Here is a 111910-nt window from a genome sequence, read left to right on the forward strand (position 1 = left end):
GACGTGCCGCCAGTAGCGGCGCACGATGGGCAGGTCGTCGGCGTACGCGATCAGCGGGACGTCCTGGAGGACGGCGGGCCCCTCGGCGGCCAGGCGCTCCCGGACGCGGCCGGCCCACACGGGTGCGGCGACCAGGACGAACTCCTCGTCCGTCAGCGGCACCGCGGACAGGGTGCGGCCGCGCGGCCGGGTGGTGGAGACGACCAGGTCGTGCCGTCCGGCCCGCAGTTCCTCCAACAGCGGTTCGGTCAGGCCCGTGGTGACGCGCAGCCGCACCCCGTCGGCGACGAGGCGGGCCAGGGCGGGCAGGGCCCGGGTGGCCAGCAGTTCGGCGGGGCCGGCCAGGTGGACCGGTTCCGCCGCCGCGGCCGGTCGCGCCCCGTGCCCGGTGGCCTCGGCGAGCGCGTCGAGCGGTGCGGCGACACGGGCCGCGAGTTCGTGGGCGACCGCGGTGGGGGCGACCCCGCGGTGCAGGCGCTCGAACAGCTCCCTGCGGGTCTGCCGCTCCAGCGAGCGGATCTGGGTGGTGACGGTCGGCTGGGACAGGCCGAGCAGATGGCCGGCGGCGGTGAAGGAGCCGGACCGGTAGACGGCCAGGAAGGTCCGCAGGAGGTTGAGGTCGGGCTGTCCGGGCGCACCGGCGGAGCCGGGGGTGTCGAGAGGTGTCACGAAGGACGAGACTAGCGCCGACTGCCATGTGAAATCCTATGGCTGCCATCGGTGGATCCATTGGAAAGGTGAGGGTCACGGGACGTACGGTCGTCACCGTCCGAGTCCTCGCCGCGCTGTCCGACCGCGGCCGTTCCCACGGAGATGCACCCATGTCGAAGATCCTCTTCGTCGTCACCGGCGCCGACACCCTGACCCTGGCCGATGGCACCGCCCACCCCACCGGCTTCTGGGCCGAGGAGTTCGTCGCCCCCTACGAGGCGTTCCGGGCCGCCGGCCACGAGGTCGTCGTGGCGACGCCGGGCGGTGTCGTGCCCCCGGTCGACCGCGCCTCGCTCGCCCCGGAGTCGAACGGCGGCCAGGAGAACGCCGACCGGATCACCGCGGCGCTCGACGCCTCCGCCGAGCTGCGCCACCCCGTGCGGCTGGAGGACGTCCGGCTGGAGGAGTACGCGGCCGTCTTCTACCCCGGCGGCCACGGCCCCATGGAGGACCTGGCCGTGAACAGCGACTCGGGCCGGCTGCTCGCCCGCGCCCTGGAGTCGGGCCTGCCGCTCGGTGTGGTCTGCCACGGACCGGCCGCGCTGCTGGCCGCCGTCGGGCCGGACGGGAAGAACGTGTTCGCCGGTCGCGAGGTCGCCGCGTTCACCAATGCCGAGGAGATCCAGGGCGGTCTGGCCGACCGTGTGCTCTGGCTGCTCCAGGACCGCCTCACGCAGGCCGGTCTGGTCGTCCGCGCCGGCGAGCCCTGGGCGCCGCAGGTGGTCACCGACGGCAACCTGGTCACCGGCCAGAACCCGGCGTCCTCCGCGCCGCTGGCGCAGGAGCTGCTGAAGCGGCTGGGCTGACCGCCCCGGCCCGGGCGCTCAGCGCCCCGCCGGCAGCTCCGCCCACACCTGCTTGCCGCCGCTCACCGGCAGCGTCCCCCAGCCGGCCGACACGGCCTCGACCAGGAGGATCCCGCGGCCGCCGGTGGCCTCCCAGCCGATGCTCCTGGGCCGGGCCGGCGTGCGGGGGGACGCGTCGGCGACGGCGATCCGCAGGCGGTCGTTGACGAGGGTGAGGTCCATGCGGACCTGGCCGTCGGTGTGCACCAGGGCGTTGGTGACGAGTTCGGAGACGACGAGCAGGGCGGCGTCGTGGTCCCCCGCGACACCCCAGGAGCGCAGGGTGCGCCGGGCGAAGCGGCGGGCGTGCCCGACCGCCTGCGGCACCCGCCACACCGTCCAGCTCTCCCTCAGCGGGCGTACGTCCATGCCGTCGTAGCGCAGCAGGAGCAGGGCGACGTCGTCGCTGCGGGGGGCGTCGCCGAGGAGGGCGTCGGCGACCAGTCCCAGGTCGGTGGGTGCGGCGCCGGCCAGCCGCGCGGCCAGGTGGGCCATGCCCTCGTCGATGTCGGTCTCGGGCGTCTCGACCAGACCGTCCGTGGCCAGGGCGATCAAGGTGCCGGGCTGGAGGCGCAGCGGGCTCATCGGGTACTCGGCCTGGGTGATCACGCCCAGCGGCGGACCGCCCTCGGCCTCCGCGATCTCGGTGCGGCCGTCCGGCTGCCGCAGCACGGGCGGCAGGTGCCCGGCGCGCACGCACCAGGCCGCGCCCTCCTCCAGGTCCAGGTCGACGTAGCAGCAGGTGGCGAAGAGATCGCTCTCCATGTCCATCAGCAGCCGGTTGGCGTGCGCGACCACCACGTCCGGCGGGTGCCCCTCGACGGCGTAGGCGCGCAGGGCGGTGCGCATCTGGCCCATGAGGGTCGCGGCGCCGGCGCTGTGCCCCTGGACGTCGCCGATGACGAGGGCGACGTGGTGGTCGGGGAGCGGGATGACGTCGTACCAGTCGCCGCCCAGCTCCAGCCCGGCCGTGCTGGGCAGGTAGCGGGCGACGGCCACCGCGCCCGGCAGCCGGGGCAGCCGGCGCGGCAGCAGCTGGCGCTGGAGCATGCCGACCAGCTCGTGCTCGGCGTCGAAGGCCCGGGCGCGGGCCAGCGCCTGCCCGGCGAGTCCGGCGCAGGCGGTGAGCAGGGAGCGCTCGTCGGAACCGAAGTCGTGCGGGGTGTCCCAGCCGATCAGGCAGGCCCCGGCCATGCGGTTCCCGGCGGGCAGCGGCAGGACGGCGAGGCCGCCGGGGCCGACCTCGGCGAGGGAGGGCTCCAGGGGGCTGCCCGCGGGCCAGATGCCGGCCCGGCCCTCGCGCAGCGCGGCGGCGAGGGTCGGCATGGAGCGCACGGGCGCGTCGGGCCACTCGCCGCGCCACTCCGTACGCCACACCTCGGGCCAGACCTCGGGTTCGGGCGGGTCGAGGACGGTGACGACCAGGCGGTCGCCCTCCAGCTCGGCGAGCGCGATCCGGTCGGCCCGCAGCGGTCGGCGCAGGGCGGCCACGACGGCCTTGCCGACGTCGCGGACGGTGACGGCCGTGGCCAGGGCGGCGGCCAGACGCTGGACGCGGGCGACGTCGGTCACGTCGGAGCGCAGGGTGGACACGTCCGCGACGGTGCCGACGAGGCGGGCCGGGCGGCCGTCCCCGCCGGGCACCAGGCGCCCGCGCAGGCGCAGCCACTTCGGCGGTCCGGTGGGCTGCAGCACCCGGAACTCCAGTTCGCGGTCGCCGATGGACATGTGGTCGGCCTCCACGACCGACATCAGCGACGGCAGGTCCTCCGGCACGGCGAGGCCGAGCAGGGTCTCCACCCGGCCGTCGAACTCGGCGGGGTCCAGGCCGAACAGGGCGAGCAGGTCGTCGCCGACGCGGACGCGGCCGCTGTCCATGGCGAGGCTGAACGCGCCCGGCGGCAGTTCGCCGCCCTCGGTGGGCGCCGCCGGGGCGGTGAGGGCGACCGCGTCACCGACGCGTTCCAGGCAGGCCCGGTCCTCGGCGCAGAACCCGCCGGGGCGTTCGGTCACCGCGAGCAGGCAGCCGCCCTCGGTCGCACCGGGCGCCGGCAGCGGCAGGGCGAGGAGGTGGAAGTCCCCGAAGGGCACGCGGCGGGCCTGGGCGTGCCCGGCCAGGTCCACCGGGTCCAGCACGACCGGCCGTCCCGTGCGGTGGGCCTCGGCGACCGGGGACCGTCCGGCGCGCGGGTAGCCGTCGCGCAGTCCGTAGAGCGTCCGCGGCACACCGGCCGACTCCACCAGGCACAGCGTGTCGCCGTCGGTGCCCGGCGCGTACACGGCGGCGAGGACGGCGCCCGCGTACACGAGGGCCTGTTCGAGGACGCGGCGCACCCGTTCGGGTGAGTCCTGATCGGCTGCGATCGCCTTGAGAGCACCTTCGACACGCGAGGTCCGCGTTCCGCGTTCTGGGGCGCCCTGACTGACCACGTTGGCCATTACAGCGCTTATGAGACACCTGCGCAGCCCCTGTGGGCGTTCCGGGAACGGGCGCCGCGGGGACCTGCCGGGGCGGGCGACGGGAATGCCGCCCGCCCGGTGCCGGGCCGGGGCCGGAGGGCGCCCGCCGCGGTGCCGGGGCGGGGTGCGAGGGGTTCGGGCGGCGGCGGGCCGGGCCGGTGCGTGCGGCTCGTCGTGCGGGACAGGCCGCCAGGGGGCAGATTTGTTCTGGGCCAGGCCGCACGGCCCAGCGCGAGGAGGTGGTCGGCGTGTCCGACGGGCATGCGTCCGCGCAGGCCCCCGCCACCGCCAGGATGCCGGTGGGGCGGCCGCTGCTGTCGCTGGCGCTGGCCTCGATGATGGACGAGGTGCACGCCCACTCCGGTGCCGTGTACCTGCTCGCGCGGGACCAGCCCGTGCTGGAGATGGCGGTGATGGCCGGGCTGCCCCGGGCGTTCGCGGCGCCCTGGGAGCGGGTGGGGCTCAGCGCGCCCATACCGGTGGCCGACGCGGCCCGGGAGCGGCGCCTGGTCTGGGTGGGCGGCGAGGAGGAAATGGCCCGCCGCTACCCGCGCATCGCCATGGTCCTGCCCTACCCGTTCGCGCTGGCCGCCGTGCCGGTCGCCACCGAGTCCACCGTCTACGGCGCGGTGTTCGTGACCTGGCCCGGCGCGCACCCGCCGGAGCTGTCCGACCACGAGCGCGACCATCTCTCGGCGGCCTGCGGCCGGCTGGCCGTACGGCTGGAGCGGGCGGCCGAGCACAGCGTCCCGCCGCATCCCGAGACGGACCTGGTCGCCGCTCCCCTGGTCGGTGGCGTGGCGGGCTCCCTCGGCACGGTCGAGGCGGCCCGGATGGTCGGCCGGCTGCCCTACGGGCTGGTCTCCATGGACCTGCACGGCAGGATCGGCTTCGTCAACGCGGCGGCGGCCGAGCTGCTGAACGTCCCCGTCAGCCGGCTGCTCGGCACGCAGCTGTGGGCGTCGGTGCCCTGGCTCAACGACCCGGTGTACGAGGACCGTTACCGGGCCGCGCTGATGAGCCAGCACATCACCTCGTTCGTGGCGCTGCGCCCGCCCGGCGAATGGCTGTCCTTCCGCCTCTACCCGAGCACCACCGGCCTGAGCGTGCGGATCACCCGTTCCCGGGCCGTGTCGGAGATGAACCGCGTGGATCCGCCGCCCGACGGGGCGCCGTCCCGGCTGGTGACCATCTCGCAGGTCCTGAACCTGGCCGGCGCGCTGACCGAGGCGGTCGGGGTGCAGGACGTGGTGCAGCTGGCCGCCGACGAGATCGCCCCGGCCGTCGGCAGCCAGGCCCTGGTGCTGCTGGGCTCGCGGGCGAACCGCATGCGGGTGCTCGGGCACCGCGGCTACCGGGACGCGCACGTGGTCGAACGGTTCGACGGCCTGCCCCTGACCGAGCCGACGCCCGGCACCCAGGTGCTGCGGACCGGGGTGCCCGCCTTCTTCGAGTCCCGGGAGCAGCTGGAGCGCCTCTACCCGGCGCGGCACGCCACACCGGACGGGTTCGCGGCGTGGGCCTACCTGCCGCTGATCGCGCAGGGGCGGCCCGTGGGGACCTGCGTGCTCGCCTACGCCGAGCCGCACCCCTTCCCGACCGAGGAGCGGGCGATCATGACCAGCCTGGCCGGGCTGATCGCCCAGGCGCTGGAACGCGCGCTGCTCTACGACGCCAAGCACCGGCTCGCGCACGGGCTGCAGGAGGCGCTGCTGCCGCACTCGCTGCCCTCGCTGCCCGGCGTCGAGGCCACCGGCCGCTATCTGCCGGCCACCCAGGGCATGGAGATCGGCGGCGACTTCTACGACCTGGTGCGCAGCCAGGGCCTGGCGGCGGCGGTGATCGGGGACGTGCAGGGCCACAACGTCACCGCGGCGGGGCTGATGGGGCAGGTGCGTACCGCGGTGCGGGCGTACACGACCGTCGGCCAGGCGCCCGAGGAGGTCATGCGCAGCACCAACCGGCTGCTGCTGGACCTGGGGTCCGACCTGTTCGCCAGCTGCCTGTACCTGCGGCTCGACCCGGCGCGCGGGCGCGCGGTGATGTCCCGGGCCGGGCATCCCCCGCCGCTGCTGAGGCGCCCGGACGGCCGGGTGCGCGTGCTCGACCTGGCGGGCGGGCCGCTCCTGGGCATCGACGCCTCGGCGGTCTACCCGACGACGGAGGTCGCCCTGCCGCCCGGCTCGCTGCTCGTCCTCTACACGGACGGGCTGGTGGAGTCACCCGGCACGGACTTCGAGGAGGCCCTGGCGGACCTGGGCCGGCGGCTGGCCGAGGCGGGTGACCTGCCGCTGGACGAACTGGCCGACCGCCTCGTGCGCGAGGTCCGGCACGAGGTGGACGGCGACGAACGCCCCGACGACATCGCCGTGTTGCTGATCAGGGCGGTGGAGTAGGGCCGGCAGGGGCCCGGCCCGGGACGCCGGCGGGCCGGTCCGGTGCCGCCTCGGGAAGGGAGGCGGCACCGGACCGGCCGCAGGGGTGCGGCCGCTGCCGTCGGCTCTACCGGGACTCGGTCAGCTCGGAGTGGTCGCCGGCCTCCTGGCCCGCGCCCACTCCCCGACCGGCGCCGTTCCCGGCACCCCGCTGACCGCCCGCACCCGCGTCCTGACCGGCACCGGCCTCCTGGCCCGCGCCCACTCCCTGACCGGCGCCGTTCCCGGGACCATCCTGCTCGCCCGCTCCGGCCTCCTGACCCGCGCCGGCCTCCTCGCCGGCGCCGGCCTGGCCGCCCGCGCCGGCGCCGTCGCCCGCGCCGAGGGTCGCGCCGACCGCCTCCAGGGCGGTGGTCACCGGCTGGAAGAACGTCTCGCCGCCGACGGTGCAGTCGCCGCTGCCGCCCGAGGTCAGGCCGATGGCCAGGCCGTCCTGGGTGAACAGCGAGCCGCCGCTGTCGCCGGGCTCGGCGCAGACGTCGGTCTGGATGAGCCCGGTGACGGTGCCCTCGGGGTAGTTCACCGTGGCGTCGAGACCGAGCACCTGGCCGTTGTTGAGCCCGGTGGTGCTGCCCATCCGGAACACCTGCTGGCCGACGGTCGCCTCGGCGGCCCCGCTGATCTGGACGGTCTGGTTCCCGGTGTTGACCTCGCTGGGCGCCTGGGTCGCCGGGTCGTCGTACTTCACGAGTGCGAAGTCGCCGTTGCCGGGGAAGGTCGACTGGTCCACTGTGGCGATCGGCTGGCCGCCCTGCGTGTCGGACCACTCGTTGCCGCCGAGGGTGCAGTGACCGGCCGTCAGGAAGGCCGGGGAGCCGTCGCCCGCTGTGACGTTGAAGCCGAGGGAGCAGCGCGAGCCGCCCGCGAAGATGGCGTCGCCGCCGGAGACGAACGGCTTGAAGGTGCCGGAGGACTTCTTCAGGGTCGCCATGCCGGAGCCGAGACCGCGCACGGTGGACTCCAACTTGTCCCACTTGGCGCCGGTCACGGTGCTGTCGGCGGTCACCAGGAGCTTGTTGGTGCGCGGGTCGATCGACCAGGAGGTGCCCGCGATCGTCGCCTCGGACTTGAGCGTCGACGCCCCGTCCTTCAGCTCGGACCAGCTGTTGTCGACCTCGCGGACCTTCGCGCCGGCGGCCTTGGCCTGCACGATCACGTTGTTGTTGTCGCCCGGTACGACGTTGACGACGAGCTGCTGGTTGTCGCCGTCGTAGTAGGAGCCGCCGAACGCCTCGCCGAGGAGCCCGGAGAGCTGAGCGGCCAGGTCCGAGGCGTCGCCCGCCTTCAGCGTCTTGGGCGCGGCCGCCGCGTCACCGGACGAACCGTCCTGCGAGGCGTTGGCGTGGGGGAGCAGGAGCGCTGCCGCGCCGAGCGCCACCACACTGCCCGCCGCTATCGCGGCCTTGCGCTTCGGGATTCGCTTGTGACTCAAACTTCTGTCCTCCTGGGGACGGAGTGGTGCCGCCGTCCGGCAGCGTCTTGGGGGGCGCCTGGATGGCTGTTGGTACGCACCGGTCGCGCGCGGCGTTCAATTCCGATTGCAAGTGGTCCCGGGAGCCGGGCAATTGAGCCTGGCCCGCGTGGTCCCGCGTGGTGACGGTCCCTCAGCGGTCCGTCTCGCCGTCGCGCCCAGGATCACGACGGCGGGTGCCCGGGCGGCGACACTCCGTCGTGAAGACGAAGTTGAATCCCGGCTTCCGCGAATCTGCACAGCGCGTGCTCAACCCGGTCACCGCTGCGGGCGTTGTCCACAGGCGTGATGAGGTGGTTACGCCTTTGGGGCGGGAGTGCCTGTTTCGCCGCCGCGGGGCGCGAGGGACGGGATGCGCCGATGCCGTGGGGCATGTGAAGAAGTCGCCGCCGAGCCGTGCGCGGATCTGCACGGGCGAGCGCCTCCGGCACACAAGTTGCCTGGTGAGGCGGCTGATTGAGTGGAAGCCCGCGTCCGGTGCGTGCTTTGATCCATCGCACCGCGGGGGCCGCGGAGGGCGTACGGCAACGGGCGCCCGGCACTCGTGGTCGCGGCCGTCGTCTGTCCCCAGAGGGGGCCGCTCCCCCCTTGATGAGTTGTCCATACGAAGGGAAGTTCCATCATGAACTCCACCCCCCAGGTCCAGACCGTCGAGATCGCCGACGCCGAGCTCGACGCCGTTTCCGGCGGTCTGTCCGTGAACGCCGTGAGCACCGTCACCGACACGGTGAACGGCATCGCTCCGGTCGCCGGCCTGGTCGACACGGCCGTCGGCACCGTCGAGGGTGTCACCGGCCTGAACACGGCCCCGGTCACCAACCTGGTCGCCGGTCTCTGATCGAGCCCCTGGTGCCGTCGACTCCCGGAGCCGCAGCCGGCGGTTCCGGGATCTTCGGGTGCCGTGACCGTCCCGGTCACGGCTGTCAGTACCTCATCCACGGCCGTCAGTACCTCTTCCACGGCCGTCAGTACTTCTTCTACGGGTGCGGGAAGTTCCCTTGCAGTTCCGCCAACAGGCCCTCGCCAAGCTCCAGTCGCCGGAGGAACTCGACCTGCCGGTGCGCTTCGCCCGCCCCCAGGGCTGGCTCGTGCTGTCCGTGACGCTGGTCGCGATGGCCGCCGCCTCCGTGTGGGCGGTGACCGGTTCGGTGGCCTCCACCGTCTCCGCGCCCGCCGTGCTCACGCACGGGCAGGGCAGTTACGTCCTGCAGAGCCCGGTCACGGGCCAGGTCACGCAGGTGCTCGCCGAGCAGGGCCGGCGGCTGCCCGCCCGCTCCCCCGTGCTCGAGGTCCGTACCGCGCGCGGGGAGACCGTGGTGCGCACCCTCGACGCCGGCCGGGTCTCCGCGCTCACCGCGACCGCCGGCCAGATCATCCGGACCGGCGCGGACGTCGCCGCCGTGGAGAAGATCGCCCGCCCCTCGGACCGGCTCCGCGCCACCGTGTACGTCTCGGCCCAGAACGCCGCGTCCATCCCCGACGGCGCCGCCGTCGACCTGACCGTGCAGTCCGTGCCGACCGAGGAGTACGGCGTGCTGCGCGGCCGCGTGACGTCGGTGGACCGCTCGGCGCAGTCCCCGCAGCAGATCGCCGCGTTCCTCGGTGACCGCCGGCTCGGCGAGCAGTTCACCGAGCAGGGCAGGCCGGTGGCCGTGACGGTGGCCCTGGACCGGTCGTCCGCCACGAGGAGCGGCTACCGCTGGTCCTCCGCGGACGGGCCGCCCTTCCGGCTCGACTCCATGACGCAGGCCTCCGCCTCGATCCGGCTGGCCGACCGGCGTCCCGTCGACTGGCTGCTGCCGTGAGCGCGACCGCACGGCGCGGCAGGGGCGGCGGGCGCCGCGCCGCACCGCCCCCGCGCACGGTGCCCAAGGCCGCGGGGAGGACCGTGCGCACCCCCACCGTGCTCCAGATGGAGGCGGTCGAGTGCGGCGCCGCCTCGCTGGCGATGGTGCTCGGCCACTACGGCAGGCACGTGCCGCTGGAGGAACTGCGCATCGCCTGCGGCGTCTCCCGCGACGGCTCGCGCGCCAGCAACCTGCTCAAGGCGGCCCGCTCCTACGGCCTGACGGCCAAGGGCATGCAGATGGACCTGGCCGCGCTCGCCGAGGTGACCTCACCCGCCATCCTGTTCTGGGAGTTCAACCACTACGTCGTCTACGACGGCATGGGCCGGCGCTTCGGCCGCCGCGGCGTCTACATCAACGACCCCGGCAAGGGCCGCCGCTTCGTCCCCATGGAGGACTTCGACGGCAGCTTCACCGGCGTGGTGCTGGTGATGGAGCCGGGCGGGGACTTCAGCCGGGGCGGCCGCAGGCCCGGCGTGCTGGGCGCGATGCCGGCCCGGCTGCGCGGCACCGCGGGCACCCTGCCGGCCGCCGTGCTGGCGAGCCTGCTGCTGGTGGCCGTCGGCGCCGCCGTGCCCGCGCTCAGCCGCACCTACATCGACGAGTTCCTGATCGGCGGCAGGACCTCCCTGCTGGACGTGCTGTTCACGTCGATGGCGGCGTGCGTGCTGCTGACCGTGGTGCTCACCTGGCTGCAGCAGGGCAACCTGCTGCAGGGCCGGATCATCTCCTCCACGCTGTCCAGCGCCCGCTTCCTGCGCCATCTGCTGCGGCTGCCCGTGACGTTCTTCTCCCAGCGCAGCCCGGCCGACCTGGTGCAGCGGCTGCAGTCCAACGACGCCGTCGCCGAGACCCTGTCCCGCGACCTCGCGGCGGCGGGCGTCGACGCGGTCGTCGTCGTGCTGTACGCGGTCCTGCTGTACACCTACGACCCGCAGCTGACGTTCGTCGGCGTCGGCGTGGCCCTGCTGAACGTCGTCGCCCTGCGGGTCGTCGTACGGCTGCGCGCCACCCGTACCGCGAAGCTGCGCGCCGACACGGCGCGGCTCACCAACACCGCCTACACCGGACTGCAGCTCATCGAGACGATGAAGGCGACCGGCGGCGAGGACGGCTACTTCCGCAAGTGGGCCGGGCAGCACGCCACCACGCTGGAGGAGCAGCAGCGGCTCGGCGTGCCGAGCGCGTGGCTGGGTGTGGTCGCCCCGACGCTGGCCACGCTCAACAGCGCGCTGATCCTGTGGATCGGCGGCATGCGGGCGGTCGAGGGCCACATCTCGGTCGGCCTGCTGGTCGCCTTCCAGGCGCTGGTGACCCGCTTCACCGCGCCGCTGACCCGGCTGAACGGCGTGGCGGGCCGCATCCAGGACTTCGCCGCCGACGTGGCCCGGCTGAAGGACGTGGAGAACTTCCGGGCCGACCCGCTCTACGGCCGGCCCGGCGCGGGAGAGTCGACGCGGCGGCTGCAGGGCCACGTGGAGCTGCAGAACATCACCTTCGGCTACAGCCCGCTCGACCAGCCCCTGCTCAGCGGCTTCGACCTGAGCGTCGGCCCGGGGCGGCAGGTGGCGCTGGTCGGCGGGTCCGGCAGCGGCAAGTCGACCGTCTCCCGGCTCATCTCCGGCCTGTACGCGCCGTGGGAGGGCGTGATCCGGATCGACGGGCAGCGCATCGAGGACATCCCGCGCGGAGCGCTGGCCGCCTCCGTCTCGTTCGTCGACCAGGACGTGTTCCTGTTCGAGGGGACGGTCCGCGACAACGTGGCGCTGTGGGACCCGTCCGTCCCCGACGAGGCGGTGGAGGAGGCGCTGCGCGACGCGGCCCTGTACGACGTGGTCGCGCGCCGGCCGGGCGGCATCCGCAGCAGGGTCGAGCAGGACGGGCGGAACTTCTCCGGTGGGCAGCGCCAGCGCCTGGAGATCGCGCGGGCGCTGGTGCGCCGGCCGAGCATCCTGGTGCTGGACGAGGTGACGAGCGCGCTGGACGCGGAGACCGAGCTGGTCGTCATGGACAACCTGCGCCGGCGCGGCTGCGCCTGCGTGGTGATCGCGCACCGGCTCAGCACCGTGCGCGACAGCGACGAGATCGTCGTCCTGGAGCACGGCACGGTCGTGGAGCGGGGACGGCACGAGGACCTGGTGGCGCGCGGCGGCGCCTACGCGGCACTGGTCAGGGAGCGGTGAGATGACGGCCGTTCACGAAGGGCACCACGGCGACCTGGTGCTGGGCGCGTTCGGGCAGCTGGGCACGCGCGTCGACTGCGCCGGGTCCACCCGCCTGGACCTGGAGGGCCCGCAGGTGCTGTGGCTGGTGGCGTCCGGCGCGCTGGACCTGTTCGCGGTCGACGCCGGGGAGCAGGGCCACTGGCACCACCTGGGCCGGCTGGAGGCCGGCTCGCTGGTGCTCGGACCGGTGGCGGGCCCGCGGCACACGCTGGTGGCCCGGCCGCTGCGCGACTGCGTGGTTCACCGCGTCGGCCTGCGCGAGCTGTACCAGCCGGCGAACACGGCGACCTGGTCGTACGACGCGTACGGCAACCCGCAGTACGTGCCGCCGACGACGAGCCCCCTGGAGTACGCGCTCGCCCTGGGCGTCGGCCGCAGTCTGTCCGTCCTGTTCCAGGCGCCGATGGCCGGCGAGCGGGCGGCGGGCGGCGGTCCTTCGTCGCGGGCGTCCGCGGGCGCGGCGGCGGACGACGACGTGTTCTGGATGCAGGTCCCGCCGGGCAGCGTGCAGTACGGCTCGCTGTACGGGGCCGAGGCCGCGGCGGACCTGCTGATGGACCCGGCGCTGTGGCAGTCCGTGGTGGACCAGCAGTACCGGTTGCTGACCACGCTGGACCGGTGGATCGAGCAGCTGGAACGCACCCACGAGACCCGCACGGCCGAGGGCATCAAGGCCGGTGAGGCGGTGCGCGCCGAGGCCGACCGGACGCTGCTCGCCTCCATCGGCGGGCGCTCCGCCCGGACCGCGACCACCGCGGACGCCGACGCGACGTACGCGGCGTGCAGGCTCGTCGGGCGAGCGGCCGGCATCCCCCTGGCCGAGCCCACGCAGAAGGGCACCGGCGGGGACCGCCTCGACCCCGTCGAGCAGGTCGCGCTCGCGTCCCGCGTGCGCACCCGGGCCGTACGGCTGGACGGCCGCTGGTGGCGGGACGACGTGGGGCCGCTGGTCGGCCGGCGGGCCCTGTCCGGTGCGCCGGTGGCGCTGCTGTGGCGGCGCGGCGGCTATGTCGCGGTGCACCCGTCGACGGGCCGTGAGACGCCGGTCGAGAAGGCCAACGCTCAGGAGTTCGAGCCGCGCGCGGTGATGTTCTACCGCCCGCTGCCGGAGCGGGGGCTCGGCCCGCTCGGGCTGCTGCGGTTCTGTGTGCGGGGCATGCGCGGCGACCTGACGGCCCTGCTGCTCGGCGGCCTGGTCACGGTGGCGATCGGGGCGCTGGTGCCGCTCGCCACGGGCAAGGTGCTCGGGGAGTTCGTGCCGAAGGCGCAGACCGGGCTGATCGTGCAGGTGTGCCTGGCGGTGATGCTGAGCAGTGTGGTCGCCGCCGCCTTCATGCTGCTGCAGAACCTGACCATTCTGCGGCTGGAGGGCCGCATCGAGGCGACACTCCAGCCGGCCGTGTGGGACAGGCTGCTGAGACTGCCGACGAGGTTCTTCACCGAGCGCTCCACCGGCGAACTGGCCAGCGCCGCCATGGGCATCAGCTCCATCCGCCGGCTGCTGGCGGGCGTCGGGCCGACCGTCGCCCAGTCGGTGACGGTGGGGGCGGTGAATCTCGCGCTGCTGCTGTGGTTCAGCGTGTCGATGGCGATGGCCGCGATCGGCATGCTCGTCGTCGTCGCGGCCGTGTTCCTGGGGCTCGGGCTGTGGCAGGTGCGCTGGCAGCGGCGGCTGGTGGTGCTGTCCAACGAGCTGAACAACCAGGCGTTCCAGACCCTGCGGGGCCTGCCCAAGCTGCGGGTGGCCGCCGCGGAGAACTACGCGTACGCCGCCTGGGCCGCCCGGTTCGCCCGCAGCCGCGAGCTCCAGCAGAAGGTCGGCCGGATCAAGAACGTGACCGCGGTGCTGGGCGCGGTGTACCTGCCGCTGTGCACCCTGCTGATGTTCATGCTGCTGGCCGGTCCGGCCCGCGGTTCGATGTCGGCGGCGGCCTTCCTGACGTTCAGCACCTCGGTGACGATGCTGCTGACCTCCGTCACCCAGCTGACGGGCGCGTTCGTCTCGGCGGTGGCCGCGCTGCCGCTGTTCGAGGAGATCAGGCCGGTGCTGGACGCCACGCCCGAGGTACGCGCGGCGAGCACCCGGCCGGGACCACTGACCGGCGCGATCGAGGCCCGGCGGGTGTCCTTCCGGTACACGGACGACGGTCCGCTGGTGCTGGACGACGTGTCGTTCGAGGTGCGGCCGGGCGAGTTCGTCGCGATCGTCGGCCCGAGCGGCTGCGGCAAGTCGACCCTGCTGCGCCTGCTGATCGGGTTCGACCGTCCCGTGTCCGGCAGTGTGCTCTACGACGGTCAGGACCTGGCCGCTCTGGACCAGTCGGCGGTGCGCCGCCAGTGCGGTGTGGTGCTCCAGCACGCGCAGCCGTTCACCGGCTCGATCCTGGACGTCATCTGCGGCACCGAGCCGTACACGCCGGAGGAGGCGATGGCGGCGGCCGAGCTGGCGGGCCTGGCCGAGGACATCAAGCGCATGCCGATGGGGCTGCACACCATCGTCTCCGGGAGCGGGGCGGTCTCCGGCGGCCAGCGCCAGCGGCTGATGATCGCCCAGGCGCTGATCCGCCGGCCGCGCATCCTCTTCTTCGACGAGGCGACCAGCGCCCTCGACAACGAGACGCAGCGCACGGTCATCGAGAGCACCAAGGCCCTCGACGCCACGCGCGTGGTCATCGCGCACCGGCTGTCGACCGTGCTGGACGCCGACCGCGTGGTGGTCATGGAGGACGGCAAGGTCGTCCAGCAGGGGCCGCCCGCGCAGTTGCTCGCCGAGACCGGCGGCCGGCTGTACGAGCTGGTGCGGCGCCAGATGGCGTGAGGCTCGGTCCTGCCCGGGCACGGGGGCGCCGGAGGGCAGCCCGGCGGCGGCGTACGCCGCACAGAGCCCCTCCCAGGGGGCCTCGGTCCCGGCGTGGGGTCCATATGCCCCGGTGGTTGTATTCCGGTCAAGGCATACACGAGGGTTCGGCAGGGTGACCCTGTTGGCACGCCCGGTAAGTGGGTACCCACCGGCCATGCGTATCAGTGTGGTGGACGTGGGATCGAACACGGTCAGACTCGTGGTCGCGGACGCGGTGGGCGGCGTGCCGCTGCCCGTGCACACCGCCAAGTGGCGACTGAGGCTGTCCGAGCAGGTTCCGCCGGGGGGAGCCATTCCGGAGCAGGCGGTGGAGGCACTGGTCGACGCGGTCGCCGAGGCCGGCCGGACCGCGGCCCGGTGGGGTGCCGGCGGGCCGCCGGCGTTCGCGACCGCCGTGGTGCGCAACGCCCCGAACCGCCAGGAGGTGCTGCACGCCGTCCGCTCCCGGACCGGCGTGGACCTGTGCACCTTGCCGGGCGAGGTCGAGGCCGAGCTGACGTTCCTCGGGGCCCGGCGGTGGATGGGCTGGCGCTCCGGACCGCTGGCGCTGCTGGACATCGGCGGCGGCACCCTGGAGGTCGCCTTCGGTCGGGGCAGGCTCCCCGACTTCGTGGCGTCGCTGCCGCTGGGCGCCCGGCGGCTCACCCACGAGTACTTCCAGGACGAGGACCCGCCCTCACCGGAGCGGATGCGCCATCTGCGCCGCAAGGTCCGCCACCAGCTGCGGGACGTCGCGGCCCGGATCCGCTGGGAGGGACCGCGCACCGCGGTCGCCACCTCCCGCACCTTCCAGCAGCTGGGACGGCTGTGCGGTGCCGCGCCCGGCCGCCACGGCCCGTTCGTGGAGCGGGAGATGAGCCGCGCGCAGCTGCGCGGGGCCATCGACCGGCTGGCCGCGCTGCCCGCCGCCGAGCGGGCCCGCCTGCCCGGCATCTCCGCCCCGCGGGCCGCCCAGAGCCTGGCCGGCGCGGTCGTCGGGCACACGGCGATGAAGCTGGCCGGCATCAAGTCCGTGACGGTGTGCCCGTGGGCGATCCGCGAGGGCGTGCTGCTGCGGCACATCGAGGACGGCCCGTCCTGGTGGGCGGAGGTGGCCCTGCACGACGGGGCACCGGATCTCGCGGAGCCGGTGCCGCTGCGCATCGCCACCGCGGCGACGTGAACGACGCACACAGAAAGGAGAACCCGTGTCCCACGACAAGGACCGCGACAGCTCCGGCGAGCAGCCCGGGACGGCGTTCGACGAGGTCATGAGCGAGATCGAGGACGCCGGGACGCGCACCCGTGACACGGAGGAGGAGCGGCGCCACCGGGGCGAGGCCGGCGAGGCCGTCACCCCGAACGCCCGCGCCCAGGAGGAGTCCGAGGGCGACTGAGCGGCAGCACGGGCCGGGCCCGGGGCCGGTGGGGCGCGCACAGTGCCCGCACCGCCCCGGGCCCGCGCGTGTCCGGGGACCGTGGGCGGTGCCGCCGCTGCCGGTGGCCCTCCGGGCCGCGGGCCGGGTCCGGGCGGCGGGTGACCTGCGGCGCGGTGCGGGTACCCGGTGGCCATGGAGCACGAAGGACCACGACTGCCCACCCCGCGCGGACCGCTCAGCCGGGGTGTCGAGGCACATCTGCGGGGCGCCGGCCGGCTGCCCCGCCTGGAGGAGGTCGCCCGCGCCGAGGTGTACGGCGACGACCTCCAGCTCGCCCTCTACCTGTGCTACGAGCTGCACTACCGCGGTTTCGCGGCCGTGCCGCCGGAGCGCGAGTGGGATCCGGACCTGCTGCGCGTCCGCGCGGCGATGGAGCACCGGTTCCTGTCCGCGCTGCGCACCGACGCCCACGTGCACGACAGCGTCGACGAGGCCCTGGCGCCTCTCCTGGTCGAACCCGTCGACGGCAAGGGCGTCAGCCACTTCCTGCGCGACGAGGGCGAACTGTGGCACCTGCGCGAGTACGCGGCCCAGCGCTCCCTGTACCACCTGAAGGAGGCCGACCCGCACGCCTGGGTGCTGCCGCGGCTGTGGGGCCGGGCGAAGGCGGCGATGGCCTCGGTCGAGTTCGACGAGTGGGGCGGCGGCCGCGCGGACCGCGTCCACGCCCGCCTGTTCGCGGACCTGATGACCGACCTGGGCCTGGACACCGCCTACGGCCGCTACCTGGAGGCCGCGTCCGCCGAGGCCCTGGTCACGGTGAACATGATGTCCCTGTTCGGTCTGCACCGCGCCCTGCGGGGCGCCCTGGTGGGCCACTTCGCGGCGGTCGAGATCACTTCGTCCCCCGGCTCGCGGCGGCTCGCCGAGGCCATGCGACGCGCGGGCGCCGGCTCCGCGGCCGAGCACTTCTACGACGAGCACGTGGAGGCCGACGCGGTCCACGAGCAGATCGTGCGGCACGACGTGATCGGCGGGCTGCTGGAGCAGGAGCCGTACCTGGCCGCGGACATCGCCTTCGGCATCGACGCCACCGAGTTCGTCGAGGAGCGCTTCGGCGCCCGGCTGCTGGCGGACTGGCGCGACTCACGCTCGTCACTGCGGGAACCCCTGGCGCGGGAAGTGACTCATATCTCCTGAGCGAGGGGGTACCCGGCGGCCGTGATTGCACTGGTACCCCCGGGCGTGTACGCCCCGCAGGAGGACACCGAGCTGCTGGCCGGTGCCCTGTCCGACGAGCCGCTCCCCCCGGGAGCGGAAGTCCTCGACGTGGGCACCGGAACCGGCGCCCTGGCCCTGGAGGCCGCACGCCGGGGCGGCCGTGTGACCGCCGTCGACGTGTCCTGGAGCGCCGTGTGGGCGGCCCGTCTGAACGCCAGGCTGGCCGGCCTCACGGTCCGCATCCGCCACGGGAACCTCTTCGAGCCCGTGCGCGGACAGACCTTCGACCTCATCCTGGCCAACCCGCCCTATGTGCCCGCACCGGACGGCCGTCGCGCACCGCGCGGCGCGGCCCGGGCCTGGGACGCGGGTGGTGACGGACGCCTGGTCGTCGACCGGATCTGCCGGGAGGCGCCCGCGCTGCTGCGGCCGGGCGGGGTGCTGCTGCTCGTGCAGTCGGCGCTCGCCGACCCCGAGCTGACGGTCGCGCAGTTGCGCGCGGCCGGGCTGAAGGCCGCGGTGACCCGCCGGCAGCGGATCGACTTCGGCCCCGTCCTGCGCGGCCGGGAGCGCTGGCTGCGCGAGCGGGGCCTGCTGTCCGAGGCGGAGAACGACGAAGAGCTGGTGGTGGTCCGTGCCGAACTCCCCGTCTGACCGGTCCGGGGCCCCGCGCCGCGTGTCGATCCAGCGCAAGGGGCCGCTGCTGATGGAGGGCCCGGTGGAGGTGGAACTGGAGGACGGGACCGTCGTGTCCTCGGACCGGTTCCGCGTCGCCCTGTGCACCTGCCGCCGCAGCCGCCGCTATCCGTGGTGCGACACGAGCCATCGGGACCGGGCCTGACGCACCGGCCCCGGAGAGAGTCCGGAGGCCGGCGGGCGGCCCCACTCCGCCCGCCGGCCTCCTTGCACGAGATCGCGGCTCCCGTGACAGCGGCCCGGCTCCCCAGCCACGGTCCGCTGTGCCTCACGGGGACGACGCGATCCCGGTCCATGGGGCTCTCCTAGAAGGAGAAGACGCCCGTTCCGAAGGCGTTCTTCATGCAGTCGTTGGAGAACGTGCGCTCGTACGAGACGCGCTTGCCCTGCCAGACACCGTCGACGGTGACGACGACGGGGTCGTACTGCTTGGTGCACATGACGCCCTCCTTCGCCGCCAGGGCGTCGAAGTTGCCGCTCACGCCCTGCAGCTCCGCGCAGGCGGGGCCGGCGGCCGGGTGGGTGCCCGAGGGCCTCGGGGCACAGGTCAGGGTGACCGCGCGTTCCGGAGTGGTGGCGATCGCGCTCTCTCCGTGGCCCACCGTGAGCACGAGGGCCGAGGGGGCGTAGAGCGCGGTGGGGGCCTGACCCGGGTCGGCGAGCGCGGCCCCGGAGAGGGGTCCGCAGACGGCGGTGGCCGTCAGTCCGACAGTCATGGCCCAGCGCGCGGGGGTCCGCATTGTGTGCATCCTTCCGCTCGATGACGACGTGTGCCGACCCGTGCTCGGATGGTGCCCGGAGCGGCGAGCGCGAGTCTGCCGAGTCCGCAGCCGAAACACACATCGACCCCACGGGTTTCAGTAACCTTGCGTGTTGAATCAGTGGCGAGAAGTTACGGAATCTGCACGTGCGAAGCCCGTAACTGGGCGGTCAGGGGCGACCTGAAGCGGCCAGATGGCTGATTTACCTGCGCTCGTTAATAGGCCGGAAACATTCCGATTCCGCTCTCCTGCGGCCACTTTGCAACCGCTTGCGTTCATGCTCCCGACGCGTAACCGCCATCCGACGGCATCCGCGATCACTCCCGATCCACCGGCCGCATACCGCTCGGTATCCTCGGCCCGGCACGGTCGCGACGAGGAGACGACGAGAGGCGGGGCGTGGCGTGGGCAAGCACTGGGCCGACTTCCAGTACGAGATCTACCTCGACGGCATGTCGGGCGCCGTACCGCGGCTGCCCACCGACCTGACGCGGCTGGAGGAGCTGACCGAGCAGCGGCTCGGCCCCGGCCCGGTCGGTTACGTGGCGGGCTGCGCGGGCGACGGCAGCACGGCCCGGGCGAACCGGGCCGCCCTGGAGCGCCGCCGCATCGTGCCGCGCATGCTCCGGGACGTGCACGAGCGGGACCTGTCGGTGCAGGTGCTCGGCCGCGCCCTGCCCGCCCCGCTGGCGCTGGCCCCGGTAGGCGTGCTGTCGATCATGCACCCGGAGGCGGAGACCGCCGCGGCCCTGGCCGCCGCGGCGCAGGGCGTGCCGTACATCCTGTCCTCGGCGTCCAGCACACCCATGGAGCAGGTCGCCGAGGCCATGGGCGACGCCGAGCGGTGGTTCCAGCTGTACTGGCCCAAGGACCCGGAGGTGGCCCGCAGCTTCCTCGGCCGCGCGAAGGCGTCCGGGTACAGCGTGCTGGTCGTCACCCTGGACACGCCCCTGCTGTCGTGGCGGCCCCGCGACCTGGACCAGGCGTACCTGCCGTTCCTGCACGGCGTCGGCACGGCCAACTACTTCTCCGACCCGGCCTTCCGCGCGGGCCTGGCCAAGCCGGTGCACGAGGACCCGAACGCGGCCGTGATGCACTTCGTCGGGATGTTCTCCGACCCGGCCAAGACCTGGCCGGACCTGGCGTTCCTGCGGGAGAACTGGGACGGCCCGATCGTGCTGAAGGGCGTGCTCCACCCGGACGACGCCCGGCGGGCCGCCGACGCGGGCATGGACGGCGTGGTCGTCTCCAACCACGGCGGACGGCAGGTGGCGGGCTCCGTCGCGGCCGCCGACGCCCTGGAGCGGGTCGCCGGGGCCGTCGGCGACCGGCTCACGGTGCTGTTCGACAGCGGCATCCGCACGGGCGACGACGTCTTCAAGGCCCTCGCCCTCGGCGCCCGGGCCGTCCTGCTGGGCCGCCCGTACGTGTACGGCCTGGGCCTGGACGGCAGGCCGGGCGTCGAGCACGTCATCCGCTGCCTGCTCGCCGAACTCGACCTCACGCTCGCCCTGTCGGGCCACGCCACCCCGCACACGGTGGGCCGCGCCGACCTGGCCGCGGACCCGGCCTGACGCCGGGCCGCGCGGCGCCGGGGGCCCCCCCGCCCCCCCCCGGGCCCCCCGCCCCCCCCCCCGGGGGGGGGGCCCCCCCCCGGACCCCCCCCCCCCCGCCCCGGGCGCCCCCCCCCCCCCCCCCGGGGGGGGGCCCCGCCCCCCGGGGCGCCCCCCCCCCCCGCCCGCCGGGGGGGGGGGGGGGGGGCGCCGCGCCCCCCGGCCCGGTCCCCGGAGCGCGCCGTCAGGGCGTGCGGCCGCCGCCCGGTACGGCCACCTGCCGGGACGAGGGGTCGTCCTGATCCTCGGCGGCCAGCGACCCGGCCGTCGTCGGCAGCGGCTCGGTCTGCCAGCGCTGGGCGTCGGTGCGGTCACGCACCTTCACCACCAGATCGGCGTCCGGCTTGTCGCCGGCCGGGGCCAGGGCGAGCTGCTCGTCCCAGCGGGGCAGCAACTCCCCGTGCACGGTGAGGTCGTAGCGCACGTCGTCGCCCCGCTCGGCGTCCTCGTCGGCGCAGGTGCCGAGGACGACCACACCGGCGTCCTTGTGCGAGTCCAGGCACAGCCCCGGATCGGCGACGCTGCGCAGCAGGCCGTCGTCCTCGACCGTCCACTGCTGGGTCCACACCGACGAGCAGGCCGCGAGCCTGGTTCCCGAGCCCTCCTTCGGCAGTCCGCGGACGTCGAGGCAGAGACCGGCCCCGGTGTTGCGCAGCCGTGTCACGTCCAGCGACGCGGGCAGGCCGGCCGTGCCGGGGGGCGCGGCGGAGGTGGCACCGTTGTCGGCGCTGCTGGAGCCCGCCGGGTCGGCCTGGCCGCCGTCGTAGGAGTTGAGGCCGGCGATGAGCACGGTGGCCAGCACCCCGGCCGACACCGCGCCCAGACCCGAGCGCAGGGTCCGCGAGGAGGGCAGCGCCAGCGGCACCCGGCGCACCGGAGAGGGGATCCGCGACAGGAGCCCGTGCCGGCCGCCGCCCCGCCGTCCGCCGCCGCGCCGGCCCGCACGGGTGCCCCGCGCGCCGTGCGCCGCCCGTCCGGGACGCGAGTCGAGATACCGGCGGGCGCCCCAGCCGAGGACGGCTTCCGCGATCAGCGGGCCCAACGGCCCGTCGAAATGGCTGAGTTGCTCGGCCGCGTTGCGGCAGTGGCGGCACTGGGCGAGGTGGTCCTGGACATCGGGCAGCAGGGCGCCGCCCCGCCGGATCGGCACGTCCAGGAGCCGGTTGTAGAACCGGCAGTCCTGGGTGGGGGCCAGGTCGCGGTGGGCGCGCACGCAGCCCTCGCGGAAGGTGTCGCGCGCCTGGTCGCGGGCGGCGGACGCGATGTCGGCGTCCATGCCCAGCAGTCCCGCCGGTACGTGCAGCGGGTCGGCCTCGACCTCCGAGTGCCACAGCAGGCAGCGGGCGGCGGCGGGAAGCGCGTGGAACGCCCGCTCCGCGAGGAGGCGGTTCTCCGGTGTCACGGACGTCGCGGCGCGAAGTCCGCGTCCCCCCGCGGGTTTCTGCAGGGCGGGCAGTGCGGCGGATATTCGGTCGTCGCCCGACCACTCGCGGATCGTGTCGCGCACGGTGACCAGAAGGGCCGGGCGCAGCGCGACGGCGGACTCGCCGAACGCGAGGCGGTTGAGGGTCCGGTGGAAGGCGGTCCCCGTGACCATGGAGGCGACCTCCGCCGAGGAGGCGAGGCAGATGACGGCGTACTCGTGCACCGGCCGCCAGTGCCGCGCCATCAGCAGGGCGACGGAGCGGGCGGCGACCTCGCCCTCCGGGGTGCCTCTCAGCGGGGCGGCGAGGTGCTCGTCGGAGTCCCCCGGATCCCCGCCGGACGGGGGATACGCGGGACGAGGGGGGTGGGGGGTGGGCACTGAGATGGTTCCTTCCCACGCGTGCGACTCACAGAAGTCCTGTCGCCGAAAAGGAGGCCCGGTAGGTGCGTCCCTTTTTGGCGCGGCGCGGGAGGTGCGAATTCACCGGCGGCGATTCGGACCCGGTCGACTGTGCGCGTGCGACACCTGGCCATTCCCCCCGCACGCGTGGTGCACTCTTGCACAACCTCCACAGGAGCAACAAGGCGCGCGGGCCACATATGCGCCATTGACGGGAAGTCAGAAAGACGGGAACACCCGTACGTCGTTCGCCTCTGCTTTCGATGTTTTCCCGTACCGCGCGGGAATGGGGGCGAGGGGGCCGCGGACCGGCCCGCCTCAGATCTGCCAGGAGCGCAGCCGGTCGGCGGCGCCGTAGACGTCGGCCGTGCCGGACATCAGGTCGCGGGCGAGGTCGACGAGGGCGCCGTAGGGCGGGTCGATGCCGACCCCGCTGACGAACATGTACGCCACGGCCGTCGCGCAGGCGAAGCGGGCGTTGGCCGAGGGCAGCGGTCGCAGCAGGGCGATGGTGTGCAGCAGGGCGGCGGCCCGCCAGGCGGGGTCGGAGTCCACGCCGAGGCGCGGCGGATCGACGCGGTGCCGGGCGACGGCGGCGACCAGCGCGGAGAAGTCGTTGACGGTGGGCTGGTCGGGCAGGACCTCTTCGTGGCGCTGCAGCAGCCAGGGCACGTCGATGTGGATGACGGATGCCATCGGTCAGGCGGCCCGTCCTTCGCCCCTGCCGGGCGGTTCGTCCTCGGGGAACGCGGCGGCGAACTCGTCGGCGTGGGTGGCGAAGAACCGGCGGAAGGCCTCCGCGCCCTCCTGCAGGGCCCGGTGACGCGCTATGTCGGCGGCGGCCGCCTCCCGCACGAGGGCTTTCATGGACGTACCGCGCTCCTTGGCGATCTGCCGCAGGTCCTCAAGTTCGCGGTCGCTGAACTCGACGTTGAGAGCTGGCATGCCTTCACGGTACCGCTCGGGTACTGACGCGTAAATAGCCCCAGGTCAGAGCAGTCGGTCTAAGGTACCTCGGGCTGATCGGGCGCCGCGGGGGCCGGGCCGGTCACGAGCGCGCGCGGCAGAACTCGCGGACCGTCCGGTTGAACGCCTCGGGCGCCTCGATGTTGCTCAGGTGCCCGGCGCCCGGGAGCACCACGAGCGTGGCCTGCGGGACGGCGTCGAGGAACCGGCGGGCCACCGGCTCCACGGGGGAACGGGCGTCCAGTTCGCCCCACAGCAGCAGGGTCGGGACGCGGATCCGCGGGAGCAGGCCGCTCAGGTCGGCGTCCGCCATGGCGGCGAGTTCGGCCCGCATGCTGCGCGGGCGCGTCTGCGCCGACATCACGGACAACAGACGCACCACCCCGGCGGGCGGCGTCCCGGCGAACAGCCCCGGCAGGCTCGGGGCGAACGCCTCGTCCGGCACGGCGAGCGCCCGCTCGGCGCCCCGAACCCGCGAGCGCACCTCCGCCGCGCTCAGCGACCCCTTCCAGCCGGCGTAGGTGTCGGCGAGCACCAGTGTGCGGACCAGGGCCGGGTGGAGCCGGTAGAGCTCCAGGACCACCGTGCCGCCCCAGGCGAGGCCGAGCACGTGCGCCGGGCCGAGGTCCACGTCCTCGATGACGGCCGCCAGGCAGCGGGCGTAGCCGGCCAGCGAGAAGGAGGCCGGTACGTCGGAGGAGCGCCCGGCGCCCGGCTCGTCCCAGGCGACGACGGTGAACTCGTCGGCCAGGTCCTGGAGCTGCGGCCGGAACAGACGGGCGTCGCTCGTGGCGCCGTGCGCCAGCACGAGGGGCGGGCCCTGGCCCACCCGGTCGTACGCGACCTCGATGCCGTCGACCCGCACCGCTGGCATGCCCCCAGGCTACGCGCGCGTGCCGGGGCCGGCCTGCCGGCGGCCCACGCTCCGCAAGGCCCGTGGCGCTCCCCGGCGGTCCGGACGGACCGGGCAGCCCCGGGGTTACCGGTTCATGCCGGGCGCCCACGCACTAGTCTGGGACTCTGGTGGCGCTTCCGTTCACTGAGAGTGTCCGTATGGAGTGGCGACGATGAGCCCGGACGATGCGTTCGACGAGGGTGCGGCCGCCCGTGCCGTGATCGCCGTGGACGGCACGCTCACCGAGTGGAACGAGGGCGCCCGCCGCCTGCTGGGTCACACCGCCGACGAGGTGGTGGGGCGCCCGGCCGCCGGGCTCCTGGCCGACGGCGCCGCACGGCCCCGTGTCGAGGGCGAGCAGCGCTGGAGCGGCACTCTCACCCTCCGTCACCGCGACGGGCACCCGGTGCCGGTCTGGGTGCTCGCCCACCGCCGGCCGCCTGACGGCCCGGAGACGACCGACTGGCTCGCCGTGTCCCCGCGGCACGGACCGCCCCACGGGCTGCCCGAGGAGGACCCGCTGGTGCGCGCGGCGCTGCGCCAGTCGCCCTGCGCCACGATGATCTACGACGAGCGGCTGCGGCTGCGCGGGGTCAACGACGCCATGGCGGACCTCGTCGGCCTGCCCGCGGAGCGGCTGCTCGGCCTGAGGCCCACCGACATCGGCAGCCGGCCGCAGAACAGGGAGCTGGAGGAGCGTCTGCGCCAGGTGCTGGGCACCGGCCGGCGGCAGGACATGCAGACGTACATGAAGGCCGGGGGCGAGACGCGCGGGCCGCACGCGTGGCTGGCCCGGATGGCCCCGCTGACCGACGCCTCGGGCCGGGTGCGGGGCGTGTGCGTGACCGCCCACGACTTCTCCGACCAGTACCGCTCGCGCGAGCGGCTCCAGCTGGTCAACGAGGCGAGCGTGCGCATCGGCACCACCCTCGACGTCACCCGCACCGCGCAGGAGATGGCGGACGTGTGCGTCCCGGCCCTCGCCGACTTCGTCAGCGTCGACCTGCTGGACCCCCGGGAGCACGGCGAGGAGTCCGCCGGGCCGCCGGCACCGCCCGTGGCCCTGCGCCGGGTCGCCCACCGGTCGGTCAACCCGGGCGACCCCGAGGCGGTCGCCAAGCCGGGGCAGACGGACCTCTACCCGGAGACCTCCCCGCAGGCCGCCTCCCTGTCCGCGGGCCACACGGTCGTCGCCTCGGGCTCCGCGGACGATCTGGAGCGGTGGCTCGCCTGGGACCCGGCGCGCTTCAGCCGGATCCGCGAGTACGGCGTCCACTCCACGATGTCGGTCCCGCTCACGGCCCGCGGCACCACCCTCGGCGTCGCCGTGTTCACCCGCTTCCGGCGCCCCGAGCCCTTCACCGAGGACGACGTCCTGCTGGCCGAGGAGGTCACGGCCAGGGCCGCCGTCTGCATCGACAACGCGCGCCGCTACTCCCGCGAGCGGGAGACGACCCTCACCCTGCAGCGCAGCCTGCTGCCCCGGACGCTGCCGCGGACGGCGGCCGTCGAGGCGGCCTCGCGCTATCTGCCGGCCACCCGCTCGGGTGTGGGGGGCGACTGGTTCGACGTGATCCCGCTGTCCGGGATGAGGGTCGCGATGGTCGTCGGGGACGTCGTCGGCCACGGCATCCAGGCCTCGGCCACGATGGGCCGGTTGCGCACCGCCGTGCGCACGCTCGCCGACATCGACCTGGCCCCGGACGAACTGCTCACCCACCTCGACGACCTGGTGGTAAGGCTGTCGCTGGAGTCCGGCGGGGACGCGGGCACCGGCGAGGTCGGCGCCACCTGCCTGTACGCGGTGTACGACCCGGTGTCCCGGCGCTGCTCGCTGGCCCGCGCCGGGCACCCGCTGCCGCTGGTGGCCCCGCCCGACGGTCCGGCGCGCCGGCTCGACGTGCCCTCGGGACCGCCGCTCGGCGTCGGAGGGCTGCCGTTCGAGAGCGTCGACGTGGAGCTGCGCGAGGGCAGCGTCCTGGCCTTCCACACGGACGGCCTGCTGGCCGGCCGGGAGCGGGACCTCGACGCGGGCACCCGGATGGTCCTGGAAGCCCTGTCGATCCCCTCGGACTCCCTCGACGAGACGTGCGACCGGGTGCTGCACTCCTTGCTCCCGCCGGGCGGTTCCGCCGACGATGTGGCCCTGCTGCTGGCGCGCACCCGCGGCCTGCCGTCCTCCCAGGTCGCCACGTGGGACATCCCGGCCGACCCGGCCCTGGTGGCCCCCATCCGCAAGCAGGTCGTGGACCAGCTCGAACGCTGGGGGCTGGTCGAGGCGACGTTCACGGCCGAGCTGGTGGTGAGCGAGCTGGTGACCAACGCCATCCGCTACGGCGCCCCGCCGATAAGGCTCCGGCTCATCCACGACGCGGCCACGCTGATCTGTGAGGTGTCCGACACCAACCACACCGCGCCGCACCTGCGCCGGGCCAAGACCTGGGACGAGGGCGGCCGGGGACTGCTGCTGGTCGCCCAGCTGACCCAGCGCTGGGGCAGCAGGCACAACGCGGAGGGCAAGACGATCTGGGCGGAGCTGGCGCTGGTCGAGGAGCTCTGACGCGGCTCCGCCGTCCGCCGCCCCACCCGCGGGCGCCGGACCGGCGGCGGGCAGGGCTCTCGCGGAGTTCTTACCGAGGGCTGGTTTCATGGGCGGGCACGTCGTGACCCCGTCCCGGAGGACCCCGCCCTGAACACCCCGCTCGCCGCAGTCCTGTCCGTGACGCTGCTGGTCGCCGTCCTCCTGTTCGCCGTCGCCCGGCCCCGCGGGCTGCCCGAGGCGGTGCTGGCGGTGCCCGCCGCCGCCCTGGCCGTCGGCGCGGGCATCGTCTCCCCCGGCCACGCCTGGGAGGAGATCCAGCGGCTGGGGCCGGTGGTGGGCTTCCTCGCGGCCGTCCTGGTGCTGGCCCACTTCTGCGACGTCGAGGGACTGTTCACGGCGTGCGGGGCGTGGACGGCCCGCCGCGCCGCGGGCCGGCCCGTGCGGCTGCTGACCGCCGTGTTCGTCCTGGCCTCCCTGATCACGGCGGTGCTCAGCCTGGACGCCACGGTCGTCCTGCTCACTCCGGTGGTGCTCGCCACCGCCACCCGCATGGGCGTCGAGGCCCGTCCGCACCTGTACGCCTGCGCCCATCTGTCGAACACCGCCTCGCTGCTGCTGCCGGTCTCCAACCTGACCAACCTGCTGGCGTTCGCGGCGAGCGGCCTGACCTTCACCCGTTTCGCGGCCCTCATGGCGCTGCCGTGGCTGGTCGCGATCATCGCCGAGTACCTGGTGTTCCGCCGCTTCTTCGACCGCGAGCTCGCGACCCCCCTCCCCTCCCCCGGCCCGGCCGGGCCCGCCGAGCCGCTGCCGCTGTTCGCGCTGGTCACGGTCGGCTGCACCCTCGCCGGGTTCGTCGTCGCCTCGGCCGTCGGGATCTCCCCGGCGTGGGCCGCCCTGGCGGGTGCCCTGGTCCTGGCCGGGCGCGCGCTGGTGCGGCGGAAGGCGACACCGCTGACGGTGGTGCGCTCGGCGGCCCCGGCGTTCCTCGCGTTCGTGCTGGCCCTCGGCGTCGTCGTCCGGGCGGTCGTCGACCACGGGCTGGCCGACGCGCTGCGGCGGGTGCTGCCCGGCGGGACGGGCCTGCTCGCGCTGCTGGCCGTGGCCGTCCTGGCCGCGGTGCTGGCCAACCTCATCAACAACCTGCCGGCCGTGCTGGTGCTGCTGCCGCTGACCGCCGGGGCCGGGCCCGGAGTGGTGCTCGCCGTGCTGATCGGGGTCAACATCGGCCCGAACCTGACGTACGCCGGGTCCCTCGCGACCCTGCTGTGGCGGCGGATCGCGCAGCAGCAGGGTCACCGGATCGGCCTCGGCGAGTTCACGCGGCTCGGCCTGCTCGCGGTGCCGGCCGCGCTGGTTCCGGCCGTGGCGGCGCTGTGGCTGTCGCTGAACGTCGTCGGCCCCTGAGCGCCCTCGGCGCACCGGTCAGCGGCGGCCGTCCCCGACGTGTCCGTGGCCGCCGCGGGGACCGCCGTAGCCGTAGCCCGGGTAGCCGTAGCCGGGCTGCCCGTACCCGCCGTCCTCGTCGCAGTGGTAGGCGTAGCGCGGGCAGGGGACGGCGGTGGGTTCCAGGCTGCTCGGTGAAGGGCCGGGGGTGGTCGCCGCGGGGGTCGGTGTCGGCTCCGGGCGCGCCGGCGGGGTGGAGGCGGGCGCGGGCGGCCGGGCCGGGGCGGGCGCGTTCCAGGTGACCGCCTGCATGCGCAGATCGGCCTTGGAGGTGTCGATCACCCAGCGCTGCACCGGGTCGTCGGCCCGGGTCTTGAGGACCAGGGCGCCCGAGCCGTCCGTCGCGGACGGGGTCAGGGCCAGGTTCTCGTCCGACCGGGGCACGAGGGCGCCCTGCCGGGTGAAGTCGTAGCGGACGTCCTGGGCGTCCGCTGCGGACGGGCCCGCGCAGGGGGCGAGCCGCACGGAGTAGCCGAGGCCCGAGTCGAGGCACAGGTTGGGGTCGGCGCCGCTGCGCAGGAGTCCGTCGGTCTCGTAGACCCATTGCAGGGCCGGGTCCGAGCCGCAGTCGGTGAGCAGGGCCTCGGCGCCCTCGACCGCCTTGCCCCCGTCGAGGCCGACGCACAGGTCCGAGTCGGCGTTGCGCAGCCGGCCGCGCAGCGTGTCCTTCCCGGCCTGGCTCGCGCCGACGAAGGACGGCTCGGTGGTCGGCTCCTGGGTGTCGGGGGCCTCGGTCTGCCGTTGCGCTCCGGCCGGGGGGCCGTCGCCGGAGCCGCCGAGGTTCCACAGGACCAGCGGGAGCACGACGAGACCCCCGGCGGTCAGGACGCCGGCGGTGACGTTCCGGCGGCGTGCGGTACGGCGGGCGGCCTTCTGGGCGGCGCGGCGGGCGGCGGTGCGGGGGCCCACGCCCTGCGGGCGCGGCGCGGGTGCGTCGCGGGGTGCGTCCCCGGCCGGCGGGGCCACGGGTGGGACGGGGGGAGCGTCCTGGCCGAGCGGGGCGTGCCCGGCCGCCGTCGCGGCCTCGCCCGGGGGTCCGGGCCGGGGCGGGGCGGGCGCCGGTGCCGGGCCGCCGGGGTCGGTGAAGGACTCCCCGATCGCACCGGCGAGCGTCACGGGGTCGGGAGCACCGGCAGGGCCGGCAGGGTCGGGGAAGACCGCTCGGGCCCGCGCCACCGGGTCGGGGTCGGCCGCCGGAACCGGCGCCACCGGATCGGAGGCGGGGACGGGAGGGGGCGGCACGGCCCCGTGACCGAACGCGGCGCTGCCCTTGGCGGTGAAGTCCCGGCGGTGACCCGGGGGGCCGTGCGGGGTGCCGGCGGCCAGGGCCGTGAAGCCGGCGGGGGACGGCGGGTCCGGGGTCGGTTCGGCGGGCCGGGAGGGGTCCGGGTCGGTGCCCGTCCTGCTCCGCGCGTACTCCGCTCCGCCCCAGCCGAGGACGGCTTCGGACAGGGCCGTGCCGAGTCCGTCGTTGAACCGGTCCAGCTGGTCGGCCGCGGCGCTGCAGTGCAGGCAGCCGTCGATGTGCGCGCGTAGATCCGGGTCGATGTTCAGGCCGCCCCGACGGTACGTCACGTCGAGCAGACGCAGATAGCGGCGGCACTCCTCGTCGGGAGCGAGCTCACGGTGCAGCTGGAGGCACTCCTCGCGCAGCCGGTCGCGGGCACGGCCGAGTTCGACGCGGGCGCTCTCCTCGTCGAGGCCGAGCAGCCCGGCCGGGGAAGCGAGCGGTTCCCGTTCGACCTCGACGTGCCACAGCAGGCAGCGCGCGGACTGGGGCAGCCGCTGGAACGCCCCGGTGAGCAGGCGGCGGTGCGGCACCGGCAGCAGCCGCGCGGCCGGGTGCGGGGTGTCGGCGCCGCCGGTCAGGAGATCGGGGTGGAGCATCTCGCGGCGGTGGTCACCGGACCACTCGGCCGCGATGCGCCGTACGGTGACGAGGAGATGCGGCCGCCAGGCCGAGGTCGGGCCGTTCTGCCGCAGGCTCTCGCCGAACAGCCGGGTGAACGCGGCGGTGGTGAGCATCCCCGCGGGGCGCGGGCCGTCGGTGCACAGGCGGGCGTAGGCGAAGGCCGCCTCCCAGTGCCGGTCCAGGAGTTCGCCGACGGGGTGCAGTGCGGGCGTGGCGCCGGTCCATGTGCGGAGTTCGGCGCTGAGCTGCTCGTCCGTCGGGCGGTACCTGCGGACCGGGTCCGGGGAATTCGACGGGCCTGCGTCCTTCACACTGCATTCCTCTCAGGGACATGCCGAATAGTCCGTACCAAGGGGTTTGCCGACCGGGAGGCCGCGCGCGCACGAAAGATCGGCGTGTTCTGGACACGCCGACAGGGCACACCTTTGCACAGGTCAACGAGACGGAACAAGCGATCGCACGGTTTCGCTCATTGGGCACGCAACCAGCGCCTTTTGACAGAATGTCAATCACGGCGCGCGGCCGGATCGTGGTATCGGCCATCTTGTTTTCGCCACCGTGTATTCGCCGGATCACGCCCCCGAAAAAGGCACGCGGCGGGCCCCGGCCGGGCGGCCGGGGCCCGCCGCGCAGGATCAGTGCCCGGCGATGGGGTGGGGGGTGTACGGGCTCGCGAGTTCCTCCAGGTCCTTCTCGCCGAGTGCGAGGTCGACCGCCGCCACCGCGTCCCGCAGGTGCTCCGGCTTCGACGCCCCGACGATCGGGGCCGCCACCGTGTCCTGGGCGAGGAGCCAGGCGAGGGCGACCCGGGCACGCGGGACGCCCCGGTCGCCGGCGATCCGGGTGACCGCTTCGACGATGGCGCGGTCGCCCTCCTGGTAGAGGGTGCTGCCGAAGGTGTCGGTGGCGCTGCGGGCGGTGGTGGTGCCCCAGTCGCGGGTGAGCCGGCCCCGGGCCAGCGGGCTCCACGGCAGCACGCCCACGCCCTGGTCGGCGCAGAGCGGGAGCATCTCGCGCTCCTCCTCGCGGTAGAGCAGGTTGTAGTGGTTCTGCATGGAGACGAACCGGGTCCAGCCGTTCAGCCGCGCGGTGTACTGCATCTTGGAGAACTGCCAGGCGTACATCGAACTCGCCCCGATGTAGCGGACCTTGCCGGCCTTGACGGCGTCGTGCAGGGCCTCCATGGTCTCCTCGACCGGGGTGTGCGGGTCGAAGCGGTGGATCTGGTAGAGGTCGACGTGGTCGGTGCCGAGCCGGGCGAGGCTGTGGTCGAGTTCGGTGAGGATCGCCTTGCGGGACAGTCCCCCGCCGTTCGGCCCCGGCCGCATCCGGCCGTGCACCTTGGTGGCGAGGACGATCTCGTCCCGCCGGGCGAAGTCGCGCAGGGCCCGGCCGACGATCTCCTCGCTCGTGCCGTCGGAGTAGACGTTGGCCGTGTCGAAGAAGGTGATGCCCTGCTCGACCGCCTGCCGGATCAGCGGGCGCGCGGCCTCCTCGTCCAGGGTCCACTCGTGCGTGCCGCGGTCGGGCACCCCGTAGGTCATGCATCCCAGACAGATCCGCGAGACGTCCAGGCCGGTCGAACCGAGCTTCACGTACTGCATCGTTGCTTGCTCCTGCCTCTCGGGAGGGGTTCACGGCGAGCGTACGGGTGCGCGGGCCCCGGGTCCGGCCCTCCGGGCGAGGGCGGTCCCCGCGCCCGGGCGGTCAGTCGTCCGCCAGCAGGTCCAGTGCCCGCTGCCAGCCGAACTCCGCCCGGCCGCCGTCCTCCCGGGGCTCCCCGGTGTACGGCTCGCCGAACCGCACCCCCATGCCGCGCAGCCGCTGCAGGCTCTCCCCGTAGGCCGGGTGGGCGGCCAGCGCGCCGGCCACGCACGGCAGCACCGCGATCGGCACGCCGAGCCCGGCCGCCTCGCACAGCGTGCCCACGGCGAGGGTGTCGGCCAGTCCGGCCGCCCACTTGTTGACGGTGTTGAAGGTGGCGGGCGCCACCACGACGGCGTCGGGTGCGGGGAAGGGGCGCGGCTCGGCCGGGGTGCGCCAGGCCGCGCGGACGGGCCGGCCGGTGAGGGTCTCGACGGCGGCGATGTCGAAGAAGCCGTTCGCCGCGACCGGTGTGGCGATGACCCCGACCTCCCAGCCCCGCGCCTGCGCCGCGGTGATCAGCTCGCCGACACCGCCGGCGACACCGGCGGCGCAGACGATGACGTAGAGGAAGGGTGCGCGGGCTGGTTCCGGTGCGGTCATCCCGCACACCCTAGGGGGTGGTCCGGTGGCCGGACCGGTCAGCCGGCCGGCCGGGAGACGGTGATGGCGCCGACCGGGCAGGCGCGGGCCGCCTCCCGCACCAGGGGGCTGCCGCCGCCGTCCTCCCGGCCGGGCAGCAGGGTGCTGTAGCCCTCGTCGTCCTGGGTGAACACGCCGGGCGCGGTCAGGGCGCACTGGCCCGCGCCGATGCAGCGGTCCAGGTCGATGGCGATGTCGGTCTCGGTGTGCATGGGCGCGGGCCCCTCACCAGGTCACGGGGAGTTCCAGCATCCCCTGGATGGTGTCGCCGGGCTTGAAGGGGATCTCCTCGGGCGGTGCGGCCAGGCGCAGGGCGGGCAGCCGTTCGAGGAGACCGCGCAGGGCGATCTCCAGCTCCGCGCGGGCGAGGTTCTGGCCGAGGCACTGGTGGATGCCGAAGCCGAAGGCGACGTGGTGCCGGGTGGAGCGGTTCCAGTCGAGGGTGTCGGGGTCCGGGTAGACGGACTCGTCGCGGTTGATGACCGAGGTCGCGAAGACCACGCCCTCGCCGCGGCGGATCGTCGTCCCGGCCACCTCGATGTCGTCGACGGCCACGCGCAGCATGCCGTCCGCGATCGACAGCAGCCGCATCAGCTCCTCGACCGCGTCCGGCACCAGCGCCGGGTCGGCGCGCAGCTCGGCGAGCCGCTCGGGGTGCCGGAGCAGGGTGAAGGTGCCCAGCGAGATCATGTTGGCGGTCGTCTCGTGGCCCGCGACGAGCAGGATGAGGGCCATGGCGATCAGACCGTCGCGGTCGAGGGCGCCGTCGTGCAGCTGCCGCCGGACCAGGTCGTCCAGGAGGCCGTCGCCCGGCTCGCGCCGCTTGCGCTCGATCAGTTCGCCGAAGTAGGCCTCCAGCCGGTCGCGGGCGTCCAGCACGTCGGCGGTCTCGGGGCCGCGCAGCAGCCGGCGGGACTGGGTCTCGAAGAAGTCGTGGTCGTCGTACGGGACGCCGAGCAGGGCGCAGATCACCCTGGACGGCACGGGCAGCGCGAAGGCGCCGACCAGGTCGGCGGGCGGGCCCTGGGCAATCATCGCGTCGAGCCGCTCGTCGACGATCCGCTGGATGCGCGGCCGCAGCTCCACGGCCTTCTTGAAGGTGAAGTCCCCGACGACCATGCGCCGCTGCCTGCGGTGCTCGGGGTCGTCGACGCCGAGCAGTGCGGCGCGGCGGTCGCGGATGCCCGCGAAGCGCTCGGTGGTGGCGGGGAAGCCGGGGCGGTCGCGGTCGGACGACAGGCGCGGGTCGGCCAGCAGCGCGCGGGCGGTCGCGTGCCCGCTGACGAGCCAGGCCTCGCGGCCGTCGTAGAGGGTGATCCGGGTCAGGGGCCGTTCGGCGCGCAGCGCGTCGTAGGCGGCGGGCGGGTGGTAGGGGCAGGTCCGGTTCTGGGGGAAGGCGACGGGTGCGGTGGTGTCCGTCATGAAGACCTCGCAGACGTGGAGTGCGTCGTGCCGATTGTCATTAGATGCCTCAGGCACCTATGAGGCGACGGGAAGTTCGGCCAGATCGCCGACGGCGGCAACATGGCCGGGGATGACCGTCCCCCCGTTCGAACCCGCCGTGCGGGCCCGGTGTGTGCGCGGTGCGGTGAGGGCCCGCCCGGATCCCCCGCCGGGGCGCGGGCCGTCCCCGGGGCGAAAACCGGTTGTCGCCGGGGCGGGGCGGACCCCAGGATCCAGCCATGTCTTCACACACTCCTCCGCTGCACCTGTCCGACGCCACCTGCGCCGCGCGCCGACAGCAGCAGTCCGGCCACCGCGGAGGGCCGACCGCGCCGCGGTCATGACCGGCGCGCTCGTCGCGGGGCTGCTCGCCGGATACGGCATCGCCGTCCCCGTGGGCGCCGTCGGGGCCTACCTCGTCTCCCTCACCGCACGGACGACCCTGCGCACCGGGGTGTGCGCCGCCCTCGGCGTCGCCACCGCCGACGGGCTCTACGCCCTGGCCGCCACGCTCGGGGGCACGGCCCTGGCCTCCGCGCTGCGGCCGGTGCTCGGTCCGCTGCGCTGGGTCTGCGTCCTGGTGCTGCTGGCGCTGGCCGCGTGGGGCGCGGCCGGCGCGCTGCGCGAGTACCGCGGTCACCGGCTCGCGACCCGGTCCGCTCCCCCTCCCCCGGGCCCGGCCCGGGCCTACTTCGGGCTGCTCGGCATCACCCTGCTCAACCCCACCACCGTGATCTACTTCGCCGCCCTGGTGCTGGGCACCCGGACCACCGGGCCGGCCGGCCCGCTGGAGCAGGGCGTGTTCGTGCTGGCCGCGTTCGCCGCCTCGGCGAGCTGGCAGGTCATGCTGGCGGGCGGCGGGGCGCTGCTGGGACGGGCGCTGACGGGACGTCGGGGACGGCTGGTGACGGCACTGGCGGCCGGCGGGGTGATGACGGCCCTGGCCCTGCGGATGGCGCTCGCGCCGGGGTGAGGGCGCGGCACGGGACACGCCCCGCCCGGTTGCGGATGAAGCGCGTGCGCAATGGTGTTGTGTTCAGGCAACAGCCGTGAACGCGACGATGGGACGGAACGCGATGCCTCTCCAGGGAGAGTACGAACCGAGTCCGGAGGACTGGGTGCGCAAGCAGGTGGAACTGTACGAGAGCTCCGGCGGCACCGAGGGCACGACCCTGCGGGGGATGCCGGTCGTGGTCCTGACCTCACGGGGTGCCCGGAGCGGCAAGCTGCGCAAGACGCCCGTGATGCGCGTGGAGCACGAGGGGCGTTACGCCGCCGTCGCCTCCCTCGGCGGCGCCCCCAAGCACCCGGTGTGGTACTTCAACATCAAGGCCCACCCGCTCGTGGAGGTGCAGGACGGTCCGCGCAAGCAGGACATGACGGCCCGTGAGATCACGGGGGCCGAGAAGGCCGAGTGGTGGGAGCGCGCCGTCGCGGCGTTCCCCGACTACGCCGACTACCAGCGGAAGACGGACCGGGAGATCCCGGTGTTCCTCCTGGAACCGGCCGACCCGGCCCACGAGGGCTGAGCCCCGGCCGGGACCGGGCGGGAAGCCGGGCCCGGATCCCCGGATGAGATGCCTCCGAGGACCCGGTCGGTGCGGCCGGCCGCGCCGCGCGAAGGGCCGGTCCGAGGAAGTGCCTCCCCCCGGGGGCGTGAACCCCCGGGGACGGGGCATGCGTCCGTCAGGCCCCGCCGCGCTCCCCCGTCGCGGCGGGGCTTTCCGCTGCCTCGCGCGCCGGCCGGTCGGTGACGTCCAGGAAGATCTGGTGGGCCTCGGGCACCGTGTTCGCGATCGAGCGCTTGATGCGCACGGCGACCTCCTCGACCCGCTCGCTGTCCAGGCCCGGCACCAGGTCGACGCGGGCCGCCACCAGGGCCGTGTCCAGGCCGGTCTTCATGGTGAACAGCGCCTCGACGCTGTCGATCTCCGGCTGGGCCCGCAGCAGCGCCTGGATCCGCCCGCTGGCCTCCGGGTCGGCCGCCTCGCCGATCAGCTGGTCACGGGCCTCCCGGCCCAGCCGGTAGGCGACGTAGACCAGCAGCCCGCCGATCGCCAGGGAGGCCGACGCCTCCCAGATCACCTGGCCGGTGGCCATGTGCAGGGCCATGCCGACGATGGCCAGCGTCACGCCCAGCACCGCGGTGCCGTCCTCGGCGACGACGGTGCGCAGCGCCGGGTCGCGCATCCCGGCGGCCGCCCCGCCCTGCCGGCGCACCTGGTACAGCGCCCGCAGCAGCGAACCGCCCTCCGCGAGCAGCGCGACGCCCAGCACGACCAGGCCCGCCACGTAGCCGCCCAGGTCCTCCTCCCCTTCGTTCAGCAGGGCCTCGACGCCCTGGAAGAACGAGAAGCAGCCCCCCATCACGAAGATCCCGACGGCCGCGAGCAGCGACCAGAAGAACCGCTCCTTGCCGTAGCCGAAGGGATGGCGGCGGTCGGCGGGTCGGCGGCTGCGGCGCAGGGCCGCCAGCAGGAAGACCTCGTTGAGACTGTCGGCGACGGAGTGCGCCGCCTCCGACAGCAGTGCGGGTGACCCCGCGGCGAGGCCGCCGACGGCCTTGGCGGCCGCGATCACCAGGTTGGCCGCCAGCGCCACCAGCACGGTGACGCGTGTCCTGCGATCAGCTCCTTCTTCAGTCACCTCCGCCGATTGCCCCGGTCGGCGGTGCTCATACCGTGCCGTCCGCGGAAAACGGGGAACGCGTTCACCAGGATCCCCATACGGCTGAGGAGGTCACCCCCATGAGCCGCGACGACGGCGACGACGGCAACAGTGCCTACGGGAGGAAGGCGTTCAAGCGGTCCAAGGCGCACTTCGCCGACCGGATCACGGCCGACGGCCGGGACGGCTGGCCCGTGGAGGCCGGGCGCTACCGCCTGGTCGTCAGCCGGGCCTGCCCGTGGGCGAGCCGGTCGCTGGTCTCACGCCGCCTGCTCGGCCTGGAGGACGCGTTGTCCCTGGCCGTGGCCGACCCGATCCAGGACGACCGCAGCTGGCGGTTCACCCTGGACGAGGACGGCCGTGACCCGGTCCTCGGCATCCGCTACCTGAGTGAGGCCTACGACGCCCGCGAGACCGGCTGCCCGGGTGGTGTCAGCGTGCCCGCGATCGTGGACGTGCCCAGCGGCGAGCTGGTCACCAACGACTACCAGCAGCTCACACTCGACTTCGCGACCGAATGGACGGCCCTGCACCGGGAAGGCGCACCGGAGCTGTACCCGGACCGACTGCGCGACGAGATCGACGAGGTGATGACGGACGTCTACGAGGACGTCAACAACGGTGTCTACCGGGCCGGCTTCGCCCACACCCAGGAGGACTACGAGGCCGCCTGCGCGAGCGTGTTCCGGCGTCTGGAGCGGCTGGCCGAGCGGCTGGAGCGGCAGCGGTACCTCGTCGGTGACACGATCACCGAGGCGGACATCCGGCTGTTCACCACGCTGGTCCGGTTCGACGCGGTGTACCACGGCCACTTCAAGTGCAACCGCTGGAAGCTGACGGAGAACCAGGTGCTCTGGGGGTACGCGCGCGACCTGTACCAGACGCCCGGCTTCGGCGACACGGTCGACTTCGACCACATCAAGCGGCACTACTACCAGGTCCACACGGGCATCAACCCGACCCGCGTGGTGCCGCTCGGGCCGGACCTGTCCGGGTGGCTGACCCCGCATCACCGCGAGGAGCTGGGCGGCCGTCCGTTCGGCGACGGCACGCCGCCCGGCCCCGTCCGCCCCGAGGAGCGCGTCCCGGCGGCGCACACCCCTGGGACCGACTGACCGACCGACCGACTGCCCGACTGTGTCTCATCCCCTTCATCGAACGACCAAGGAGACTGCCTGATGGCCAAGAAGAAGAAGATGTCCCTCGCCTACCAGCCGCTGGGTTTCGTGCTCGGCTGGTCGGGCGGCTGGCTGGGCGGCCTCGCCTTCCGCAAGACGTGGATGGCCATCCGCCACGAGGAGGACGCCCCCGACGCGCTGGACAAGGACCGCGGCTGGGGCGAGGTCCTGCTGGCCGCCGCGATCCAGGGTGCCATCTTCGCCGTGGTGCGCAGCGCGGTGGACCGTGCGGGCGCGAAGGCGATCGAGCGCTCGACCGGCACCTGGCCGGCCGGGGAGAAGGGCGGCCGGGACTGAGGACACCTCGGCCCCGCCCGGACCGACAGCACCTCGGCCCCGCCCGGTACGCGACCGGGCGGGGCCGAGGTGTGCGCGGGGTGGTGCGGACCTGGCGGCCCCTGCCCGGACGGGCGGGCGCCGACCGGCCGGGATCAGCCCTGCTTGGGGGCGGTCGGCGGAGTGCGGCGCAGCGTGAAGGAGTGGCCTGCCGGGTCGGAGTAGCCCCGCTCCTCCAGGGGCCCCGAGGCGTCCTTGGCGTCCAGGGGGCGTCCGCCGAGACTGACGACGCGGCGCTCCACCGCGTCGAGGTCGTCGACGACGAACTCCAGGTGCGCCTGGAGGGAGTTCTCGGGACGCGGCCAGCTCGGCGGCGTGGCGTTGACGTCCCGGCGCAGTGCGATCCGGAACCCGTCGGAGGTCTTGATCTCCACCCGGTTCGCCGTCGCGTCCGACTCCTCCCCTTCCAGCAGTTCCTTGTAGAACACGGCGAGCTTCTCGGGCTCGGCGCAGTCGAGCACGAGGACCCCCGCTTTCACCAGTGCCATGTCTCCTCCGCAGGATCCTGGCCGCGGAACGGTCGTGTCCCCGGCCCCTTACTGTGCGGATATCCCGGCCGGGCCGAATCACTCGGCGTTCAACCAGCTTCTGCCGCACCCGAGTTGCGGTGGCGGGCGGCACGGTCCCCGGTGCTGCGCGAGGGCGCGCCGGTCCGGGCGGCCGTGCGCGCCACAGGGACGGCAGTGCGGGTGACTCAGCGCGCGGCGGTCTGGAACGTCCGCCGGTACGCCTGCGGGGACACGCCGATGGCCGCGTGCAGGTGCTGGCGCAGCGAGGCCCCGGTCGCGAAGCCCACCCGCCCGGCGATCTGGTCCACCGTGAGGTCGCTGGACTCCAGCAGGTGACGGGCCCGGGACACGCGCTGCTGGATCAGCCAGCGGCCGGGGCTGAGGCCCACCTCGTCGTGGAAGCGGCGGGCGAAGGTGCGCAGGCTCATCCGGGCGTGGCCGGCGAGGTCGGCCAGGGTGAGCGGGTCGCCCAGCCGCTCCAGCGCCCAGGCGCGGGTGGCCGCGGTGCTCGCGGCACCCTGCTCGGGGACGGGCTGCTCGATGTACTGGGCCTGGCCGCCGTCCCGGAACGGCGGGACGACGCAGCGCCGGGCGACGCTGTTGGCCAGTTCGCTGCCGTGGTCCTTGCGGACCAGGTGCAGGCAGATGTCCACGCCGGACGCGGCTCCGGCCGAGGTGAGGAACGGGTGGTCGTCGACGAACAGCACGTCCGGGTCGAGCTCCACGTGGGGGAACATGCGCCGGAAGTGGTCGGCGACCTGCCAGTGGGTGGTCGCCCGCCGCCCGTCGAGGAGGCCGGCGGCGGCCAGGACGAAGGCACCCGTGCAGATGGAGACGATACGCGTGCCGGGGCGGATGAGGGCGAGCGCGGCCAGGACCTTCGCCGGGACCTCCGCGCCCATCCGGTCGGGGGCCACGGGCGCGATCACCACCGTGTCGGCGGTGGCCAGGGCTTCGGGGCCGTGTTCCACGGTCACGCCGAAGTCCGCATTGGTGCGCACCGGGCCGCCGTCGACCGAGCAGGTCACGACCTCGTAGCGGCCGTCGGCCGCGCCCAGGATCCGGCTGGGGATGCCCAGCTCGAAGGGATAGACCCCGTCCAGGGCCAGGACCACCACTCGCTCACGTCGCATGGCACGATTCTATCGAAGGTTGGCAATCTTGCCATTGGCGGAGCGTGCGCCGACCGGCACGCTTGATCACCATGAGCACACAGAACACGATGCGAGCCATCAGCCAGGACGTCCTCGGCGGTCCGGACGTCCTGAAGGAAGTGGAGATCGAGCGCCCGGCGCCCAAGCCGAACCAGGTACTGGTCCGGGTACGGGCCGCCGGGGTCAACCCGACCGACTGGAAGCACCGCGCCACCGGCGGCTTCCTGGGCGAGCCGCCCTTCGTCCTCGGCTGGGACGTCTCCGGCGTGGTGGAGGCCGTCGGCATCGGCGTGGCGGCGTTCGTGCCCGGGGACGAGGTCTTCGGCATGCTCCCCTACCCGTTCGGGCACGGTGCGCACGCCGAGTACGTCATCGCCCCGGTGCGCGCCCTCACCCGCAAGCCGGCCGGCATCGACCACGTGCAGGCCGGGGCGCTCCCGCTGGTCTCCCTGACCGCCTGGCAGGCGCTGACGGAGCACGCCGCCCTCCAGCCGGGGCAGCGCGTGCTGATCCACGCCGCGGCGGGCGGCGTCGGGCACGTGGCGGTGCAGATCGCCAAGGCGCGCGGCGCCTACGTCATCGGCACGGCGAGCGCCGGCAAGCACGACTTCCTGCGCGAGATCGGCGTGGACGAGGCGGTGGACTACCGCGAGACGGACTTCACCGAGGTCGTGAAGGACGCCGACGTGGTGCTGTACACGATCGGCGGCGACAACGCCCTGCGTTCCCTGCGCGTGCTGCGCCCGGGCGGTGTCCTGGTCTCGATCCTCCCGGGCGGCTCGGACGAGCTGTACGAGGAGGCCGGGCGGCTCGGGGTGCGGGCCCTGCGCATGCTGGTCGACGCCGACCGCGGCGGCATGGAGGCGATCGCCGACCTGGTGGAGTCGGGGAAGCTGCGTGCCACGATCGCCGGCACGTTCCCGCTGTCCGCGGCGGCGGAGGCGCACGAGCGCGGGGACACCGGCCGGACGACCGGGAAGCTGGTGCTGGTGAACGACTGACCGGAGCGGCGGGACGCGCACACCGGCCGGGCGGAACAGCCCGGCCGGAGGCGTGCCGGCCGGAGGCCGTCCGGGCCCGGACGCCGCCCCGGGCACGGGCCGGAGGTGCCCGCCTCGTCCCCCGACGGCACACCGGGAGCGTGCAGGGCGGCCGGCTTCGGCGTCGTCCCGCGCACTCAGGGAACTCCGGGCGAATGGATCGCCGCCGCGTCCACCCGGGCGGGACGGCCCGCCGGGCGGCCGTGGCGTGAGCCCCGCCACCGGCGCACCCCGCCGCACGCACACCCCGCCGCACGCGCCCACGCAGACCGCCCCACACGAGCACGCACCCCACCCCACGCGCCCGCGCTCGCGCCCGCGTGGATTTCGGCGTGAACTTCCGCCAACTCGGCCTGAATTCAATGACATATGTCAATCGAACATGCTCAGATTCACTCGTTCGGGGGTAACTTGCAGGGCGGGGAGCGGACGTGATGCCGTAGCCCCTTCCCACGCACGGAGCAGGCTGGAGGCGATCTCGTCGTGCGGCAGGAACCTGCACCGCTCACCCGTCACTTGCGCGTCCGCCGGGAACGGGGGCACACGGTGCTGGAGTTCCGCGGGGAGATCGACCTCGCCGCGGCCGCGGAGATCGCCCCGCACCTGGAACGGGAGACCGGCCGTGCCGCCGCCCGGGTCGTCCTCGACCTGAGCCGGATCGAGTTCTTCGACTGCTCCGGCCTGCGGCTGCTGTACCGGGCCCGCAGCCGGGTCCTGGAGCGGGACGGGTACGTGCTCCTGGTCTGCTCGCACCCGCTCACCCTGCGGATCCTGCGGATCACCGGCCTGTCCCGGCTGCTGCCGCCGCAGCCGACGCTGGACGCGGCCCTGGAACTGCCGGAGGCCACGTCCGGCCCGGTGTGACCCCGCGGCCTCCCCCTGATCCCCCCGCCCCCAACTCGCCGGTCTGACAAGGATGGTCGCGGGCATCAGGACGGTAGGAAGGAGGGCCGTCGCATGACGACTCCCGTCAAGCGCCCCGACAGGCGCATGCCCGGCTGGGCGAAAGTGGTGGCCGCGTTCGTGCTGGTGCTCGTCGTGTTCTTCGCCGGACTGCGGCTGAGCGTGCTGCCGGGACTGAAGGACCTGTTCGGCAGCGAGACCCACGACCGGTCCGGTCCCGCGCTGCTGAAGTCGATCCAGGACATCAGCCGCTACGACGCCGCCTCCGGCAACTTCCAGGTCGTCGTGGACCTGGAGAAGGACGCGAAGCTGCTGCCCGACGCGATCCGCGGCACCCGCACCCTGTACGTCGGGGCCGGCACCGTCGACGCCTACGTCGACCTGGGCAAGATCGGCAAGGACGACGTACGGGTCGACGAGGACCGCACGTCCGCCACGCTCCGGCTGCCGCACGCGCAGCTGGGCAAGCCGGCGCTCGACCCCGACCGGTCCTACGCCGTGTCCAAGCAGCGCGGCCTCTTCGACCGGCTCGGTGATCTCTTCTCGGACAATCCCAACGGCGAGCAGGCCGTGCAGAAGCTCGCGGTACGGCACATCGGCGACGCGGCGAAGGAGAGCGAACTGACCGCGCGCGCCGAGTCGAACACCACCGGCATGCTCGAGGGCCTGCTGCGCTCGCTGGGCTTCAAGGACGTGCGCGTCACCTACGGCGACTGACCGCCCGGCCCGCGACCCGACCGGGGCCCGTCCGGCACGACCGCGTGCCGGACGGGCCCTCGGCCGTGCCCGCACGGGGCCCGCCCGCCGGGCGCCCGGTGCCGGCTCGTCCGCCCCGGGCGGGAGTGCCCGGCAGAAGGCGGGGCAACCGAGGGTGAGGACGGCCGCCGATTGGGCATCCCCCGCATTTCCCGGGGTAACCGCCGTGCCGTACAGGGAAGTTGAAGACTGGAGGACGACCTCATGGCCGGTACCGCGTCACGCCCCCGGACCGCCGGGCCCGGGACCGAACGACGCCCGCTCCCCCTGCCCGTCCGGCTGCTGGCGATGCTGTGCGCCTTCGCGTTCATGGTGGCCTTCGCCGTGGTGCTGGCCCGGCTGACCCTCCAGCCCTCGCCCGCCTCGGAGGCGCTCACCCACACCAACCTCCAGCCCGGCGACTCCCTGAAGGCCTACCTGAACCAGCCCGAACTGCGCGACGCCTTCCGGCAGGTCGGCGGCAACATCCTGCTCGGCGTGCCCTTCGGCGTCCTCGTCCCCGTCGTCGCGCCGCGCACCCGGGGCATCCTGCGCGTCCTGCTGCTGACCGCCATAGTCATGCTGCTGGTGGAGTTCGCGCAGGGCGCCCTGGTCACCGGGCGCGCCTTCGACATCGACGACGTCATCCTCAACACCACGGGCGCGCTGATCGGTTACCTGCTCCTCGGACGGCGGCTCAGCCGCGCGGTGCACGCGCGCAAGCCGCGCGGGGCCGCGGCGCGCAAGAAGGAAGCGGCCGAGAAGGTCTAGGGCGGCCGCCGAGGACAGGCCCCCGCTCGTGATCACTGCACCTAGTGCACGGTCCAGGTGAACTTGTCGCCGCCGACCCAGCGGACCACGTCGGGGTCGTCGAGGTCGTGGACCGTGATGCCGAACGCGGCAGCGGCCATCAGGACGTCGGTGACGGCCTTCGCCTCACCGACGACCTGGCCGTCGATCTCCACGATCCGGAACGGCGGCGTGCCCGGCTGTACCCCGAGCACCATGATCCGGGGGTTCGCCATGTGCGGGCTCGAGATTTCGGTCATGCATCGAGCGTAGAGCGGAACCGGCTCCCGCGCGGGTCCGGGTCAGCGGTCGAGCAGCTCCAGGACCGCCCGCTCCACCGCTCCCTGGGTGGCGGGGCGCCCGAAGTCGCCGTGCTCGCCCAGCCGGGTGAGCGCGGGCGCGATGGTCTCCCCCTGTTCGTACAGCTCGAAGACGCGCGGGTCGATGTAGGAGGCCCGGCAGACGGCCGGGGTGTTGCCCAGGTAGTGGCTGACCTCGCGTACCACCCGCGCCGTCTGGCGGCGCCGGGCCGCGGCCGTCTGCCGCACGGCCTCGGTGGTGACGGCCAGCGCGACGGCGGCGAGCACGGTGGCGTGCCAGGTCCGGAAGTCCTTGGCGGTGATGTCGACCCCGGACAGCCGGCGCAGCGCCTCGTTGAGATCGCTGCTGTGCAGCTCGTGCCAGGCGCGTCCCTCCCAGTACGCCAGCAGCCGCTCCCCGTCGCGCCGGCGGCGCAGCAGCGACCGCACGACGGCGTGGGCGTCCTCGTCGACGAGGGCCCGGACGAGGTCGATGCCGCCCTTGGCGGGGTAGCTGAAGGCGATCTCGCCGCGGCCGCACCGGACGTGCTCGCGCAGCATCGTCGTCAGGCCGTAGGTGCCGTTCCGGCGGGTGTGGCGGTCGCTGCCGATGCGGAAGAAGCCGAGATCCAGCAGGCGCACGGCGCAGGCCGTGACGCGGGGCCGGCTCAGCCCGCGGCCGGCGAGGTCCTCGGCCACCCGGGCGCGCAGGTCGGGCAGGGTCCGGGCGACCTGCCGGACGTGCTCGTGCTTGGCCTGGTCCTGCTGGGCGCGGAACTCCTCGTGGTAGAGGTACTGGCGGCGCCCGGCGTCGTCGGTGCCGACGACCTGGAGATGGCCGTTGGCCCGTCGGCAGATCCACACCTCGCGCCAGGCGGGCGGGATGACCAGGGCCTTGATCCGGGCGAGCTGCTCGGCGTCGGTGAGCGGCCGGCCCTTGGCGTCCAGGTAGCGGAAGCCGCGCCCGTGGCGTACGCGGCGGAACCCGGGCTCCTCGCAGGAGGTGGTGCGCAGTCTCACGGCGGCCCGCTCAGGGACGTCGCCAGTCGTGGCCGGGCAGGTGCGAGCCGGCCTGCGGACCCATCCGGAGCATGCCGCCGTCCACGCTCCAGGAGGCGCCGGTGACGTACGAGGCGTCGGGGCCGGCGAGGAAGGCGATGACGGCGGCGACCTCGCGGGCGTCACCGGGCCGGCCGAGCGGGATGCCCGGGCGGCTCTCGGTGTGCGGGTCGGTGTCCTCCTGCCCGGTCATGGGCGTGGAGATCTCGCCGGGTGCGACGGCGTTGACGGTGATGCGGTGCTCGGCGAGTTCGAGCGCCATCACCTGCGTGAGCAGCCCGAGGCCGCCCTTGGCGGCGCAGTAGGGCGCGGCGCCCACGCGCGGCTGGTGCTCGTGCACGGACGTGACGTTCACGATCCGGCCGCCGTCGCCCTGCCCGATCATGCGGCGGGCGGCCTTCTGCCCGCACAGGAACGGCCCCACGAGGTCGACGTCCAGCACCTCGCGCACGTCGGACAGCTCCAGGTCGAGGAACGGGGTCATGGTGCCGGTGCCCGCGTTGTTGACCAGCACGTCGATCCGGCCGAGCCGCTCGCACAGGTCGTCGACGGCGTCGGCCGCCTCCGGCAGCCGGGTGAGGTCCACCCGGGCGACCTCGGCGCGCCGCCCGTGCGAGCGGACCTCCTCGGCCGTCTCCTGCGCGCCCTTGTCGTCGCTGTGGAAGGTGATGCCGATGTCCATGCCCGCCTGCGCCAGCCGTACGGCGGTCGCGCGGCCGATGCCGGAGTCGGCGCCGGTGATCACGGCGACCTTGGCGGGTGGCGCGGTGGGGTCGGACATGGCGGGCCTCCTGTCGACGCGGTCGTGACGAGGGCGTTGCAGTACCCGGGGGTGATCGGCGCAAACCGCGGGGGTCCGTCGTGCGGGCCGCCGGACGCTGGGGAACCCTTGAGGAGGAGGTGGCGATGGACCCCGTCGAGGCACTGGAGCGGATCGCCTTCCTGCTGGAGCGGTCCCTGGCACCGACCTACCGCGTGCGCGCCTTCCGCACGGCCGCCCGGGTGCTGAAGGACCTGGGCGAGGACGAGGTGGCGCGGCGCGCGGCGGACGGTTCGCTGGAACGGCTGAAGGGCGTGGGCCCCAAGACGGCGCAGGTGGTCCGGGAGGCGCTGGCCGGACAGGTGCCGGGCTACCTGGAGAAGCTGGAGGGCGAGGCGCACGAGCCGCCCGCCGTGCGGGGCGGGCAGCGGCTGCGGGCCCTGCTGCGCGGGGACTGCCACCTGCACTCCGACTGGTCCGACGGCGGCAGCACCGTCGAGGAGATGGGCCGGGCGGCGGCGGCGCTGGGCCACGAGTGGGCGGTGCTCACCGACCACTCGCCGCGCCTGACGGTCGCGCGCGGTCTGTCGCCGGAGCGGCTGCGCGAGCAGCTCGACGTGGTGGCGGGACTGAACGAGCAGTGGGCGCCGTTCCGGCTGCTGACGGGCATCGAGTGCGACATCCTCGAGGACGGCTCCCTCGACCAGGATCCTGAGCTGCTGGAACGGCTCGACGTCGTGGTGGTCTCGGTCCACTCCAAGCTGCGCATGGACGCCCGCGCGATGACCCGGCGGATGGTGGCCGCCGTGCGCAATCCGCACGCCGACGTCCTGGGGCACTGCACGGGCCGTCTGGTGACCGGGCGGGGGCGGCCGGAGTCGGAGTTCGACGCCGACGAGGTGTTCGCGGCCCTGGCGGAGACCGGCACGGCCCTGGAGATCAACAGCAGGCCGGAGCGGCTGGACCCGCCGCGGCGGCTGCTGCGCCGGGCCGTGGACGCGGGGGTGCTGTTCTCCGTCGACACCGACGCGCACGCGCCCGGGCAGCTGGACTGGCAGATCAACGGATGCGCCCGGGCGGAGGAGTGCGGGGTGCCTCCCGAGCGGGTGGTGACGACCTGGTCCCTGGAGGACCTGCTGGCCTGGACGCGTGAACGGCGAGTGCCGGCGGCCTGACGTGGTACCCGCGGGGCCGGAGAGGAAGGAACCGCATCCATGGAACGCGCTGCCGTGTTCGACGTCGACGGCACCCTGGTCGACACCAATCATCTGCACGTCGTCGCCTGGTGGGAGGCTTTCCGGCAGGCGGGGCACCACGTGCCGATGCACGCCGTCCACCGGGCCGTGGGCCTGCCGTCCACCGACCTCGTCGCCCACCTGCTGGGCGACGACCGGGACGAGGACCAGGACGCGGACATCAGCGCCGGCCACAAGGCGCTGTACGGGCAGTACTTCGACCGGCTGCCCGCGCTGCCCCGGGCCGGGGAGCTGCTGCGGCGGCTGCACGGGAACGGCTGGACGGTGGTGCTGGCCACGTCGGCGGGCGGCGCGGAGCTGAGCGCGCTGCGCCGGGCGATCGACGCGGACGACGCCATCGCCGCCACGGCGAGCGCCGACGACGTCCGGGAGGGCAAACCCGACCCCGAGCCCGTCGAGCACGCGCTGGAGCTGGCTGGGGTGCCGGCCGAGCGGGCCGTGTTCGTCGGCGACACCGTCTGGGACATGCAGGCGGGCAGCCGGGCCGGGGTCCGCTGCGTGGGGGTGCTGTGCGGCGGCATCCCCCGCGCGGACCTGGAGAAGGCCGGCGCGGACGCCGTCTACGCCGATCCCGCGCACCTGCTGTCCGCCCTCGACGGCAGCCCGCTGGCGTGAGCCGGGGTGACAGGCCCGGCCGGACGGATACCCGCAGCCGATGACGCGTGTGAGGAGTGCGCTCAGGCGGACGGCGGGGGCCGTCCGCCCGAGCACGGACAGCGGTACGGCGGACGGCACGGAAGGAGCGGCGGGCCCGCGGGCCGGGGCGGCGGCCCCGGCCGGAAACCCGCGCGAGCCGGAGCACCGGGCGGTTGCCCTGCGGCCGGTGGACGCCGTACGGCGGGACGCCCGCAGCGCCCGGGACGCGGTCCGCGCGGCCTGGCGGGGGCCCGGGCGGGAACGGGACCTGGTCATCCAGTCGCTCAAGGCCGCCTTGGCGGCGGTGATCGCCTGGCTGGTCGGCGGGGTCTGGATGGACGATCCGCTGGCGCTGATGGCGCCGTGGGTGGCCCTGGTGCTGGTGCAGGCCACGATCTACAGCTCCCTGATGCAGGGTGCGCGGCAGTTCGGCGCGATCTGCGTGGGCACCGTGCTGGCCTCGGCCGCGCAGGCGGTCACCGGCGACACGACCGCCGCGATCGCCCTGTCCGTGCCCGTGCTGATGCTGCTGGCGAACTGGCAGCGCTTCGGGGACCAGGGCATCTACGCGGCGACGACGGCCCTGTTCACCATCGCCGCGGGCACGGTGAGCCTGGCCGGGGTCGGCCACCGGGTCGGTCAGGCCGCCGTCGGCGCCGTCATCGGCGTGGCCGTGAACGCGCTGATCCTGCCGCCGATCCATCTGCGCGACGTACGCGAGAACCTGGTGGCGCTCGCCCGTGAGGTGGGGGACGTCCTGCACACGGTCGCCGGTGATCTGCGCGAGGGCGAGTGGGACGGGCAGACCGCCGCCGGCTGGGTCGGCGCCGCGGCGAGGCTGGACCACCGGCTGGGGGCCCTGCACTCGGCGCGCCGCTGGAGCCAGGAGAGCCTGCGGCTGACGTCGGGGCCACTGCGCGCGCTGCACCGCGTCCCGCACGCAGCGGCACTGCCGCCGGTGGAGGAGGACGAGCGGCTCGGCCGGATCACCGGGCACGTCACCGCGCTGACCCGGGCGCTGGCCGTCTCCGTGGACGACGAGCGGACGCCGGCCCCGCCCGGGGGTGAGGCGCTGCGCTCCTACGCGCGGCTGCTGGAGCTGATCGGGGACGCCTGCCGGGCGCAGGCGGAGAACCTGAGCGAGGGCAGCCTCGTGGGCCGGCCGGACGAGGAGACCGAGAAGGCCATGCGGGAGCTGCACGAGGAACTGCAGGACCGGCTGCGCCGGCACGCCGAGGAGGGCGCGGAGCGGACGGCGGTGCTGGGGACCCTGCTGCTGCAGGCGGAAAACCTCTGGGCGGAGACCGTTCCCCCCGTCGAGGAGCCGTGACGCAGCTCACGGGACTCGGGGCCCGGACGCGGAACACCCGAGGGTGGTTCGCCGTTGAACAACACGTGGGTGCGGACGGGACAGTGTCCCCGGGCCTCACCATTCGCCCACAGGGACGATCGTTCGGCTGAAGCCCTGTGGAGCCTTTCGCCGAGAGGCGACCGCCGTGCGTGCCCACCTCAGTGCCGCCCCGGCCGTGATTCCCCCGTCGCGGCCGGGGCTTCCTCGTGTCCGGGGCTTCCACGTGTCCACGTGCAATCCCTCCCACCCGGGTACTCGGTCGGCTCCCGCGGAACCGCGCGGCCGAGAGGAGCCAGAGGTGAGCAGTACAACGGGCATGAGGGCGGTCGTCACGGGCGCCACGGGCAACGTGGGCACGAGCGTGGTGCGTCTTCTCTCCGAGGATCCGGAGGTCGGCTCGATCCTGGGGCTGGCCCGGCGGCTGCCCGACTGGTCGCCGCCGAAGACGGACTGGGACGCGGTCGATCTGGCCTCCGAGCGGTCCGGCCTGGTCGAGCGGTTCCGGGACGCCGACGCGGTGGTCCATCTGGCCTGGGCGTTCCAGCCCACCCACGATCCGGCCACGACCTGGCGCACCAACGTGCTCGGCAGCATCCGCGTGTTCGAGGCGGTCGCGCAGGCCGGGGTGCCGGCGCTGGTGCACGCCTCGTCGGTCGGCGCCTACTCCCCCGGGCCGAAGGACCGGGCGGTGGACGAGTCCTGGCCGACGCACGGCTGGCCGGACGCCGCGTACTGCCGGGAGAAGGCGTATCTGGAGCGGGCGCTGGACATCTTCGAGCGCGACCACCCCGGCACGCGCGTGGTGCGCATGCGGCCCGCCTTCCTGTTCAAGTGGGAGTCGGCGAGCGAGCAGCGCCGGATCTTCGGCGGCAAGTTCCTGCCCGGGCCGCTGGCCCGCCCGGACCTGCTGCCCTTCCTGCCCGACGTCCCGGGGCTGCGGATGCAGGCGCTGCACACCGACGACGCGGCGCACGCCTACCGGCTGGCCGTGCGTCAGGAGGTCCGGGGCGCCTTCAACCTGGCCGCCGAGCCCGCCGTGGACGCACGGCTGCTGGGCGAGATGCTCGGGGCGCGCCCGGTGCGGCTGCCGCGCACGGCTGCCCGTTCGGCGATCGCCGCCGCCTGGGGCCTGCACCTGCTGCCCGCCTCCCCGCACCTGTTCGACGCGGTGCTGCGGCTGCCCCTGATGGACTCGGCCCGCGCCCGCGCGGAACTCGGCTGGGAGCCGCAGCGCACCGCGACGGAGGTCCTGGAGGAGTTCCTGCGCGGGATGCAGCAGGGCGGCGGCGCGAGGACGGAACCGCTGCGGGGACGCAAGGTGGGCTGATCCCGGTCCCGGCCGGGACCGCCGCTGCCCCCCGAGCGGCGGTCCCGGCCGACGTGCCCGGCCGCGGACATGCCCGGGGGCCGCAACCGACCCCCACAGTCGGCTGCGGCCCCCGGGGTTCTGCCCTCCGCGGCTCAGCCGGAGGGCTCGTCGGGCACCGGGTGCTCGGTCTGCTCCGTTCCCGAGCTGGGTGCCCCTTGCCGGCCCGTCCCCGCCTCGTCCGTGTCGGGGAGGTCGCCGGCCGGTTCGCGGGCGTCGTCGGCCGGGCCCTCGTCGTTCGCGCTCTCGTCGTCCGCGTCGCCCTTCGCGTCGGCCGAGAAGCGCGGTGCGACCTCCCAGGGGTCCTCGCCGGCGTCGGCCTGCTGGTCCGGCATGTCCCGCGGAATGGGCTCACCGTTCTCGCCGGGTGCGTCGAGGCGGTGGTCGGTCACGGCGTACTCCCTTCGGTGGTCCGGCGTCACGCGGGTACCCCGCGTCGAGCTGCGCAACCTCGGCGCGGCGCCGGCTTTCCGTGACGCCGTGCGTCCCGGCCGTACGCCTCGGCGCGGCGCCCGCCTCCGTGAAGCCGTACGCCTCAGCGCGGCGCCCGTTCCTGCAGTGCGGTGCGCCAGGCCGGGAGCGGGTTCTCCGGTTCGGGGTCCGGGCGCCGGCCGCCGCGGGCGAAGAAGTCGGCGAGCGGCAGGATGGCCGCGCCGACCGTGACGGCGTCCGGCCCGAGCCGGCCGAGGTCGACGGTCACCTTCGCGGCCGGGTGGCGCAGCGCGTACGACACGGCGTGGCGGCGTACGGCCGGCAGGAAGCGGGAGCCGAGCGCCAGGCCCGCCCAGCCGCCGATGAGGATGCGCTCGGGCTGGAACAGGTTGATCAGGTCCGACAGGCCGGCGCCCAGGTACTCGGCGGTCTCCTCCAGCACGGCCAGGGCGACCGGGTCGGGCTCCTCCCCCGCGGGCGGGTAGGCCGCGGCGAGCATCGCCGTCAGGGCGGTCTCCTCGTCGGCGCCCTCCGGGGCCGGGCCGCCCTCCTCGCGCCAGCGGGCGAGCAGCGACTCGGCGCCGGCGTAGGCCTCCAGGCAGCCGAGCGCCCCGCAACGGCAGCGGCGGCCCCGCACCCGTACGGTCAGGTGCCCCCACTCCACGGCCCGGCCCTGCTCCACGTCCGGGGTGACCAGGCTGGCTCCGACGCCGGAGCCGAACAGCACCACGACGGCGTTGCGGGCGCCGCGCCCGGCGCCGAACCACATCTCGGCCTGGCCGAGGGTCTTGGCGCCGTTGTCGATGACGTAGGGGACGGTGTCCGGCAGCGGGGAGCCGGTGCGCAGCAGCGCCTCCAGCTCGACGGCGTCCCAGCCGATGGTCTGCCCGTGCACGACGGCGCCGCGCTCGGCGGTGCGCTCGACGATGCCGGGGACGCCGATACCGACGCCGAGGAGCCGCTCGGGTGCGAGCCCGGCCGCGTCGAGCACCTCGGCGATGCCGTGGCGGATGTGGTCGACGATGACCTCGACCTCGTAGCGCTGAGGGCTCAAGGGGCGCTCGGCGCGGGCGAGTTCGGTGAGCGTGAGGTCGAACAGCTCGACGCGGACCCGGGTCTCGCCGACGTCCACGCCGATCATGTGGCCGCTGCCGGGGGCGACGCGCAGCAGGGTGCGGGGGCGTCCGCCGTCGCTGTCGACGCTGCCGGCCTCCTCGACCAGCCCGTCGGCGACCAGGTCCGCGACCACGTTGCTGACGGAGCCGGAGCTCAGCCCGGTCGCCGGGCCGAGTTCGAAGCGGCTGAGGGGTCCGTCGAAGTAGAGCCGCTGCAGCACGGCCGTGCGGTTGGCCCGCCTGAGATCGCGCACCGTGCGCCCGTTCCGCCCCGCCATGCGGTTCCCTCCACATCCCCGGTCCGACCTGCAACATACCGTCGGCGCGGGCGCGGCGCGACATTCCTCCACCCCTTATTTCACGGTGTGAGCGAACCGACGTCACGGCCCGGCCGCACGATCCGGCTCGGGGTCGGTCCGCATCCGGCCCCGGCCGCCTCCCCACCGGCCGGTCCGGTCACCGCGCCGCGGCCGCCGCGCCGGCACCGGGAAATCTGTTGGCCCGTGTCCGGAGCCGGTGCCTACCCTGGCCCCGACCCAAACCTAGGACCTCTAGGTTCACCTCGACCGACATCCCAGGAGCCCCTCGTGCGACCCCTCACCGAGCAGGACATCCGCGCCTCGTTCACCAACTGCTCGAAGGGCGAGGCGAAGCGGCTCGCCGTGCCCCGGGACCTCGGCGAGCGCCCCTGGGAGGACCTCGACTTCCTCGGCTGGCGGGATCCGGGGGCGCCGGACCGGAGCTATCTGGTCACCGAGCGCGGGGGGCGGCTCGTCGGGGTGGCGATGCGGTTCCAGCCCGCGCAGCGGGGGTTCCTGCACCGCAGCATGTGCTCGCTGTGCCTGACCACCCACCCGCGGGGCGGGGTGTCGCTGATGACCGCGCGCAAGGCGGGTGCGGCGGGCCGCGAGGGGAACTCCGTCGGGGCGTACATGTGCACCGACCTGGCGTGTTCCCTCTATGTGCGGGGCAGGAAAGTGCCGGAGACCGGGGCGCGGTTCGAGGAGAGCCTCACCCTGGAGGAGCAGATCGAGCGGACCGTGGGTCATCTCGCCGCCTTCCTCGACAAGGTCCACGGCTGACCCTCCTCGGTCGCCCGCGGTTTCCCCCGGCACTAACGTCCTTGGGGACGGGTTCAGGACACCAGGGGAAGGGGAGCAGCCCGAGCATGCGAGAGGCAGTACGGGAGTGGGCGGCACGCGCCACGCGGGTCGTGAAGAAGCGCCGGGACCCCGTCGTGGTCCAGACGCTGCGGTCCGCGACCGCGGCGACGATCGCGTATGTCATCGCGCTGCGGCTGAGCCCCGAGGCGGCGCCGCTCACCGCTCCCCTGACGGCCCTGCTGGTGGTGCAGGTGACGCTCTACGCGACCATCACCAACGGCTTCCGGCGGGTGAACGCCGTGGTGACCGGCGTGCTCGTCGCCATCGCGTTCAGCCTTCTGGTGGGCCTGACCTGGTGGAGCCTCGCCCTGCTGCTCATCGCCTCGCTGGCCGTGGGGCGGCTGGTGCGCGTGGAGGAGTACGTGCCCGAGGTGGCGATCAGCGCCATGCTCGTGCTCGGCGTCACCACCGTCGGCGACACCGCCTGGGCGCGGGTGCTGGAGACACTGATCGGGGCGGGTGTCGGGCTCGCCTGCAACCTGCTGCTGGCCCCGCCGGTGTGGGTGGAGGAGGCCGGTGAGTCGATCGACGACCTGGCGCGCCGGCTGCGTCAGCTGATGCTCCGCATGGGCGAGGAGGCCGCGGGCGGCACCCCCGTGGACCGGGCGGAGGAGCGGCTGTACGAGGCGCGCCGGCTGGACCACGACATCTCCGAGGTCGACGCGGCGCTGCGGCAGGCGGAGGACAGCCTGCGGCTCAACCCGAGGGTGCGCGAGGGCATGCTGCACCGGGTGGTGCTGCGCACCGGCCTGGACACCCTGGAGATCTGCACGGTCGTCCTGCGGGTGCTCGCCCGTTCCCTCACGGACCTGACCAAGGGGCGGCAGCCGAAGCCGCTGCTGGAGCCCGAGACGGGGGCCGTGCTGCAGCAGCTGCTGTCCGAGATCGCCGACGCCGTGGTCAGTTTCTCGGTGCTGGTGACCACCCACCTCAGCGCGAGCGCCGAATCGGCGGAGGAACGTCTCGCCGCCGAGCTGCACACCGCGGCGGGCACTCGGGACAAGCTGGCCGAGCTGCTGCGCGAGGACGCCGGCCGCGACCCGGGGCACTGGCAGCTGCTCGGGGCCGTGCTCACGGAGGTCAACCGGATCCTCGACGAACTGGACACCGAGCACCGCACCCGGCGCCTGTTCGAGGAGCTGGACCGGGTGTCGACGGAGCAGCGCGCCCGGATGCCCCGTCTGACGCGGCTGCGGGAACGGCTGGGCGTCACGGAGCAGATGTGGCGGAACCGCGCCGGGTTCCACGAGCGTTCTCGCTGACGAGATGCCGGTCCGACGCCGGCACCGGAGAGCGAGGGGGCGGGCCGATGGCCGACACGAGCGTGCGGATCGACGGGAACGTGCTGCACTTGCCGGGAGGTGCTGTCGTGCGGTTCATCCGCACCCTGCGCCTGCCGGAGACCGGCACGCATCCGCTGCCGCCTGGCCTGGGCGAGTTCCCGGTCCGGCGCGTGGCGGATTACGGCGACCGGGTGCCCGAGGCGATGCGGGCGCGCGGCGGTGTGATGCTGCCGGTGTATCTGCGCGAGGCGATGTGGCTGAGCTTCGCCGGCACCCCGGAGCCGGCCGCGCTCCAGGTGGGCGTCGGCAAGGTGTGCGCGGTGTCGGGTCGGCCCTGGAGCAACGAACTGGCCCGCGATCCGCAGAACTACGTGGTGCTGCCGCGTCAGCCCTGGCTGGACGGCATCAACTCCGGCACCGGCACGGTGCGTCAGTTCGTGGCCGTCCCGCTCGGCCTGGGCGCCACCGTGGAGGGGCAGGTCACGGGCGAGGAGGTGTGGGGCGGGGTGCAGCTGCAGTCCTTCCCGCTGAACGACGGGGCGCTGGCGCGCTGGCGTGCGGACGAGCGGCGCCGGCGGGAGCAGCTGCCTCCGCCGCCTCCCTTCCCGTACGGCCCCCCGATGCCTCCGGTGCCGCCCGGCTACGGCGGCCTCGACACCGCCGTGCCGGTGTCGGCACCGCCCGCGAGCGGCGGCTTCGGCGCCCCGCCGCCCATGGCGCCGCCGCCCGCGCCCGGAGGCTTCGCCGCCCCGATGCCGATGGCGGCGCCGCCCGCCCCGGGTGCGGCTCCCGCGGCCGGCGCCCCGGCGGGTCCGCCGCGCGCGGCCGCCATGGGCCTGGGCGTCGGGGGTTCCATGCGGCAGGAGGTCTACCGGGACGAGCGGCCGCTGTCGGACTGGGCGGAGCGGCCGGCGGGCCGGGTGTTCGTGCACCTGGTGACGCCGCCGGAGTGGCGCCGCATCACCGGCGAGGCGGCGCCCCCGTCCCCCGTCGACCGGGCCGCGTACACCCGGGCGGGCCTGCCCTGGTTCGACTACTACGACGAGGACGCCCAGGACCTGGCCCCCTCGGACACGCTCCAGGGGGTCAAGCCGGTCGGTGACTGGCTGGGCGACGACCACGAGCCGTGGCAGCAGCCGGCACCGGGACAGACCCACCCCCTCAAGGACGCCCCCGGCAGGCCGGTGTCCGACGGCGACTGGTGACCGCCCGGCGGGCCGTTGTTGCACCGGGCGGGTGATCCGCGCGAGGGTGAGGGCCGCGACCGGGCGAGGGACGAGCCGAGGGGTGACATGGACAGTGGCGGCTGGAGCAGGCGCCGGTTCGCCGGGGCGCTGGCGGGCGCGGCCGCCGCGGTGCTGCTGCCCTCCTGCGACGACGCGCCGGAGTCGCCGGCGGCTCCGGCCGGCGACCCGCGGGCGAGCGCGAGCCCGTCCCGGGGGGCCCGGCGCCCCTCCGGGCCGCGCCCGCTCCTGCTCGGCACGTACACCTCGGCCGAGGGCGGCGGCACGGGCATCGGCCTGGCGGAGTACGACCCGGCGACGGGCCGGATCACCGGCACGGGGACCGTCACCGGTGTGGGTGATCCGTCCTACCTGGCGCTCCATCCGGACCGGCGCACGCTGTACGCGGTCGACGAGCGGGAGGACGGTGCCGTGACCGCCGTCCGGCTGGCCGACCGCACGGTCCTGGGCAGCCGGAGCACCGGCGGCGCGGCCCCGTGCCATCTGTCGGTGCACCCCTCGGGGCGCTGGCTGCTGAGCGCGAACTACGGCTCGGGCAGCGTGGCGGTCCACCCGATCGAGCCGTCGGGGGCCCTCGGCGGGCGCACCGGGCTGGTGACCCACTCCAGCCCGCCGCCCGGCCCGGGCCAGGACGGTCCGCACGCCCACCAGATCGTCACGAGCCCGGACGGCGGCCATGTCCTCGCCGTCGATCTCGGCACGGACAGCGTCTACACCTACCGGCTCGACGAGAAGGCGGGAACGCTCACCGAGGTGGCGCGGGCCCGCACCCGGCCCGGCGCCGGCCCGCGCCACCTGACGTTCCACCCCGGCGGCCGGTACGCCTATCTCGCCGACGAGGTGGACAACACCGTGGCGGTCTGCGCGTACGACCCGGCCACCGGCAGGCTGCGCGTCGGCGCGCCGCAGTCCACCGGCACCGGCCCGGGCACCAGTTACCCGGCGCAGCTCCTGGTCACGCCGAACGGCCGGTACGCCTACCTCGCCAACCGCGGCGACGACAGCATCACCCGGTACGCGGTCGAGGGGGACGGTGCCCGGTTGCGGCTGCTCGACACGGTGCCGGTGGGCGGGGAGTTCCCGCGGCACGTCGCCTTCTCCCCCGAGGGCACGCTGCTGTTCGCGGCGAACCAGAAGTCGTCCACCGTGACCGTCTTCCACGTGGCGCGGAAGGACGGTGGGCTGCGGCGGGCCGGAGAGCCCTTCCCGTCACCGGTCGCCGTCTGCGCGCTGCCGCTGTAGGGGGCGCGGGCAGGACGCGGCGGCCGCCTGGCCGAGCAGGACGTGCATCCGTTCGGTCAGCTGGGCGACGCCGTCGGCGGGCGCGTGGAAGGCGAGGCGCACGTCGCCGTGGGTGCGGACCCGCTCGATGCGCAGGGTCAGTCCGTGCCGGTCGACGGAGAGGGGCTGGACGCGGACCGCCCCGTGCAGGCTGCCGGGTTCGACGAGGCGGGTGAGGCGCTCCACCGCGTCGGCGTGGCAGTCGGCGAGGTGGGTCAGCAGCCGGGCCTCGGCCGTGGTGAGCGGGTCGGGCGCGGCGGCGGCGAAGTCGTCGAGGTCCACGACCACCGCGCCGGACGCCGTGCGCAGCACCACCCGCGTCGGTGTGAAGGCCAGGCGGTCGTCCTCCACGGCGAACCAGCCGGCGAGCCACAGCCGGGCGCGGATCCGGGCGCGTACGGGGACGGGGGCGACGTCGGCGAACTCCAGCACCGCGGACGGCTCGCCACGGGGGGCGCAGATCGCGGCGGTGAGCAGGGCGCTGTCCTCGGGCACCTGCACGAGGACCCGGCCGTCGTCCGTCACCGTGTGCGCACCGACCAGCTCCTCCCGTGTGCTCTCGGCGGTCACCGAGCAGGACCACGCGGCGGCGAGCACCGAGCGGGCCCGCTCCGCCGCCGAGGGAGCCGCCGTCCAGCTGTGGCTGTCGTCACCCATTCCAGACCTCCTTAGGTAAGGCTCACCTAACCTATCGGAGTTCGGAGCGCCGGCCAACCAGGTCCCCTGTTCTTGACCGGATCTTCAGGAAGAGAGAACGCCCAGCAGGGCGCGGGCGCACAACTCGCGCACCTGCTCACGGCTCGGACCGGTGTCGCGCAGCCACTCCAGGCAGACGGCCGTGGTGAAGGCCAGCCAGCCGCGCACGGCGAGACGGATCTCCGGCCGCCCGGCGACGTCCGGCCCGAACTCGGGATCGGCGGCGAGCGCGGCGAGGATCTGCCGCTCCTGCGCCGCGAGCGCCAGCCGGTAGACCCGCCGCACCGCCTGGTCACCGGCCGCGTCCGCACGGTGGAAGGCGCGGTAGCCGTGGGCGTGCGCCCGCACGTACTCCAGGAACGTGTCGAGCCCGTCGGCGAGTTGCTCGCGCACCGGCCGGCCCGGGACCGCCGCGGTCATCCGCAGCATCCGCTCGCTCTCGCGCTCGACGACCGCCGCGAAGAAGTCCCGCTTCGTCGGGAAGTAGTGGTACAGCAGCCCGCGCGAGACCCCCGCGATCTCGGCGACCTGCTCGATCCACACGTCGTCGTAGGGGCTCTCCGAGAACAGCCGCGCCCCCACCGCCAGAAGCTGCTCCCGGCGCTCCTGCGTGCTGAGCCGGCGGCGCGTGCGCCCGCCCTGGTTCGCGGCCATGCCCGCACTTTACTTGACGCCGGTTCAACAGCGGCAGCAGACTGAGGCGCGCTGTTGAACTCGCGTACAACACGGGTGAACACGCCGTCGGATCAAGGGAGATCGCGTCATGCCTGAGGCGCCGGGACGGGCCGGGCGGCCCAAGGGTTTCCGCAGTGCCGAGCTGGACTGGCCGGAGCTGGAGCGCATCCCGCACCCGCCGTACCGCGTCCCGCTCCTCGGTGACGTGCTCGGCGTCAGCCGCAGCACGCCGCTGCAGGACTCGATGCGCCACGCCCGCCGGCTCGGGCCCGTCTTCCGGCGCCGGGTGTTCGGCAAGGAGTTCGTGTTCGTCTGGGGCGGCCGGCACGCGGCCGACCTCGCGGACGAGTCGCGGTTCGCCAAGCACGTGGGGCTCGGGGTCGCCAATCTGCGGCCGGTCGCCGGGGACGGACTGTTCACGGCGTACAACCACGAGCCGAACTGGCAGCTGGCGCACGACGTGCTCGCCCCGGGGTTCTCCCGCGAGGCGATGGCGGGCTACCACCCGATGATGCTGGACGTGGCGCGGCGGCTGACGGAGCACTGGGACCGGGCTGCCGCGGCCGGCCGCGCCGTGGACGTGCCCGGCGACATGACCAAGCTGACGCTGGAGACGATCGCCCGCACCGGGTTCGGCCACGACTTCGGCTCCTTCGAGCGCACCCGGCCGCACCCCTTCGTCACCGCCATGGTGGGCACCCTCACCTACGCGCAGCGGCTCAACACCGTGCCGTACCCGCTGGCCCCGCTGCTGCTGCGCGGCGCGAGCCGCCGCAACGCGGCCGACATCGCCCACCTCGACAGCACGGTGGACGCGCTGGTCCGGGCCCGGCGGGCGAACGGCCCCGGCGACGGTGACCTCCTCGACCGCATGCTGGAGACGGCCCACCCGGAGACCGGCGAACGGCTCGCCCCGGAGAACGTCCGCCGCCAGGTGATCACCTTCCTGGTCGCCGGGCACGAGACGACCTCCGGCGCACTCTCCTTCGCCCTGCACCACCTCTCCCGCCACCCCGAAGCCGCCGCCCGCGCCCGCGCCGAGGTGGACCGGGTGTGGGGCGACGCCGCGGAGCCCGCCTACGACCAGGTGGCACGCCTGCGCTACGTGCGCCGGGTACTGGACGAATCACTGCGGCTGTGGCCCACCGCGCCCGCCTTCGCGCGGGAGGCCCGCGAGGACACCGTGCTCGCCGGGGAGCACCCGATGCGGCGCGGGGCGTGGACGCTGGTGCTGACGCCCATGCTGCACCGGGACCCCGAGGTGTGGGGCGCGGACGCCGAGCGCTTCGACCCGGACCGCTTCGAGGCGGCGGCGGTACGGTCCCGGGCCCCGCACACCTTCAAGCCGTTCGGGACGGGGGCGCGGGCGTGCATCGGCCGCCAGTTCGCCCTGCACGAGGCCACGCTGGTACTGGGACTGCTGCTGCGCCGCTACGCACTTCGGCCCGAGCCGGGCTACCGGCTGCGGGTGACGGAGCGGCTGACGCTGATGCCGGAGGGCCTGCGGCTGCACCCGGAACGCCGCACCGCGGTGCGGGAGCCGGCCTCAGACGCGCGCCGTCCAGTGTCCGGGGCGGGCGGCTGAGCCGGGCAGCCGGGTCCCGGCACTGCCCCGGGCGGCGTTCAACTGCGGCTCGGTGAGGAAGAACGCCCCGGTCAGATCGGCGTCGGTCAGGTCCGCGTCGCGCAGGTCGGCCCCGATCAGGTCCGCGCCCCTGAGGTCGGCCCCGGTGAGGTCGGCGGCGATCAGGCAGGCGCCGCGCAGGTTCGCCCCGCGCAGATCGGCGCCCTTGAGGCGGGCCCCCATGAGGTCCGCGCCCCGGCGGTTCTTCCTGCGGCCCCCGACGCCGGCCCGTGCCAGCTCGCTCGTCCTCAGCAGCAGGACGTCGACCTCCCGGCGGTGCGCCGCGACGTCGAGCGCGGCGAGCTGCTCGGGGGTCCCGCCGGCCAGTTCGCGGGTCCGGTCCAGTGCCCGGCGCAGCTCGGCGTGGACCGGGCGGGCCGCGGGCAGGGTCAGCGCCTCGGTGAGGTACCGGAGCAGTTCGTGCAGCTGCCGGACGACCGGGAACACCTCGAACATGCGGCGGGCGTGCCCGGGCGGCCCGTCCCGCCAGTCCCGCCCGCCGAAGGTGACCTGCGAGACCTGCTGCCCGGCGCCGAAGCAGTCGTAGACCGTGCAGCCGGTGAACCCCTGCTGCCGCAGCCGGGCGTGGATGCCGCAGCGGTGGTCCTCGCCGAGGTTGCGGCAGGGGGTGCCGGCGGCCTTGTCGACGGCGAAGTCCCGCGAGGCGGCGAAGGGCAGGGCGACGCAGCACAGCCCGAAGCACCGCTCGCAGTCGCCGCGCAGTTCCGCTCGCGCGGCGTGATGATCTCGCATGGCGCTCAGCATACGAAACGACGAAACATCAGGTCATCTGCTGAACAGTTCGAACGCCACGGCCGGCCTGCCCCCGAACCGCTCGCCCGCGGTCCGGGCGTGCTGCGTCAGGAACCCGCGCACGTAGGTCTCCGGGTCCTCGTCGGTCAGGACCTCGATGTAGCTGCGGTGCTCCAGCAGGGAGGCCACCGCCCGCTCCATGCCCGGCGACGCGTCCACCGCGTGCGTGGGTTCGGCCGACCCCGCGACCGCGACCCAGCGCACCCCGTCCCAGGGGTCGAGTCCCCGCGCGGCCAGTTCGGGGAAGATCCACCGGTTCCCGGCGTCCCCGGCCGCGTCGAGCGTGGCCCGGCCGACCGCCACGTGGTCCGGGGTGTTCCAGGCGACGCCGCCCCAGGTGTCCCGGTGGTTGAGGGTGATGACCAGTTCGGGGCGGTGACGGCGGATCGCGGCGGCGATGTCGCGGCGCAGGGCGGTGCCGTACTCGATCACGCCGTCCCGGTGGTCGAGGAACTCCACCTCCGTCACGCCGACCACCGCCGCGCTCGCCCGCTGCTCCCGTTCGCGCAGCGGGCCGCACCGCTCCGGTTCGATCGTGTCGATGCCGGCCTCGCCCCGGGTCGCCAGGACGTAGGCGACCTCACGCCCCGCGTCGGTCCAGGCCGCGACGGCCGCCGAGCAGCCGTACTCGAGGTCGTCCGGGTGGGCCACGACCGCGAGGGCGCGCCGCCAGTCGTCCGGCATGGGCTGGAGTTGATCGGTCGTCATGTCCGCAGAGTAGTCCGCACGCCTGCCCGTTCCCGGCGCGTCGTCACGCCTCGTCCCGGGCCAGGGCCAGCAGCCGGTCCAGGACGCGCGGGCCGCCGGCGCGGACGCCGTCGTGCTCGAACTCGTCCGTGACCCAGGTGCGCAGGCCCCGGACGGCCTGTGCGGTGCGCAGCGAGTGCGCCGTGTCGACGTACATGTCGTCGTGGTAGACGGCCGCGGCGACCGGCACCTCGTTGGCGGCCAGGCGGGCCGGGTCGTACAGCGGGGTCCAGCCCGTGTGGGCGGCGAGCAGGTCAGCGGTCTCGCGCAGCGGGCGCAGGGCCGGGTCGGACGCGAACATCCAGGGGTGAATCGATTCTCCGGTGAACAGCAGCGGTTCGTCGCCCGCGAGGGCCTTGGCGGCGTCGAACTGCGGGAACTCGGCGCGGATCCGCTCCGCCGACCAGTCGGTGGGCCGGCCGTCCTGGCCGTAGATCGACTCGTGGACCAGGGCGTACAGCGGGTGGCGGGCGAAGGACACCTGGATCTGGACCTGCTCCAGGAACGCGTCCGACAGGGCGGGGCCCTGCGGGGTGCGGACGAAGGCGTCCTCCAGCAGGTGGTGCAGGCGGTGGGTGCCGTCGCCGGTGCCCAGGAGGATGCCGAGCGACTGGAAGGCCTCGACGGTGAACCGGTAGCCGTTGGGCAGGACCACGTCGTGCGTCAGCAGGTGGTCGGCGATCCGGCGGGCCCGTTCGACGTCCTGCGGGTAACGGGCGTAGTGGGCGGAGACCTTGCGTTCGATACGCGGGTAGGCGGCCCGGTAGACGTCGTCGGCGTGGGCGTCGAGCGAGGGCAGCCCGCCGGTGACCAGGGCGGTGGCCAGCCCTTCCGGGGCCAGGGAGAGGTAGCTGGTCACGCAGAACCCGCCGAAGCTCTGCCCGAGGACCGTCCAGGGCCTGCCGCCCGTGACGTGGACGCGGACGGCCTCGCAGTCGCGGACGATGGAGTCGGCCCGGAAGTGCGTGAGGTAGTCGGCCTGTTCCGCGGGGCCGCCGCGCAGCGGGAGCGTCTGGCGGTTGGCGGGTGTGGAGTGGCCGGTGCCGCGCTGGTCGAGGAGCAGCACGCGGTACTCCTTCAGGGCCCGGCCGAGCCAGCCCGGCCGGCCGACGGAGCGGTCCGCGCCGAAGCCGGGCCCGCCCTGGAGGTAGAGCAGCCACGGCAGGTCCTGGCCGGCCCTGCCGCTCGCGACGGCCTCGCGGGCGTACAGCTCGATCGTCTCGCCCTCGGGTCGGTCGTGGTCGAGGGGGACGGTGAAGCGGCGGTCGGTGAGGACGACTCCGGGCTGGCGGTAGCTGAGGGTCAACAGGGCTCCCGGGACGGACGGATTTGCGGGCCGCGTCCCAGTTCATCACAGGCGACGTCCGGGCGGAGGCCCTTCGATCATGAAATCCTCCTGAACGGCCGTTCAGCCGGGCGCCCGCCTCCGGTGACCGCCGCCCGGGGAAGGCTCGACGCCCCGTCCGACCCGTGACGCTTGCGCAGGGGTCGCGTCCCTCGCCGTGGAGCACGGTCCGGTCGCAGGGGTTCTGCCCCGGCCGCGCAGGCCGGTTCAGGCGAGGTCGAAGGCGCGACGGGCGCGCTCCACCTCGGGCATGTGGGTGGCGGCCCACTCCAGGAGCACCTCGACCGGCTGCCGCATGGTCTTGCCCAGGGGGGTGATCCGGTACTCGACGGCGACGGGACGGGAACTGAGGAGCACGCGCTCCACGATGCCGTTGCGTTCGAGCCGACGCAGCGTGGCGGTGAGCGACTTCTGGGTCACCGCGGGGATCGCACGGCGCAGGTCGTTGAAGCGACAGGGACGTTCGCAGAGTTCGTTGAGGACGCTCAGCGACCACTTGTCGAGCACCTGGTCGAGGAACTCGCGGTGGGGGTGCTCGATCCTGAGCTCGCCGTCGTGACTGTGCGCAGTAGCCGGCACGATACCTGGTCTCCTTGAAGTGTCCTTCGTCTACCAGGTAGCAAAGGTATACCGAATTGGTCGAGGTGAGGAGACCTCCATGTCAGTCCGTCGTTTCACACCCGAAGGCATGATGCAGCCCACCCCCTACGAGCACGTGGCCGTGGGCACGGGAAGGCGTCACGTGCACGTCAGCGGCCAGGTCGCCCGGTCGGCGGACGGGTCTCCCCTCGCCCCGGGGGACCTCGCCGGACAGGTCGCCCACGCGCTGCGGAACACCGGCAAGGGCCTCGCCGGGGCGGGTGCGTCCTTCGACGACGTCCTGAGGCTCACGTTCTACGTCACCGACTGGGCGCCCGGGAAGATCGACGCGTTCATGGAAGGGGTCGGGCAGGTGGCGGAGGAGATCGGGTTGACGGTGCCGCTCCCGCCCTCCTCGCTGATCGGCGTCGACTACCTGTTCGAGCCCGACGTCCTGGTCGAGGTGGAGGCGACCGCGATCCTCGACTGAGCCGGCCCCCGGGGCCGATGCGGTGCGTGCGTGCCGCACGGCCCCGGCTCGCCAGGGCCCGACGGGGTCTCCCCCGGGCCCGGCGCCCGGAACTACGCTGCCCTCGTCCGGTGACCGACCCCGAGGAGCGCGATGCGCATCGCCCTGTTCCTGACCTGCGTGAACGACACGCTCTATCCGGACACCGGACGTGCCGTGGTGAAGCTGCTGACCAGGCTGGGCGTCGAGGTCGACTTCCCTCCGGGGCAGACCTGCTGCGGGCAGGCGCACTACAACACCGGGTACCGGCACGAGGCCGAGCCCCTCGCCCGGCGCTTCTCCGAGGTCTTCGGCGGTCACGAGGCGATCGTGACGCCGTCCGGGTCGTGCGGGGCGATGGTGCGGGAGCTGTACCCGCGGATGGGCGAGCGGGCCCGGGCGGAGGGGCGGGGCGGCGCCCTCGCGACCGCCCTGGCGCCGGTGGTGCCGAAGACCTACGAGCTCACCGAGTTCCTGGTGGACGTGCTGGGCGTGACCGACGTGGGGGCGTACTACCCGCACAAGGTCACCTACCACCCGACCTGTCACGGGCTGCGCGCGCTCGGGCTCGGCGAGCGCCCCGAGCGGCTGCTGCGGGCGGTGAGGGGACTGGAACTGGTCCGGCTGCCGGGCGCCGAGGAGTGCTGCGGCTTCGGCGGCACCTTCGCCCTGAAGAACTCCGACGTCTCCGCGGCCATGGGCACGGACAAGGTACGCAACGCCGAGTCGACGGGCGCCGAGGTGCTGTGCGCGGCCGACAACTCCTGCCTGATGCACCTAGGCGGGACGATGACCCGGCTGGGGACCGGCATGCGGCCGGTGCACCTCGCGGAGATCCTGGCGAGCACGGAGGAGGAACCGGCACCGTGAGCAGGACCTTCCTCGGCATGCCTGCGTCTTTCCCACCCACCCACCCGGCGTCTTTCCCACCCACCCGGCCGGCCCCTCCGGCTCACCCGGCGTTCCCCGCCTTCCCGGAGGCCGCTCGGGAGGCCGTCGGGGACGCGACCCTGCGCGGGAATCTGCGGCACGCCACCCGCACCATCCGCGCCAAGCGGGCCAAGGCCGTGGCGGAGCTGCCCGACTGGGCCGAGCTGCGTGAGGCGGGCAAGCGGATCAAGGACCACACCCTGCGCCATCTGGACCGCTACCTGGTGCAGTAGGAGGAGTCGGTCACGGCCGCGGGCGGTGTCGTGCACTGGGCCGCCGACGCCGGCGAGGCCAACGAGATCGTCACGCGGCTGGTACGGGCGACCGGCGAGTCGGAGGTCGTGAAGGTCAAGTCCATGGCCACGCAGGAGATCGGGCTCAACGAGGCGCTGGAGGCCGCGGGCATCCGCGCCTACGAGACCGATCTCGCCGAGCTGATCGTGCAGTTGGGCGAGGACCGGCCCTCGCACATCCTCGTGCCGGCCATCCACCGCAACCGCGGCGAGATCCGCGACATCTTCCGTGACCGGATGGCCGCCTGGGGCCGCCCGGCGCCCGAGGGCCTGTCCGACACACCCGCCGAACTCGCCGAGGCGGCCCGGCTGCACCTGCGGGAGAAGTTCCTGCGCGCCAAGGTCGGGATCTCCGGGGCCAACTTCATGGTCGCCGAGACGGGCACGCTCGTGGTCGTGGAGTCCGAGGGCAACGGGCGGATGTGCCTGACCCTGCCCGAGACGCTGATCTCGGTCGTCGGCATCGAGAAGGTGGTTCCGACGTGGCAGGACCTGGAGGTGTTCCTGCAGACCCTCCCCCGCTCCTCGACGGCCGAGCGCATGAACCCCTACACCTCGACCTGGACCGGTACGGCCGACGGGGACGGCCCCCGGGAGTTCCACCTGGTCCTGCTGGACAACGGCCGCACCGACACCCTCGCCGACGCGGTCGGCCGGCAGGCCCTGCGCTGCATCCGCTGCTCGGCCTGCCTCAACGTCTGCCCGGTGTACGAGCGGGCCGGCGGCCACGCCTACGGCTCGGTCTACCCGGGACCGATCGGCGCGATCCTCAGCCCTCAACTGCGCGGCACGGCGAGCGAGATCGACGCCTCCCTGCCGTACGCGTCCTCGCTGTGCGGGGCGTGCTACGAGGTCTGCCCGGTCGCCATCGACATCCCGGAGGTGCTGGTGCACCTCCGGGAGCGTGTCGTGCAGGGCGGCCAGGCGGTCCGCGGGGGCAACAAGGTGGTGCTGCGCCCGGCGAAGGGGCACGCGGCGGAGCGGGCGGCGATGCGCGCGGCCCGCTGGGCGTTCACGCACCCGGGCGCGCTGCGCACCGGCCAGCGCGCCGCCTCCGCGACCCGGCGTTTCCATCCCCGCACCCTGCCGGGCCCGGGCCGGGCCTGGAGCGCGACGCGGGATCTGCCGCAGGTGCCCGCCGAGCCGTTCCGCGACTGGTGGCGGCGGACGGGCGGCGGGAAGGACGGGGCGCAGTGAGCAGCAGGGAGCGGATCCTGGGCCGGGTGCGGCGCGCACTGGCGGACCAGCCGGCCGAGGAGGCTCCGATCGCGCGGGACTACCTGCGTGAGCACGGGCAGCGCGGTATCGCGGAGACGGTGGAACTGCTGGCCGCGAACCTGGCGGACTACCGGGCGGTGGTGCACCGCACGGACGGGGAAGGGGTGGCCGGACTGATCGCCGCACTGCTGAAGCGGCGCGGATCGGCCTCGGTGCTCGTGCCGCCCGGTCTGGACGCGGCGTGGCTGGCGGCGACCGGCGCGGCGCGGGTGGCGGACCGGGCCGGGAGCACCCCGCGCGCACTCGACCACGTGGACAGTGTGGTGACCGGCTGCGCGGTCGCCGTCGCGGAGACCGGGACGATCGTGCTGGACGGCTCTCCCGACCAGGGCCGCCGGCGGATCACCCTCGTCCCGGACCACCACATCTGCGTGGTGCGCGTGCCCGGCCAGGTCGTCTCCTCCGTGCCGCAGGCGCTCCGGCGCCTCGACCCGGCGCGTCCGCTGACGTGGATCTCCGGGCCGTCGGCGACCAGCGACATCGAGCTGGACCGGGTCGAGGGGGTGCACGGCCCGCGCACCCTGGAGGTGGTGCTGCTGAGCGGGGACTGACCCGGGGTCAGGGCAGGATCGAGTCGACGTAGCCGCCGTCGACCCGCAGGGCGCCGCCGGTGGTCGCGGAGGCCTGGTCGGAGGCGAGGTAGACGACCATGTGGGCGATCTCCTCCGGCTCGATCAGCCGCTGCAGCAGGGACTGGGGCCGGTGCTGCTTCATGAAGGCGCGCTGGGCCTCGTCCCAGGGCAGGTCGCGGTCGACGAGCTGGTAGACGAAGTCCTCGACGCCGCCGGTGTGGGTGGGGCCCGCGATCACGGAGTTCACCGTCACGCCGGTGCCGGCGGCCTGCTTGGCGAAGCCGCGGCCGACCGCGAGCAGGGCCGTCTTGGACATGCCGTAGTGGATCATCTCGGCCGGGATGACGACCGCCGAGTCGCTGGCGATGTTCTGGACGCGTCCCCAGCCGCGCTCGGTCATGCCGGGCAGGACGAGCCGGGTGAGACGGACGGCGGACAGGACGTTCACGTCGAAGTAGCGGCGCCACTCGTCGTCGCTGATCTCCAGCGGGTCGGCGGACCCGAAGACGCCGAGGTTGTTGACGAGGATGTCCACCTGCCCGAGCGTGTCCACCGCCTGCCGGGCACCCTCGTCGCCGGTCACGTCGGCGGCCACCGGCACGAACGCGGCGCCGGGCACCTCGCCGCGCATCCGCTCCACCGCCTGTTCCACGCGCTCGGCCGAGCGGCCGTTGACCCCCACCCGGGCGCCCGCCCGTGCCAGGCCCGTGGCGATGGCGGCGCCGATGCCCTGCGTGGAGCCGGTCACCAGCGCGGTGCGCCCCTTGAGATCGATCTGCATGCCGTTCCGACCCTTTCCGTACGGGAGTGATCAGGTACCCCGGGGGGCGTCGCTGAGCACACCCCCCGATGCGGGTCTGCGGCCAGTGTGGTCGTCTCCCGTTCCCCTGAGCGTCGAGGCGGGACTCAGGGCGTGTCGGACGAAGGGGGACGAAAGACCGCCCTCGGCGTGTTCCTGGTGGTCCTCAGCGCGTACCGGACGCGTCCAGCAGCGCGGTCACGGTCGCGGTGGTCAGTCCGTCCAGGGTCTCGATCCCGGCGCCGGCCCGGGCGCTGGCCCCGTCGAAGACGAGCATCAGCTGGCGGGCCAGCAGTTCCGGATCGCGGGCTCCCCCTTCGGCGGCTCGGGTGCGGAAGAAGCCCTGGAGGCGTTCCTTCGCCCCGCGGGCGACCGCGCTCGCCGGGTGGGCGGGGTCCTTCAGCTCGACGAGCGCCGCGAGGTAGGGGCAACCCAGGTAGGCGGGCTCGGCGGCGGCCTTCTCCAGCCGTTCGAAGACGTGCAGGATGCTCTCGCGCGGTGTGCCGGCCGGCTCCTCCTCCGGGTCCGGGGTGAGACGCGCCTCGTACTGCGGGAGCAGCCGGTCCAGGCTGGCCGCCAGGACCTCGTCCTTGCCCGCGAAGAGCTGGTACATGGACCGCTTCGAGACCCCGGCGCTGCGGCACAGCGTCTCGACACCGATGGAGACGCCCTCGCGGTAGAAGAGGTCGGCCGCCGCGTCGAGCAGCCGGTCGCGGGTGGACGCCTTGTCAGTCGTGGCCATGGAGGCGAGGGTACCGCGCCGCCACCCCGGAGGAAACCGATCGGTTTATGGCGCATCCGGCACCGGCGGCCTCGTGACAGCGGCGATGAACAAGCGCTTAGATAGTGCCGTTCGCCGCTGCCGTCGCCCGGAGGTCTTCGTTGTTCACGTCCGTCGACGAGGTCTCCGCCCGCCTGGCCGAGGCCGGCTACCTCGCCTCACCCGCCGTCGCCACCACCGTCTTCCTCGCCGACCGGCTCGGCAAGCCGCTGCTGGTGGAGGGACCGGCCGGCGTGGGCAAGACCGAACTCGCCAAGGCCGTCGCCCGGGTCGCGGGCGCCCGGCTGGTGCGTCTGCAGTGCTACGAGGGCGTCGACGAGTCCCGTGCGCTGTACGAGTGGAACCACGCCAAGCAGCTCCTGCGCATCAGCGCGGGCCGCGACGAGACGTGGGACGAGACCCGCACGGACATCTTCAGCGAGGAGTTCCTGCTCACCCGGCCGCTGCTGACGGCCATCCGCGGCGACGACGCGAAGGTCCTGCTGATCGACGAGACCGACAAGGCGGACGTCGAGGTGGAGGGCCTGCTCCTGGAGGTGCTCAGCGACTTCCAGGTGACCGTCCCCGAGCTGGGCACCATCACCGCCACGCGCCGCCCCTTCGTCGTCCTCACCTCCAACGCCACCCGCGAGCTGTCCGAGGCGCTGCGCCGCCGCTGCCTGTTCCTGCACATCGGCTTCCCCGACGAGGAGCTGGAGCGCCGCATCGTACGGCTGCGGGTGCCGGGGCTGGACGAGGCGCTGGCCCGGTCGGTCGTCCGGGTCGTGGGGGCGCTGCGGGCGATGGACCTGCGCAAGGCCCCGTCGGTCGCCGAGACCGTCGACTGGGCGCGCACCCTGCTGGAGCTCGGCGCCGGCACCCTGGACGAGACCGTCGTGCGGGCGACACTCGGCGTCCTGCTCAAGCACCAGGACGACGTGCTGAAGGCGTCCGCCAAGCTCGACCTGGACGCCCTGTGACCCCTGCGGCCGGTGTCGCGCAGCGGCTGACGTCCCTGGTGGCTGCGCTGCGCGCGCACGGCGTCCGGATCGGCACCGGGGAGACGGTGGACGCCGCACGCGCGATGGAGGAACTCGGCCTCACCGACCGGGAGCTGCTGCGCGAGGGGCTCGCGGCGACGCTGCTGCACGGGCCGGGACAGCGGCCGGTGTTCGACGCGGTCTTCGACCTGTACTTTCCGCGCGGGGTGGGTGCCCCCGGCGGGGAGCCGGCCGGGCGGGAGGCCCTGCGCGACCGGCTGGCCGACGCGCTGGCCGCCGACGACCGCGCCCTGCTGGGCCGGCTGGCGGTCGAGGCGGTCGACGGTTTCGGCGGCTACGGCTCCTCGCCCGAGTCGGACGGCTGGTCGTCGTACCAGGCGCTGGAGCGGCTGCGGCCGCAGACCCTGATGGCCCGGGTCCGGGACCGGGTGCGCGCCGGGGACGGGAGCCAGGGCTTCGCGGACCGGCTGCTGGAGGACGAGATCCGCCGGCGGATCGAGTCGTTCCGCGCGCTGGTGACCGCGGAGGCGCGGCGCCGGGTCGCCGAGCGGCGGGGGCGCGACGAGATCGCCCGGCGCGCGGTCGCCCCGACCGCCGACCGGGTCGACTTCCTGTTCGCGGGCCGGGACCGGCTGGCCGAGCTGCGCCGCACGGTGCAGCCGCTCGCCCGCAAGCTCGCCACCCGGCTCGCGGCCCGGCGGCGCCGCGCCTCCCGCGGGGCGATCGACCTGCGGCGGACGCTGCGCGGTTCGCTGTCCACGGGCGGGGTGCCGATGCGTCCGGTGCTGCGCCGGCGCCGCCCCGCCCGCCCCGAACTGGTGCTGCTGTGCGATGTGTCCGGGTCGGTCTCGGGTTTCTCCGACTTCACCATGCTGCTGGTGCAGGCGCTGCACGACCAGTTCGGCAAGGTGCGGGTGTTCGCCTTCGTCAACCGGATCGACGAGGTGACGGGCCTGCTCCGGCACGGTGCCGCCGACCCGGAGGGGCTCGGGGGCCGCATCCAGGCGGAGGCGGCGGTCACGGGCCACCACGGCAGCAGCGACTACGGCATGGCCCTGGGCGAGTTCGCCGAGCGCTGCGCCGACGCGGTCGGGTCGCGCACGACCGTGTTCGTGCTGGGCGACGCCCGCACCAACGGCAGCGACCCGAACCTGCCGGCCCTCGCCCGGATCGGCGAACGGGCCCGCCGCGTGTACTGGCTGAACCCCGAACAGCGCGACCGCTGGGGCACCGGCGACTCGGTGGCGCCGGCCTACGCCGAGCTGGTGCAGATGCACGAGTGCCGCAACGTCCGGCAGCTGAGCGCCCTGGTGGCACGGCTGCTGCCGGTGTGATCAGGCGGCGAGCTGCGGGTACAGGACGGCGGGGTCGGCCGCCAGCCCGGCCTTGACCTGCCGCGTGAGCTCGTCGGCCAGGACCTCGTGCGCGCCGGACGCGATGCCGTCGAGCGCCTGGGCGGCGACGCTCTCGGCCGTGGACTTGGGGGCGTCGACCCCGGCGGCCATGTCGGTGTCGACGTAGCCGACGTGCAGGCCGGTCACGTCGATGCCGCGCGGCTTGAGGTCGAGGCGCAGCGAGTTGGTCTGCGACCACAGGGCGGCCTTGGAGGCGCTGTAGGAGCCGGCGAGCCCGATCCAGGACAGCACGGAGTGCACGGTGAGGATGTGCCCGCCGCCGTTGCGCTCGATGACCGGGACGAAGGCCCGGGTGACCAGGAGCGGGCCGTAGAAGTTGGTCTCGAACTCGCGCCGGACGTCTTCGACGGGCGAGTCGAGGAAGCTCGCGCTCACCGCGGCGCCCGCGTTGTTGATCAGCAGGGTGACGTCCTGGGCCTGCTCGGCCGCGGCCGTGACGGAAGCGGGATCGGTGACCTCCAGGGCGAGCGGCACGGCGTCGGGGTGGGTGACGGTCCGCGGGTCGCGGGCGGTGGCGTAGACCTTCTTCGCGCCGCGCTCGTACAGGGCGGCGACCAGGGCGCGGCCGATGCCGCGGCTGCCGCCGGTGACCAGAGCGACGGAACCTTCGATGGCGGTCATGGGTGTCTCCCTCACGGAACACGCACCTTGGAAACCGATCGGTTTCCCGTGTCGAGAAGCGTAAACCGATCGGTTTCCGAAGAGCAAGCGGCCGTCCGCCGCCGGGCGGGAAGGACAGGAGGCCGGCCAGCCGTTCCTCCGCCCGGCGGGGCCGCGGTGAGGGGTGGTGGGGCTAGTCCTTCTTGGCGTACGCCTTGGCCATGTCGCCCGCGAAGTCGTACACCACGCACTGCTCGTCGCCGACGACCCAGGCGTCGTGGCCGGGCGAGCAGACGAACACGTCGCCGGGGCCGACCTCGCCCTCGGTGCCGTCGTCCATGCGGATGTGCATGCGGCCGGACACCACATAGCCGTTGTGGTGGATCTGGCAGCTGTCGGTCCCGGCGAGCGGGGCCACCGACTCCGACCAGCGCCAGCCCGGTTCGAACGTGGCCACGGCGAAGTCAAGTCCCTGCATGTGGACGGCTTCGAGGTGGCCTCGGGGGTAGTCGCGCCGCTCGTCCGGCTTGTCGAGCGTCTTCATCTCCAGCATGACGCTCCTCCTCCATGAGGCTGTGCCTCCATCGTCCGCCCGCCGGACGGGCGATGCCAGCTCAGGCGGCCCCGGTTCCGCAGAGTTCGGCGAAGCGGCGCGCGTCCACGTTGCCGCCGGAGACGATCACTCCGACGCGGCGCGGGAGCGGGCCCGCGCGCCCGGTGAGCAGCGCGGCCAGCGGGGTGGCGCCGCTCGGTTCGACGACGATCTTCAGGTGCTCGAAGGCGAACCGCATCGCCTCCCGGATCTCGTCGTCACCGACCAGCTCGATCGCGTCGACGAGACGGCGGTTGACGGAGAAGGTGAGTTCGCCGGGCGTGTGCAGTGCCTGGCCGTCGGCGATGGTGCGCGGCACGGGAACGGTGACCCGCCGCCCCGCCTCCAGGGAGCGCCTCGTGTCGTCCCCGGCCTCCGGTTCGATGCCGATCATCCGGATGCCCGGGTACAGCGCCTTGGCCACGGTGGCGCTGCCGGCCATCAGCCCGCCGCCCCCGACCGGCACCAGTAGGGCACCCAGCTCCCCCGTCTCCTCCAGCAGTTCGAGTGCCGCGGTGCCCTGCCCGGCCATGACGTGCGGATGCTCGTAGGGCGGGACGAGTGTCAGCCCCCGCTCGGCGGCGAGGGCCTCGGCGAGGGCGACCCTGTCGCCGGTGTAGCGGTCGTACGTGACGACCTCGGCGCCGTAGCCCTCGGTGGCGGCGCGCTTGGAGGGCGGGGCGTCCTCGGGCATGACGATGACGGCGGTGGTGCCCAGTTCGCGGGCGGCGAGGGCGACGGCCTGGGCGTGGTTGCCGGAGGAGTAGGCGGCGATGCCGCGGGACAGCTGCTCGGGGGTGAGCCGGGAGGCGGCGTTGTAGGCGCCGCGGAACTTGAAGGCGCCCACCCGCTGGAAGTTCTCGCACTTGAGGTGCACCTCGGCGCCGACGAGCGCGTCCAGGGTGCGGGAGCGCAGTACGGGCGTGCGGTGGGCGACGCCCTTGAGCCGGGCGGCGGCGTCCCGGACGTCGTCGGGGGTGACCGGGGGTGTGGTGGTCGTCACGCGGATCCTCCGGGGGGAGTGTCGTGGGCGGCCCGGGCCTGGGCGAGGTAGCTGTAGGCGGAGGCGCGGGAGATGCCGAGCCGGCCGGCGACCTGCTCCACGGCTCCGCGCACGGCGAAGACACCGCGGGCGTCCAGGCCGCCGAACAGGTCCAGGCGCTCCGCGCGGTCGAGTTCGGCCCAGCTGCCCCGCTGTCTCGACCGGTGGGCGTCGACGAGGGCGTCGACCACGGAGTCGATGTCGTTGCCGAAGGTGGTGGTCGGGACCTCCGCGGGCGCTGTGTCCGCCCCGGCGAGGGCGCCGAGGAGCCGGTGCGCCGCGCCGACGGCGCCGATGTCGAGGTTGACGCAGAGGGCGCCGAAGACGGCGCCCGTCGAGTCGCGCAGCACCATCGTGGAGGACTTCACCAGCGCGCCGCCGCGGGTGCGGGTGACGTAGTTGAGTTCGTCGGCCGCTCCGTCACCGCCGGCGAGGACGCGCATGCCGATCTCGCTCATCGCACCGCCCACGGCCCGCCCGGTCACCGAACCGGCCACGGCGACCACCGACTTCTCCGGGTCGCGGTAGTCGTGCAGCACCACTTCGCAGATCGGGCCGAAGGTCGCGGCGATGCCGTCCACGACGGGAGTCATCGCCGCCAGGATCGCGTCCCGTTCGGCGTCCAGCGCACCGTCCATTCCGGCTCCTCTCACCACCGTCCACCCTAGACCAGGAGTCCAGGTTCTGGATAGACCGTCCAGATGCTCGACAGGCGGCGGCCGCCGCAGATGCGCCGGCGTCCGGCAGGGAACGGCCGGTGCCCGCCGGACGGGACCGCCGGCCCCGTGCCCGCCGGACGGGACCGGCGGGCACGGGGCGGTGCGGGAACCGTCAGGCGGGCAGGGCGCTCCCGACGGCGGTGCGGGGCCGTCAGGCGGCCAGTGCGGGCTCCGACGGTGGCGCGGCTCGGTCCGCCTCGGCCAGCAGGGCCACGAGGGTGGCCCGCGCGCGGGCCACCCGGGAGCGGACCGTGCCGACCGGGCAGCGGCTCAACTCGGCGGCCTCCGCGTACGGCAGGCCCAGCAACTGGGTCAGGACGAACGCCTCGCGGCGCTCCGCGGGCAGCCCGTCGAGCAGTTCCCGCAGCATGACTCCGTCGTCGAAGCCGGGCAGGCCGCGCGGCTGGGCGAGTTCGGCCGCCAGTTCCCAGTCCGCCAGATCGGCCCGGCGGGGACGTACGGCCGTGGACCGGATGCTGTCGGCGACCGCGCGCCGGGCGATGGCCAGCAGCCAGGCCCGCGCCGAGGAGCGGCCCTCGAACCGGTGGAGGCTGCCGAGCGCGCGCAGGAACGTGTCCTGCGCCAGATCGTCCACCGCCTGCGGATCGGCACACAGGTGCGCGACGTACCGGATGACGTCGCGGTGCAGGGCGCGGACGAAGCGGTCGACGGCTGCGGAGTCACCGCCGCGGGCGGCCAGCGCCCAAGCGGTTATCGACTCGTCGGCGCAGGCCGATCGGTCGCGGGGCAGGGCAGGAGTGATCACCTGGTGTCCTTCTCGGGGTCCGGGACCACGGGGTGCGCGGGCACGCCGTGCCGGCGGGCGGGCGCACGCGCGTGGTCCGGTGAGGTGGGGACGCGGCGCGCCGTACGGCACCCGGGCAGCCGTGGCGGCGGACGGGGTGCACCGGAGTACGGACGCGGGACCGCGGCCGGGGCGGCGCGGAGAGCCGCCCCGGTGGTGGCGCCGGCTGCCGTCAGGCGGCAGCGGTCCCCACGGGCGGGCCTCGGGAGGTGATCGCGTGGACGAGCAGGAGCAGCCGCGGCCTGCGGTCCGAGGACCGGCGGCGGACACGCACCGGCGGGGGCGGCGGCGGTACGGGCCGGGCGAAGAGGAGCCGCAGCGGCGCGGCGAGCCGGGCGCCCACGGCGCGCAGCAGACGGAAGGCGGCCCGTTCGCCGTGGGCCAGCCACAGGCCGCAGAGCAGCGCGGCGAGCAGGTGGGCGGCCAGCATCCCCAGGGACGCATCACCGCCGGTGCCGTGACCGGCGTGCCCCAGGGCGCCCATGCCGTGGTGCGTACCGCTCGGCCCCGCACCGGCGCCCATGCCCATGTCCATGCCCACGTGCAGGGCGTGGGGGTCCGCGGTGCGGGCTCCCCCGGCCGGCGTCCCCGGCCCCTGGGGGGCGAGGGAGAACGCCGAGTGCAGAGCGGTCTGCACGGTGACCGCGACGGCGACGACCACGCCGGGTCCGCGTTCGCGGCCCGCCAGGCACCAGCCCGCCGCACCGGTGGCGGCCCAGCCGGCCGCCAGCACCGGCAGCGGCACGTGATCGCCGGACATCATGACGTGCCCCAGGGCGGCGAGCACGACGCAGACGGCCGCGAACACCGCGGCCCGCACCGTGCGAGCACACCACCCTGCCGTCATGGCGCCTCATCCTCGCATCCGGCCCCGGTTCTGCACCCATGGGTACGCGCATCACCCGGCCCGGCCACTCAACCCCGGACACGTGATCCAGGCCACTTCAAGGGGAGCGCGGGGAGCGCCCACCCCGGGGAGCCGGAGCCTCCGGCCCCGGTCAGTGGTGGGAGTGGACCACCGCGTGGCCCAGACCGCGGCCGATCATCCATTTGTTGATCGGCGTGGTGACCAGGAAGGCGACCACGAAGCCACCCAGGAGGGCGGACCAGAACAGCGCGTCCGCCAGGTGGGCGTCCATCGCGCCGGGGGTGAGGGCGATGATCGCGTTGTCGACCAGTTCCATCACGGCGATCGAGACGGTGTCCGCGGCCAGGGCGACACGGACGGCGGCCTTGAGGCCGAGGCCGGTGCGGACCACGGCGATCAGGGTGAAGGAGTAGCCGAAGAGGAAGGCGAGGGTGATCGCCAGGACCATGGTGGGCACGTTGGCCCACCCCAGCGCCGTGCCGATCACCATGCCGAGGATCTCGCCGAGCGCGCACCCGGCCAGGCAGTGCAGCGTGGCCTTCACCGCCATGCCCCAGGAGGCCGGCCCGCGAGGGTGCCGCCCGTGGCCGTGCTTCTCGTGACCGTGCCCGCCGGGGTCGTGCCCCGGGCCGTGAGAGGTGGCGTCCATGGAGCGACCATATACCCCTAGGGGGTATGCATACCAGACTTTCCCGCTGCCGCGAGTCGCACCCCGCGCATACGTCGACCGGGCTCGGTGCCGTCCTCCCGCCCCGCCTAGAGTGAGGCGGCATGACCGACCAGTCGCCGCAGAGCACCCCGACGCCGCACGCCTACCTCGCCGAGCTGTTCTCGCTGGAAGGGCGCGTGACCCTGGTCACCGGCGGCAGCTCGGGCATCGGGCGCGCCATCGCCGTCGCCCTGGCCCGCGCCGGGGCGAGCGTGGTGATCGTGGCCCGCAGGGAGCAGCAACTCGCCGACACGGTCGCCGAGTTGACGGAGCTGGGCTGCCGGGCCGCCTGGGTCGCGGCCGACCTGGGCACACGCGAGGGCGTGCGGGCGGCCGCCGACGGTGCGGTCGAGGCGTTCGGCGAGCCCGACATCCTCGTCAACAGCGCCGGCATCAACATCCGTCCGCCGATGGACGAACTCACCGAGGACGTCTGGGACATCACGATGGCCGTCAACCTGGAGGCCCCCTTCCTGCTGGGACAGCGTTTCGGCCCCGGCATGGCGGAGCGCGGCTACGGGCGGATCATCCACATCAGCTCCCAGCAGGCGCACCGCGCGTTCGTGCAGAGCGGGGCCTACGGCGCCTCCAAGGGCGGACTGGAGTCCCTGGCCCGCTCCCAGGCCGAGGCCTGGTCGCCGCGCGGCGTCACCAGCAACGTGCTCGTGCCGGGCTTCGTCCTGACCCCGCTCAACGCCCGCCTGCAGTCCGATCCCGGGACGGTGGCGGCCCTGGCCGCCCGGACGATGATCGGGCGCAACGGCCTGCCCGGTGACTTCGCGGGCGCCGCCGTCTTCCTGGCGAGCCCGGCCTCCGCGTACGTCACCGGCCACTCGCTCTTCGTGGACGGCGGCCTCTCCGTGCACTGATCCGCCCCCGGGCCGCATCGGACTGCTCCCGACGGCTGCCCCGCCCCGGCCCCGGCGTCCCCCGGGTGGAGAGCGGTGGCGCGCGCCCCGCGATGCCCGGTGTCACGCTGGGCGCAGGACTCGCTGAAGGGAAGCACCGCCATGATCACCACGGAGTACGCTCCCGGCTCCCCCTGCTGGCTCGACCTCGGCGCTCCGGACGTCCGGGCCGCCGCGTCCTTCTACGGCGCCGTGCTCGGCTGGGACTACGAGTCGATGGGCGAGAGCGAGGACTTCGAGGGCGGGATGTTCAGGAAGGACGGCAAGGTCGTCGGCGGTCTCGGCAAGCTGACCGAGGAGGGCGCGCGCCCGGCCTGGATGATCTACTACAGCGTCCCGGACGCGGACGTCACGACCGAGGTGGTGCGGCAGGCCGGCGGCACCGTGCGGGTCGAGCCGATGGACCTCGACGAGTGGGGCCGGATGGCGCAGTACAGCGATCCCCTGGGCGGCCAGTTCGCCGTCTGGCAGCCGGGGACGACCGCGGGCCTGGACCTGGTGGACGAGCCGGGCTCGCTGGCCTGGGTCGAGCTGTTCACGACCGACGCGGCGGCGGCCCGGGAGTTCTACGGCGGCCTGTTCGACTGGCAGTTCAGCGACATGCCGCTGCCCGGCGGTGCGGGCACCTACACGATGGTCACCCCGGCGGGCCTGACCGAGGACCGGATGCACGGCGGGCTGATGGAGATGGGCGCGCAGGACCTGACGCTGACGGACGGGCGGCCGTACTGGCACCCGGTCTTCGCGGTCGAGGACTGCGACGCCGCGGCGGCCCGGGTCACGCAGAAGGGCGGCGAGGTGCAGATGGGGCCGCAGGACATGGAGGGCGTCGGCCGGCTGGCCGTCTGCCTGGACCCGGCCGGGGCGGAGTTCGTGCTGCTCGCCGCCGCGGAGGACTGAGGACCGGGGGCCGGGGAGCGACCGGGCGAGCCCGTGATCCGGGGTCGGCGGGAACGCGCCGCCGTCATGGCATGAGGAGTCCGGAGGATCCGAGCGGCGAGGCCGCCGACCTCGTCCGCGTGTCCGAGCGATGGGCCGCGGCGATCGTCTCCGACGACCCGGACCGGATCGCCGCGTTCATGGCGGACGAGTGGGTGATCGTCTCGGCGTCCGGCATCGACTCCCGGGAGCGGTTCCTCTCCCTGGTCGCGTCCGGCGCCCTCTCCCATACGGCGATGGACCTGCGCACCCGCCCCCGGGTCCGCGTCCACGGCGACACGGCCGTCGTCACCGGCCGGGTGACCAGCACGGCGCACCACCGGGGCGAGCGGTTCGACTCCGACGAGTGGACGACCGACGTCTTCGTGCGGCGGGAGGGCCGCTGGCTGTGTGTCCTGAGCCACGTCACCGAGGCAGCCCCGGACTGACCGCAGGGCTGCTGCCGATCGCGGCGGGCTGCGCCGGTGGCCGCGGCCGGCGTCGAGTCGTGATCTTGCTCACGCCGGGGCGGACGCCGGTCGCGCACGAGGGGCCGCGCGGCGCCCGCCGGCGCACGTGGGGACCATCACAGGCGCCGCTCTCCCCCGGCCGCGGAGGTCCGTGCCGGCCGGGGCGTCCCGCAGCCGCGGGACGCCGCCGCACGGGGACGACGGGGCCACGCGGCGCCAGTATCCTGGGGCGGCTGCGGCAGCCCCCACGAATCCCCGCGCACATGCGGGGAGTTCGGCCTGCGGCGACGGACCTTCCCCTGAGCGTGAGACGAGGACGAGTGCTGCTAGCGGGCCGCTACCGGCTGGATGTGGAGATCGGGCGCGGTGGAATGGGAGAGGTCTGGCGTGCGTACGACGAGACGCTCGCCAGAGCGGTGGCCCTCAAGCTGCTGCTGCCCCAGGACACCGACGCCACGGCGACCTCGCGGTTCCGGCTGGAGGCCCAGACCGCCGGTCGCCTGAACCACCCCCACGTGGTGGGCGTGCTGGACTTCGGCGAGTTCGACAACCGGCTCTACCTGGTGATGGAGCTGGTCGACGGCGACAGCCTCTCCCAGGTGCTCGCCACGTCGGGCCCGATGCCCGCCGAGCGGGTGGCCGTCCTGGCCGCCCAGGCGTCGGCCGGACTCGCCGCCGCACACGCGCAGGGCATTGTCCACCGGGACGTCAAACCCGCCAACCTGCTGCTCGACGCCCGCGGCACCCTGAAGATCGGCGACTTCGGCATCGCGCGCTTCATGGACGACCCCGGCGCCGCGCTCACCGCCACCGGCCAGATCGTCGGCACCGGCATGTATCTCGCGCCCGAACGCGCCCTGGGCAAGCCCGCCGGCCCGGCCTCCGACATGTACTCGCTGGGCTGTGTGCTCTACCAGCTCCTCAGCGGCCGGCCGCCGTTCGAGGCGGACAGCGCCGTCGCCCTGCTCCACCAGCACCTCGACGCCGTTCCCGTGCCGCCGCGCGAGCTCGGGGTCGCTGGCCTGCCGCCCGCCTTCGAGAACTACCTGCTCGGCCTGCTCGCCAAGCAGCCCGAGGACCGGCCCACCGCGCAGCAGGCGGCCGAGTGGTTCGCGGGCGGCGCCTGGCGGGGGCTGCCCGAGCCCCTGCCGGAGATGTCGCCGTCCCCGCGGACGCGGCCCCGGCCGGCGGTGCCCTCCGGTCAAGGCCCGTATCGCGGTGCGGAGACCAGCAGCCCGACCACGTACGCCCTGCCCTCGGCGGCCGGGCCGCGCGGCGCGGCCCGCGCGGCGCAGGCCGGGCGTCCCGGGCGGGGCGGACGGCGGGGCGGCGGGGGCGGAAACCGTTCGAAGGCCGTCGCCGCGGCCGCGGCGGCGGCGCTGTTCGTCGCCGCGATGCTCATCGGCATGCAGTGGTTCTCGCCGGACGACACCGACACGAAGGGCACGGACCCGGGTCCGTCTCCCACCGCCAGCACCCCGGCCGCCGAGGAGAGCCCGGGCCCGGCGTCCGGTTCGCGGCCGGACCCCGGCCCGGCGGCGGCCACCACCCCGGCCACCGGGACCGTGGCCGACGTCACGCCGGCCGGCACCCCGCCCGCCGAGCAGGCCCCCTCCTCGCCGGCGGCCGCCGGCACCGCTCCCGCGCAGGACCCGGCCGCCGGGACACCGGCGGAGACGGAGCAGCCGCAGCAGGAGCAGCCCCCGGCGCCGCAGGGGGACGGCGAGGGCGGGAACGGCGGGGACGAGGGCGACGACTGACCCCTACGGGGTGCTCCTCCGGCGGGGCCCCGGATGCGCCGGTGTGCGAGGGGGCGCCCCCTCGCGCGCCCCCGGTGCGGGTTGTGCTCGTCCTGATCCGGGCCTTATTGTCACCTGGCCTTGGTGAACGGGAAATCCGGTGTGATGCCGGTGCGGCCCTCGCCACTGTGAATCGGGAAGTCCGGCTCCGGCCCCTCGCGGGCAGCCACTGGGTCCTCGTGACCCGGGAAGGCGGAGTCCGGGCGGTGGTACCCGTCAGCCAGGAGACCGGCCAAGGCGCGTCAACCATCCACGAGGTGCTGGAGAGGGTCTGCTGAGCCATGCACATAGCCGAGGGTTTCCTTCCTCCGGCGCACGCGGTCGCCTGGGGCGTCGCGTCGGCGCCGTTCGTCGTCCACGGGGTCCGGTCACTCACCCGCGAGGTGCGCGAGCACCCCGAGAGCACCCTGCTCCTCGGCGCCTCCGGCGCCTTCACGTTCGTCCTGTCCGCGCTGAAACTGCCGTCCGTCACGGGCAGTTGCTCGCACCCGACCGGCACGGGCCTGGGGGCCATCCTGTTCCGGCCGCCGATCATGGCCGTGCTCGGCACCATCACCCTGCTCTTCCAGGCGCTGCTGCTGGCCCACGGCGGCCTGACCACGCTCGGCGCCAACGTCTTCTCCATGGCGATCGTCGGGCCCTGGGCCGGGTACGCGGTGTACAAGCTGCTGCGGCGCTTCGACGTGCCGCTGATGGTGACGGTGTTCTGCGGCGCGTTCGTCGCCGACCTGTCCACCTACTGCGTCACCAGCGTGCAGCTGGCACTCGCCTTCCCCGACCCGGGCAGCGGGTTCCTGGGCGCGCTCGGCAAGTTCGGGTCCATCTTCGCCGTCACGCAGATCCCGCTCGCCGTGAGCGAGGGGCTGCTGACGGTCCTCGTGATGCGGCTGCTGGTGCAGTCCAGCAAGGGCGAACTCACCCGGCTGGGCGTGCTGCTGACCCGCACGGAGACGCGGACCGAGACCGAGGCGGTGGCCCGATGAGCCGGAACACGAAGATCAACCTGGTGCTGCTCCTGGCCGTGGCCGCGCTCGCGGTGCTGCCGCTCGTGCTCGGCCTCGGCGACCACAAGGAGGAGCCCTTCACCGGCGCCGACGGCGAGGCGGAGACGGCGATCACGGAGATCCAGCCGGACTACGAACCGTGGTTCTCCCCACTGTACGAACCGCCGTCCGGTGAGATCGAGTCGGCCCTGTTCTCCCTGCAGGCCGCGCTCGGCGCCGGTGTCCTCGCCTACTACTTCGGGCTGCGCCGGGGACGGCGGCAGGGCGAGCAGCGGGCGCTGGAGCGGGAGGCGGCGACCGCGCCCCCGGGTGCCGCCGGAGAGTCCGTCTCCGCGAAGGACTGAGCCCGGTGCTGCCGATCGACGCGGCGGCGCACAGCAGCCGCTGGCGCCGCCGTCATCCCGTGGACAAGGCCGTGCTCGGGCTCGGTCTCACCGCACTGGCCGTCTGCCTGCCGCCCTGGCCGGGCGCGGCCCTGGTGCTCGTCACCGCCGTCGCGGTGCTGCTCGGCCCGGCCGGTGTGCCCGCACGGCGGCTGTGGCGGGCCTACCGGGTCCCGCTGGGCTTCTGCGCGACCGGCGCGCTGACGCTGCTGGTGCAGGTCGGCGGGCCGGGCGGGTTCGTCTCGCTCGCCGCCGGCGGGCCGGTGCGGGCCGGGGAGTTGATGCTGCGCACCTCCGCGGCCTCGCTGGGCGTGCTGCTGTTCGCCTTCACCACGCCCCTGTCCGACCTGCTGCCGCGGCTGGTGCGGGCCGGGGTCCCGGCGCCCGTCGTGGACGTGGCGCTGGTGACGTACCGGATGAGCTTCCTGCTGCTGGACTCCGTGCGCCGCGTCCACCAGGCGCAGGCGGCCCGCCTCGGCCACACCGGCCGCCGCGCCGAGTGGCGTTCGCTGGCCGGTCTCGGCGCCACGGCGTTCGTGCGGGCCTTCGACCGGGCCGCCCGGCTCCAGGCCGGCCTGGCGGGGCGCGGCTACGACGGCACCCTGCGCGTGCTGGTGCCCGAGGCGCGCGTCTCCGTCCGTTTCACGGCCGCCAGTTGCCTGCTGCTCGCGGCGCTGGCCGTCCTCACCGTTCTCCTGGAAAGGCCGCCGTTGTGAGCGAGCCCGCCCTCGTCGCCCTGCGCGGCGCGTCCTTCGCCTACGAGGACGGCCCGGCCGTGCTCAGCGGCCTCGACTTCACGATCCGCGAGGGGCGCGCGCTGGCGCTGCTCGGCCGCAACGGCAGCGGCAAGACGACCCTGATGCGGTTGCTCAGCGGCGGACTGCGTCCGCGCGCGGGCGAGTTGACCGTCGAGGGGCGGCCGGTGACGTACGACCGCAAGGGCCTGACGCGGCTGCGGACGACGGTGCAGCTGGTGGTGCAGGACCCGGACGACCAGCTGTTCGCGGCCTCCGTGGAGCAGGACGTGTCCTTCGGGCCGCTGAACCTCGGCCTGCCCGGCGGGCAGGTGCGCGAGCGGGTGGCGGAGGCGCTCGCCGCCCTGGACATCACAGCGCTGGCGGACCGGCCCACGCACCTGCTCTCCTACGGCCAGCGCAAGCGGACCGCCATCGCGGGCGCCGTCGCCATGCGGCCGCGGGTGCTGATCCTGGACGAGCCGACGGCCGGGCTGGACCCGGACGGCCAGGAGCGCCTGCTCACCACCCTGGACGGGCTGCGGGCGAACGGCACCACGGTGGTGATGGCCACCCACGACGTCGACCTCGCCCTGCGCTGGGCCGACGACGCGGCGCTGCTCACCCCGTCCGGCGTCCGCACCGGGCCCGCCGAGGCGGCACTGGCCCGCACCGACCTGCTGCACGCGGCGGGGCTGCGCCTGCCGTGGGGGGCCGCGGCGGCGCGACTGCTGCGCGCGCACGGCCTGGTGACCGGCTCGCAGCCGTGCCCCCGGACGGCGGAGGAACTCGCGGCGCTGGCCGCCGGGCGGGCGGGTGCCGTGCCGGAGGGCGCGCCGGTTCAGTCGACGTAGGACTGCAGCGGGCCGCGGCGGCGGACGTCCAGGGTCGCGCAGTGGAACGAACCGCCGAACGGCGCGTAGTGCAGCAGGTCGCAGGGGATCGGTTCGAACCCCCACTTCTCCAGGGCGCGCAGCATGCCGGTGTGGTGCCGCTCGGCGATCACCCGCTTCTCGTCGAGCATGAGGACGTTCATGCTCAGCCACTTGCCGCACATCGACGTCACCTTGAGCAGCCGGTCCTTGATCGGGTCCGGCTCGGGCGCCACCAGGACGTCCCAGGAGTCCAGGACCGGAGGCAGCGTGTCGACGTCGATGTACTCGGGGTTGACGAGCACCTTGCCGGGGGCGAGCAGCACGAAGGTGGTGTCGATGTGCATGGGGGTGCGGCAGCGGCTGGGGATCTCGTGGATGCGGTATCCCGGCCCCAGGTGGCGGCGCAGCCAGTCGATGCCCATGCGGTTGGTGACGTTGCTGCGGGTGACGAAGAGGTCCCGGCCGGCCCGGACGAAGTCCGCGGCGTCGAAGACGGGTTCGAACTCGGTGAGGATGTAGCGCATCGGTTCGCCGGGCGCGGGGACCGTGAAGTCCGGGTCGAACAGCTCGTCCGTCAGCTGGGGCCTGGGCGCCGCGGTCCAGCGCGCTCCGCGGCGGAAGTAGTCCTTGAGGATCGGGCGGTAGGAGTGCGTCTCGAAGTAGCGGCACGGCCAGGCCATCGGGGTCTCGATGATCTCGTCGCCGATCACCAGCATGCTGTCGCGGGGGCAGGTGTTGCAGAAGCCGCGGGAGGTCCAGTCGGGGGTGCCGAAGCGGCGCCGGTGGTCGACCGCGTCGGGGCGCCGGACGGTGACGCCGAGGGACCGGAGCAGGCCGACGAAGGCGTCGATCTCCTCCTGCGCCTTCTCCACCAGCAGCCGCGGATAGCGCAGTCCCGCCGCGAGGCCCTGCAACCGCCCGGCCCAGGGCGGCACGTTGCAGGTGACGACGTCGTGGTCGGAGGGGATGGTGGCGCCCTCCAGACGGCCGACGACGATCTCTTCCAGCGGGTCCCACTCGGTGTGCGAGGACACGGGTGAGGAGAGCCGCTCCAGCGGCTCGCCGGAGGCGGCCGGGCGCCGGGCCTCCTCGCCGGCCACGGCCGGCCTTGCGGGTTCCATGACGGCCATGACTCACCACTCCCGTCCGGGTGGGTCTCGCGGTGCCGGAACGTGCGTCGTACGCGTGAGGAGACCGTCCGGAACGAGCGCCGGCGGCCGCCTCGGTACCGATTCGATTGCCCGGCATGCCGGTTGTCCATCCCGGTGGCGCCGCACTACTTTTCCGAGGGTGGATCTCTTCTCACAGTCCTGGACGGCGCTGCGCGCGGCGGTCGCCGCCCTCGGCGACGAGGACTTCGGGCGTCCTTCCGGCTGCACGGGCTGGCTGGTGCGCGACCTGGTGTGCCATCTGGTCGTCGACGCCCAGGACGTGCTGATCACCCTGGCGACCCCGTCGGACCGTGAACCGACCCGCGACGCGCTGACGTACTGGGAGGTCTCCGCCACGCCGCCGGCCGGGGACGACCCGCTGGACGCCCTGACCGTCCGGCTGGCGGCCGCGTACGAGGAACCCCACCTCCTCGCGTTCCACCTGGACGACGTGGGCTCCGCGGCGGGCCGCGCCGCGCTGCTCGCGGACCCGGCCGGGCGGGTCGGCACCCGCGGCGAGGTCCTGACCGCGGCGGACTACCTGTCGGCGTACGTGCTGGAGTGGACGCTGCACCACCTCGACCTGATCGCCCACCTGCCCCGCGCGCAGCAGCCGCCCGCCGCCGGGCTGCGCCGGTCGCGGGAGATGCTGGAGGGGATCGCCGGCGAGGCGTTCCCGGCGTCCCTGCGCGACGTGGACGCCCTGCTGATCGGCACGGGCCGGCGGGCGCCCACCGGCGCGGAGCGGGCCGCCCTCGGCGAGCGGGCGACGCGTCTCCCGCTGTACCTGGGCTGACCCTGCCCCGCCCCGCCGGTCGCCACCTGGGCCGGCGCTCCCCCGCGGGTCGGCGCCCGACCTGGCGCTCCCCCGCGGGTCGCCCGGCGGCGTGGCAAATCCGGCGGGATGGGAGCATGGCCGGTATGGACATCCGCCGCAGGAACAACGTGCACGTCGTCGGCCGGGCCGACGCCCCCGTGCTGCTCCTCGCCCACGGGTTCGGCTGCGACCAGAACATGTGGCGTCTGGTGGTGCCCGCCCTGGCCGAGCGGTACCGGGTCGTGCTCTTCGACTACGTCGGTTCCGGCGGCTCGGACCTGTCGGCGTGGAGCGAGGAGCGCTACGCGTCGCTGGACGGCTACGCGCGGGACGTCGTCGACGTGTGCGAGGAACTGGACCTGCGGCAGGCGGTGTTCGTGGGACACTCGGTCAGCGCCATGGTCGGTGTGCTGGCCGCGCGGGACGCGCCGGAGCGCATCGGCACCCTGGTGATGGTGACGCCCTCCCCCTGCTACATCGACGACGAGGGCTACCGCGGCGGCTTCAGCGCCGAGGACATCGAGGAACTCCTCGGCTCCCTGGAGTCCAACTACCTCGGCTGGTCGTCCGCCATGGCCCCGGTGATCATGGGCAACCCGGACCGGCCCGAGCTGGGGCAGGAGCTGACCAACAGCTTCTGCGCCACCGACCCCGACATCGCCCGCGTCTTCGCCCGGACGACGTTCCTGACCGACAGCCGCAAGGACCTCGGGAGCGTCTCGGTGCCGACCCTCGTGCTGGAGTGCGGCCAGGACGCGATCGCACCGCGCGAGGTCGGCGCGTACGTGCACGCGGCGATCCCGTCCTCCCGGCTGGTCACCCTCGGGGCCACGGGGCACTGCCCGCAGCTCAGCGCGCCCGAGGCGACCGCCGGGGCGATCCTCGACTTCCTGGGATCCCCGCGGTGATGTGCCGTACGAGCGGCATGCCGGAGCCCGCCGGCACCGGGGACGAGCCGAACACCGACGCGGTGTTCACCGCCTTGCTGGAGGACAGCGCGGAAGACCTCTATGAGTCCGCCCCGTGCGGCTACCTGTCCACGATGATGGACGGCACCATCGCCAAGATCAACAGCACGCTGCTGGACTGGCTCGGCCTGGACCGGGCGGAGGTGGTGGGGCGCAAGCGCTTCCCCGACCTGCTGACCGTGGGCGGCAAGCTGTACCACGAGACGCACTTCGCGCCGCTGCTGCGCATGCAGGGCGAGCTGCGGGGCATCGCCCTGGAGATGCGCCGCGCGCAGGGCGGTCGGCTGCCGGTGCTGGTGTCGGCCGTGCTCAAGCGCGGGAGCGAGGGCGAGCCCCTGCTCGTCCGCATCACCGTCTTCGACGCCTCCGACCGCCGCGCCTACGAAGAGGAACTGCTGCGCCGCCGCCAGGAGGCCGAGCGCGCCCGCGCCGAGGCCGAACGCGCCCGCGCCGAGGCGGACGAGGCACGGCGCCAGGCCGAGGCCGACCGGGCCCGCCTCGCCGACGCGCTGACCGTCCTGCAGAGGTCGCTGGTACCGGACTCGCTGCCCGTCGTCCCCGGGCTGGAGGCGGCCGTCCACTACCACACGGCCTCCCCGGACCAGCTCGGCGGCGACTTCTACGACCTGTTCCCGGTCGACGGCGGCCGCTGGGCGTTCTTCCTGGGCGACGTGTGCGGCAAGGGCCCCGAGGCCGCCTCGCTCACCTCGCTGACCCGCTACACACTCCGGGCCGCGGCGCACCACGACCCCGAACCGACCTCGGCCCTGGCCACGCTGAACGCCGTGCTGCACGAGCGGTACACGGCCGGCGGCGACCCCCGGTACTGCACCTGCATCTTCGGGATCGCCGAGCCCGGCGGCCCGGACGGCTCGGTGACCGTGCGCATCGCCTCCGGCGGCCACCCCCCGGCGCTCGTCCTGCGGTCGGGGGGAGGGGCCGAGTTCCTGCCGACACCGGGCGGCCTGCTCGTCGGCGTCATCCCCCGGGCACCGATCGCCACCGCCGAGACCGTGCTGGCCCCCGGCGACACGATGGTGCTCTACACCGACGGTCTCACCGAGGCCCGCCGCGGCCCCCGCCGCGACGACCTGTACGGCGAGGACGCCCTGCGCGCCTTCGCCGCCGAGCAGGCGCCCGCCTCGCCCCGCGAGCTGATCTCCGCGCTGACCGCGCTGCTGAGCGGCTTCGGCGACGGGCTGGACGACGACACCGCCCTGCTGGCCCTCGGCGCCCCGGCCGTCGACGGCCCCGACCGGATACGCCCCACCACGAGACCCGCCTCATGAACACGCTCACCATCAGCCACCGCGACACCGCCGCCGGCCCCGCCATAGGTGTGGCCGGCGACCTGGACTACGACCGGGCCCCGGAGCTGCGCCGGCGGATCGAGGAGCAGCCCCTCGCCGCGGGGCAGTGCCTCACGCTGGAGCTGTCCGGCCTGGACTTCTGCGACTCCTCCGGCATCACCGCCCTGCTGGCCGCCCGCCAGCACGCCCTGGCCGCCGGGGCCGACATCGTCCTGAGCGGCGTACCGGCCAACCTGCTGCGCGTGCTCACCCTGGTCGGTCTGGACCGGGTGTTCACCCTGCGCCCGGAGGCCGGCGCACCAGCCTGACCCGCCGGCGGGGACCCCGCGCGGGCGAGGCGGGCGCACCCTCCCGACCCGCCGGAGGCGACCCGGCGCGGGCGAGGCCGGCGCGACACCGGTCCCCGCCGACGTGCGCCCCGGCGCTCCCCCAGCACCCCCGCCCGGCCGGAAAACGCTTGGACGCGGTGACCGCCCGCGCGGGACACTTCCGGCTTCGACCCGTAAATCCACACATCCGTTGCGGTGACGGCCCCTGCCCGCACCCACGTGGCGGGCGGCCGCGGAACGACACAGGGGTGGGATGGAAACGCCGGAAACACACAGGGTTCTACCGGGCAGGCGTTCGGTGCTCCTCGCACTGCGCCACTACGGACGGGAGCTGGCCCGGCTGCGCCGGTGGACGGTTCCCGCGATGCTGCTCCTGGCGCTGGGCAACATCGGCATCAACTACGTCGCGCCGCTGATCGTCGCCAAGCTCGTCGGCGACCTCGCCGGCGACCGGGACGTCCCGGTGGGCTCGACCCTCCCGTACGTCCTCGGCTTCGCCGGTGTCCTGCTGGCCGCCGAGGCGCTGTGGCGGGTGGCGCTGCACTGCCTCAACCGGCTCGACGCGCTCGGCATCGAGCGGCTGTACGTGGTGGGGATGGACGAGCTGTTCGCCAAGGACGCCGCGTTCTTCCACGACAACTTCGCCGGGTCGCTGACCAAGCGGGTCCTCAGCTTCGCCGCCCGCTTCGAGCAGTTCGTCGACACGCTGGCGTTCCAGATCGTGGGCAGCTTCGTGCCGCTGCTGTTCGGCGCGGTGGTGCTGTGGCGTTACGAACCGCTGCTCGTCGTCGGCCTGCTGGTGATGATCACGCTGACGGGGACGCTGGTCGCGCCGCTGGTCCGGCGCCGGCAGGCCCTCGTGGACCAGCGCGAGGAGGCGATCGCCCGGGTCTCGGGCCACGTCGCCGACAGCCTGATGAACATGGACACCGTGCGTGCCTTCGCCGCGGAGCGGCGCGAGGCCGCCGAGCACCGCTCACGGGTCGCGCGCTCGCGCCGGCTCACCCTGCGCTCGTGGGACTACGGCAACCTGCGCATCGACACCCTGGTCGCGCCGATGTCGGTGCTCACCAACGCGATGGGGCTGCTGCTGGCGGTCACGCTCGGCGGGGGCGGGCACGGGGTCGAGGCGATCGTGGTGGCCTTCGCCTACTACAACAACGCCACGCGGATCATGTTCGAGTTCAACCAGATCTACCGGCGGCTGGAGAGCTCGATGACGGAGGCGGCCCAGTTCACCGAGCTGCTCCTCACACCGCCGACCGTGCTCGACCCGCCGGCTCCCGAACGGCTGCGGCCCCGGGGCGCCGACGTCCGCTTCGAGAAGGTGACCTTCGCGCACCGCGGCGGCCGCCCCCTGTTCGACGGGCTCGACCTGACGGTGCCCGGCGGAAGCAGGATCGGCCTGGTCGGGCGGTCCGGCGGCGGGAAGACGACCCTGACGCGGCTGCTGCTGCGGATGACCGATATCGACGGCGGCCGCATCCTCGTCGGCGGGCAGGACATCAGCCGGCTGCGCCAGGCCGACCTGCGCGCGCAGATCGCCTACGTACCCCAGGACCCGGCGATGTTCCACCGCACCCTGCGCGACAACATCGCCTTCGCACGGCCGGACGCCACCGACGCGGAAGTCCGCCGCGCCGCCGAGGCCGCCCACGTGACGGAGTTCGCCGACACCCTGCCGGACGGCTTCGACACCATGGTGGGCGAGCGGGGCGTGAAGCTGTCCGGCGGCCAGCGCCAGCGGGTCGCGCTCGCCCGGGCGATCCTGCGCGACGCGCCGATCCTGCTGCTCGACGAGGCGACCAGCGCCCTGGACTCCGAGAGCGAACTGCTCGTCCAGGAAGCGTTGTGGCAGCTGATGGAGGGACGGACGGCGCTGGTGGTGGCGCACCGGCTGAGCACGGTCGCCGGCATGGACCAGCTCGTCGTCCTCGACCGCGGGCGGATCGTCGAGCAGGGCACGCACGAGGAGCTGCTGGCGGCGGGCGGCGCGTACGCGAAGCTGTGGCAGCACCAGTCGGGCGGCTTCCTCGACGACACGGCGGGCCGGGCGGAGGCGGTGTAGCGGCGCGGGCCCCGGGCGCCCGCGTGAGCCGAGTCCCGGCTCAGGCGGCCGCCCCGGTGGTCAGGACTGGCGGGCGTGCACAGGGCTGTTGGCGACGTCGTCGGGGCAGCTGCCGTGCCGCTCGCGCGCACGGCGGTCGCGCCGCCAGTCGAACGCGGCGAGGGCCAGCGAGGCGGCCATCCCGAGGATGCCGGCGCCCAGCGCGAGGAAGAGGGCGCCCCGGTAGTCGTCGCCGCGGTGGGAGAGCGTCAGGTAGAAGAGGCCCGGCAGGGCGGCGGTGCCGACGGCCGCGCCGAGGCGCTGCCCGGTCTGCAGCGCGCCGCCGGCCGCCCCCGCCATGCGCACCGGCACGTCCCGCAGCGTCATGGTGATGTTGGGGGAGATCACGCACCCGCCGCCGAGGCCGCCGACGAACAGGGCCGGGGCCGTCAGCCAGGGGGCGATGTCCACAGGCGCGAAGCGCAGCAGCAGCGCGGTCCCGCCCAGCCCGGCGATGACGCCGGCCAGTCCGCCCACCGTGAGGAGCCGGCCGAGCCGGTCCACCAGCCGCCCGGACACCGCGGCCGCACAGGCCGAACCGACGGCGAAGGGCGTGACCGCCAGGGCGGACCGCAGCGGCGAGTAGCCGAGGCCGTGCTGGTAGAAGAGGGCGAACACCAACCAGATGCCGCTGAAGCCGATGAAGTAGAGGGTGCCGACACCCGCGCCGACGGCGTAGCCCCGCACGGTGGTGAACAGCCGGGGGTCGAGCAGCGGCTGGGTCCCGCGGGCCAGCAGCCGGTGCTGCCGGCGGGCGAAGCACAGCAGGAGCAGGACCCCGACGGGGAACAGCCACCACAGCCCGGTCAGGCCGCCGGCCTCCGCCTGCACCAGCGGGTACATCAGCGCCAGGACACCGAGGCCGAGGAGCACGACCCCGGGCACGTCCACGTACCCGCGGCCCGACCTGGGGGTGCGGGGCAGCAGGCGGCGGCCGAGCAGCACGGCGAGGACGCCGATGGGGACGTTGACGTAGAAGATCCACCGCCAGCCGTCGGGACCGTCGGCCAGGGCGAGGATCAGGCCGCCCGCGAGGGGGCCGACCGCGGAGGAGATGCCGACGGTGGCGCCGAAGAAGCCGAAGGCGCGGCCGCGCTCGGCGCCCCGGAACATCTGCTGGATCAGCGCGGAGTTCTGCGGTGCCATGAAGCCGGCCGCCAGGCCCTGGGCGAGCCGGGCCACGACCAGCAGCGTGATGCTGGGGGCCGCTCCGCAGGCGGCGCTGAAGAGCACGAAGCCGCTCAGCGCGATCAGGAAGATGCGCCGCCGGTCCAGGGCGTCGCCGAGCCGGCCCGCGCTCACCAGGGCGAGCGCGAAGGACAGGGCGTAGCCGGACACCACCCACTGGACCTGGGCCGCCGAGGCGTGCAGTTCCTGCTGGATGGTCGGCAGGGCGACCGCGACGATCGACACGTCCAGCAGGCTCATGAACCCGGCCACCAGGGTGACCCACAGGGCCCGCCAGCGGTTCGGGTCCGGTTCGTACCCGGACTCCTGGCTCCCGCCGTCCCGCGCTGGGGCTGTCACTCGGGCTCCTCTCGCCGGGTCCGCACGGGCGGGACAAGTTCCCCGGCCGCGGCGGTGGCACACACCACGTCCGGAGATCCTTCCCCCGCCCGCGCCGGCCCGTCCCGCCACCGGCCCGGTGACGCACGCTGCGTGACCGGCCGCACTTCCCCGCGAACGGGTTCGCCGCGACCGGGCCAGGCGCGCGGGCGGGGTCCGCGGACGGTTGGACCGCGGCGCGCAGGGAACGCGGGGGGCCTTACCCCGAACGAGACGAGGCCGGTGAGGCGATGTCCGAGTACGAACGCTCCCGCACGATGCCCGCGCAGCCCGAGCACGTCTTCGACCAGGCCGCGAACGTGGACCGGCTCGACTCGTGGCTCCCCGGGGCCCTGCACGTCCGGGCCGGCGACCTGCCGGCCGTCACCGTGCACGAGGACCGCAGCGACGAGGACACCGCCGCGCTGCTGCGCGCCCGGCCCGACCAGATGCGCCTGGAGTGGGGCACCCGCGAGCAGGGCTCCTACGCGGGCTGGCTCCAGGTCGCCGGCATCGACAGCGGCGCCAGCGAGGTGACGGTGCACCTGTCGTTCTTCGACGGCAGCCACGACCCCGGTGAGGGTGCCGTCGGCGAGGCCCTGGACTCCAGCCTGCGGCGGCTGGAGGAGCAGGTGCGGCTGCGCGTCGAGCACGAGGCCGGCTGAGGACCGTGCCACGCGCCAAGCAGTACGCCGTGGCGGCGTCCGGGCAGTGGACCGACGAGGAGGAGGGCCGCCGGCGGCTGCCTTCCGGTGAGGTCCACGCCTGGGAGCCGGGCCGCAACGAGACCGTGTGCGGGCTCTCCCTCAGCCGCTCCCGGCTGACGCGCTTCGCGCACGTGCACTGGGTCGACACGTTCCCCGAGTCCGGGGGCGCGGCGGACCGGGTGCGGCGCCAGTGCCCGCGCTGCGCCTCGGTGGCGGGACGCCGGGGGCTCGACGCCCGCCCGCGGTGGGAGCGCACCGATCCCCGGCCGTGAAGCGCGGGACGCTCAGCGGGCGGGGCCGGTCGTCGCGCCCGCCCCGCCCGGGCCGCCGCACGGCCCGGGCGTGCCGCACGCGGCGGCCCGGGGCCTGATCGGCACACCGTTGGCGCGCAGCACCTCGCGGACGTCCAGGATCAGCGAAAACACCTCGCGGTTGCGGTCCTCGCCCTGCTCGTCCCAGGCCCGCTGCTCGGCCTCGACGGCCATGCGGTCCTCGGCGAACACGCGCTCGGTGAAGCGCCGGATGAACGGCCGTGCCAGGTGCAGCGCGCCGGGCACCCGGGGCTTCTCGATCATCAGCAGGCCGTAGGTGTGGCAGCGGCGCTGCTCGGCGTCCTCGGGCACGTAGGCCGCCCACAGCCGGAAGGCCGGCCGCTGCGCGTTCTCCGGCACCAGGTCGAGGGTCTGGTACGGGTACTCGGTGCGGATCGTCATGACGTCGCTGGAGTCGCTGCCGCTCAGACCCTCGGCGGCGAGCAGGCTGGCGCCGCGGTCGCGTCGGCCGCCGGTGTGCGTGAACAGGTACCTGGCCTCCACCGACCGCGCGTCGGCCCGGTGGTCGAGCAGTTCGGGGCGCAGCCGGCCGACGACACCGCGGTGCAGGAACTGGTGGTTCATGTCGAGCAGGTTCTCGTGCATGAACGAGTAGTGGCAGTGCACGGTCCGGGAGTACGTCATCGTGGCGTACCGCGGGGAGCCGTGGGCCGGCAGGTGCGGCAGCGGGGTGCCGTCCGCCCGGTCCGGGTCGCCGGGGAAGACGAACACCAGGCCGTACGCCTCGCGGACGGGGTAGCCGCGCACCCCGCGCGGCGGCCGTCCGTCGCCCTTGGACAGGTAGGGGATCTGCGAGATGCGCCCGTCGCCGCGGTAGGCCCAGGCGTGGTAGCAGCAGCGCAGGGTCTCGCCCTCGACGACACCCATGCTCAGCGGCACCTGCCGGTGGGCGCACCGGTCCTCCAGCGCGTACACGGTGCCGCTGGAGCCGCGGTAGAGCACGATCCGCTCACCGGCGAACGCGGTCGCGAACGCCCGCCCCTTGCGCACCTTCCGGGACACGGCGACCGGGTACCAGTGGTCCGGGTGCGCGCCGATCCGCCGCAGGTCGGCGACGCCGGGACCGCCGTCGCGGTGCGGCGAGGGCCGGCCGCTCCCGGCCGCGACGGGGGCGGCTCCGGCCTCGTCGGTCTCGGTCATACGTCTCCCTCGCAGGTCCCGGTCGGCGGACATGGGCGGCGCAGGCCGCGGCCCCCGCCGGCCGGCCCCGCGGGCGACGGCCCGCCCGGGCGGCCACGCCCATCCTGACGCCCGCACCCCGCCGGCGCCCTGCCCGGCGCGTGCGGACGGGTGAGGCAGGTGAGGGATTCGAGGACGGGTGGAGACCCGGGCGGCGGGGTCAGCCCTCGTCGCGGAGCCGGGCCGCGAGGGTGATCAGGGCCTGCGCCTCCTCGCTGTGGCCCAGGGCGGTCAGCCGGGTGACGGCCGCGTCGAGGCGGTCCAGGGCGGGGGCGGGGCGCTCCAGGTACAGGCCCTCCACCGCGCCGGCGAGACGGACGCACTCGGCCCATTCCCCGGCGCGCTCGTCCTGCGGGCCGGGCTCGCCGAGCAGCGCGAGCGCCCGGTCGAGGGCGGTCAGGGCGTCCTCGTAGGCGCCGGCGTAGGCGTTGACCCGTCCGTGCTCGTAGGCCAGGGCCGTGTCCAGGGAGCGGCCGTGGGGCTCGTAGCCGGCCGCGCGGGCCTCTTCGGCGACCCGGGCCGCGTCGTCCAGGAAGGCGCGGGCCGCCTCCAGGCCGTCGGGGCCCTGCTGCTGTGCCTGGAGCCGGGCGAGTTCGCGCAGGCAGTTGCTGAGCTGTTCGTGGCGCGGGTCCCGGGCGTGGGCGGCCAGGGCCCGGTCCGCGGCCTCGCGGGCCCGGCCGAACTCCCCGGACTCGGCGAGCAGCACGGCCGTCTCCCCGGCGATCATGGCGTGGCTGCCCGGGTCGTCGTCCCAGCCGGCCGACTCGGCGGCGAGGGCGACGAACTCCGTGGTGGCGGCCTTGAGGTCGTCCCCGGCGTGCAGGGCGCGGGCGCGGGTCAGGCGCAGCTGGGCGGTGAGGCGGTCGTCCAGCTCACCGGCGGCGACCTCCGGGTCGGCGAGCAGGGAGTCGAGCAGTGCGATGCAGTCCTCGACGCGGCCGAGGTCCAGGCTGAGCTGGGCCGCGTTGCTGTAGGTGCAGTACGCGTCGGTCCGGCTGCCGCGGCGCAGGTCCGCCTCGGCGGAGCGCGTCAGGTGCCGCAGGGCCTCCTCGGGGCGGCCCAGGTGCATGCAGGCCTCGGCCAGGTCGCCGTGGAGGCGGCCGGTGTCCATCGCGTCGGCGGGCCACTCGGCGGCCCGGCGCAGCCCTTCGGTGAGGTCGGCGTACGCGGCCTCGGCGTCGCGCAGGCCGAGGTGGATCCGGCCGCGCAGTCCGAGCGTGCGGGGCAGGTGCCAGGCGGGGCCGTGCTCCTTCAGGCGGGCCAGCAGCTCGTCGATCCCGGTGACGGCGGCGGGCAGGTCGCCGGACAGGGCGTGGGTGCTGGCCCGCAGCAGCAGGGCGGCGGAGATCTGCCCGGCCAGGTCGTGCCGGACGGCGAACGCGTGCAGGGTGTCCACCTCGGCGAAGACCGGCGCGATGTGCTCGTCGTCGTGCGTGGTCTGCAGGTGCATCGCCAGCGCGGTGACGCGCAGGCGCAGCATGCGGGCCTCCAGGTGGGGCGCGAACCCGGAAGTCTCCTGCTGCAGGCGGACGAGGGACGCGTGCGCGGAGGTCAGTGCGGCGGCCTTGGCCTCCGGGCCGTCGTCCGCGCCCTGCGCGGGGATCTCGGCCGCGGCGAGCAGGGCGCAGGCACGGGCGAGCGCCGCGTGGTCGGGCAGGCCGGCGTCGTCGTAGAGACCCGCGGCCTCCTCGTGCAGGGCGACGGCTTCGGGGAAGTCCTCCCGCTCACCGGCGCGGTTGGCCTCGTCGGTGAGCAGGTCGGCGCGCAGCCGGACGAGCGGGCCGACCGCCGGGTCGGCGGGGTGGGCGTAGTCGCGGGCGGCGACCAGGGTGCGCAGCCGCGCCCAGCAGGCGTGGGCGTCCGGGTGGCCCTGCTCGTCGGCCGCGCGGGCACGCAGGACGAGGTCGGGCAGTTCCTCGGGGACGTCGGGCGCGCGGCCCGCGGGGGCGGGGGCCGCGGCGGCCGGGGTCGCGTCGTCGAGGGTGCGCGGGCGCAGGGTCAGTTCGAGGGCGTCCAGCAGCGGGGCGCGCTCCAGCCGCTCCCGGCGGCGGTCGGTGTGGGTGGGGGTTCCGTTGCGGGCGTCGAACCGGGTGGCGAGGTCGCCGGCCCGGCCGTGCACCTCGGCGCGCAGCTCCGCGACGGTCCAGGTGCGTCCCGCGTACCCGGCGGCGGGCAGGCCGCCGTGGCCGATTGCCTCGACGCGCTGGAGCAGGACCTCCACGCCGGTGAGGAAGTCGAGCTGGTCCAGCGGCGAGTCGACCTCGTCGAACAGGCCGCGGTTCTCGGCGAGCAGTTCCAGGCCGCGTGCCTCGTTGCCGGTCAGCGCGCAGAACTCCAGGTGCCGGCCGGTCTCCGCGGACATCGAGGGGTTGCGGCGGCAGCCGCGGTAGCCGGCCAGGTGCAGTTCCCGGGCGCGGTCCGCTTCGCCGGTGCGCAGCAGCGGGAGCAGGGCGTGGGACAGGGAGCGGGCGGGTTCCTCCTGGCACGACTCCTGGCCGGTGAGGACGGGCTCCCAGATGCGCAGCGCCCGTGCGTCGTCGCCGGCCCTGAGGTGGTACAGGGCGCGTTCGCAGATCTCGCAGGCCTCGCAGTCGCTGAGCCGGGTGCGGGTGCGGCCCGCCCACAGTTCGTAGGCGAGGGCGGTGTCCTCGCCCACGTGGGCGGCGAGTTGGTAGGCCTGGCCGTAGTAGGGCTGGAGGCCGTGGCCGGCCTTCTCGTAGCGGTCGCGCATCTCCGTCAGCCACTGGCGCAGGCTGGCCAGCGGTATCTCGGGCAGGGCGCGCAGGGCGGTGGACACCCACTTGAACCGCCAGAACAGCGTGTGCCGCAGCCGGTCGTCGAAGACGTCGGGCTGTTCGTCGAAGAGGTTCAGCAGGCGGGCGAAGACGACCGGTGACTTGCGTGGCTCGGAGCCGTAGGTGTACGCCTCCTGGAGTTCCAGGAGCGCGTGGATCAGCGGGACGGGCTCGTCGAACTGCTCGGCGGAGTCGGCGAGTTCCTCGGCGGTGACCGTGCGGGTGCGGCCGTAGGGGCGGCGGCCGTTCTCCTGGAGCGCCCGGTACAGCTCGTCGGTGCTCTGGGGGCGGGGTGCGGTGGGCATCGTCAGCTGTCCTTGCGCAGGGCGTGGGCGAGAAGGTCGAGGAAGGAGCGGTTGATCAGGCTGGACTCCGCGGGCCTGAGGGGGCGCCGGGACAGCATGACGGCCTGCCCGTAGAGGGCTTCGGCGCTGGTGCGGGCCAGTTCGGGCTCGTCGATGGCGACGGCGGTGCGCACCAGCGGGTTGAGCTGGTTGAGGATGAGCTGGGCCCGCGGGGCCTCCTGGCGCAGGGCGCCGAGGATGTCGCCCCACAGACCGCCCTCCTGCTCGCGGGCGAGCCGGGAGCGGGTGCGTTCGTGCCGGGCTTCACGGCTGTCGACGAGCAGCGCGGGCGCGGAGGCGGGCTGGAAGGTGCGCAGCGCCACGTCGCAGTCGAAGACGGCGAGGGCGTCGCGGGCCCGGGCGAGGTAGGCCGCGGCGGCGAGTTCGGTCTCCCGGTCGACGGGGTCGAGGTGGGCGGTGAGGGTCTCGGGGTCGAGGTCGGCGACGCTCGCCTCGGGCCGGATCTCGGGCAGCCGGTGGACCAGTTCGCGGTCGTAGGTGTAGCCGCCGTTGACGACGCCGAGTCCGGCGGCGGAGGCGATCGCGGCGACCTGCCGGAACTCCTCCACCGTCGACGTCACGAGCACGGTGCGGTGGGTGCGGGCGAACTCGTCGAGGGTGGTGTGCCCGTCGGTGGTCTCGAACGGCAGCCACGGCAGGAGCATCCGCAGGATCTCGTCGTCGTGCACGGCGAGCGACTTGACCGCGAGGTGGTGGGCCTGGAGGAAGCGGTGGAGCAGGTCGGGATCGCTGGCGGCGGCCCGGGCGATCCAGTCGCGCAGCCGCCCGGCGAGGGCGTCGCGCACGGCGGCGAGGGTGTCGTCCTCGTAGAGGGACTCGCGGGAGGCCGTCGGGCGCAGGCTCTCGGCGTCGACGACGCAGCGCACGAAGAAGGCCCACTCGGGCAGGATCTCCTCGGCCTGCTCGGACAGCAGCATGCCCTTCACGTGCACGCGGTGACCGTGGCGCCGCCCGGCCGGCACGGCCTCGGGCAGGACGCAGGCGATGCCCTTGAGGCCCACGGCGGGCAGGTCCAGTTCGATGGTGTCCAGCGGCCGGAACCCGAAGACCTCCTCGCCGTACTCCGCCAGTGCCCGGGCGCGGGCCCCCGGGGTCGGGTGGGTGCGGGACCAGGGCGCGGGCTCGGGGTTGACGGACCTGCCCGGGCCGCCGGGGCCGCCGGTGCCGTCGTCGAAGGTGACCGGGTGGCGCAGCAGGGAGCCGAAGTGGCGGGCCAGTGCGTGGACCCGGGCGGGGCTGGTCCACTCCCCCGCGTCGGTGCGCGGCGTCAGGGTGACCGTGGTGCCGGGCGCGGGGCGGGCGGAGGCGGGCAGGGTGCGGACGGTGTAGCTGCCGTCGCCGCGGCCGCGCCACTCGACCGCCGGGGCGCCGGGGGTGCGGGCGGAGCGGCTCAGGACGTGGATCTCGTCCGCGACGAGGAAGCAGGAGAGCAGCCCGATGCCGAACTGGCCGATGAAGTCGCCGCGTTGCTCGGCGATCCGGTCCGCGCGCTTGCTGCTGCGGCCGATCGTCGCGAGGAACGCGTGCACGTCGGCCTCGGTGAGGCCGACGCCGTCGTCCTCGACACGGACCACCGACCCGTCGGCGTACAGACGGACACCGAAGGCGTTCGCGGGGGCGTCCGGTGCGAGGGCGTGCCGGGCGGTGAGCGCGTCCACGGCGTTCTGCATCAGCTCGCGCAGGTAGACGCGGGGGCTGGAGTAGAGGTGGTGGGAGAGGAGGTCGACGAGGCCGCGCAGGTCCACCTGGAAGGTGCGGTCGGCGCCGGCCTCGTCGGCGGCGTTCTCGGGCAGTGTCATCGGCAGTCCGGGGTTCGGGGAGGGAGGAGGAAGGGGGGGAGGCGGCGGACCCACCCGCCGCCGCTCGGGCGTGGGGTGCTCCGGCGGGCGGCCCGGACGGCGGGGCGACGACGCCGCCCCCGGAGGAGGTCCGCCGCGCGGGCCGGAACGGCCCGGCGGGGGTCCGGGTGGGGTCCGGGTGGGTCAGGCGCGGCGGTGGCAGCGCGCGAACTGCTTCTCGGGCTCCGCGAAGTACGTCCAGGGCCACTCGGTGTAGGCGCCGTCCAGGGTGCGCAGGACGCGCCGGACCGTGTGGCGCTCGCCGGCCAGGAACAGGGCCATGGCGAAGATGTGGAAGTCGTGCTGCCAGCCGAGCGGCCAGGCGTAGGCGGGGTGGAGGATGCTGTGGTCGGCCGCCTCGCGCAGCCGCGCCCGGATCTCGTCGGTCTCCAGGTGGTCGCCGCGCCCGGCCTCGACCCATTCCTCGATGTACGCCATGGGCAGCACGCAGCCGAGGCGGTGTCCCTGCGGAGCGCGGGCGAACGCGTCCTCGGCGAAGGCGAGGGCCTCCCCCGGCTCGCCGCCCCAGCGCGGCTGCAGCTGGGACAGCCAGGCCAGGTGGACCTGGAGGTTCAGCGAGTCGCGGCGCAGCGCGGCGTCCCGGCGGGTCTCGTTGACGGCGGTGCCGAGGGACATGCCGCGCCCGGAGGTGAGCAACTGGCGCCAGGGCGCGACCCATTCCGGTCGCAGCTCGGCGGCTTCGAGCAGCTGATCCTCGGCGATCTCCAGCCGCTCGTGGAAGACGCGCCACTGCTCGCGCGTGACGTCGGCGGCCCGTGCGGCGGTGCGCGCCTCCCAGCCCCAGTGGATGTGTCGCGTCCCGGAGACGAGCAGGGCCGTCGCCCGGTGCTCCTTGTCCTCCTCCACGGCCCGAGCGATCCAGTCCTGCACGCCGTCCAGTTCGACGATCTCGCCGAGGACTTCGAGGTCGCGTCCGGGATCGAAGGGGGTCAGCGCCGCCTTGACGGCTTCCCAGTCACCGGCGTCGGCCGCCTCCACGACCGCCAGCACGCGTGTGTCCCCCAGAGCGCGCAGGCGGTACGTTCCGCCCTTCTGCCTGCGCGGGACCGGCAGGGCGTGCGGATCCGCCACCGGTCTGTCCGCGTCCCTGCCGAACAGCTTGCCGAACATGCCGCGCCCTCCCCTGGTACCGCGTGATCATCGGGGTGCAGCATAAGGGGGCCCACCGACAGGTCCTCCACCGGGTTTTCACGGCGGTTTCACGTCTCCGACCTCGGCCGTCGGCCGGGTGGAGGCCGAACGGGTGCGCTAGATTTTGCTCCGCCTTGACCGCGATCACTCACGATCCCCCGACCATCGGAGCAGCCTTCCCATGAGCGACATCGTCAACGGACTCGGCCGGGCCACCGCTTACGGCGGGCTGGGCCTGGTCCTGCTGGTCCTCGGCATCGTCCTGGTCGACGTGCTGACGCCCGGGAAGCTCGGCCGGCAGATCTGGGAGCAGCGCAACCGCAACGCCGCCGTGGTGCTGAGCAGCGCCCTGCTGGGCATCGGGGGCATCGTCTTCACATCCATCTGGACGACCTACGACGCCTTCGGCAAGGGCCTGTTCTCCACCGCGGTGTTCGGCCTGCTGGGGCTGGTGATGATGGCGGTGGCGTTCCTGGTGGTGGACCTGATCACTCCGGGGCGCCTGGGTGAGGTCCTGGTCCAGGAGGAGCCCCACCCCGCGGTCTGGGTCACGGCGTCCTGCAACGTCGCCGTGGCGGCGATCCTTTCGGCGTCCATAGCCTGACGCGACCGCGACCGCGACCGGGGTGCGGTCACGGGTGAGGACGGTGTTCACGACGCCGATCGGCCAGTTGCGGAACTGGCCACCATGCGCGGCAGTTTCCGGCTCGGCGGGGCGTCGGGAGCGGCGGCGATGTGCATCTTCTGCACGGTCACTCCTCGCCGCGGACAACAGTGACCGGGCAATGGGCGTGATGGAGCAGGGCCTGACTGACGGAGCCGAGGAGCAGTCCCGTGAAGCCGCCGCGGCCTCGGGCGCCCGTCACGACCAGCTGGGCGTCGTGGCTGGCCTCGATCAAGGCCGGGCGAACGCGGGAGCGCACCAGGCGCCGCTCGACCTCGACCTGCGGATGTACCCTCTGCCAGCGAGCCACCGCAGCGTCCAGCAGGTGCTGCTCGGCTTCGCGCAGCCGCTCGGCGTCCGCCACCACGGCCGTCAGCGGATCCGCGGGGCCCTTGTACGCCCGTTCGCTCCAGGTGTTCCACACGTGCAGCGCCACCAGGGGCGCCTCGCGCAGTGCGGCCTCGGCGAACGCGAAGCCGACCGCCTCCTCCCCCGCTGCGGAGCCGTCCACCGCCAGCAGCACGGGACCGGCGGGGTCCGGGCGCCCGCGCACCACCATGAGCGGGCAGTGGCCGTGGGCAGCCAGATGCACCGCGGTGGAGCCCACCAGAAGGCCGGTGAAGCTGCTCGAGCCCCTGCTGCCGACCACCGCCAGTGCGGCGGTGCGCGACTCGATCTCTCACCGGGTCACTCACTGGTCTCTCCCGTCCATGACGCCGCCGACGTGCGGCCGTTCGGCTCCAGCCTCGGGGCGGTCCTCCTCCCCGGAACAGGGGCCACCGGGCCGTCCGAGGTGCCACTCGGCCCTGCCGGCGCCGTCCCGGAGATCAGGACACTGGCAGCCGGACCGTACGCACGGGACCGGGCACCGGCGGCGCGCCTCTCCTCGACCATCAGGTGAGGCCTGCCGAACATGTCTCGACGGCGGGCGGCGAGTACGGCTTCTGCTCCTGGTTCTCGGCATCACCCTGTTCGTCGCCTGGCCGGTCCCGCCCAGGGCCGCCTCGGAGCCCTGCTCACGACTCGCTGATGCTCCTGGCCGTCTGCGGGACCCGTCCTCACCCGTTCCGCGACTCGGTGCACTGCTTCCACACCATCGGACTGCGTCTGTCGCTCGCCGTTCCGAGTCCCGGCCGCCCGCCTGGAGGCCGAACGTGCCGCGGACGAGACCGACCTGAGCGACAGCCGGTGACGACCGGACCCCGGCGACCGCCGACGGCCGGGACCCACGGCCCCGTCTCCCGAGGTCGGCCGGCCCTGGGGCCGGGGCGGCGCACGCAGCAGTCTTGAGGCGCACCGGAAACAGCCACCACGAAGAATCCCAGGGAGTGGAGCACATGACTGCCAAGGACATCGGCCAGGAGGGCGGCACCGCCTCCGTGCGCGTGCGGGCCGAGGGCGACGTGGACGAGGAGTCGCTCGCCTACCTCCGGGAGAAGGTCGGCGCCGTGCTCGACCGTCCCGGGCTTCCGCCCGTCAGCGGCGAGGTGCGTGTCACCAGGGCGGCGGCCCACCACATCGACTTCCCGTGGTCGGCCGGCGCCGAGATCCAGGTGGGCGGCGACCTCGTCGTCGTGCACGCGCGTGAGGCGAGCGCCCGGGAACTCGCCGACCGGCTGCAGGACCGGCTGCGCAGCCGCACGCAACGTGCCGCGCACCGCAGGGACGCGGCCCGCAGGACCGCCACGCCGCCGCCGTGGCGCGGTGGTCGGCAGCGCTAGGAGCACCGGGACGCGTGGTGCGGAAACAGGCACCCCTGCACGGTGTGGCCGACGACTGGATGCGCCGGCTCTGAGCAGGTCCTTACGCTCCCGGCCCTGCTCCAGCCGCACCGGCCGGGAGCCTCGGCCGCCTGGTCTGCGGACCGTGTGGTGCGCGAGGCGCCTCAACGCCCGGCCGCAAGTGGGCGTCAGGCAGTGGGCGGCCGGACGAGGGTGTTGTCGCCGGTGCGGCCGGCGAAGTAGTCGGCGATGTTCGCCACGGTCGTGGCGGCGATCTCACCGACGGCGTCGCGGGTGAAGTACGCCTGGTGCGAGGTGACCAGGACGTTGTTGAAGGTCATCAGCCGGGCGAGCCGCTCGTCGGTCATCACCTCCAGGGACTTGTCGAGGAAGAACACCCCCGCCTCCTCCTCGTACACATCCAGCCCGACGCCGCTCAGCCGCCCCGCTCGCAGGGTCTGCAGCAGGGCGTCGGTGTCGACCAGGCCGCCACGGCTGGAGTTGACCAGGATCGCGTCGTCCTTCATCGCTGCCAGGGCTCGGGCGTCCACCAGGTGGTGGGTGTCCTCCAGCAGCGGCACATGCAGGCTGACCAGGTCCGCCTCGGCGAACAGCCGCTCGCGCTCGACGTACTCCATGCCCAGAGCCAGGCAGTCGGGGTTCTCGGCGACGTCCCAGCCCAGCAGTCGCATGCCGAAGCCATGGGCGATCCGGGCGAATGCGCCTCCGATCTTCCCCGTTCCCACCACGCCGGCCGTCCGGCCCCGGAGGTCACGGCCCATCAGCCCGTCGAGCCTGAAGTCGAACTCCCGGGTGCGGTGCGCGGCCCGCACGATCCGCCGGTCCACGGCGAGCGCCAGCGCCCACGCGAACTCGGCGACCGAGTACGGCGAGTAGGACGACACCCGGGCCACCGTCAGCCCGAACACCTCGGCCGCCGCCAGGTCGACGTTGTTGTAGCCGGTGGCCCGCTGGGCGATCATCTTCGTGCCGCCCCGGGCCAGGGCGCGCAGCACGTCCGCGTCCAGGGTGTCGTTGACGCTGCTGAGCACCACCTCGTGACCGACCGCGGTCGGTGCGGTGTCCCGGTTGAGGAACAGCCGTAGGCAGCGCAGCTCGTGGTGGTCACCGAGGGCTTCGCCGAACGCGTCGTGCAGCAGCGGCTCCTCGTCCGCGAGGACTCCGTACGCGACGATCTCCATGTGCTCTCCTCCCGTCGGGCGGTTGATCACCCCCCACCGTAGGACGGCGCCGTCGGGCACATCCGGGTGCGAAGGCTCGGCGTGCTTCGTGCCGCGGCCGGTCCTGCATGGCGATGACCGCGGCCCCGGTGCTTCCAGGCCGCGTTCGGCGAGCATGCGGGAGGTGTGGTTCTCGACCGTCTGCTCGGCGGGTCGGAGCCGCTGGCCGGTCCGGCGGCTGGTCGGTCCCTCGCCGGTCAGGGCCGGGAGCTCGCGGGCGGTGGCCCCCGGTGGGCCCTCGAGGTCGAGCGGGCCGCCGATGAGGACCCTTCGGCCGCACTTCAGCCCACGACCAGATCAGGGCGCACCAGCGTTCCCGATCTGCCGTGGACGATCTCGTACGCCGCGTCCAGGGCACCGATCGCGGCCAGTCCCCCGGTGCGTTCGACGAACCGGGCGGCGGCCTCCGTCTTGGGGCCCATGGAGTCGGCGGGGAAAGCCGCACGGCGCAGGTCGCCGGGGGTGGCGTCGAGGACGGGCTGCGGGTCGTGGGTGCCGTAGCCGGTGTAGACGCACGGGACGTCGGTGAGGAGGAGCAGGAAGTCGGCGCTGAGTTCCTCGGCGAGCACGGCGGCGCTGAGGTCCTTGTCGACGACCGCGTCCACGCCGTGCAGTGCGCCGGTGGCATCGTCGGCGGTGACGGGTACGCCTCCGCCGCCGGCGCAGACGACGAGCGCTCCGCTGGTGAGCAGGTCGTGGATGGTCTCCGTCTCGACGATGCCCACGGGCATGGGTGAGGCGACGACCCGGCGCCAACCGATGGCGTCCTCGGCGAGGTGCCATCCGTGCCTTCGCGCGAGGGCACGGGCGACGTCCCGGGGGTACACCGGGCCCACGCGCGTTGCGGGTCGCGCGAAGGCCGGGTCGTCGGCCCGTACCAGTGTGTGGGTGACGAGTGCGGCGGCCTTGTGGCCCCGGAGCGTGTCGCGCAGGGCCCGGACCAGGAGGGAGCCGATCAGTCCCTGGGTCTGGGCGCCCAGGAGGTCCAGCGGACGAGGGGTGGCCGGAACCGGGCCGGCCGCGCTCTCCATGGCGAGCAGGCCGATCTGCGGCTCGTTGCCATGGGTGATCACGATCTCGTGTTCGAGAGCGAGGCCGGCTACGGCGGTGGTCACCCGGTCGAGGTCCCACCGCTGCACCGCGGCGCAGGGGCGGTCACCCGGGCGCAGCAGGGCGTTGCCGCCGAGGGCGATGACGATGCGCATGGCTTGGGTCCTCCGGAGGGGCCACGAGAAGGGAAGGAGGCTGGTGGGGGAGCGCGCCGCCGGTGCTCGTCGTTCGTGGCGGGCCGTGCTGTCCGGCGGCGCTGCGCCCGCAGGACGAGCGCGTCGCGCGCGGCGCCGAACACGAAGCCGACCGCGGTGGACATCGCCAGGAGGACGGCGAGCCGTCCCCGGAAGTCCGGGGGCAGTGACCTTTCCAGCATGTGCCCCTTTCCCTTCGCGTCGGTCGGCTCTCGGATCCATCGAATCCCCGGGCCCCTCCGGGCACACCGTGCCGAAGGGCCCGGACGAGGTGCCGGGCGGCCCGGTCAGTCGTGCGCGACGACGGCGACGGGGGCGGTGGCGTGGTGCAGCACGGCGTGGGTGACGGGGCCGATGTGGGCGCCGAGCGGGCTGCGGCGGGTCCGGCGGCCGACGACGACCAGGGACGCCTCGCGGGCGGCGTCGACCAGGTGGACGGCGGGACTGCCGGGACGGGACTCCTCGATGACCTCGACGGCCGGGTGTCTCTCCTTCCACCGGTGCAGCACCTCGGTCAGCGTGGCAGCGTCCTGCTTGGCCAGCGCGGCGTCGAGTTCGGGGTCGGCGGGCAGGCCGTAGGCGGCGTACGGCGGCGGGTTCCAGACGTGGACGACCCGCAGCGGTGTGACGCGGCGGGCGGCCGCCTCGAAGGCGAAGGTGAGCAACGTGTCGTCGGGGTGCTCGGTGTCGAGCCCGAGGACGACGGGCCCGCCGGCGGTCCTCTCACCGGCACGGACCAGAACCACGGGCTGCTCGGCGCGCGCCAGGACGGCCCGGCCCACGGAGCCGACGAGGAAACCTCCGACGCCGCTCAGCCCTCGGGAGCCGAGGACAAGCAGCTCGGCGTCCTTCGCGGCCTCGGCCAGCGCCTCGGCGGGCCGGCCGGAGACCTGCTCCACCGACACTTCCAGTCCGGCATGACGCAGCCTGAGGACCTCGACCACCTCGCGCCGCACACGCTCGCTCCACTCCTGCCGCTCTTCCGCACCGAGGAACCGCGCCAGGGCGACGGGCGCGGGAACCGGCTCCCACACATGGACGAGTCCGAGCGGCAGGAAGCGCCGCTCGGCCTCGCGGGCCGCCCACTCCGCCGCGGCACGGCTCTCAGCCGAGCCATCGAGACCTACGACAACTCTGCGGCCCATCTTCTGCCTCCTCGTCGGGGATTCGACTCCCCAGCGTGGTGGCGAGAGGACCGGTGGTGCAGGGGCCGCAGGTCCCGAGCCGGGGCCAAGAGGCCCTGGGGGCGCGGACGCAGGGGGCCGACAGGCCTCTTCGCGTGGTCCGTCGGCCACTGGATGCTTGAGGCCACTCGTCAGAGGGAGGATCATGTCCCGCAGTTCGGGAGACCGGGCTCCGCGACGGCAGGGGCGGCGCCGTCCCATGCCCGGGCTCGGCACCCTCCTCGGCTACCGGCGCTCGTGGCTGAGGGGCGATGTCGTGGCCGGGGTGACGGTTGCCGCGTACCTCGTGCCCCAGGTGATGGCCTACGCGGGCGTGGCCGGGCTGCCGCCGGTCGCCGGGCTGTGGGCGATCCTGCCCGCGCTCGTCCTGTACGCCCTGCTCGGGTCCTCCCGCCTGCTCTCGGTCGGCCCGGAGTCGACGACAGCGCTGATGACGGCGACGGTGGTCGGTCCGCTCGCCGCAGGGGATCCGGCCCGGTACGCGACGCTCGTGGCCACACTCGCGACTGCGGTGGGACTGCTGTGCGTGGCGGCCTGGGCGGCACGGCTCGGCTTCCTCGGGGATCTGCTGTCCCGGCCGGTGCTCATCGGCTACCTGGCGGGCGTGGCGCTGATCATGATGGTGGGCCAACTGCCCGAGCTCACCGGCGTCGACACGGCGGGTTCCACGCTCTTCCCGCAGTTGTGGTCCTTCGTGCGGAGCCTGGCGGACGCCCATCCCGCCACGCTCGTCCTCGCCGGTGTCTCGCTGGCGTTCCTCTTCTCCGTCGCCCGGTTCGTCCACGCCGTGCCGGGCCCCCTGCTGGTGGTGGTACTGGGTACCGCGGCCGTGGCAGCGTTCGGGCTCGACGACCGGTACGGCATCGAGGTGATCGGCGCTGTCCCGTCCGGTCTGCCCGGGCTCGCCGTGCCGGACCCGACCGAGCTGCCGCAGCTGGTACTGCCCGCGCTGGGCCTCCTCCTCGTCGGCTACACCGATTTCATCCTCACCGCGCGGGCCTTCGCCGGCCGGGCCCCGGGCGCGGACACGCTGGACACCGACCAGGAGTTCCTGGCCATGGGCGCCGCCAACGTCGGGGCGGGCCTGGTGCACGGCTTCCCGGTCAGCAGCAGCGCCAGCCGCACCGCGCTCGCCTCCTCCTCGGGCGCCCGCAGCCAGGCGTACTCGCTCGTCGCCGCCGCGGCCGTCCTGGCGGTACTCCTCTTTCTCAGTCCCCTGCTGTCCCGCACCCCGAAGGCCGTGCTGGGTGCCCTCGTGGTCCACGCGGCCGTTCGCATGATCGATCTGGCGGGCTTCCGGAGACTGGCATCCTTCCGCCGCCGGGAACTGCTGCTGGCACTCGGCTGCCTCGCCGGGGTCCTCACCCTGGACATCCTGTACGGCGTGCTGGTCGCCGTCGGCCTGTCCGTGGCCGAACTGCTCGCCAGGGTCGCCCGCCCGCACGACGCCGTCCAGGGACTGGTCCCCGGAGTCGCCGGCATGCACGACATCGACGACTACCCCGAGGCCCGCACCATCCCCGGCCTGCTCGTCTACCGCTACGACTCCCCGCTGTTCTTCGCCAACGCGGAGGACTTCCGCCGCCGGGCCCTGGCCGCGGTCGACGAACAGGCCGGCCCGGTCCGATGGTTCGTCCTCAACACCGAGGCCAATGTCGAGGTGGACATCACCTCCCTGGACGCCGTCGAGGCAGTCCGCCGCGAACTCACCGACCGCGGCATCGTCTTCGCCCTCGCCCGCGTCAAGCAGGACCTTCTGGACGACCTGACGGCGTACGGCCTCACGGACACCGTCGGTCCCGAGCGGATCTTCCCCACCCTGCCGACGGCCGTCGCCGCGTACCGGCAGTGGCGCCGCGACCAGTAGGCCGCCCAGCGCCCCGTGTTCAGCCACCCGCAGTTGCGGGGAGCCCGCGAACGCCGTCGTCGGACGCAGCCGACCGCCGCCCCCGCCACGGCAGCGGAACAGCACCGGCACGAGGCCGTCCCCGGCCCGTCCGGCCCGGCCCCGGCGCGCTTGTGGGGCCACTGTGCCCGAATCGATGGGGCCGGTCGGCCCCTCTTCGCCCAGCGGCGCCGGAACGCGGTCCGGTGCCTGCTACACAGAGGACGGCCGCCCCTTCGTCACGGGGCCCGTCCCCTCTCACCCCGCTCGCCTGGGAGTCCTCATGCTGTCCGCAGAATCCGCCGCCGTGGTACGCGCCACCCTGCCCGCCGTGGCCGGAGCCCTCGACGAGATCACCACCCGCTTCTACGGCGCCATGTTCCGCGACCGGCCGGAGCTGCTCGACGGGATGTTCAACCGCGGCAACCAGGCAAGCGGTGCCCAGCGCCGCGCCCTGGCCGGTTCGATCGCCGCCTTCGCGACCGCGCTGCTGGAGCAGCCCGACGTCCGGCCCGACGCCCTGCTGAGCCGTATCGCGCACAAGCATGCCGCGGTGGGGGTCACCGACGACCGGTACACCATCGTGCACAAGTACCTGTTCGGTGCGATAGCCGAGGTCCTCGGCGACGCGGTCACCCCCGAGGTGGCGGCCGCGTGGGACGAGGTGTACTGGCTGATGGCCGGTGCCCTGATCGCCCGGGAGGCCCGCCTCTACCAGGACGCGGGCGTCGAGCCCGGGCACATCTGGCGTCAGTGGACGGTCGTCGGGCGCCGCAGCGAGACCGACGACGTGGTGTCCTTCCTGCTCCGCCCCTCCGACGGGCAGCCGGCACCGCAGGCGCGGGCCGGCCAGTACGTGAGCGTACGGGTGCTGATGGCCGACGGGGTGCACCAACTGCGCCAGTACAGCCTGTCGTCCGACCCCGGCGGACGTCTGCGGCGCATCACCGTCAAACGGGTCGCGGGCACCTCCGGCGCGCCGGACGGTGAGGTCTCCTGCCTGCTGCACGACCAGGTCCGCGAGGGAGACGAGCTGACGCTGTCGGCTCCCTTCGGTGACGTCTTCCTCGACGACCCGGCCGACGCCACCACCCCGGTCGTGCTGGTGTCGGCGGGCATCGGCGGCGCCCCCATGACCGGCATCCTGGCGCATCTCGCCGCCTCGGGCTCGGCCCGGCCGGTGCTGGTGCTGCACGCCGACCGCTCCCCCGCCGACCATGCCCTGCGCACCGAGACGGGGGAGCTGGTCGGCCGACTGCCGGGAGCCCGCGCGGTCTTCTGGTACGAGCAGCCGGGCCCGGTGGAACCCGACGCGCGCGAGGGCCTGATGAACCTCGACGGCATCGAACTGCCCACCGACGGGACGGTGTTCCTGTGCGGGCCGCTGCCGTTCATGCGGGAGGTGCGGGGGCAGCTGCTGGCCGCCGGCGTCCCGGCGCGCAGCATCCGCTACGAGGTCTTCGGCCCTGACCTGTGGCTGCCTGGCCCGGCGGCCTGACCGGCTGACGGGGCCGTTCGGACCAGGCGAGTGACCAACGGCCCCCTGACGGCGCACGCATGCTCGGGAAACGCTGACACCGTGCGGTTCCCGATCGAGGGGCCGGAGCGAGGAGTTGGGTGATGGCGAAGGCATACCTGGTGGGCAGCGGCGTGGCGGCGCTCGCCGCGGCCACGTTCCTGATCCGGGACGGCGGATTCGACGGAGCGGACGTCCACCTCTTCGAGGAGCGGCGGAGCATCGGCGGCGGCCCGGGTGCGGGCGGCACGGCCGACGCCGGCCACACCTTGTTCGGCGGGCGGACGTTCGGGGCGGAGAACCCTTGCATGTACGACCTGTTGTCCGGCATCCCCTCGCTCGGCGACCCGTCGATGTCCGTGACGCAGGAGATCCTCGCCGGACACGAGGATCTCGCCCGGGACGGCATCGCACGGCTCGTGGACGGCGACGGAAAGATCGTCGACGTGAGTTCGATGGGCTTCTCCGAGCGCGACCGCCTGGACCTGGTCCGCTGCCTGGTGACACCCGAGGGACACCTGGACGGCAAGCGGATCACCGACTGCTTCACCGAACACTTCTTCACCACGAACTTCTGGTTCCTGTGGTGCACCACGTTCGCCTTCCAGCCCTGGCACAGCGCCATCGAGTTCCGCCGCTACCTCAGGCGCTTCATGCACCTCGCCCCCGGGTTCTCCACCCTGCCCGGCATCCACCACGCCCGCTACGACGAGTACGACTCCCTCGTGCGCCCCCTGACCGCCTGGCTGCGCGAACGGGGTGTCACCGTCCACACCCACTGCCACGTCACCGACCTCGGGTTCGCGCCCGGGCACCGGTCCACGACGGTCAAGCGCATCCACGTGACGCAGGACGGCCGTCAGGAACAGATCGGTGTGACCCCTGATGACGTGGTCCTGGTGACCAACGGCTCCCTGACCGACTCGACCAGCGTCGGCTCCCATTTCGCCGCTCCGCCGCCCCCTCCCCGGATGTCGGACGCCTGGCTGCTCTGGCACCGGCTGGCCAGGGGCCGTGAGGACTTCGGCAACCCCGACGCCTTCGACAAGCACGTCAAGGAGTCCCGCGGGGCGTCGTTCACCGTCACCACCAAGGACCCCGCCTTCCTGGACGCGCTCGCGGAGTTCAGCGGCCGGGAGACCGGAAGGGGCGGGCCGATGACGTTCACCCAGTCCGACTGGCTGCTCACCATCGCCGCGGGCCGCCGGTCCGGCTGCCGCGAGCAGCCCGAGGACGTCTCCGTCTGGTGGGGCCACGGCCTGCGTCCCGGCCGCGCGGGCAACCACACGCCCAAGCCGATGACGATGTGCTCCGGCCGGGAGATCCTCGAGGAGGTCCTGCACCACCTGCGCCTCGACGACGCGGTGGCGGCCCGTGCACTCGACACCTCGACGGTGGTGCCCTGCCTGATGCCGTACATCACCAGCCAGTTCCTGACCCGCCGCCGCGACGACCGCCCCGAGGTCGTACCCGAGGGGTCGGTCAACCTCGCCTTCATCGGCCAGTTCGCCGAAGTGCCCGACGACGTGGTCTTCACCGTCGAGTACTCCGTACGCACCGCTTGGACGGCCGTGTCCCGGCTCCTCGGACTCGCCAGGAAGCCGCCCGCGGTCCACAAGGGCCACCACGATCCCCACGTACTGGCCGCCGCTCTGGAAACCATGTACCGCCGATGACCTGGAGCACGACCGGGGGGGGCGTGGCCGCGGTGGGACCGGCCGGGCGCGGCGAAGAGGTGTACGCCGTCGACGCGTCCCGCAGGTCAGCGCACCCTGCCCCGCGCCTTCAGTGGCGTCGCCGGCAGCGCGGGGGCGGGCAGCGGATCCCCCTCGTAGCCCTTCACCTCGCCGAACCGGGTGCCTTCAGTCCAGTCCCGGCGGGCCTGTTCGATCTCCTCCTGGGAACGGCCGATCCAGTTCCAGAACATGACGAGCTCCTCCTCGAACGGCTCGCCGCCCAGGAGCATCAGGCCCGCGTCCGACTCGGCGCGCAGGGGCAGTTCGGAGCGGCCGCAGCCGAGGTAGAGCATCGCCCCCGGCAGGACCGGCACGCCGTCGACGTGGGCCTCGCCGGACATCGACAGGACCGCGTACTCGAAGTCCGGCTCCAGGGGCAGCGTTACGTCCGCGCCCCGGGTCAGGGCGAGGTCGGCCCCGACGATCGGGGTGTACGCCGTGCCGGGTGAGGTCGCCCCGTCGAGAGCGCCGAGGATCACCGTGGCCGTGAGGCCGGGCGCGGTGACGACGGGCAGACCGGCGTGGTGCTCGAAGCGCGGCTCGGTGTGGCGGTGGCTGTCGGGCAGGGCCACCCACAGTTGCGCGCCGTGCAGGAAGCGGGCGTGCGGGCGCGGGCTCTCCTCGGAGTGGCTGATGGCCCGGCCGGAGGTCATCAGGCCCAGTTCGCGCGGGCGGATGGTCTGCAGGCTGCCGGTGGAGTCGCGGTGCAGCACCTCCCCCTCGTGCAGCCAGCTCACCGTCTGCAGGCCCATGTGGGGGTGGGGCGGCACCTGCATGCCGGGCTCGTCGGCGATGTCGTCGGGGCCGTAGTGGTCGACGAAGCACCAGGCCCCGATCATGCGGCGGCCGAGGTTGGGCAGCAGCCGCCGGACCTCGGAGGACTCACCCAGCGGTACCCGGCGGGGACTGAGGAGTTCACGCACCGGCTCCGCCACGACGAAGCCCCGGCCGCCGCACACGGCGGGGGCCGCCTCGCGCTCGAGATTGCTCATGGCGCACAACCTAGTGCGGCAGGACGGCTCGCGTCTGCGCGTCGTCCGGGCGTACCCGCCGCCGCCGCACGATCGGCCCACGATCGGCTGCGACCCGGAAAACAGTAGCCATGTACATAGTAGCCATGTACGGTATTTATCATGAGCAGAGGTACGGAGGGCGCGACGCCGGGCTTCCTGGTGTGGCGGCTGTCGATGAAGTGGCGGGTGGCGGTCGACCGTGCCGTCGCCCCGCTGGGGCTGACCCACGCGCAGTACTCGCTGCTGGCCTCCCTGCACGGCATGCAGCGCGGCGGC

Annotated in this window: 103 protein-coding genes, 2 pseudogenes and 1 riboswitch (2 of these 106 cut by a window edge); of the genes and pseudogenes, 58 read left to right on the forward strand and 47 right to left on the reverse strand. The window is 74.2% G+C overall.

What is annotated here, in order from left to right; translation table 11 throughout:
- Positions 1-669 carry the 5' portion of a LysR family transcriptional regulator gene (locus ACFYWG_RS03480; RefSeq protein WP_376330081.1) on the reverse strand. 267 nt of this gene lie to the left of the window's left edge, so the window shows 669 of its 936 coding nt (coding positions 1-669); its start codon is at positions 667-669; the stop codon falls past the left edge of the window.
- 152 nt (positions 670-821) lie between these two features.
- Here ACFYWG_RS03480 and ACFYWG_RS03485 point away from each other — a divergent pair, with 152 nt between their 5' ends.
- On the forward strand, positions 822-1517 hold the full coding sequence (locus ACFYWG_RS03485; protein WP_383511330.1) for a type 1 glutamine amidotransferase domain-containing protein: 696 nt from the start codon (positions 822-824) through the stop codon (positions 1515-1517).
- A gap of 18 nt (positions 1518-1535) precedes the next feature.
- Here the strand turns inward: ACFYWG_RS03485 and ACFYWG_RS03490 are convergent, their stop codons facing one another.
- Positions 1536-3995, reverse strand: coding sequence for a SpoIIE family protein phosphatase (locus ACFYWG_RS03490; RefSeq protein ID WP_385421355.1), 2460 nt, complete (start codon positions 3993-3995; stop codon positions 1536-1538).
- Positions 3996-4255: 260 nt separating this feature from the next.
- On the opposite strand from ACFYWG_RS03490, the gene ACFYWG_RS03495 reads away from it, so the two are divergent.
- Positions 4256-6412: a SpoIIE family protein phosphatase gene (locus tag ACFYWG_RS03495; RefSeq protein ID WP_383511326.1), complete on the forward strand. Its 2157-nt coding sequence runs from the start codon at positions 4256-4258 to the stop codon at positions 6410-6412.
- A 106-nt stretch (positions 6413-6518) separates the two neighbouring features.
- On the opposite strand, the gene ACFYWG_RS03500 is transcribed toward ACFYWG_RS03495, so the two are convergent.
- Positions 6519-7883 carry a S1 family peptidase gene (locus ACFYWG_RS03500; protein ID WP_383686426.1) on the reverse strand — a complete coding sequence of 455 codons (1365 nt, stop codon included), beginning with the start codon at positions 7881-7883 and terminating at the stop codon, positions 6519-6521.
- A gap of 661 nt (positions 7884-8544) precedes the next feature.
- Here ACFYWG_RS03500 and ACFYWG_RS03505 point away from each other — a divergent pair.
- The 9 genes from ACFYWG_RS03505 to ACFYWG_RS03545 all read left to right on the forward strand — a co-directional run bounded on the left by ACFYWG_RS03505 (position 8545) and on the right by ACFYWG_RS03545 (position 18274).
- Positions 8545-8760: a type A2 lantipeptide gene (locus ACFYWG_RS03505; RefSeq protein WP_376330071.1), complete on the forward strand. Its 216-nt coding sequence runs from the start codon at positions 8545-8547 to the stop codon at positions 8758-8760.
- Positions 8761-8920: 160 nt separating this feature from the next.
- Entirely contained in the window at positions 8921-9727 is an 807-nt protein-coding gene (locus ACFYWG_RS03510; protein ID WP_389199001.1) for an HlyD family efflux transporter periplasmic adaptor subunit, read from the forward strand.
- A complete protein-coding gene (locus ACFYWG_RS03515; protein WP_389199003.1) occupies positions 9724-11952 on the forward strand; it encodes an NHLP family bacteriocin export ABC transporter peptidase/permease/ATPase subunit in 2229 nt (742 codons plus the stop codon). Before ACFYWG_RS03510 ends, ACFYWG_RS03515 begins: the two co-directional genes overlap by 4 nt.
- 1 nt (position 11953) lies before the next feature.
- On the forward strand, positions 11954-14812 hold the full coding sequence (locus tag ACFYWG_RS03520; RefSeq protein ID WP_389199005.1) for an NHLP bacteriocin export ABC transporter permease/ATPase subunit: 2859 nt from the start codon (positions 11954-11956) through the stop codon (positions 14810-14812).
- Between the two features lie 196 nt (positions 14813-15008).
- Complete coding sequence (locus tag ACFYWG_RS03525; protein ID WP_376330064.1) at positions 15009-16016, forward strand: Ppx/GppA family phosphatase; 1008 nt, start codon at positions 15009-15011, stop codon at positions 16014-16016.
- A gap of 25 nt (positions 16017-16041) precedes the next feature.
- The gene (locus tag ACFYWG_RS03530) at positions 16042-16230 is read left to right on the forward strand and encodes a hypothetical protein (protein WP_376330063.1); all 189 of its coding nucleotides are present in this window, start codon (positions 16042-16044) and stop codon (positions 16228-16230) included.
- Between the two features lie 174 nt (positions 16231-16404).
- Complete coding sequence (locus tag ACFYWG_RS03535; RefSeq protein WP_383511062.1) at positions 16405-17412, forward strand: iron-containing redox enzyme family protein; 1008 nt, start codon at positions 16405-16407, stop codon at positions 17410-17412.
- Between the two features lie 21 nt (positions 17413-17433).
- Complete coding sequence (locus ACFYWG_RS03540; protein WP_385421345.1) at positions 17434-18087, forward strand: HemK2/MTQ2 family protein methyltransferase; 654 nt, start codon at positions 17434-17436, stop codon at positions 18085-18087.
- Positions 18068-18274 (forward strand): CDGSH iron-sulfur domain-containing protein, encoded by a 207-nt coding sequence (locus tag ACFYWG_RS03545; RefSeq protein ID WP_333933266.1) that lies wholly within the window; start codon positions 18068-18070, stop codon positions 18272-18274. The genes ACFYWG_RS03540 and ACFYWG_RS03545 overlap by 20 nt, the downstream gene beginning before the upstream one ends.
- Before the next feature lie 160 nt (positions 18275-18434).
- Here the strand turns inward: ACFYWG_RS03545 and ACFYWG_RS03550 are convergent, their stop codons facing one another.
- A complete protein-coding gene (locus ACFYWG_RS03550) occupies positions 18435-18869 on the reverse strand; it encodes a protease inhibitor (RefSeq protein WP_376330058.1) in 435 nt (144 codons plus the stop codon).
- 425 nt (positions 18870-19294) lie between these two features.
- On the opposite strand from ACFYWG_RS03550, the gene ACFYWG_RS03555 reads away from it, so the two are divergent.
- Positions 19295-20464, forward strand: coding sequence for a lactate 2-monooxygenase (locus ACFYWG_RS03555; RefSeq protein WP_389199010.1), 1170 nt, complete (start codon positions 19295-19297; stop codon positions 20462-20464).
- 223 nt (positions 20465-20687) lie between these two features.
- Here ACFYWG_RS03555 and ACFYWG_RS03560 read toward each other — a convergent pair whose 3' ends face one another.
- From ACFYWG_RS03560 to ACFYWG_RS03575, 4 genes are all read right to left on the reverse strand, one after another.
- Positions 20688-22307: an RICIN domain-containing protein gene (locus tag ACFYWG_RS03560; RefSeq protein ID WP_389199012.1), complete on the reverse strand. Its 1620-nt coding sequence runs from the start codon at positions 22305-22307 to the stop codon at positions 20688-20690.
- 339 nt (positions 22308-22646) lie between these two features.
- Positions 22647-23024 (reverse strand): toxin Doc, encoded by a 378-nt coding sequence (locus tag ACFYWG_RS03565; RefSeq protein ID WP_376330055.1) that lies wholly within the window; start codon positions 23022-23024, stop codon positions 22647-22649.
- A gap of 3 nt (positions 23025-23027) precedes the next feature.
- Positions 23028-23273, reverse strand: coding sequence for a hypothetical protein (locus ACFYWG_RS03570; RefSeq protein ID WP_333933272.1), 246 nt, complete (start codon positions 23271-23273; stop codon positions 23028-23030).
- A 103-nt stretch (positions 23274-23376) separates the two neighbouring features.
- Positions 23377-24168, reverse strand: a complete 792-nt coding sequence (locus ACFYWG_RS03575; RefSeq protein WP_383511003.1) for an alpha/beta fold hydrolase — start codon at positions 24166-24168, stop codon at positions 23377-23379.
- 193 nt (positions 24169-24361) lie between these two features.
- On the opposite strand from ACFYWG_RS03575, the gene ACFYWG_RS03580 reads away from it, so the two are divergent.
- A complete protein-coding gene (locus ACFYWG_RS03580) occupies positions 24362-26749 on the forward strand; it encodes a SpoIIE family protein phosphatase (RefSeq protein WP_376330051.1) in 2388 nt (795 codons plus the stop codon).
- A 159-nt stretch (positions 26750-26908) separates the two neighbouring features.
- Positions 26909-28138, forward strand: coding sequence for an SLC13 family permease (locus tag ACFYWG_RS03585; protein WP_376330049.1), 1230 nt, complete (start codon positions 26909-26911; stop codon positions 28136-28138).
- Between the two features lie 18 nt (positions 28139-28156).
- On the opposite strand, the gene ACFYWG_RS03590 is transcribed toward ACFYWG_RS03585, so the two are convergent.
- The 5 genes from ACFYWG_RS03590 to ACFYWG_RS03610 form a co-directional block, all read right to left on the reverse strand.
- Positions 28157-30400, reverse strand: coding sequence for a ricin-type beta-trefoil lectin domain protein (locus ACFYWG_RS03590; RefSeq protein ID WP_389199016.1), 2244 nt, complete (start codon positions 30398-30400; stop codon positions 28157-28159).
- A 324-nt stretch (positions 30401-30724) separates the two neighbouring features.
- Complete coding sequence (locus tag ACFYWG_RS03595) at positions 30725-31693, reverse strand: aldo/keto reductase (RefSeq protein WP_389199018.1); 969 nt, start codon at positions 31691-31693, stop codon at positions 30725-30727.
- Positions 31694-31796: 103 nt separating this feature from the next.
- Positions 31797-32336 (reverse strand): flavoprotein, encoded by a 540-nt coding sequence (locus tag ACFYWG_RS03600; RefSeq protein WP_389199020.1) that lies wholly within the window; start codon positions 32334-32336, stop codon positions 31797-31799.
- A gap of 38 nt (positions 32337-32374) precedes the next feature.
- Complete coding sequence (locus ACFYWG_RS03605; protein ID WP_376330042.1) at positions 32375-32587, reverse strand: ferredoxin; 213 nt, start codon at positions 32585-32587, stop codon at positions 32375-32377.
- Positions 32588-32600: 13 nt separating this feature from the next.
- Entirely contained in the window at positions 32601-33797 is a 1197-nt protein-coding gene (locus tag ACFYWG_RS03610) for a cytochrome P450 (protein ID WP_385421329.1), read from the reverse strand.
- A 361-nt stretch (positions 33798-34158) separates the two neighbouring features.
- Between ACFYWG_RS03610 and ACFYWG_RS03615 the strand changes: the two genes are divergently transcribed.
- Both ACFYWG_RS03615 and ACFYWG_RS03620 read left to right on the forward strand, forming a co-directional pair.
- Positions 34159-34791 carry a LysE family transporter gene (locus ACFYWG_RS03615; RefSeq protein WP_389199023.1) on the forward strand — a complete coding sequence of 211 codons (633 nt, stop codon included), beginning with the start codon at positions 34159-34161 and terminating at the stop codon, positions 34789-34791.
- Between the two features lie 103 nt (positions 34792-34894).
- Complete coding sequence (locus ACFYWG_RS03620) at positions 34895-35347, forward strand: nitroreductase family deazaflavin-dependent oxidoreductase (RefSeq protein ID WP_376330038.1); 453 nt, start codon at positions 34895-34897, stop codon at positions 35345-35347.
- Positions 35348-35504: 157 nt separating this feature from the next.
- Here ACFYWG_RS03620 and ACFYWG_RS03625 read toward each other — a convergent pair whose 3' ends face one another.
- Positions 35505-36425: a cation diffusion facilitator family transporter gene (locus ACFYWG_RS03625; protein ID WP_383511550.1), complete on the reverse strand. Its 921-nt coding sequence runs from the start codon at positions 36423-36425 to the stop codon at positions 35505-35507.
- A 140-nt stretch (positions 36426-36565) separates the two neighbouring features.
- Here ACFYWG_RS03625 and ACFYWG_RS03630 point away from each other — a divergent pair, with 140 nt between their 5' ends.
- Entirely contained in the window at positions 36566-37600 is a 1035-nt protein-coding gene (locus tag ACFYWG_RS03630; RefSeq protein ID WP_383511540.1) for a glutathione S-transferase family protein, read from the forward strand.
- Positions 37601-37663: 63 nt separating this feature from the next.
- On the forward strand, positions 37664-37960 hold the full coding sequence (locus tag ACFYWG_RS03635) for a DUF4235 domain-containing protein (RefSeq protein ID WP_376330034.1): 297 nt from the start codon (positions 37664-37666) through the stop codon (positions 37958-37960).
- Between the two features lie 134 nt (positions 37961-38094).
- Here ACFYWG_RS03635 and ACFYWG_RS03640 read toward each other — a convergent pair whose 3' ends face one another.
- Together ACFYWG_RS03640 and ACFYWG_RS03645 are read right to left on the reverse strand one after the other, a co-directional pair.
- Complete coding sequence (locus ACFYWG_RS03640) at positions 38095-38487, reverse strand: VOC family protein (RefSeq protein WP_383511028.1); 393 nt, start codon at positions 38485-38487, stop codon at positions 38095-38097.
- Positions 38488-38693: 206 nt separating this feature from the next.
- Positions 38694-39641 (reverse strand): GlxA family transcriptional regulator, encoded by a 948-nt coding sequence (locus ACFYWG_RS03645; protein ID WP_389199027.1) that lies wholly within the window; start codon positions 39639-39641, stop codon positions 38694-38696.
- A gap of 71 nt (positions 39642-39712) precedes the next feature.
- Between ACFYWG_RS03645 and ACFYWG_RS03650 the strand changes: the two genes are divergently transcribed.
- The 4 genes from ACFYWG_RS03650 to ACFYWG_RS03665 all read left to right on the forward strand — a co-directional run bounded on the left by ACFYWG_RS03650 (position 39713) and on the right by ACFYWG_RS03665 (position 43111).
- Positions 39713-40663, forward strand: a complete 951-nt coding sequence (locus ACFYWG_RS03650) for an NADP-dependent oxidoreductase (protein ID WP_389199029.1) — start codon at positions 39713-39715, stop codon at positions 40661-40663.
- Positions 40664-41185: 522 nt separating this feature from the next.
- Complete coding sequence (locus ACFYWG_RS03655) at positions 41186-41566, forward strand: anti-sigma factor antagonist (protein WP_383511034.1); 381 nt, start codon at positions 41186-41188, stop codon at positions 41564-41566.
- 93 nt (positions 41567-41659) lie between these two features.
- A complete protein-coding gene (locus tag ACFYWG_RS03660; RefSeq protein ID WP_383511036.1) occupies positions 41660-42322 on the forward strand; it encodes a DUF4230 domain-containing protein in 663 nt (220 codons plus the stop codon).
- Between the two features lie 243 nt (positions 42323-42565).
- Positions 42566-43111: a VanZ family protein gene (locus ACFYWG_RS03665; RefSeq protein WP_383511038.1), complete on the forward strand. Its 546-nt coding sequence runs from the start codon at positions 42566-42568 to the stop codon at positions 43109-43111.
- A gap of 41 nt (positions 43112-43152) precedes the next feature.
- On the opposite strand, the gene ACFYWG_RS03670 is transcribed toward ACFYWG_RS03665, so the two are convergent.
- Genes ACFYWG_RS03670 through ACFYWG_RS03680 form a run of 3 tightly spaced genes read right to left on the reverse strand, consistent with a single transcriptional unit; the run spans position 43153 to position 45268 of the window.
- Entirely contained in the window at positions 43153-43389 is a 237-nt protein-coding gene (locus tag ACFYWG_RS03670; protein WP_376330021.1) for a hypothetical protein, read from the reverse strand.
- Positions 43390-43431: 42 nt separating this feature from the next.
- Positions 43432-44448, reverse strand: coding sequence for a DNA topoisomerase IB (locus ACFYWG_RS03675; protein ID WP_389199033.1), 1017 nt, complete (start codon positions 44446-44448; stop codon positions 43432-43434).
- 10 nt (positions 44449-44458) lie between these two features.
- Positions 44459-45268, reverse strand: coding sequence for an SDR family oxidoreductase (locus ACFYWG_RS03680; RefSeq protein ID WP_376330017.1), 810 nt, complete (start codon positions 45266-45268; stop codon positions 44459-44461).
- A gap of 125 nt (positions 45269-45393) precedes the next feature.
- Between ACFYWG_RS03680 and ACFYWG_RS03685 the strand changes: the two genes are divergently transcribed.
- The 4 genes from ACFYWG_RS03685 (at position 45394) to ACFYWG_RS03700 (ending at position 49817) form a co-directional block, all read left to right on the forward strand.
- Positions 45394-46422 (forward strand): PHP domain-containing protein, encoded by a 1029-nt coding sequence (locus tag ACFYWG_RS03685; protein ID WP_389199035.1) that lies wholly within the window; start codon positions 45394-45396, stop codon positions 46420-46422.
- A gap of 39 nt (positions 46423-46461) precedes the next feature.
- Positions 46462-47118 (forward strand): HAD family hydrolase, encoded by a 657-nt coding sequence (locus ACFYWG_RS03690; RefSeq protein ID WP_385421312.1) that lies wholly within the window; start codon positions 46462-46464, stop codon positions 47116-47118.
- A gap of 40 nt (positions 47119-47158) precedes the next feature.
- Positions 47159-48469 (forward strand): aromatic acid exporter family protein, encoded by a 1311-nt coding sequence (locus ACFYWG_RS03695; RefSeq protein ID WP_383511047.1) that lies wholly within the window; start codon positions 47159-47161, stop codon positions 48467-48469.
- A 319-nt stretch (positions 48470-48788) separates the two neighbouring features.
- Positions 48789-49817, forward strand: coding sequence for an SDR family oxidoreductase (locus ACFYWG_RS03700; RefSeq protein WP_389199038.1), 1029 nt, complete (start codon positions 48789-48791; stop codon positions 49815-49817).
- A gap of 134 nt (positions 49818-49951) precedes the next feature.
- On the opposite strand, the gene ACFYWG_RS03705 is transcribed toward ACFYWG_RS03700, so the two are convergent.
- Both ACFYWG_RS03705 and ACFYWG_RS03710 read right to left on the reverse strand, forming a co-directional pair.
- Complete coding sequence (locus ACFYWG_RS03705) at positions 49952-50248, reverse strand: hypothetical protein (RefSeq protein WP_376330010.1); 297 nt, start codon at positions 50246-50248, stop codon at positions 49952-49954.
- A 143-nt stretch (positions 50249-50391) separates the two neighbouring features.
- Positions 50392-51681, reverse strand: coding sequence for an ROK family protein (locus ACFYWG_RS03710; protein WP_389199040.1), 1290 nt, complete (start codon positions 51679-51681; stop codon positions 50392-50394).
- A gap of 309 nt (positions 51682-51990) precedes the next feature.
- On the opposite strand from ACFYWG_RS03710, the gene ACFYWG_RS03715 reads away from it, so the two are divergent.
- The 4 genes from ACFYWG_RS03715 to ACFYWG_RS03730 all read left to right on the forward strand — a co-directional run bounded on the left by ACFYWG_RS03715 (position 51991) and on the right by ACFYWG_RS03730 (position 56335).
- Entirely contained in the window at positions 51991-52485 is a 495-nt protein-coding gene (locus ACFYWG_RS03715) for an FBP domain-containing protein (protein WP_383507801.1), read from the forward strand.
- Between the two features lie 86 nt (positions 52486-52571).
- Positions 52572-53828 carry an aromatic acid exporter family protein gene (locus ACFYWG_RS03720; protein WP_376330006.1) on the forward strand — a complete coding sequence of 419 codons (1257 nt, stop codon included), beginning with the start codon at positions 52572-52574 and terminating at the stop codon, positions 53826-53828.
- A 47-nt stretch (positions 53829-53875) separates the two neighbouring features.
- Positions 53876-55054 (forward strand): hypothetical protein, encoded by a 1179-nt coding sequence (locus ACFYWG_RS03725; RefSeq protein WP_389199043.1) that lies wholly within the window; start codon positions 53876-53878, stop codon positions 55052-55054.
- Between the two features lie 87 nt (positions 55055-55141).
- On the forward strand, positions 55142-56335 hold the full coding sequence (locus ACFYWG_RS03730; protein ID WP_389199045.1) for a lactonase family protein: 1194 nt from the start codon (positions 55142-55144) through the stop codon (positions 56333-56335).
- On the opposite strand, the gene ACFYWG_RS03735 is transcribed toward ACFYWG_RS03730, so the two are convergent.
- Together ACFYWG_RS03735 and ACFYWG_RS03740 are read right to left on the reverse strand one after the other, a co-directional pair.
- Positions 56303-57031: a DUF2470 domain-containing protein gene (locus tag ACFYWG_RS03735; RefSeq protein WP_389199047.1), complete on the reverse strand. Its 729-nt coding sequence runs from the start codon at positions 57029-57031 to the stop codon at positions 56303-56305. The two genes, ACFYWG_RS03730 and ACFYWG_RS03735, sit on opposite strands and share 33 nt — an antisense overlap.
- 84 nt (positions 57032-57115) lie before the next feature.
- The gene (locus tag ACFYWG_RS03740) at positions 57116-57724 is read right to left on the reverse strand and encodes a TetR/AcrR family transcriptional regulator (RefSeq protein ID WP_383507812.1); all 609 of its coding nucleotides are present in this window, start codon (positions 57722-57724) and stop codon (positions 57116-57118) included.
- A gap of 109 nt (positions 57725-57833) precedes the next feature.
- Between ACFYWG_RS03740 and ACFYWG_RS03745 the strand changes: the two genes are divergently transcribed.
- Positions 57834-59330, forward strand: a complete 1497-nt coding sequence (locus tag ACFYWG_RS03745; RefSeq protein ID WP_389199049.1) for a cytochrome P450 — start codon at positions 57834-57836, stop codon at positions 59328-59330.
- On the opposite strand, the gene ACFYWG_RS03750 is transcribed toward ACFYWG_RS03745, so the two are convergent.
- The 4 genes from ACFYWG_RS03750 to ACFYWG_RS03765 form a co-directional block, all read right to left on the reverse strand.
- Complete coding sequence (locus ACFYWG_RS03750) at positions 59292-60134, reverse strand: pentapeptide repeat-containing protein (protein WP_385417166.1); 843 nt, start codon at positions 60132-60134, stop codon at positions 59292-59294. The genes ACFYWG_RS03745 and ACFYWG_RS03750 overlap by 39 nt on opposite strands.
- A gap of 21 nt (positions 60135-60155) precedes the next feature.
- Entirely contained in the window at positions 60156-60890 is a 735-nt protein-coding gene (locus tag ACFYWG_RS03755) for a PIG-L deacetylase family protein (RefSeq protein ID WP_376329995.1), read from the reverse strand.
- A gap of 43 nt (positions 60891-60933) precedes the next feature.
- Positions 60934-62235, reverse strand: a complete 1302-nt coding sequence (locus tag ACFYWG_RS03760; RefSeq protein ID WP_389199052.1) for an alpha/beta fold hydrolase — start codon at positions 62233-62235, stop codon at positions 60934-60936.
- 246 nt (positions 62236-62481) lie between these two features.
- The gene (locus ACFYWG_RS03765; protein WP_383507824.1) at positions 62482-62853 is read right to left on the reverse strand and encodes a winged helix-turn-helix transcriptional regulator; all 372 of its coding nucleotides are present in this window, start codon (positions 62851-62853) and stop codon (positions 62482-62484) included.
- Between the two features lie 79 nt (positions 62854-62932).
- Between ACFYWG_RS03765 and ACFYWG_RS03770 the strand changes: the two genes are divergently transcribed.
- The 4 genes and pseudogenes from ACFYWG_RS03770 to ACFYWG_RS03785 all read left to right on the forward strand — a co-directional run bounded on the left by ACFYWG_RS03770 (position 62933) and on the right by ACFYWG_RS03785 (position 66413).
- A complete protein-coding gene (locus tag ACFYWG_RS03770; RefSeq protein WP_389199054.1) occupies positions 62933-63343 on the forward strand; it encodes a RidA family protein in 411 nt (136 codons plus the stop codon).
- Positions 63344-63475: 132 nt separating this feature from the next.
- Entirely contained in the window at positions 63476-64231 is a 756-nt protein-coding gene (locus tag ACFYWG_RS03775; protein WP_389199056.1) for a (Fe-S)-binding protein, read from the forward strand.
- A 17-nt stretch (positions 64232-64248) separates the two neighbouring features.
- Positions 64249-65781, forward strand: a pseudogene (locus ACFYWG_RS03780) (LutB/LldF family L-lactate oxidation iron-sulfur protein).
- Positions 65778-66413, forward strand: coding sequence for a lactate utilization protein C (locus ACFYWG_RS03785; protein WP_389199058.1), 636 nt, complete (start codon positions 65778-65780; stop codon positions 66411-66413). Before ACFYWG_RS03780 ends, ACFYWG_RS03785 begins: the two are co-directional and overlap by 4 nt.
- 7 nt (positions 66414-66420) lie before the next feature.
- On the opposite strand, the gene ACFYWG_RS03790 is transcribed toward ACFYWG_RS03785, so the two are convergent.
- On the reverse strand, positions 66421-67215 hold the full coding sequence (locus tag ACFYWG_RS03790; protein WP_389199060.1) for an SDR family NAD(P)-dependent oxidoreductase: 795 nt from the start codon (positions 67213-67215) through the stop codon (positions 66421-66423).
- A gap of 184 nt (positions 67216-67399) precedes the next feature.
- Entirely contained in the window at positions 67400-67975 is a 576-nt protein-coding gene (locus ACFYWG_RS03795; RefSeq protein ID WP_385417152.1) for a TetR/AcrR family transcriptional regulator, read from the reverse strand.
- A gap of 140 nt (positions 67976-68115) precedes the next feature.
- On the opposite strand from ACFYWG_RS03795, the gene ACFYWG_RS03800 reads away from it, so the two are divergent.
- Together ACFYWG_RS03800 and ACFYWG_RS03805 are read left to right on the forward strand one after the other, a co-directional pair.
- Positions 68116-68973 (forward strand): AAA family ATPase, encoded by an 858-nt coding sequence (locus ACFYWG_RS03800; RefSeq protein WP_383507841.1) that lies wholly within the window; start codon positions 68116-68118, stop codon positions 68971-68973.
- Positions 68970-70328: a VWA domain-containing protein gene (locus ACFYWG_RS03805; protein ID WP_389199063.1), complete on the forward strand. Its 1359-nt coding sequence runs from the start codon at positions 68970-68972 to the stop codon at positions 70326-70328. Before ACFYWG_RS03800 ends, ACFYWG_RS03805 begins: the two co-directional genes overlap by 4 nt.
- Here the strand turns inward: ACFYWG_RS03805 and ACFYWG_RS03810 are convergent, their stop codons facing one another.
- From ACFYWG_RS03810 to ACFYWG_RS03840, 7 genes are all read right to left on the reverse strand, one after another.
- A complete protein-coding gene (locus ACFYWG_RS03810) occupies positions 70329-71030 on the reverse strand; it encodes an SDR family oxidoreductase (RefSeq protein ID WP_389199065.1) in 702 nt (233 codons plus the stop codon). It lies immediately after the preceding gene.
- 172 nt (positions 71031-71202) lie between these two features.
- Positions 71203-71562: a cupin domain-containing protein gene (locus tag ACFYWG_RS03815; protein ID WP_376329980.1), complete on the reverse strand. Its 360-nt coding sequence runs from the start codon at positions 71560-71562 to the stop codon at positions 71203-71205.
- A 61-nt stretch (positions 71563-71623) separates the two neighbouring features.
- A complete protein-coding gene (locus ACFYWG_RS03820; protein WP_389199068.1) occupies positions 71624-72604 on the reverse strand; it encodes a pyridoxal-phosphate dependent enzyme in 981 nt (326 codons plus the stop codon).
- The gene (locus ACFYWG_RS03825; RefSeq protein WP_389199070.1) at positions 72601-73281 is read right to left on the reverse strand and encodes a transcriptional regulator; all 681 of its coding nucleotides are present in this window, start codon (positions 73279-73281) and stop codon (positions 72601-72603) included. Before ACFYWG_RS03825 ends, ACFYWG_RS03820 begins: the two co-directional genes overlap by 4 nt.
- Before the next feature lie 232 nt (positions 73282-73513).
- The gene (locus ACFYWG_RS03830; RefSeq protein WP_376334118.1) at positions 73514-74128 is read right to left on the reverse strand and encodes a sigma-70 family RNA polymerase sigma factor; all 615 of its coding nucleotides are present in this window, start codon (positions 74126-74128) and stop codon (positions 73514-73516) included.
- A gap of 211 nt (positions 74129-74339) precedes the next feature.
- Complete coding sequence (locus ACFYWG_RS03835) at positions 74340-75014, reverse strand: hypothetical protein (protein WP_389199073.1); 675 nt, start codon at positions 75012-75014, stop codon at positions 74340-74342.
- A gap of 151 nt (positions 75015-75165) precedes the next feature.
- Positions 75166-75684 carry a DUF4396 domain-containing protein gene (locus tag ACFYWG_RS03840; protein WP_383505251.1) on the reverse strand — a complete coding sequence of 173 codons (519 nt, stop codon included), beginning with the start codon at positions 75682-75684 and terminating at the stop codon, positions 75166-75168.
- A 122-nt stretch (positions 75685-75806) separates the two neighbouring features.
- Between ACFYWG_RS03840 and ACFYWG_RS03845 the strand changes: the two genes are divergently transcribed.
- From ACFYWG_RS03845 to ACFYWG_RS03880, 8 genes are all read left to right on the forward strand, one after another.
- Entirely contained in the window at positions 75807-76613 is an 807-nt protein-coding gene (locus ACFYWG_RS03845; protein WP_389199076.1) for an SDR family NAD(P)-dependent oxidoreductase, read from the forward strand.
- A 141-nt stretch (positions 76614-76754) separates the two neighbouring features.
- Positions 76755-77552: a VOC family protein gene (locus ACFYWG_RS03850; protein ID WP_389199078.1), complete on the forward strand. Its 798-nt coding sequence runs from the start codon at positions 76755-76757 to the stop codon at positions 77550-77552.
- Between the two features lie 71 nt (positions 77553-77623).
- Positions 77624-78019, forward strand: a complete 396-nt coding sequence (locus ACFYWG_RS03855) for a nuclear transport factor 2 family protein (RefSeq protein WP_383505261.1) — start codon at positions 77624-77626, stop codon at positions 78017-78019.
- Between the two features lie 341 nt (positions 78020-78360).
- Positions 78361-79800 carry a protein kinase gene (locus ACFYWG_RS03860; protein WP_389199456.1) on the forward strand — a complete coding sequence of 480 codons (1440 nt, stop codon included), beginning with the start codon at positions 78361-78363 and terminating at the stop codon, positions 79798-79800.
- 104 nt (positions 79801-79904) lie between these two features.
- A riboswitch (cobalamin riboswitch) is annotated at positions 79905-80091 on the forward strand.
- Positions 80092-80120: 29 nt separating this feature from the next.
- Positions 80121-80822: an energy-coupling factor ABC transporter permease gene (locus tag ACFYWG_RS03865; RefSeq protein ID WP_383505264.1), complete on the forward strand. Its 702-nt coding sequence runs from the start codon at positions 80121-80123 to the stop codon at positions 80820-80822.
- Positions 80819-81187, forward strand: a complete 369-nt coding sequence (locus ACFYWG_RS03870) for an energy-coupling factor ABC transporter substrate-binding protein (protein WP_389199081.1) — start codon at positions 80819-80821, stop codon at positions 81185-81187. Before ACFYWG_RS03865 ends, ACFYWG_RS03870 begins: the two co-directional genes overlap by 4 nt.
- Positions 81188-81192: 5 nt before the next feature.
- Positions 81193-81942 carry a cobalt ECF transporter T component CbiQ gene (cbiQ, locus tag ACFYWG_RS03875; protein ID WP_389199083.1) on the forward strand — a complete coding sequence of 250 codons (750 nt, stop codon included), beginning with the start codon at positions 81193-81195 and terminating at the stop codon, positions 81940-81942.
- Positions 81939-82814, forward strand: a complete 876-nt coding sequence (locus ACFYWG_RS03880; protein ID WP_389199085.1) for an energy-coupling factor ABC transporter ATP-binding protein — start codon at positions 81939-81941, stop codon at positions 82812-82814. The genes cbiQ and ACFYWG_RS03880 overlap by 4 nt, the downstream gene beginning before the upstream one ends.
- Here the strand turns inward: ACFYWG_RS03880 and ACFYWG_RS03885 are convergent.
- Positions 82802-83965, reverse strand: coding sequence for an amidinotransferase (locus ACFYWG_RS03885; protein ID WP_389199087.1), 1164 nt, complete (start codon positions 83963-83965; stop codon positions 82802-82804). The two genes, ACFYWG_RS03880 and ACFYWG_RS03885, sit on opposite strands and share 13 nt — an antisense overlap.
- 160 nt (positions 83966-84125) lie before the next feature.
- On the opposite strand from ACFYWG_RS03885, the gene ACFYWG_RS03890 reads away from it, so the two are divergent.
- The 5 genes from ACFYWG_RS03890 to ACFYWG_RS03910 all read left to right on the forward strand — a co-directional run bounded on the left by ACFYWG_RS03890 (position 84126) and on the right by ACFYWG_RS03910 (position 89478).
- Entirely contained in the window at positions 84126-84782 is a 657-nt protein-coding gene (locus tag ACFYWG_RS03890) for a maleylpyruvate isomerase N-terminal domain-containing protein (protein WP_389199089.1), read from the forward strand.
- A 125-nt stretch (positions 84783-84907) separates the two neighbouring features.
- Positions 84908-85711: an alpha/beta fold hydrolase gene (locus ACFYWG_RS03895; protein ID WP_389199458.1), complete on the forward strand. Its 804-nt coding sequence runs from the start codon at positions 84908-84910 to the stop codon at positions 85709-85711.
- Entirely contained in the window at positions 85711-87060 is a 1350-nt protein-coding gene (locus ACFYWG_RS03900; RefSeq protein ID WP_389199091.1) for a PP2C family protein-serine/threonine phosphatase, read from the forward strand. The genes ACFYWG_RS03895 and ACFYWG_RS03900 overlap by 1 nt, the downstream gene beginning before the upstream one ends.
- On the forward strand, positions 87057-87389 hold the full coding sequence (locus ACFYWG_RS03905) for an STAS domain-containing protein (protein WP_383505285.1): 333 nt from the start codon (positions 87057-87059) through the stop codon (positions 87387-87389). Before ACFYWG_RS03900 ends, ACFYWG_RS03905 begins: the two co-directional genes overlap by 4 nt.
- A gap of 274 nt (positions 87390-87663) precedes the next feature.
- The gene (locus ACFYWG_RS03910; RefSeq protein ID WP_389199094.1) at positions 87664-89478 is read left to right on the forward strand and encodes an ABC transporter ATP-binding protein; all 1815 of its coding nucleotides are present in this window, start codon (positions 87664-87666) and stop codon (positions 89476-89478) included.
- Positions 89479-89538: 60 nt separating this feature from the next.
- On the opposite strand, the gene ACFYWG_RS03915 is transcribed toward ACFYWG_RS03910, so the two are convergent.
- On the reverse strand, positions 89539-91044 hold the full coding sequence (locus tag ACFYWG_RS03915; protein ID WP_389199096.1) for an MFS transporter: 1506 nt from the start codon (positions 91042-91044) through the stop codon (positions 89539-89541).
- Between the two features lie 269 nt (positions 91045-91313).
- Here ACFYWG_RS03915 and ACFYWG_RS03920 point away from each other — a divergent pair, with 269 nt between their 5' ends.
- A complete protein-coding gene (locus tag ACFYWG_RS03920) occupies positions 91314-91727 on the forward strand; it encodes an SRPBCC family protein (RefSeq protein WP_376334086.1) in 414 nt (137 codons plus the stop codon).
- A 5-nt stretch (positions 91728-91732) separates the two neighbouring features.
- A complete protein-coding gene (locus tag ACFYWG_RS03925; RefSeq protein ID WP_383505295.1) occupies positions 91733-92041 on the forward strand; it encodes a hypothetical protein in 309 nt (102 codons plus the stop codon).
- Positions 92042-92053: 12 nt separating this feature from the next.
- On the opposite strand, the gene ACFYWG_RS03930 is transcribed toward ACFYWG_RS03925, so the two are convergent.
- From ACFYWG_RS03930 to ACFYWG_RS03945, 4 genes are all read right to left on the reverse strand, one after another.
- On the reverse strand, positions 92054-93241 hold the full coding sequence (locus ACFYWG_RS03930) for a Rieske 2Fe-2S domain-containing protein (RefSeq protein ID WP_389199099.1): 1188 nt from the start codon (positions 93239-93241) through the stop codon (positions 92054-92056).
- A gap of 199 nt (positions 93242-93440) precedes the next feature.
- On the reverse strand, positions 93441-96380 hold the full coding sequence (locus ACFYWG_RS03935) for a hypothetical protein (protein ID WP_389199101.1): 2940 nt from the start codon (positions 96378-96380) through the stop codon (positions 93441-93443).
- Between the two features lie 2 nt (positions 96381-96382).
- On the reverse strand, positions 96383-98239 hold the full coding sequence (locus tag ACFYWG_RS03940; RefSeq protein ID WP_389199103.1) for an HSP90 family protein: 1857 nt from the start codon (positions 98237-98239) through the stop codon (positions 96383-96385).
- Positions 98240-98422: 183 nt separating this feature from the next.
- Positions 98423-99409 (reverse strand): hypothetical protein, encoded by a 987-nt coding sequence (locus ACFYWG_RS03945; protein ID WP_389199105.1) that lies wholly within the window; start codon positions 99407-99409, stop codon positions 98423-98425.
- A 202-nt stretch (positions 99410-99611) separates the two neighbouring features.
- Here ACFYWG_RS03945 and ACFYWG_RS03950 point away from each other — a divergent pair, with 202 nt between their 5' ends.
- Positions 99612-100034, forward strand: a complete 423-nt coding sequence (locus tag ACFYWG_RS03950) for a DUF350 domain-containing protein (RefSeq protein ID WP_389199107.1) — start codon at positions 99612-99614, stop codon at positions 100032-100034.
- Positions 100035-100182: 148 nt separating this feature from the next.
- Here the strand turns inward: ACFYWG_RS03950 and ACFYWG_RS03955 are convergent.
- Positions 100183-100770: pseudogene (locus ACFYWG_RS03955) on the reverse strand (universal stress protein); the annotation flags it as partial.
- Between the two features lie 661 nt (positions 100771-101431).
- Here ACFYWG_RS03955 and ACFYWG_RS03960 point away from each other — a divergent pair.
- Complete coding sequence (locus ACFYWG_RS03960; RefSeq protein WP_389199109.1) at positions 101432-101815, forward strand: hypothetical protein; 384 nt, start codon at positions 101432-101434, stop codon at positions 101813-101815.
- 188 nt (positions 101816-102003) lie between these two features.
- On the opposite strand, the gene ACFYWG_RS03965 is transcribed toward ACFYWG_RS03960, so the two are convergent.
- The 3 genes from ACFYWG_RS03965 to ACFYWG_RS03975 all read right to left on the reverse strand — a co-directional run bounded on the left by ACFYWG_RS03965 (position 102004) and on the right by ACFYWG_RS03975 (position 105445).
- Positions 102004-103017 (reverse strand): 2-hydroxyacid dehydrogenase, encoded by a 1014-nt coding sequence (locus ACFYWG_RS03965; RefSeq protein ID WP_389199111.1) that lies wholly within the window; start codon positions 103015-103017, stop codon positions 102004-102006.
- Between the two features lie 320 nt (positions 103018-103337).
- The gene (locus ACFYWG_RS03970) at positions 103338-104261 is read right to left on the reverse strand and encodes a carbamate kinase (protein ID WP_389199113.1); all 924 of its coding nucleotides are present in this window, start codon (positions 104259-104261) and stop codon (positions 103338-103340) included.
- Between the two features lie 326 nt (positions 104262-104587).
- A complete protein-coding gene (locus tag ACFYWG_RS03975) occupies positions 104588-105445 on the reverse strand; it encodes a universal stress protein (RefSeq protein ID WP_389199115.1) in 858 nt (285 codons plus the stop codon).
- A 184-nt stretch (positions 105446-105629) separates the two neighbouring features.
- Here ACFYWG_RS03975 and ACFYWG_RS03980 point away from each other — a divergent pair, with 184 nt between their 5' ends.
- The 3 genes from ACFYWG_RS03980 to ACFYWG_RS03990 all read left to right on the forward strand — a co-directional run bounded on the left by ACFYWG_RS03980 (position 105630) and on the right by ACFYWG_RS03990 (position 110561).
- Positions 105630-107351 carry a SulP family inorganic anion transporter gene (locus tag ACFYWG_RS03980; RefSeq protein WP_389199117.1) on the forward strand — a complete coding sequence of 574 codons (1722 nt, stop codon included), beginning with the start codon at positions 105630-105632 and terminating at the stop codon, positions 107349-107351.
- A gap of 301 nt (positions 107352-107652) precedes the next feature.
- Positions 107653-108867 carry a globin domain-containing protein gene (locus ACFYWG_RS03985; protein WP_389199118.1) on the forward strand — a complete coding sequence of 405 codons (1215 nt, stop codon included), beginning with the start codon at positions 107653-107655 and terminating at the stop codon, positions 108865-108867.
- Positions 108868-108989: 122 nt separating this feature from the next.
- Positions 108990-110561: an oleate hydratase gene (locus ACFYWG_RS03990; RefSeq protein WP_389199120.1), complete on the forward strand. Its 1572-nt coding sequence runs from the start codon at positions 108990-108992 to the stop codon at positions 110559-110561.
- Positions 110562-110647: 86 nt separating this feature from the next.
- On the opposite strand, the gene ACFYWG_RS03995 is transcribed toward ACFYWG_RS03990, so the two are convergent.
- The gene (locus tag ACFYWG_RS03995; RefSeq protein ID WP_389199122.1) at positions 110648-111613 is read right to left on the reverse strand and encodes a pirin family protein; all 966 of its coding nucleotides are present in this window, start codon (positions 111611-111613) and stop codon (positions 110648-110650) included.
- Between the two features lie 141 nt (positions 111614-111754).
- Between ACFYWG_RS03995 and ACFYWG_RS04000 the strand changes: the two genes are divergently transcribed.
- A protein-coding gene (locus ACFYWG_RS04000) for a MarR family winged helix-turn-helix transcriptional regulator (protein ID WP_385417082.1) crosses the window boundary here: on the forward strand, positions 111755-111910 show its start. Its footprint extends 327 nt past the window's final position; 156 of the gene's 483 nt are visible here — the first part of the coding sequence; the start codon lies at positions 111755-111757; its stop codon lies beyond the right edge, outside the window.

The sequence above is a fragment of the Streptomyces sp. NPDC003456 genome (genome assembly GCF_042878735.1).
GTDB lineage: Bacteria > Actinomycetota > Actinomycetes > Streptomycetales > Streptomycetaceae > Streptomyces.

Bases quoted from the DNA above. Each gene is read 5' to 3' on its own strand.
- ACFYWG_RS03485 (WP_383511330.1), top strand. From the start codon at position 822: ATGTCGAAGATCCTCTTCGTCGTCACCGGCGCCGACACCCTGACCCTG.
- ACFYWG_RS03490 (WP_385421355.1), bottom strand. From the start codon at position 3,995: ATGGCCAACGTGGTCAGTCAGGGCGCCCCAGAACGCGGAACGCGGACC.
- ACFYWG_RS03505 (WP_376330071.1), top strand. From the start codon at position 8,545: ATGAACTCCACCCCCCAGGTCCAGACCGTCGAGATCGCCGACGCCGAG.
- ACFYWG_RS03520 (WP_389199005.1), top strand. From the start codon at position 11,954: ATGACGGCCGTTCACGAAGGGCACCACGGCGACCTGGTGCTGGGCGCG.
- ACFYWG_RS03525 (WP_376330064.1), top strand. From the start codon at position 15,009: ATGCGTATCAGTGTGGTGGACGTGGGATCGAACACGGTCAGACTCGTG.
- ACFYWG_RS03535 (WP_383511062.1), top strand. From the start codon at position 16,405: ATGGAGCACGAAGGACCACGACTGCCCACCCCGCGCGGACCGCTCAGC.
- ACFYWG_RS03550 (WP_376330058.1), bottom strand. From the start codon at position 18,869: ATGCGGACCCCCGCGCGCTGGGCCATGACTGTCGGACTGACGGCCACC.
- ACFYWG_RS03565 (WP_376330055.1), bottom strand. From the start codon at position 23,024: ATGGCATCCGTCATCCACATCGACGTGCCCTGGCTGCTGCAGCGCCAC.
- ACFYWG_RS03570 (WP_333933272.1), bottom strand. From the start codon at position 23,273: ATGCCAGCTCTCAACGTCGAGTTCAGCGACCGCGAACTTGAGGACCTG.
- ACFYWG_RS03575 (WP_383511003.1), bottom strand. From the start codon at position 24,168: ATGCCAGCGGTGCGGGTCGACGGCATCGAGGTCGCGTACGACCGGGTG.
- ACFYWG_RS03580 (WP_376330051.1), top strand. From the start codon at position 24,362: ATGAGCCCGGACGATGCGTTCGACGAGGGTGCGGCCGCCCGTGCCGTG.
- ACFYWG_RS03595 (WP_389199018.1), bottom strand. From the start codon at position 31,693: ATGCAGTACGTGAAGCTCGGTTCGACCGGCCTGGACGTCTCGCGGATC.
- ACFYWG_RS03600 (WP_389199020.1), bottom strand. From the start codon at position 32,336: ATGACCGCACCGGAACCAGCCCGCGCACCCTTCCTCTACGTCATCGTC.
- ACFYWG_RS03605 (WP_376330042.1), bottom strand. From the start codon at position 32,587: ATGCACACCGAGACCGACATCGCCATCGACCTGGACCGCTGCATCGGC.
- ACFYWG_RS03610 (WP_385421329.1), bottom strand. From the start codon at position 33,797: ATGACGGACACCACCGCACCCGTCGCCTTCCCCCAGAACCGGACCTGC.
- ACFYWG_RS03615 (WP_389199023.1), top strand. From the start codon at position 34,159: ATGACCGGCGCGCTCGTCGCGGGGCTGCTCGCCGGATACGGCATCGCC.
- ACFYWG_RS03620 (WP_376330038.1), top strand. From the start codon at position 34,895: ATGCCTCTCCAGGGAGAGTACGAACCGAGTCCGGAGGACTGGGTGCGC.
- ACFYWG_RS03630 (WP_383511540.1), top strand. From the start codon at position 36,566: ATGAGCCGCGACGACGGCGACGACGGCAACAGTGCCTACGGGAGGAAG.
- ACFYWG_RS03635 (WP_376330034.1), top strand. From the start codon at position 37,664: ATGGCCAAGAAGAAGAAGATGTCCCTCGCCTACCAGCCGCTGGGTTTC.
- ACFYWG_RS03640 (WP_383511028.1), bottom strand. From the start codon at position 38,487: ATGGCACTGGTGAAAGCGGGGGTCCTCGTGCTCGACTGCGCCGAGCCC.
- ACFYWG_RS03645 (WP_389199027.1), bottom strand. From the start codon at position 39,641: ATGCGACGTGAGCGAGTGGTGGTCCTGGCCCTGGACGGGGTCTATCCC.
- ACFYWG_RS03650 (WP_389199029.1), top strand. From the start codon at position 39,713: ATGAGCACACAGAACACGATGCGAGCCATCAGCCAGGACGTCCTCGGC.
- ACFYWG_RS03660 (WP_383511036.1), top strand. From the start codon at position 41,660: ATGACGACTCCCGTCAAGCGCCCCGACAGGCGCATGCCCGGCTGGGCG.
- ACFYWG_RS03665 (WP_383511038.1), top strand. From the start codon at position 42,566: ATGGCCGGTACCGCGTCACGCCCCCGGACCGCCGGGCCCGGGACCGAA.
- ACFYWG_RS03670 (WP_376330021.1), bottom strand. From the start codon at position 43,389: ATGACCGAAATCTCGAGCCCGCACATGGCGAACCCCCGGATCATGGTG.
- ACFYWG_RS03680 (WP_376330017.1), bottom strand. From the start codon at position 45,268: ATGTCCGACCCCACCGCGCCACCCGCCAAGGTCGCCGTGATCACCGGC.
- ACFYWG_RS03685 (WP_389199035.1), top strand. From the start codon at position 45,394: ATGGACCCCGTCGAGGCACTGGAGCGGATCGCCTTCCTGCTGGAGCGG.
- ACFYWG_RS03690 (WP_385421312.1), top strand. From the start codon at position 46,462: ATGGAACGCGCTGCCGTGTTCGACGTCGACGGCACCCTGGTCGACACC.
- ACFYWG_RS03695 (WP_383511047.1), top strand. From the start codon at position 47,159: ATGACGCGTGTGAGGAGTGCGCTCAGGCGGACGGCGGGGGCCGTCCGC.
- ACFYWG_RS03710 (WP_389199040.1), bottom strand. From the start codon at position 51,681: ATGGCGGGGCGGAACGGGCGCACGGTGCGCGATCTCAGGCGGGCCAAC.
- ACFYWG_RS03720 (WP_376330006.1), top strand. From the start codon at position 52,572: ATGCGAGAGGCAGTACGGGAGTGGGCGGCACGCGCCACGCGGGTCGTG.
- ACFYWG_RS03725 (WP_389199043.1), top strand. From the start codon at position 53,876: ATGGCCGACACGAGCGTGCGGATCGACGGGAACGTGCTGCACTTGCCG.
- ACFYWG_RS03730 (WP_389199045.1), top strand. From the start codon at position 55,142: ATGGACAGTGGCGGCTGGAGCAGGCGCCGGTTCGCCGGGGCGCTGGCG.
- ACFYWG_RS03735 (WP_389199047.1), bottom strand. From the start codon at position 57,031: ATGGGTGACGACAGCCACAGCTGGACGGCGGCTCCCTCGGCGGCGGAG.
- ACFYWG_RS03740 (WP_383507812.1), bottom strand. From the start codon at position 57,724: ATGGCCGCGAACCAGGGCGGGCGCACGCGCCGCCGGCTCAGCACGCAG.
- ACFYWG_RS03745 (WP_389199049.1), top strand. From the start codon at position 57,834: ATGCCTGAGGCGCCGGGACGGGCCGGGCGGCCCAAGGGTTTCCGCAGT.
- ACFYWG_RS03750 (WP_385417166.1), bottom strand. From the start codon at position 60,134: ATGCTGAGCGCCATGCGAGATCATCACGCCGCGCGAGCGGAACTGCGC.
- ACFYWG_RS03755 (WP_376329995.1), bottom strand. From the start codon at position 60,890: ATGACGACCGATCAACTCCAGCCCATGCCGGACGACTGGCGGCGCGCC.
- ACFYWG_RS03770 (WP_389199054.1), top strand. From the start codon at position 62,933: ATGTCAGTCCGTCGTTTCACACCCGAAGGCATGATGCAGCCCACCCCC.
- ACFYWG_RS03775 (WP_389199056.1), top strand. From the start codon at position 63,476: ATGCGCATCGCCCTGTTCCTGACCTGCGTGAACGACACGCTCTATCCG.
- ACFYWG_RS03790 (WP_389199060.1), bottom strand. From the start codon at position 67,215: ATGCAGATCGATCTCAAGGGGCGCACCGCGCTGGTGACCGGCTCCACG.
- ACFYWG_RS03795 (WP_385417152.1), bottom strand. From the start codon at position 67,975: ATGGCCACGACTGACAAGGCGTCCACCCGCGACCGGCTGCTCGACGCG.
- ACFYWG_RS03810 (WP_389199065.1), bottom strand. From the start codon at position 71,030: ATGACCGCCATCGAAGGTTCCGTCGCTCTGGTCACCGGCGGCAGCCGC.
- ACFYWG_RS03815 (WP_376329980.1), bottom strand. From the start codon at position 71,562: ATGCTGGAGATGAAGACGCTCGACAAGCCGGACGAGCGGCGCGACTAC.
- ACFYWG_RS03825 (WP_389199070.1), bottom strand. From the start codon at position 73,281: ATGGACGGTGCGCTGGACGCCGAACGGGACGCGATCCTGGCGGCGATG.
- ACFYWG_RS03835 (WP_389199073.1), bottom strand. From the start codon at position 75,014: ATGACGGCAGGGTGGTGTGCTCGCACGGTGCGGGCCGCGGTGTTCGCG.
- ACFYWG_RS03840 (WP_383505251.1), bottom strand. From the start codon at position 75,684: ATGGACGCCACCTCTCACGGCCCGGGGCACGACCCCGGCGGGCACGGT.
- ACFYWG_RS03845 (WP_389199076.1), top strand. From the start codon at position 75,807: ATGACCGACCAGTCGCCGCAGAGCACCCCGACGCCGCACGCCTACCTC.
- ACFYWG_RS03850 (WP_389199078.1), top strand. From the start codon at position 76,755: ATGATCACCACGGAGTACGCTCCCGGCTCCCCCTGCTGGCTCGACCTC.
- ACFYWG_RS03855 (WP_383505261.1), top strand. From the start codon at position 77,624: ATGAGGAGTCCGGAGGATCCGAGCGGCGAGGCCGCCGACCTCGTCCGC.
- ACFYWG_RS03865 (WP_383505264.1), top strand. From the start codon at position 80,121: ATGCACATAGCCGAGGGTTTCCTTCCTCCGGCGCACGCGGTCGCCTGG.
- ACFYWG_RS03870 (WP_389199081.1), top strand. From the start codon at position 80,819: ATGAGCCGGAACACGAAGATCAACCTGGTGCTGCTCCTGGCCGTGGCC.
- ACFYWG_RS03885 (WP_389199087.1), bottom strand. From the start codon at position 83,965: ATGGCCGTCATGGAACCCGCAAGGCCGGCCGTGGCCGGCGAGGAGGCC.
- ACFYWG_RS03895 (WP_389199458.1), top strand. From the start codon at position 84,908: ATGGACATCCGCCGCAGGAACAACGTGCACGTCGTCGGCCGGGCCGAC.
- ACFYWG_RS03900 (WP_389199091.1), top strand. From the start codon at position 85,711: ATGTGCCGTACGAGCGGCATGCCGGAGCCCGCCGGCACCGGGGACGAG.
- ACFYWG_RS03905 (WP_383505285.1), top strand. From the start codon at position 87,057: ATGAACACGCTCACCATCAGCCACCGCGACACCGCCGCCGGCCCCGCC.
- ACFYWG_RS03910 (WP_389199094.1), top strand. From the start codon at position 87,664: ATGGAAACGCCGGAAACACACAGGGTTCTACCGGGCAGGCGTTCGGTG.
- ACFYWG_RS03920 (WP_376334086.1), top strand. From the start codon at position 91,314: ATGTCCGAGTACGAACGCTCCCGCACGATGCCCGCGCAGCCCGAGCAC.
- ACFYWG_RS03930 (WP_389199099.1), bottom strand. From the start codon at position 93,241: ATGACCGAGACCGACGAGGCCGGAGCCGCCCCCGTCGCGGCCGGGAGC.
- ACFYWG_RS03935 (WP_389199101.1), bottom strand. From the start codon at position 96,380: ATGCCCACCGCACCCCGCCCCCAGAGCACCGACGAGCTGTACCGGGCG.
- ACFYWG_RS03940 (WP_389199103.1), bottom strand. From the start codon at position 98,239: ATGACACTGCCCGAGAACGCCGCCGACGAGGCCGGCGCCGACCGCACC.
- ACFYWG_RS03945 (WP_389199105.1), bottom strand. From the start codon at position 99,409: ATGTTCGGCAAGCTGTTCGGCAGGGACGCGGACAGACCGGTGGCGGAT.
- ACFYWG_RS03950 (WP_389199107.1), top strand. From the start codon at position 99,612: ATGAGCGACATCGTCAACGGACTCGGCCGGGCCACCGCTTACGGCGGG.
- ACFYWG_RS03960 (WP_389199109.1), top strand. From the start codon at position 101,432: ATGACTGCCAAGGACATCGGCCAGGAGGGCGGCACCGCCTCCGTGCGC.
- ACFYWG_RS03965 (WP_389199111.1), bottom strand. From the start codon at position 103,017: ATGGAGATCGTCGCGTACGGAGTCCTCGCGGACGAGGAGCCGCTGCTG.
- ACFYWG_RS03970 (WP_389199113.1), bottom strand. From the start codon at position 104,261: ATGCGCATCGTCATCGCCCTCGGCGGCAACGCCCTGCTGCGCCCGGGT.
- ACFYWG_RS03975 (WP_389199115.1), bottom strand. From the start codon at position 105,445: ATGGGCCGCAGAGTTGTCGTAGGTCTCGATGGCTCGGCTGAGAGCCGT.
- ACFYWG_RS03980 (WP_389199117.1), top strand. From the start codon at position 105,630: ATGTCCCGCAGTTCGGGAGACCGGGCTCCGCGACGGCAGGGGCGGCGC.
- ACFYWG_RS03985 (WP_389199118.1), top strand. From the start codon at position 107,653: ATGCTGTCCGCAGAATCCGCCGCCGTGGTACGCGCCACCCTGCCCGCC.
- ACFYWG_RS03990 (WP_389199120.1), top strand. From the start codon at position 108,990: ATGGCGAAGGCATACCTGGTGGGCAGCGGCGTGGCGGCGCTCGCCGCG.
- ACFYWG_RS03995 (WP_389199122.1), bottom strand. From the start codon at position 111,613: ATGAGCAATCTCGAGCGCGAGGCGGCCCCCGCCGTGTGCGGCGGCCGG.